Annotated in this window: 105 protein-coding genes, 4 tRNA genes and 1 riboswitch (2 of these 110 only partly in view); of the genes, 70 read left to right on the forward strand and 39 right to left on the reverse strand. The window is 72.6% G+C overall.

Features of this window, described 5'->3' with window-relative positions:
• Positions 1-868 carry the 5' portion of a TIGR03885 family FMN-dependent LLM class oxidoreductase gene (locus M1L56_RS12300; RefSeq protein ID WP_248599464.1) on the reverse strand. 119 nt of this gene lie to the left of the window's left edge, so 868 of the gene's 987 nt are visible here — the first part of the coding sequence; it begins with the start codon at positions 866-868; its stop codon lies beyond the left edge, outside the window.
• 166 nt (positions 869-1034) lie between these two features.
• On the opposite strand from M1L56_RS12300, the gene ftsY reads away from it, so the two are divergent.
• The 4 genes from ftsY (at position 1035) to M1L56_RS12320 (ending at position 5575) form a co-directional block, all read left to right on the forward strand.
• Positions 1035-1910 (forward strand): signal recognition particle-docking protein FtsY, encoded by an 876-nt coding sequence (gene ftsY, locus M1L56_RS12305; protein ID WP_067950551.1) that lies wholly within the window; start codon positions 1035-1037, stop codon positions 1908-1910.
• 13 nt (positions 1911-1923) lie between these two features.
• A complete protein-coding gene (locus tag M1L56_RS12310) occupies positions 1924-2406 on the forward strand; it encodes a hypothetical protein (protein ID WP_248599465.1) in 483 nt (160 codons plus the stop codon).
• A gap of 56 nt (positions 2407-2462) precedes the next feature.
• A complete protein-coding gene (ffh, locus tag M1L56_RS12315; RefSeq protein WP_248599466.1) occupies positions 2463-4058 on the forward strand; it encodes a signal recognition particle protein in 1596 nt (531 codons plus the stop codon).
• Between the two features lie 83 nt (positions 4059-4141).
• Positions 4142-5575, forward strand: coding sequence for a GH1 family beta-glucosidase (locus M1L56_RS12320; RefSeq protein WP_248599467.1), 1434 nt, complete (start codon positions 4142-4144; stop codon positions 5573-5575).
• 16 nt (positions 5576-5591) lie between these two features.
• Here the strand turns inward: M1L56_RS12320 and M1L56_RS12325 are convergent, their stop codons facing one another.
• Positions 5592-6743, reverse strand: a complete 1152-nt coding sequence (locus tag M1L56_RS12325; RefSeq protein WP_248599468.1) for a glutamate--cysteine ligase — start codon at positions 6741-6743, stop codon at positions 5592-5594.
• Between the two features lie 222 nt (positions 6744-6965).
• On the opposite strand from M1L56_RS12325, the gene rpsP reads away from it, so the two are divergent.
• The 5 genes from rpsP (at position 6966) to M1L56_RS12350 (ending at position 9842) form a co-directional block, all read left to right on the forward strand.
• Entirely contained in the window at positions 6966-7379 is a 414-nt protein-coding gene (gene rpsP, locus M1L56_RS12330; protein ID WP_067950543.1) for a 30S ribosomal protein S16, read from the forward strand.
• Positions 7380-7382: 3 nt separating this feature from the next.
• Positions 7383-7619 carry an RNA-binding protein gene (locus tag M1L56_RS12335; protein WP_067950541.1) on the forward strand — a complete coding sequence of 79 codons (237 nt, stop codon included), beginning with the start codon at positions 7383-7385 and terminating at the stop codon, positions 7617-7619.
• Position 7620: 1 nt separating this feature from the next.
• Complete coding sequence (gene rimM, locus M1L56_RS12340) at positions 7621-8214, forward strand: ribosome maturation factor RimM (RefSeq protein WP_248599469.1); 594 nt, start codon at positions 7621-7623, stop codon at positions 8212-8214.
• 9 nt (positions 8215-8223) lie between these two features.
• Positions 8224-8940 (forward strand): tRNA (guanosine(37)-N1)-methyltransferase TrmD, encoded by a 717-nt coding sequence (gene trmD, locus M1L56_RS12345; RefSeq protein ID WP_067950537.1) that lies wholly within the window; start codon positions 8224-8226, stop codon positions 8938-8940.
• 134 nt (positions 8941-9074) lie between these two features.
• Complete coding sequence (locus tag M1L56_RS12350; RefSeq protein ID WP_067950535.1) at positions 9075-9842, forward strand: sirohydrochlorin chelatase; 768 nt, start codon at positions 9075-9077, stop codon at positions 9840-9842.
• Between the two features lie 3 nt (positions 9843-9845).
• Here M1L56_RS12350 and M1L56_RS12355 read toward each other — a convergent pair whose 3' ends face one another.
• From M1L56_RS12355 to nirB, 6 genes are all read right to left on the reverse strand, one after another.
• A complete protein-coding gene (locus M1L56_RS12355; protein ID WP_248599470.1) occupies positions 9846-11471 on the reverse strand; it encodes an NAD(P)/FAD-dependent oxidoreductase in 1626 nt (541 codons plus the stop codon).
• Entirely contained in the window at positions 11468-13594 is a 2127-nt protein-coding gene (locus M1L56_RS12360) for a molybdopterin oxidoreductase family protein (protein WP_248599471.1), read from the reverse strand. Before M1L56_RS12360 ends, M1L56_RS12355 begins: the two co-directional genes overlap by 4 nt.
• A gap of 11 nt (positions 13595-13605) precedes the next feature.
• A complete protein-coding gene (locus M1L56_RS12365; protein WP_248599472.1) occupies positions 13606-15021 on the reverse strand; it encodes an MFS transporter in 1416 nt (471 codons plus the stop codon).
• Positions 15022-15161: 140 nt separating this feature from the next.
• Positions 15162-16292 carry a uroporphyrinogen-III synthase gene (locus tag M1L56_RS12370; RefSeq protein WP_248599473.1) on the reverse strand — a complete coding sequence of 377 codons (1131 nt, stop codon included), beginning with the start codon at positions 16290-16292 and terminating at the stop codon, positions 15162-15164.
• Positions 16289-17065 carry a uroporphyrinogen-III C-methyltransferase gene (gene cobA / locus M1L56_RS12375; protein ID WP_248599474.1) on the reverse strand — a complete coding sequence of 259 codons (777 nt, stop codon included), beginning with the start codon at positions 17063-17065 and terminating at the stop codon, positions 16289-16291. The genes M1L56_RS12370 and cobA overlap by 4 nt, the downstream gene beginning before the upstream one ends.
• Positions 17062-19671: a nitrite reductase large subunit NirB gene (gene nirB, locus M1L56_RS12380; RefSeq protein ID WP_067950525.1), complete on the reverse strand. Its 2610-nt coding sequence runs from the start codon at positions 19669-19671 to the stop codon at positions 17062-17064. Before nirB ends, cobA begins: the two co-directional genes overlap by 4 nt.
• Positions 19672-19876: 205 nt before the next feature.
• Here nirB and nirD point away from each other — a divergent pair, with 205 nt between their 5' ends.
• Positions 19877-20227, forward strand: a complete 351-nt coding sequence (gene nirD / locus M1L56_RS12385; protein WP_248599475.1) for a nitrite reductase small subunit NirD — start codon at positions 19877-19879, stop codon at positions 20225-20227.
• 21 nt (positions 20228-20248) lie between these two features.
• On the opposite strand, the gene map is transcribed toward nirD, so the two are convergent.
• Entirely contained in the window at positions 20249-21016 is a 768-nt protein-coding gene (map, locus tag M1L56_RS12390; RefSeq protein WP_067950521.1) for a type I methionyl aminopeptidase, read from the reverse strand.
• Positions 21017-21090: 74 nt separating this feature from the next.
• On the opposite strand from map, the gene M1L56_RS12395 reads away from it, so the two are divergent.
• From M1L56_RS12395 to M1L56_RS12440, 10 genes are all read left to right on the forward strand, one after another.
• On the forward strand, positions 21091-21615 hold the full coding sequence (locus M1L56_RS12395; RefSeq protein ID WP_248599476.1) for a hypothetical protein: 525 nt from the start codon (positions 21091-21093) through the stop codon (positions 21613-21615).
• 207 nt (positions 21616-21822) lie between these two features.
• Positions 21823-22170: a 50S ribosomal protein L19 gene (gene rplS, locus M1L56_RS12400; RefSeq protein ID WP_067950517.1), complete on the forward strand. Its 348-nt coding sequence runs from the start codon at positions 21823-21825 to the stop codon at positions 22168-22170.
• A 77-nt stretch (positions 22171-22247) separates the two neighbouring features.
• Positions 22248-22994: a signal peptidase I gene (lepB, locus tag M1L56_RS12405; protein WP_248599477.1), complete on the forward strand. Its 747-nt coding sequence runs from the start codon at positions 22248-22250 to the stop codon at positions 22992-22994.
• 1 nt (position 22995) lies between these two features.
• Positions 22996-23682: a ribonuclease HII gene (locus M1L56_RS12410; protein WP_248599478.1), complete on the forward strand. Its 687-nt coding sequence runs from the start codon at positions 22996-22998 to the stop codon at positions 23680-23682.
• Between the two features lie 6 nt (positions 23683-23688).
• Positions 23689-24012, forward strand: coding sequence for a DUF2469 family protein (locus tag M1L56_RS12415; protein ID WP_067950513.1), 324 nt, complete (start codon positions 23689-23691; stop codon positions 24010-24012).
• Positions 24013-24127: 115 nt separating this feature from the next.
• On the forward strand, positions 24128-24484 hold the full coding sequence (locus tag M1L56_RS12420; RefSeq protein WP_067950511.1) for a YraN family protein: 357 nt from the start codon (positions 24128-24130) through the stop codon (positions 24482-24484).
• Complete coding sequence (locus M1L56_RS12425) at positions 24484-26055, forward strand: YifB family Mg chelatase-like AAA ATPase (RefSeq protein ID WP_248599479.1); 1572 nt, start codon at positions 24484-24486, stop codon at positions 26053-26055. Before M1L56_RS12420 ends, M1L56_RS12425 begins: the two co-directional genes overlap by 1 nt.
• On the forward strand, positions 26052-27290 hold the full coding sequence (gene dprA / locus M1L56_RS12430) for a DNA-processing protein DprA (RefSeq protein ID WP_248599480.1): 1239 nt from the start codon (positions 26052-26054) through the stop codon (positions 27288-27290). Before M1L56_RS12425 ends, dprA begins: the two co-directional genes overlap by 4 nt.
• A gap of 49 nt (positions 27291-27339) precedes the next feature.
• Entirely contained in the window at positions 27340-28260 is a 921-nt protein-coding gene (locus M1L56_RS12435; protein WP_248599481.1) for a phosphodiesterase, read from the forward strand.
• Entirely contained in the window at positions 28253-29218 is a 966-nt protein-coding gene (locus tag M1L56_RS12440; RefSeq protein ID WP_248599482.1) for a tyrosine recombinase XerC, read from the forward strand. The genes M1L56_RS12435 and M1L56_RS12440 overlap by 8 nt, the downstream gene beginning before the upstream one ends.
• Here M1L56_RS12440 and M1L56_RS12445 read toward each other — a convergent pair whose 3' ends face one another.
• On the reverse strand, positions 29219-29779 hold the full coding sequence (locus tag M1L56_RS12445) for a murein hydrolase activator EnvC (RefSeq protein ID WP_248599483.1): 561 nt from the start codon (positions 29777-29779) through the stop codon (positions 29219-29221).
• A gap of 271 nt (positions 29780-30050) precedes the next feature.
• Between M1L56_RS12445 and rpsB the strand changes: the two genes are divergently transcribed.
• The 9 genes from rpsB to M1L56_RS12490 all read left to right on the forward strand — a co-directional run bounded on the left by rpsB (position 30051) and on the right by M1L56_RS12490 (position 36762).
• Entirely contained in the window at positions 30051-30974 is a 924-nt protein-coding gene (gene rpsB, locus M1L56_RS12450) for a 30S ribosomal protein S2 (protein WP_248599484.1), read from the forward strand.
• Between the two features lie 27 nt (positions 30975-31001).
• Positions 31002-31832 (forward strand): translation elongation factor Ts, encoded by an 831-nt coding sequence (gene tsf, locus M1L56_RS12455; protein WP_248599485.1) that lies wholly within the window; start codon positions 31002-31004, stop codon positions 31830-31832.
• 158 nt (positions 31833-31990) lie between these two features.
• Positions 31991-32722, forward strand: coding sequence for a UMP kinase (gene pyrH, locus M1L56_RS12460; protein WP_248599486.1), 732 nt, complete (start codon positions 31991-31993; stop codon positions 32720-32722).
• A gap of 30 nt (positions 32723-32752) precedes the next feature.
• Complete coding sequence (frr, locus tag M1L56_RS12465; protein ID WP_067950493.1) at positions 32753-33307, forward strand: ribosome recycling factor; 555 nt, start codon at positions 32753-32755, stop codon at positions 33305-33307.
• A gap of 7 nt (positions 33308-33314) precedes the next feature.
• Complete coding sequence (locus M1L56_RS12470; RefSeq protein WP_231878657.1) at positions 33315-34298, forward strand: phosphatidate cytidylyltransferase; 984 nt, start codon at positions 33315-33317, stop codon at positions 34296-34298.
• Between the two features lie 20 nt (positions 34299-34318).
• A complete protein-coding gene (locus M1L56_RS12475; protein ID WP_067950491.1) occupies positions 34319-34873 on the forward strand; it encodes a DivIVA domain-containing protein in 555 nt (184 codons plus the stop codon).
• Positions 34874-34923: 50 nt separating this feature from the next.
• Positions 34924-35667: a lytic transglycosylase domain-containing protein gene (locus tag M1L56_RS12480; protein ID WP_248599487.1), complete on the forward strand. Its 744-nt coding sequence runs from the start codon at positions 34924-34926 to the stop codon at positions 35665-35667.
• Positions 35668-35704: 37 nt separating this feature from the next.
• The gene (locus M1L56_RS12485; protein ID WP_067950489.1) at positions 35705-36013 is read left to right on the forward strand and encodes a hypothetical protein; all 309 of its coding nucleotides are present in this window, start codon (positions 35705-35707) and stop codon (positions 36011-36013) included.
• Between the two features lie 11 nt (positions 36014-36024).
• Complete coding sequence (locus M1L56_RS12490; protein WP_067950576.1) at positions 36025-36762, forward strand: alpha/beta hydrolase; 738 nt, start codon at positions 36025-36027, stop codon at positions 36760-36762.
• Positions 36763-36789: 27 nt separating this feature from the next.
• Here M1L56_RS12490 and M1L56_RS12495 read toward each other — a convergent pair whose 3' ends face one another.
• Both M1L56_RS12495 and M1L56_RS12500 read right to left on the reverse strand, forming a co-directional pair.
• Positions 36790-37854 (reverse strand): AI-2E family transporter, encoded by a 1065-nt coding sequence (locus M1L56_RS12495; RefSeq protein WP_067950487.1) that lies wholly within the window; start codon positions 37852-37854, stop codon positions 36790-36792.
• A 25-nt stretch (positions 37855-37879) separates the two neighbouring features.
• The gene (locus M1L56_RS12500) at positions 37880-39490 is read right to left on the reverse strand and encodes a DivIVA domain-containing protein (RefSeq protein WP_067950485.1); all 1611 of its coding nucleotides are present in this window, start codon (positions 39488-39490) and stop codon (positions 37880-37882) included.
• Positions 39491-39692: 202 nt separating this feature from the next.
• Between M1L56_RS12500 and M1L56_RS12505 the strand changes: the two genes are divergently transcribed.
• Together M1L56_RS12505 and M1L56_RS12510 are read left to right on the forward strand one after the other, a co-directional pair.
• Positions 39693-41567 (forward strand): hypothetical protein, encoded by a 1875-nt coding sequence (locus M1L56_RS12505; RefSeq protein WP_067950483.1) that lies wholly within the window; start codon positions 39693-39695, stop codon positions 41565-41567.
• Complete coding sequence (locus tag M1L56_RS12510; protein WP_248599488.1) at positions 41564-42526, forward strand: tetratricopeptide repeat protein; 963 nt, start codon at positions 41564-41566, stop codon at positions 42524-42526. Before M1L56_RS12505 ends, M1L56_RS12510 begins: the two co-directional genes overlap by 4 nt.
• 87 nt (positions 42527-42613) lie before the next feature.
• On the opposite strand, the gene glgB is transcribed toward M1L56_RS12510, so the two are convergent.
• Together glgB and M1L56_RS12520 are read right to left on the reverse strand one after the other, a co-directional pair.
• Positions 42614-44818, reverse strand: a complete 2205-nt coding sequence (gene glgB / locus M1L56_RS12515) for a 1,4-alpha-glucan branching protein GlgB (RefSeq protein ID WP_248599489.1) — start codon at positions 44816-44818, stop codon at positions 42614-42616.
• Entirely contained in the window at positions 44811-46826 is a 2016-nt protein-coding gene (locus M1L56_RS12520; RefSeq protein ID WP_308198870.1) for a maltotransferase domain-containing protein, read from the reverse strand. The genes glgB and M1L56_RS12520 overlap by 8 nt, the downstream gene beginning before the upstream one ends.
• A 112-nt stretch (positions 46827-46938) precedes the next feature.
• Between M1L56_RS12520 and glgP the strand changes: the two genes are divergently transcribed.
• Positions 46939-49503: an alpha-glucan family phosphorylase gene (gene glgP, locus M1L56_RS12525; RefSeq protein WP_248599490.1), complete on the forward strand. Its 2565-nt coding sequence runs from the start codon at positions 46939-46941 to the stop codon at positions 49501-49503.
• 20 nt (positions 49504-49523) lie between these two features.
• Here glgP and ybaK read toward each other — a convergent pair whose 3' ends face one another.
• Positions 49524-50021: a Cys-tRNA(Pro) deacylase gene (gene ybaK, locus M1L56_RS12530; RefSeq protein ID WP_248599491.1), complete on the reverse strand. Its 498-nt coding sequence runs from the start codon at positions 50019-50021 to the stop codon at positions 49524-49526.
• Positions 50021-52186 carry a glycogen debranching protein GlgX gene (gene glgX / locus M1L56_RS12535; RefSeq protein ID WP_248599492.1) on the reverse strand — a complete coding sequence of 722 codons (2166 nt, stop codon included), beginning with the start codon at positions 52184-52186 and terminating at the stop codon, positions 50021-50023. The genes ybaK and glgX overlap by 1 nt, the downstream gene beginning before the upstream one ends.
• Before the next feature lie 51 nt (positions 52187-52237).
• Here glgX and M1L56_RS12540 point away from each other — a divergent pair, with 51 nt between their 5' ends.
• From M1L56_RS12540 to M1L56_RS12615, 16 genes are all read left to right on the forward strand, one after another.
• Complete coding sequence (locus M1L56_RS12540) at positions 52238-53473, forward strand: cysteine desulfurase family protein (RefSeq protein ID WP_248599493.1); 1236 nt, start codon at positions 52238-52240, stop codon at positions 53471-53473.
• Positions 53474-53641: 168 nt separating this feature from the next.
• Positions 53642-54760, forward strand: coding sequence for a tRNA 2-thiouridine(34) synthase MnmA (mnmA, locus tag M1L56_RS12545; protein WP_248599494.1), 1119 nt, complete (start codon positions 53642-53644; stop codon positions 54758-54760).
• Positions 54761-54920: 160 nt separating this feature from the next.
• A complete protein-coding gene (locus M1L56_RS12550; RefSeq protein WP_248599495.1) occupies positions 54921-55712 on the forward strand; it encodes a hypothetical protein in 792 nt (263 codons plus the stop codon).
• Between the two features lie 120 nt (positions 55713-55832).
• Entirely contained in the window at positions 55833-58076 is a 2244-nt protein-coding gene (gene ligA, locus M1L56_RS12555; protein ID WP_308198871.1) for an NAD-dependent DNA ligase LigA, read from the forward strand.
• Positions 58077-58086: 10 nt separating this feature from the next.
• Complete coding sequence (locus M1L56_RS12560; protein WP_248599496.1) at positions 58087-59853, forward strand: alkaline phosphatase family protein; 1767 nt, start codon at positions 58087-58089, stop codon at positions 59851-59853.
• A gap of 36 nt (positions 59854-59889) precedes the next feature.
• The gene (gene gatC, locus M1L56_RS12565) at positions 59890-60189 is read left to right on the forward strand and encodes an Asp-tRNA(Asn)/Glu-tRNA(Gln) amidotransferase subunit GatC (RefSeq protein WP_067950466.1); all 300 of its coding nucleotides are present in this window, start codon (positions 59890-59892) and stop codon (positions 60187-60189) included.
• On the forward strand, positions 60186-61718 hold the full coding sequence (gene gatA / locus M1L56_RS12570) for an Asp-tRNA(Asn)/Glu-tRNA(Gln) amidotransferase subunit GatA (RefSeq protein ID WP_248599497.1): 1533 nt from the start codon (positions 60186-60188) through the stop codon (positions 61716-61718). The genes gatC and gatA overlap by 4 nt, the downstream gene beginning before the upstream one ends.
• Positions 61718-63241, forward strand: a complete 1524-nt coding sequence (gene gatB / locus M1L56_RS12575; protein WP_248599498.1) for an Asp-tRNA(Asn)/Glu-tRNA(Gln) amidotransferase subunit GatB — start codon at positions 61718-61720, stop codon at positions 63239-63241. The genes gatA and gatB overlap by 1 nt, the downstream gene beginning before the upstream one ends.
• A 142-nt stretch (positions 63242-63383) precedes the next feature.
• Positions 63384-64037: a hypothetical protein gene (locus tag M1L56_RS12580; RefSeq protein ID WP_067950459.1), complete on the forward strand. Its 654-nt coding sequence runs from the start codon at positions 63384-63386 to the stop codon at positions 64035-64037.
• Between the two features lie 43 nt (positions 64038-64080).
• Complete coding sequence (locus M1L56_RS12585) at positions 64081-65388, forward strand: DNA polymerase IV (RefSeq protein ID WP_082847328.1); 1308 nt, start codon at positions 64081-64083, stop codon at positions 65386-65388.
• Positions 65389-65453: 65 nt separating this feature from the next.
• On the forward strand, positions 65454-65786 hold the full coding sequence (locus tag M1L56_RS12590) for a hypothetical protein (protein ID WP_248599499.1): 333 nt from the start codon (positions 65454-65456) through the stop codon (positions 65784-65786).
• A gap of 51 nt (positions 65787-65837) precedes the next feature.
• Positions 65838-65948, forward strand: a riboswitch (TPP riboswitch).
• A 36-nt stretch (positions 65949-65984) separates the two neighbouring features.
• Entirely contained in the window at positions 65985-66659 is a 675-nt protein-coding gene (locus tag M1L56_RS12595; protein ID WP_308198872.1) for an ECF transporter S component, read from the forward strand.
• A gap of 3 nt (positions 66660-66662) precedes the next feature.
• Positions 66663-68153, forward strand: coding sequence for an ATP-binding cassette domain-containing protein (locus tag M1L56_RS12600; RefSeq protein ID WP_248599500.1), 1491 nt, complete (start codon positions 66663-66665; stop codon positions 68151-68153).
• On the forward strand, positions 68150-68947 hold the full coding sequence (locus tag M1L56_RS12605) for an energy-coupling factor transporter transmembrane protein EcfT (RefSeq protein ID WP_248599501.1): 798 nt from the start codon (positions 68150-68152) through the stop codon (positions 68945-68947). The genes M1L56_RS12600 and M1L56_RS12605 overlap by 4 nt, the downstream gene beginning before the upstream one ends.
• A gap of 14 nt (positions 68948-68961) precedes the next feature.
• Positions 68962-69513, forward strand: coding sequence for a hypothetical protein (locus M1L56_RS12610; protein WP_248599502.1), 552 nt, complete (start codon positions 68962-68964; stop codon positions 69511-69513).
• A gap of 67 nt (positions 69514-69580) precedes the next feature.
• On the forward strand, positions 69581-69835 hold the full coding sequence (locus tag M1L56_RS12615; protein ID WP_067950449.1) for a hypothetical protein: 255 nt from the start codon (positions 69581-69583) through the stop codon (positions 69833-69835).
• A 12-nt stretch (positions 69836-69847) separates the two neighbouring features.
• Here M1L56_RS12615 and M1L56_RS12620 read toward each other — a convergent pair whose 3' ends face one another.
• The 4 genes from M1L56_RS12620 to orn form a co-directional block, all read right to left on the reverse strand.
• A complete protein-coding gene (locus M1L56_RS12620) occupies positions 69848-71083 on the reverse strand; it encodes a hypothetical protein (RefSeq protein ID WP_248599503.1) in 1236 nt (411 codons plus the stop codon).
• A gap of 25 nt (positions 71084-71108) precedes the next feature.
• The gene (locus M1L56_RS12625; RefSeq protein WP_067950446.1) at positions 71109-71456 is read right to left on the reverse strand and encodes a metallopeptidase family protein; all 348 of its coding nucleotides are present in this window, start codon (positions 71454-71456) and stop codon (positions 71109-71111) included.
• Between the two features lie 23 nt (positions 71457-71479).
• Positions 71480-71555 (reverse strand) — tRNA-His (locus M1L56_RS12630).
• A 38-nt stretch (positions 71556-71593) separates the two neighbouring features.
• On the reverse strand, positions 71594-72268 hold the full coding sequence (gene orn, locus M1L56_RS12635) for an oligoribonuclease (RefSeq protein ID WP_248599504.1): 675 nt from the start codon (positions 72266-72268) through the stop codon (positions 71594-71596).
• 110 nt (positions 72269-72378) lie between these two features.
• Here orn and M1L56_RS12640 point away from each other — a divergent pair.
• Positions 72379-72451: transfer RNA gene (locus M1L56_RS12640), tRNA-Arg, on the forward strand.
• Here M1L56_RS12640 and M1L56_RS12645 read toward each other — a convergent pair.
• Entirely contained in the window at positions 72413-73618 is a 1206-nt protein-coding gene (locus tag M1L56_RS12645; protein ID WP_308198875.1) for a cation:proton antiporter, read from the reverse strand. The genes M1L56_RS12640 and M1L56_RS12645 overlap by 39 nt on opposite strands.
• A gap of 109 nt (positions 73619-73727) precedes the next feature.
• On the opposite strand from M1L56_RS12645, the gene nadE reads away from it, so the two are divergent.
• Positions 73728-74555 (forward strand): ammonia-dependent NAD(+) synthetase, encoded by an 828-nt coding sequence (nadE, locus tag M1L56_RS12650; RefSeq protein WP_248599505.1) that lies wholly within the window; start codon positions 73728-73730, stop codon positions 74553-74555.
• A 12-nt stretch (positions 74556-74567) separates the two neighbouring features.
• Here nadE and M1L56_RS12655 read toward each other — a convergent pair whose 3' ends face one another.
• Genes M1L56_RS12655 through M1L56_RS12665 form a run of 3 tightly spaced genes read right to left on the reverse strand, consistent with a single transcriptional unit; the run spans position 74568 to position 77355 of the window.
• Entirely contained in the window at positions 74568-75269 is a 702-nt protein-coding gene (locus tag M1L56_RS12655) for a hypothetical protein (RefSeq protein ID WP_067950440.1), read from the reverse strand.
• A 54-nt stretch (positions 75270-75323) separates the two neighbouring features.
• The gene (locus M1L56_RS12660; protein WP_067950438.1) at positions 75324-76346 is read right to left on the reverse strand and encodes a DMT family transporter; all 1023 of its coding nucleotides are present in this window, start codon (positions 76344-76346) and stop codon (positions 75324-75326) included.
• 1 nt (position 76347) lies between these two features.
• Positions 76348-77355 carry an aldo/keto reductase gene (locus M1L56_RS12665; RefSeq protein ID WP_248599506.1) on the reverse strand — a complete coding sequence of 336 codons (1008 nt, stop codon included), beginning with the start codon at positions 77353-77355 and terminating at the stop codon, positions 76348-76350.
• Between the two features lie 17 nt (positions 77356-77372).
• Between M1L56_RS12665 and msrA the strand changes: the two genes are divergently transcribed.
• The 5 genes from msrA (at position 77373) to M1L56_RS12690 (ending at position 81446) form a co-directional block, all read left to right on the forward strand.
• A complete protein-coding gene (msrA, locus tag M1L56_RS12670) occupies positions 77373-77897 on the forward strand; it encodes a peptide-methionine (S)-S-oxide reductase MsrA (RefSeq protein WP_248599507.1) in 525 nt (174 codons plus the stop codon).
• 178 nt (positions 77898-78075) lie between these two features.
• Positions 78076-78669, forward strand: a complete 594-nt coding sequence (locus M1L56_RS12675) for a single-stranded DNA-binding protein (protein ID WP_248599508.1) — start codon at positions 78076-78078, stop codon at positions 78667-78669.
• Between the two features lie 110 nt (positions 78670-78779).
• A complete protein-coding gene (locus M1L56_RS12680) occupies positions 78780-79277 on the forward strand; it encodes a hypothetical protein (protein ID WP_248599509.1) in 498 nt (165 codons plus the stop codon).
• Between the two features lie 5 nt (positions 79278-79282).
• Positions 79283-80965 carry an energy-dependent translational throttle protein EttA gene (gene ettA / locus M1L56_RS12685; RefSeq protein WP_067950429.1) on the forward strand — a complete coding sequence of 561 codons (1683 nt, stop codon included), beginning with the start codon at positions 79283-79285 and terminating at the stop codon, positions 80963-80965.
• Position 80966: 1 nt separating this feature from the next.
• On the forward strand, positions 80967-81446 hold the full coding sequence (locus M1L56_RS12690) for a thioesterase family protein (protein WP_248599510.1): 480 nt from the start codon (positions 80967-80969) through the stop codon (positions 81444-81446).
• Here M1L56_RS12690 and M1L56_RS12695 read toward each other — a convergent pair whose 3' ends face one another.
• The 3 genes from M1L56_RS12695 to M1L56_RS12705 all read right to left on the reverse strand — a co-directional run bounded on the left by M1L56_RS12695 (position 81447) and on the right by M1L56_RS12705 (position 83469).
• Complete coding sequence (locus tag M1L56_RS12695; protein WP_248599511.1) at positions 81447-82004, reverse strand: hypothetical protein; 558 nt, start codon at positions 82002-82004, stop codon at positions 81447-81449. It lies immediately after the preceding gene.
• Positions 82005-82009: 5 nt separating this feature from the next.
• Complete coding sequence (locus M1L56_RS12700) at positions 82010-82471, reverse strand: ubiquinol-cytochrome c reductase iron-sulfur subunit (protein WP_248599512.1); 462 nt, start codon at positions 82469-82471, stop codon at positions 82010-82012.
• Positions 82472-82587: 116 nt separating this feature from the next.
• Positions 82588-83469 (reverse strand): acyl-CoA thioesterase II, encoded by an 882-nt coding sequence (locus M1L56_RS12705; protein WP_067950421.1) that lies wholly within the window; start codon positions 83467-83469, stop codon positions 82588-82590.
• A gap of 95 nt (positions 83470-83564) precedes the next feature.
• Between M1L56_RS12705 and M1L56_RS12710 the strand changes: the two genes are divergently transcribed.
• Complete coding sequence (locus tag M1L56_RS12710) at positions 83565-84251, forward strand: hypothetical protein (protein ID WP_067950419.1); 687 nt, start codon at positions 83565-83567, stop codon at positions 84249-84251.
• Between the two features lie 38 nt (positions 84252-84289).
• Here the strand turns inward: M1L56_RS12710 and M1L56_RS12715 are convergent, their stop codons facing one another.
• The 5 genes from M1L56_RS12715 to pepN (M1L56_RS12735) form a co-directional block, all read right to left on the reverse strand.
• Positions 84290-85957, reverse strand: a complete 1668-nt coding sequence (locus M1L56_RS12715) for an FAD-binding dehydrogenase (RefSeq protein WP_248599513.1) — start codon at positions 85955-85957, stop codon at positions 84290-84292.
• An 83-nt stretch (positions 85958-86040) separates the two neighbouring features.
• Positions 86041-86430: a globin gene (locus M1L56_RS12720; protein ID WP_067950416.1), complete on the reverse strand. Its 390-nt coding sequence runs from the start codon at positions 86428-86430 to the stop codon at positions 86041-86043.
• Entirely contained in the window at positions 86427-87566 is a 1140-nt protein-coding gene (locus M1L56_RS12725; RefSeq protein WP_067950413.1) for a mechanosensitive ion channel family protein, read from the reverse strand. Before M1L56_RS12725 ends, M1L56_RS12720 begins: the two co-directional genes overlap by 4 nt.
• Positions 87567-87671: 105 nt before the next feature.
• On the reverse strand, positions 87672-90233 hold the full coding sequence (gene pepN, locus M1L56_RS12730; RefSeq protein ID WP_248599514.1) for an aminopeptidase N: 2562 nt from the start codon (positions 90231-90233) through the stop codon (positions 87672-87674).
• Positions 90234-90236: 3 nt separating this feature from the next.
• Positions 90237-92789 (reverse strand): aminopeptidase N, encoded by a 2553-nt coding sequence (pepN, locus tag M1L56_RS12735; protein WP_248599515.1) that lies wholly within the window; start codon positions 92787-92789, stop codon positions 90237-90239.
• 123 nt (positions 92790-92912) lie between these two features.
• On the opposite strand from pepN (M1L56_RS12735), the gene M1L56_RS12740 reads away from it, so the two are divergent.
• The 7 genes from M1L56_RS12740 (at position 92913) to M1L56_RS12770 (ending at position 100289) form a co-directional block, all read left to right on the forward strand.
• The gene (locus M1L56_RS12740) at positions 92913-93416 is read left to right on the forward strand and encodes a ribose-5-phosphate isomerase (RefSeq protein WP_067950409.1); all 504 of its coding nucleotides are present in this window, start codon (positions 92913-92915) and stop codon (positions 93414-93416) included.
• A 5-nt stretch (positions 93417-93421) separates the two neighbouring features.
• A complete protein-coding gene (locus M1L56_RS12745) occupies positions 93422-94426 on the forward strand; it encodes a DNA glycosylase (RefSeq protein ID WP_248599516.1) in 1005 nt (334 codons plus the stop codon).
• 7 nt (positions 94427-94433) lie between these two features.
• Positions 94434-95078: an FMN-binding negative transcriptional regulator gene (locus M1L56_RS12750; RefSeq protein ID WP_248599517.1), complete on the forward strand. Its 645-nt coding sequence runs from the start codon at positions 94434-94436 to the stop codon at positions 95076-95078.
• Positions 95075-96589 carry an amidohydrolase family protein gene (locus M1L56_RS12755; protein ID WP_308198873.1) on the forward strand — a complete coding sequence of 505 codons (1515 nt, stop codon included), beginning with the start codon at positions 95075-95077 and terminating at the stop codon, positions 96587-96589. The genes M1L56_RS12750 and M1L56_RS12755 overlap by 4 nt, the downstream gene beginning before the upstream one ends.
• A gap of 63 nt (positions 96590-96652) precedes the next feature.
• Positions 96653-98176 (forward strand): multicopper oxidase family protein, encoded by a 1524-nt coding sequence (locus M1L56_RS12760; protein ID WP_248599518.1) that lies wholly within the window; start codon positions 96653-96655, stop codon positions 98174-98176.
• The gene (locus M1L56_RS12765; protein WP_248599519.1) at positions 98163-99614 is read left to right on the forward strand and encodes a sensor histidine kinase; all 1452 of its coding nucleotides are present in this window, start codon (positions 98163-98165) and stop codon (positions 99612-99614) included. Before M1L56_RS12760 ends, M1L56_RS12765 begins: the two co-directional genes overlap by 14 nt.
• Before the next feature lie 9 nt (positions 99615-99623).
• Entirely contained in the window at positions 99624-100289 is a 666-nt protein-coding gene (locus M1L56_RS12770) for a response regulator transcription factor (RefSeq protein WP_082847324.1), read from the forward strand.
• Positions 100290-100293: 4 nt separating this feature from the next.
• Here M1L56_RS12770 and M1L56_RS12775 read toward each other — a convergent pair whose 3' ends face one another.
• From M1L56_RS12775 to M1L56_RS12790, 4 genes are all read right to left on the reverse strand, one after another.
• On the reverse strand, positions 100294-101004 hold the full coding sequence (locus tag M1L56_RS12775; protein WP_248599520.1) for a hypothetical protein: 711 nt from the start codon (positions 101002-101004) through the stop codon (positions 100294-100296).
• A gap of 57 nt (positions 101005-101061) precedes the next feature.
• A complete protein-coding gene (locus M1L56_RS12780) occupies positions 101062-101568 on the reverse strand; it encodes a Dps family protein (protein WP_248599521.1) in 507 nt (168 codons plus the stop codon).
• Between the two features lie 100 nt (positions 101569-101668).
• Positions 101669-101742: transfer RNA gene (locus tag M1L56_RS12785), tRNA-Gly, on the reverse strand.
• Positions 101743-101812: 70 nt separating this feature from the next.
• Positions 101813-105586 carry an SCO7613 C-terminal domain-containing membrane protein gene (locus tag M1L56_RS12790; protein WP_248599522.1) on the reverse strand — a complete coding sequence of 1258 codons (3774 nt, stop codon included), beginning with the start codon at positions 105584-105586 and terminating at the stop codon, positions 101813-101815.
• Positions 105587-105777: 191 nt separating this feature from the next.
• Here M1L56_RS12790 and M1L56_RS12795 point away from each other — a divergent pair.
• From M1L56_RS12795 to clpX, 6 genes are all read left to right on the forward strand, one after another.
• Positions 105778-105852, forward strand: a tRNA-Pro gene (locus M1L56_RS12795).
• A 51-nt stretch (positions 105853-105903) separates the two neighbouring features.
• Positions 105904-107391, forward strand: a complete 1488-nt coding sequence (tig, locus tag M1L56_RS12800) for a trigger factor (RefSeq protein WP_248599523.1) — start codon at positions 105904-105906, stop codon at positions 107389-107391.
• A gap of 83 nt (positions 107392-107474) precedes the next feature.
• Complete coding sequence (locus M1L56_RS12805; RefSeq protein ID WP_248599524.1) at positions 107475-107981, forward strand: tetratricopeptide repeat protein; 507 nt, start codon at positions 107475-107477, stop codon at positions 107979-107981.
• Between the two features lie 105 nt (positions 107982-108086).
• Positions 108087-108692 (forward strand): ATP-dependent Clp protease proteolytic subunit, encoded by a 606-nt coding sequence (locus M1L56_RS12810; protein WP_067947166.1) that lies wholly within the window; start codon positions 108087-108089, stop codon positions 108690-108692.
• A 17-nt stretch (positions 108693-108709) separates the two neighbouring features.
• The gene (locus M1L56_RS12815; protein WP_067947168.1) at positions 108710-109378 is read left to right on the forward strand and encodes an ATP-dependent Clp protease proteolytic subunit; all 669 of its coding nucleotides are present in this window, start codon (positions 108710-108712) and stop codon (positions 109376-109378) included.
• 138 nt (positions 109379-109516) lie between these two features.
• The gene (gene clpX, locus M1L56_RS12820; protein ID WP_067947170.1) at positions 109517-110794 is read left to right on the forward strand and encodes an ATP-dependent Clp protease ATP-binding subunit ClpX; all 1278 of its coding nucleotides are present in this window, start codon (positions 109517-109519) and stop codon (positions 110792-110794) included.
• A gap of 36 nt (positions 110795-110830) precedes the next feature.
• Here the strand turns inward: clpX and M1L56_RS12825 are convergent, their stop codons facing one another.
• Together M1L56_RS12825 and sepH are read right to left on the reverse strand one after the other, a co-directional pair.
• Complete coding sequence (locus M1L56_RS12825; protein ID WP_248599525.1) at positions 110831-111115, reverse strand: hypothetical protein; 285 nt, start codon at positions 111113-111115, stop codon at positions 110831-110833.
• Between the two features lie 96 nt (positions 111116-111211).
• Positions 111212-112321: a septation protein SepH gene (gene sepH, locus M1L56_RS12830; protein WP_248599526.1), complete on the reverse strand. Its 1110-nt coding sequence runs from the start codon at positions 112319-112321 to the stop codon at positions 111212-111214.
• A 194-nt stretch (positions 112322-112515) separates the two neighbouring features.
• On the opposite strand from sepH, the gene M1L56_RS12835 reads away from it, so the two are divergent.
• Complete coding sequence (locus M1L56_RS12835; protein WP_067947173.1) at positions 112516-112809, forward strand: DUF4193 domain-containing protein; 294 nt, start codon at positions 112516-112518, stop codon at positions 112807-112809.
• Here M1L56_RS12835 and M1L56_RS12840 read toward each other — a convergent pair.
• Positions 112806-112990: the final stretch of a DUF3093 domain-containing protein gene (locus M1L56_RS12840; RefSeq protein ID WP_067947175.1), read on the reverse strand. It continues 280 nt past the right edge of the window; the window shows 185 of its 465 coding nt (coding positions 281-465); the start codon falls outside the window, past its right edge — the gene reads right to left on this strand; the stop codon is at positions 112806-112808. The two genes, M1L56_RS12835 and M1L56_RS12840, sit on opposite strands and share 4 nt — an antisense overlap.

Here is a 112990-nt window from a genome sequence, read left to right on the forward strand (position 1 = left end):
CACCGAGTTCCGCCAGTTCGAGGAGGGCGTCGAGGTGCCGCGACGTGTCGGACGAGGCGAGGAGGGTCTTCGCGACGTCGTCCACGGTCGCATCGGCGGTGCGCTCGTCGAAGTCCTCGGGCTGCTCGAGCTCCCACGCGAGGTGGGCGGGCACGAGCGACTGCCGCCACTGGTCGTACGCGATCGCGCGCGCCTCGTGGTCGGTGGGCGCCCAGCTCAGGTGCACCTGCACGCACACCGGGCCCTTCCCGCCGGCACCGCGGTACGCCTCCATGAAGTCGCGCAGCGCGTCCGCGTCCTGGTCGACGGTGATGACCCCGTCGGCCCACGCCGCGGTCTCCTCGGCGGTCTCGGTGCTGACCGCGGCCGCGAGCAGCGCCGGCCTCGCCTCGGGCAGGCTCCAGAGCCTCGCCCGGTGCACCCGGATCAACCCGTCGTGGTCCACCTCCTCGCCCGCGAGGAGTCGCTGCATCACGTCGATGGTCTCGGCGAGCTTCGCGTCGCGGACCTCCTTGTCGGGCCATCCCTCGCCCGTGACGTGCTCGTTCATGCGCTCGCCGCTGCCGATGGCGGCCCAGAACCGGCCCGGGAACATCTCGCCGAGCGTCGCGATCTTCTGCGCGGCGATCACGGGGTGGTAGCGCTGCCCCGGTGCGGTCACGACGCCGAGCGAGAACGAGGTCGCCTGCAGTGCGGCGCCGAGCCACGACCAGGCGTAGCCCGAATGGCCCTGCCGCAGGCTCCACGGCGCGAGGTGGTCGCTGCACATGGCGGCGCCGAATCCCGCCCGTTCGGCGTGGACGACCGCGTCGAGCAGGGCACTCGGCGGGAGCTGTTCGTGGGAGGCGTGGAATCCGACGAGGGGCATGGGGTCTCCTTCCGCGTGGGTCCGATGCTTCCGCACCCGGGCCGAGCCGACAAGGCCTTGCAGGGCCGTCGGCTCGCCGATATGACGGGCGCGCGTCCCTGCCGCACACGGCCGGCTGATGCCGCGACGCGAGCCGCGGCATCCGCTCGCCCCTAGGCTGGTGGTCATGGCAGAACGCGCATCGTGGTCGCTCGGGGCGGCCCTCCGCAACGTGTTCGGCGCGAAGACGATCGACGAGGACACGTGGGACGACCTCGAATCGGCGCTCATCCGCGCCGACTTCGGACCGGCCGTGACCGAGGAGATCGTCGACCGCATCAAGGCGCAGGTCGAGCGGTACCGCACCACCGACCCGAGGGACGTGCAGCGGATGCTGCGCGAGCTCGTCGAGGAGCGGCTGTCGAAGTACGACCCGACGTTGAAGCTCACCGAGCGACCGGCCGTCGTGCTCGTCGTCGGCGTGAACGGCGTCGGCAAGACCACGACCATCGGCAAGTTCGCGAAGTTCCTCCGCAACTACGGCCGGAGCGTCGTCGTCGGCGCCGCGGACACGTTCCGCGCGGCCGCCGTCGACCAGCTCGCGACGTGGGCCGAGCGCGCCGGCGCCGAGGTGGTGCGCCCCGAGCGCGAGGGCCAGGACCCCGCGTCGGTCGCCTTCCAGACCGTCGAGTACGCCAAGCGGACCGGGACCGAGATGGTCATCATCGACACCGCCGGCCGGTTGCACACCAAGGGCGGGCTCATGGACGAGCTCGGCAAGATCAAGCGCGTCGTCGAGAAGCAGGCGCCCATCAGCGAGGTGCTGCTCGTGCTCGACGCGACCACCGGCCAGAACGGGCTCGCGCAGGCCGAGGCGTTCATCCGCCACGGCGGCGTGACCGGGCTCGTGCTCACCAAGCTCGACGGCTCCGCCAAGGGCGGATTCGTCATCGCCGTGCAGGAGAAGACGGGCCTGCCGATCAAGCTCATCGGCCAGGGCGAGGGCATCGGCGACCTCACGGGCTTCACTCCGCACGTGTTCGCGCAGCAGCTGGTCGGCTGAGGAAGGGATCTCGATGGAGCACGACTACTTCGGACTGATCGGGGACTACTGGTCGGAGGACGTCGAGTACGGCGACCAGCGCGTCGAGGTCGTGCTCGACGCCGACGCCGACTCGGTCTCGAACGCGGCGCTGGATGCCGCGGCGACCCTCGTCGGCGAGCTCGAGCTCGCCGACGACGAACTCCGCAGCGCCTTCGTCACCCAGCTCGACTCGTCGGCGTCGCCGGTCGTGCGGTTCCTCGCCGCCATGCTCGACCCCGAGCTCGAGCAGGCCGACGAGGTCGAGGCCGCGATCGGCCGCGACTCCGGCGACCGCCAGATCGACGCGCTCCGCTCCATGTCGCTGAGCCGCGTCGACCTGCGACCCGACGCCGACGAGCCCGGCGACACGTTCGCCGAGTTCGAGTACGGCCTGGCGCCGGAGGACACCGACGCCCGCCTCGTGGCGTCCATCGACATCGACCGCGAGATCGTCGACGTCCGATTCGAGGGGTGAGCCCGTGCGGCCGGTGAGCCGGGACCCAGCGGCGCCCATCTAGACTGGGGCGCATCATGGCTACGTTCGGCACCCTCTCCGATCGTCTCACCGAGACGTTCAAGAACCTCCGCACCAAGGGCAAGCTCTCCGCTGCCGACGTCGACGGCACCGTCCGCGAGATCCGGCGCGCGCTGCTCGACGCCGACGTCTCGCTCGACGTCGTGAAGTCGTTCACCGCGACCGTGCGCGAGCGCGCGCTCGGCGACGAGGTGAACCGCGCGCTCAACCCGGCGCAGCAGGTGGTGCAGATCGTCAACGAGGAGCTCGTCGGCATCCTCGGCGGGCAGCAGCGCCGGCTGCAGTTCGCCAAGAATCCGCCGACCGTGATCATGCTCGCGGGCCTCCAGGGCGCGGGCAAGACCACGCTCGCGGGCAAGCTGGCGAAGTGGCTGAAGAAGGACGGGCACACGCCGATGCTCGTCGCCGCCGACCTCCAGCGCCCCAACGCGGTCAACCAGCTCCAGGTCGTCGGCGAGCAGGCCGGCGTGCAGGTCTTCGCACCCGAGCCCGGCAACGGCGTCGGCGACCCCGTGCGGGTCGCGAAGGATGCCGTGGCCCACGCGCAGCGTGCCCAGCACGACGTCGTCATCATCGACACCGCGGGCCGGCTCGGCGTCGACGCCGAGCTCATGAAGCAGGCCGCGAACATCCGCAAGGCGACGAACCCCGACGAGGTGCTGTTCGTCATCGACGCCATGATCGGCCAGGACGCGGTGTCGACCGCCAAGGCCTTCCAGGAGGGCGTCGACTTCACGGGCGTCGTGCTGTCGAAGCTCGACGGCGACGCGCGCGGCGGCGCCGCCCTGTCCGTGGCATCCGTCACCGGACGCCCCATCATCTTCGCCTCCACGGGCGAGACGCTCGACGACTTCGAGCCGTTCCACCCCGACCGCATGGCGAGCCGCATCCTCGACCTCGGTGACATCCTGACCCTCATCGAGCAGGCCCAGCAGGCCTTCGACGAGGAGGAGGCGCTGAAGGTCGCCGAGAAGCTCGCGACCGAGCAGTTCACGCTCGAGGACTTCCTCAAGCAGATGCAGCAGCTCCGCGGTGCCGGCTCCCTCAAGAAGATGCTCGGCATGCTCCCGGGCGCGGGCGGCATGAAGCAGCAGCTCGAGAACTTCGACGAGCGCGAGATCGTGCGCACCGAGGCGATCATCCAGTCGATGACCCCGGCCGAGCGGCGCAACCCGAAGCTGCTCAACGGCTCCCGCCGCCTGCGCATCGCCAAGGGCTCCGGCATGACCGTCACCGACGTGAACCAGCTCGTGCAGCGCTTCGAGCAGGCGGCGAAGATGATGAAGACCGTCGCCCGCGGCGGCGTGCCGCAGGTGCCGGGCATGGGTCCGATCCCGGGCGCGGGCGGCTACGGCGGCGGCAAGCGCCAGGCGGCCAAGGCCAAGAAGAAGTCGTCGGGCTCGCGTTCGGGCAACCCCGCCAAGCGCGCCGCCGAGAACGCCGCGCTCGCCTCGGGCGCCACGCCGGCGGGTCCGGGCGGGGCGTCGGGTTCGGGATTCGGCCTCGGCGGCGGCGCCGGAGCCGGGGCCGGGGCCAAGGGAGCGCCGAGCGAGGAGGAGCTGGCCGCCCTCCAGAAGTTGCTCGGTCGCTGAGCCGTCTCGCGCACGCGCCGCACTAGGGTGAATCCGTGGTGCAGCGGATGCCGCATCCCGACGATCGCTTCAGGGGGACGACCATGACCACGGGTAACGCCGACTACCGCGACTCCGGTCTCGAGTTCCCACCCGAGTTCCTGCTCGGGTCGGCGACGGCGTCGTACCAGATCGAGGGCGCCGTGAGCGAGGACGGCCGCGGGCCGTCCATCTGGGACACGTTCAGCCACACGCCCGGCCAGGTCTGGAACGACGACACGGGCGACGTCGCCTGCGACCACTACCACCGGTGGGAGGCCGACTTCGACCTCATGGTCGAACTGGGCCTCGAGGCGTACCGCTTCTCGATCGCGTGGCCGCGCATCCAGGCCACCGGACGCGGACCCGCGAACGAGGCCGGCCTGGCGTTCTACGAGAAGCTCGTCGACGGACTCCTCGCCCGCGGCATCCGACCCATCGCCACGCTCTACCACTGGGACCTGCCCCAGGCGCTGCAGGACGAGGGCGGCTGGACCAATCGGGCCACCGCCGAGGCGTTCGCCGACTACGCGCGCCTCGTGGGGGAGCGGCTCGGCGACCGCGTCGCCGTCTGGACCACGCTCAACGAGCCCTGGTGCTCCGCCTACCTCGGCTACGGCTCGGGCGCGCACGCTCCGGGACACACCGACGGCGCCGAGGCGCTCGCCGCCGTGCACCACCTGAACCTCGCGCACGGGCTCGCGGTCCGCGCGCTCCGCGAGGTCGTCACGAACGACCCGGAGTTCTCGATCACGCTGAACCTGCACGTGATCCGCCCCTCGGGCGAGACGGGGCACGAGGCGGCGCGACGCATCGACGGCCTCGCGAACCGCGTCTTCCTCGGCCCGATCTTCGGCGACGGCTATCCCACCGACGTCATCGAGGACACCGCCGCCGTCACCGACTGGTCGTTCGTGAAGCCGGGCGACACCGAGTTGATCGCCCAGCCCATCGACCTGCTCGGCGTGAACTACTACTCGACCGTCACCGTCCGGCTCTGGGACGGGGTCTCGCCGCGCGTGAACGCCGATGGGCACAAGGACATGGGCGGGACCCCCTGGCCGGGCTCCGAGCACGTCGAGTTCCTGCAGCAGCCCGGTCCGTACACCGCGATGGGCTGGAACATCGACCCGTCCGGCCTCGAGGACCTCCTCATCGCCCTGCACGGCGCGTACCCCGAGGTGCCGCTCATGATCACCGAGAACGGCGCGGCGTTCGACGACGTCGTGACGGAGGGCCCCGACGGGCCGATGGTCGACGACCAGGACCGCATCGACTACCTCCGTCGCCACTTCACGGCCGCGCACCGCGCCATGGCGCACGGCGTCGACCTGCGCGGCTACCAGGTGTGGTCGCTCCTCGACAACTTCGAGTGGGGCTACGGGTACTCCAAGCGGTTCGGCATCGTGCGGGTCGACTACGACACGCTCGAGCGGCTGCCGAAGGCCAGCGCGCGCTGGTTCGCCGAGCTCATCCGCACCCGCCGGATCCCGGCGTAGGGGCCGCGGCCCCGGGCTACCGGCTCGCGCGGGGGACCGTGCCCTCGCGGAGCTCGCGCGCGAGGTGCGCCACGACCGCCGTCAGCTCGCCGCCGTGCTCCTGCGCCACCCGGAGCTGGCGCTGGTAGCTCGCGCCGTCGTCGAGCGTGCGACGGATCCGCTGCAGCTCCTCGGCGCACCCGAGCCGGTCGGCGTACGGCGCGAGCGTCACGAGCAGGTCGCGGAGGTCGTCGGCGACGTGCCGCTCGGTGCCCGCGACATCCGTGATGACCTCGGCGTCCATGCCGTACCGCGCGGCGCGCCACTTGTTCTCGCGGACGTACCAGGGCTGCAGCACTGTGAGCGTCTCGCCGGCGTCGAGGCGGTCCGACATCCACTCGACGAGGCACTGGATCAGCGCGGCGATCGCCCCGATCTCCTCGGCCGACGAGACGCCGTCGCAGACGCGCACCTCGACCGTGCCCCACCGCGGCGACGGGCGGATGTCCCACCGCACCTCGGTGTGGTCCTCGATGACGCCGGTGCGCACGAGGTCGTCGACGTAGCGCTCGTACGACGCCCAGTGGGGCAGCGGGTAGGGCAGGCCCGCCGTGGGCAGCTGCTGGAACATCAGCGCGCGGTTCGACGCGTACCCGGTCTCGACGCCCGCCCAGAACGGGCTCGACGCCGACAGCGCCTGCAGGTGCGGCACGTACGCGAGCATGCCGTCGAGGATGGGCAGCGCCTTGTCGCGCTCCTCGATGCCGACGTGCACGTGGATGCCCCAGATCATCATGTTGCGGCCCCACCAGCGGGTGCGCTCGATGAGCTTGTGGTAGCGCGGCTTGTCGGTGAGGCGCTGGTCGTACCACTGGCTGAACGGGTGCGAGCCGCTGCAGATGAGCTCGTACTCGCCGATCCGGTCGAGCACCGACCTGACCTCCGCGACCTGCGCGGTGAGGTCGTCGACCGCCCCGGCGACGCGGTCGTGCACGCCGCTGACGAGCTCGACCGTGTTGGTCAGCAGCTCCGAGGTGATGAACGGATGCGGCGAGCCGTCGGATCCGGCGAGGTCGGCCAGCACGCGGTCGCCGACCGAGGCCAGCTCGCCGCTGCCGCGCTCGACGATGGCGAGCTCCCATTCGATGCCCACGGAGGAGCGCTCGGAACGCGCGAACTCGATCCGCATGGGAGCCCCCTGTCGTCCCCGGCCGCGGGTGCGGCGTTGGCTCATCTTGCCACGCACCGCGGCGATTATCGTCGCGGGGCGAAATCTGCAAGAATGGTCAGTCGAGTTCTGTGCCGCCCGACCCTCTATCCGGCGGCGCAGGGCACCTTTGAGCTTCCGCCGGGTGTGCACCCCACGCTCACGGCTGTCAGTTCGCCTACCTCACAACATCTCAGGAGAATCGTGGCTGTCAAGATCCGCCTCAAGCGGCTCGGCAAGATCCGTGCCCCGTACTACCGCATCGTCGTCGCCGACTCGCGCACCAAGCGCGACGGTCGCGTGATCGAGGAGATCGGCAAGTACCACCCCACCGAGGAGCCCTCGTTCATCGAGGTCGACTCCGACCGCGCCCAGTACTGGCTCGGCGTCGGCGCGCAGCCGACCGAGCAGGTCATGGCCATCCTCAAGCTCACCGGCGACTGGGGCAAGTTCAAGGGCGACAAGGACGCCAAGAGCACCGTCCGCACCGCCGAGCCCAAGGCCGAGTACCAGGTCGACGACAGCAAGAAGTCGGTCGTCAAGCCCAAGGCCGAGAAGCCGGCGAAGGCCGAGGAGCCCGCCGAGGCCGCTGACGAGACCGCGTCGGACGAGGCGTAGGCCTTGCTCGCTTCCGCGCTCGAACACCTCGTCAAGGGGATCGTCGATCACCCCGGCGACGTGAAGGTCACCTCCGCGTCGAGCGCACGCGGCGAGGTCCTCGAGGTGCACGTGCACCCCGAGGACCTCGGCCGCGTCATCGGTCGCGCCGGCCGCACCGCCAAGGCGCTGCGCACCGTCGTGACCGCACTCGCCGACGGCCGCCGGGTCCGTGTCGACGTCGTCGACACCGACGACTGACGTGACCGCGGCACCCCGCCCCCAGCAGCTGCGCGTCGGTCGTCTCACCAAGGCGCACGGCCTCAAGGGCGCCATCAAGCTCGAGCTCTACACCGACGACCCCGAGCGTCGGTTCGTCCCCGGCGCCGAGTTCTCCCTCCAGGTCCCCGAGTCGTCGCCCTGGCACGGCCGGCACCTGACGCTCCGGGAGCTCCGCTGGTACAACGGCCACCCCGTCGGCTTCTTCGAGGGCGTCGACGACCGCACCGCCGCCGAGGGGCTCATCAAGGCGATCCTCTGGGTCGACCAGCCCGCCGACGAGGAGTCCGAGCCGGACGCGTGGTACGACCACCAGCTGGTCGGACTCGCCGTCGTGCGCGACGGCGAGCGGATCGGCGAGGTCGCGCACGTCGACCACCTGCCCGCACAGGACCTCCTGGTCGTCAGGTCCGGCGGCCGCGAGGTCATGGTGCCGTTCGTCTCCGCGATCGTGCCCGAGGTCGACCTCGAGGCCGGTACCGTCACCGTCACGCCCCCCGCCGGACTCTTCGAGGAACTGCCGGAGACGCCGGACGCGGCATCCGCTGACGGCGAGCGCGACGCCGACGCCGAGTAGGAGCCGACGGTGCGCATCGACATCGTCACGATCTTCCCGTCGTTCTTCGACGTGCTCGACCTGTCGCTGCTCGGCAAGGCCCGCCAGACGGGACTCATCGACGTGCGCACGCACGACCTGCGCGAGTTCACCCACGACCGTCACCGCACGGTCGACGACACCCCGTACGGCGGGGGAGCGGGCATGGTGATGAAGCCCGAGCCGTGGGGCGAGGCACTCGACTCGATCGTCGGCGACGCGGCATCCGACGCCCTGCTCGTCGTGCCGACGCCCGCGGGCGAGCCGTTCACGCAGCGGGTCGCGCGCGAGCTCGCCGCCGAGGAGCATCTCGTGTTCGCCTGCGGGCGCTACGAGGGGATCGACCAGCGGGTCGTCGACCACTACGCCGGTCGCATGCGCGTGCGGCTCATCAGCCTCGGCGACTACGTGCTGAACGGCGGCGAGGTCGCCGTGATGGCGATGATCGAGGCGGCCGGTCGGCTCGTGCCCGGCGTCGTCGGCAACCCGGAGAGCCTCGTCGAGGAATCGCACGAGGACGGCCTGCTCGAGTACCCGAGCTACACCAAGCCGGCCGTCTGGCGAGGCCTCGAGGTGCCGCCCGTCCTCCTGTCGGGCCACCACGGCCGCGTCGCCGAGTGGCGACGCGAGCAGCAGGTCGAACGCACTCGGCGGGTGCGCCCGGAGCTGCTGCCCGATGCCCCGGAGGGCACCGAGCCGACAGCCTGACCCGCCTTCGCGAAGTCCGCCGTGAGGCACTCTTCACGCGCCGGAAACACGTGGGTCCGTTCCGCGAAACACGCCCTGCATACCGTCGGAACCGGCGGCGACGAGCGGATTCCGCCGGGAAGCGGGGTCGCCTGATGGGTCGAACGGATGGCTCGGTCGCACCGGTCGGGGCCGGCTCCCCGCCGCCGCTGCGGCTCGTCGCGGTGACCCATGGCGCACCGTCCGCGGCCAACCGCCGGGCCGTCATCCGGCTGGTCGACGGCGTCGCGACGACGCGGCCCGACCTCGACGTCGCCATCACGTTCGTCGACGCCCGGAACGCCGACCTCGGCGCCGCGCTCGAAGCGGCCGCCGTGCGGAACGCGGTCATCGTGCCGCTCGTCCTCTCCGCCGGGTTCCACGTGCGCACCGGCCTCTCGCTCGCGCTCGACCGGCTGGGCGGCGACGTGGGCCTCGCCGCGGAACTGGGACCGGACGAGCGGATCGTCGACGTGCTCGCGGAGCGCCTGGACGAGCTGGGCCTGCGCGAGGGCGATGCGGTCCTGCTCGCGGCCGCGGGGTCGAACGATCCGCGCGCCGTGCGCGAGTGCTTCGAGACCTCGCGCCGCCTCGGCCAGCGACTCGGGCGCCCGGTGACGGCGGGCTTCATCGCGGCGGCGATCCCGCGCCTGCCGGACGCGATCGAGATGCTCCGCGAGGTGCACCCCGGGGCGCGCATCGTCGTCTGCCCCTACCTGCTCGCGCCGGGCACGTTCTACGACCAGGCGAAGGTCGCGGGCGCGGACGTCGTGGCCGATCCGCTCCTCCTGCCCGAGCGGCCCGCGCCCGAGGCGCTCGTCGACCTCGTCCTCGACCGGTACGCGCGAGTGGGGATCGGGATCGAGCGCCGCGAGCGCGCCTGACGCTCAGGCGGTGAGGGCGCCGTCGGCCTCGGCCGCCCGCGCGAGGATCTCGGCGATGCGGCCGCGGCATCCGCCGCAGCCCGTGCCGGCGCGCGTATCACGGCCCACGCATTCGACCGTCGCGTTGCCGCACGCGTGCGACGCCTCGATCGCGGCCACGGTGACCCCGTTGCACCAGCACACGGTGGCGTCCGGCGCGAAGGCGTCGGCGTCGGCGGCAGGGTCGTCGTCGGGACCGTCGAAGCGGAGCAGGAGCGAGCGGTCGGCGGGCAGTTCGCCGCCGCGGTCGTAGAGCAGGGTCAGTTCGGCCGCGGTCCGCGGCATGCCGACGCAGGCGAAGCCCGTGAGCACGCCGCCCTCGGTGACCATCTTCACGTACCGGAGGTGCTCGGGATCGGCCCACTGGGCGACCCGTCGGCGCGGGCTGAGCGCGTCGTCGTCCCACGGGTCCGTGGAGACGTCGCCGACCGCGACGACGTCGACGTGCTCGGCCTTCAGCATGACGATCGCGTCGCGCTCGGCGGGCAGCGCCGGCCGGGAGTCGGGGACCGGGACGCCGTCGGCCCGTGCCGCGGCCTCGTCGGCCAGGACGGCGGCGAGCCATGAGGCCTGGCGCCAGCCCGGGGCGACGAGTCCCGCCGGCGCCCCGGGAAGGTCGCGCCGCCCCGCGGTCTCCGGGGTGCGCTCGACGACCTGGGCGCAGTCGCCGATGGCGTACACGTCGGGGTCGGTCCAGCTGCGCAGGTCGGCACCCACCACCACGCCCGTGGCGGTGCGCAGTCCCGCCAGGGTCGCGAGCTCGTTGCGCGGGCTGACGCCGCACGAGAGCACGAGGAGGTCGCCGCGGAGCTGCTTGCCGTCGGCGGTGACCAGCAGGTCGAAGCGGCGCGTGCCGTCGGGTTCGGTGCGATAGCCGACCGCCTCCGCGCGACTGTGGGCCACGACGGTGACGCCCGCACGGCGCAGGGCCGAGCGGAGCACGTGCCCGCCGCCGCGGTCGAGGTTGCGGGGCATCGGGATCGGGCCGTGGTGCACGACGCAGACCTGCGCGCCCGCGTGCGCGGCGGCGAGCGCCAACTCGAGCCCGAGGACGCCGGCGCCGAGCACGACGATGCGGCGGCGTCCGCGGACCGCCGCGAGCACCCGCCGTGCGTCGTCCAGATCGCGTAGCGCGGTGATGCCCTCCGGCAGCGCGTCGTCGCGCGCGACGAGGGTCGCCGCGTGCTTCCGGAGCGAGTCCGGGTCGCGCCGCGGCCGGTCCACCGCATCGAGCGTGGGCGTGTTGGCGCGGGCCCCCGTCGCGAGGACGACGCGGTCGTAGGGGAGCTCGTCGCCGTTGGAGCACCGGACGACCCGGGCGTCGCGGTCGATCGCCGTGGCGGCGACGCCGAGGAGCACGCGCGCGCCGGCCGACTCGGCGGCCGCCCGGTCCCCGACCAGCATCGCGTCGAGGTCGGTGTTGCCGACGGCGTACTCGGCGACGAGCACCCGGTTGTACGCCTCGACGGGTTCGCCGCCGACGACGGTGAGGGTGATGCGGCCGGCGGCCACGTCGGGCAGCAGCTCCTCGACGAAGCGGGCGCCCACGAGCCCGTAGCCGATGAGGACGATCCTGAGCGGTGCGGTCATGCGGGGGCTCCGGCTTCCACGAGGCGCGTGACGCGCACGAGGTTGGTCTTGAACTCGGGCATGGACGAGACGGGGTCGACGGCGTCGGACGTGAGGAGGTTCGCCGCCTGGTCGTCGCCGTAGTGGAACGGGAGGAACACGGCATCCGGTCGGATGTCGGCGGTGAGGCGCGCCCGTCCGTGCACCGAGCCGAGGTTGTTGGCGATCTCGACGGGATCGCCGTCCGCGATGCCGAGGCGTTCGGCGGTCGCCGGGTGCAGGGACGCCCGGAGCTCGGGCTGCGCGTCGAGCAGTTCGGGGACCCGGCGGGTCTGGGCGCCGCTCTGGTAGTGCTCGAGCAGCCGGCCGGTCACGAGCGTGACCTCGCCGGGCCCCGGCGCCGGGTGCGCCGCCGCCCGGGGGGACACGGCGACGAGGCGCGCCCGGCCGTCGTCGTGCGCGAACCGGTCCGCGAAGAGCCGCGGCGTGCCGGTGCCGCCGCGCGGGTACGGCCAGTACGCCTCGGCGCCGGAGTCGAGGAGCGCGTAGTCGATGCCCGAGTAGTCGGCGATGCCGCCCTCCGACGCGAGGCGCAGCTCCTCGAAGACGGCCTCGGGGTCGGTGTCGAACCGGGCCGCGGAGCCGAGCCGGCGGGCGAGCTCGTGCAGGACCCGGAGTTCGTCGCGGGCGCCGGGCGGCGGCTCGAGCGCGCGGCGTCGACGGATGACGCGTCCCTCGAGGTTCGTCATGGTGCCCTCCTCCTCGGCCCACTGCAGCACCGGCAGCACGACGTCGGCGAGCGCCGCCGTCTCCGAGAGGACGAAGTCGCAGACGACGAGCAGGTCGAGCGCATCCACGGCGCGGCGCACGGCGCCCGCGTTGGGGGAGGACACGACGAGGTTCGACCCGTGGACGAGGAGGGCGTGGACGCCGTCGGGCCGACCGAGCGAGGCGAGGAGTTCGATCGCCGGCACGCCCGGTCCCGGGAGGTCGTCGGCGTCGACGCCCCACACCGCGGCGACGTGGGCACGTGCCGCGGGGTCGGTGATCTTCCGGTATCCGGGGAGCTGGTCGCACTTCTGCCCGTGCTCGCGACCGCCCTGCCCGTTGCCTTGGCCGGTGAGCGTGCCGTAGCCGCTGCCGGGACGACCGGGCAGCCCGAGCAGGAGCGCGAGGTTGATGGCGGCGGTGGCGGTGTCGGTGCCGTCGACGTGCTGCTCGACGCCGCGACCCGTGAGCACGAAGGTGCTCCCGTCGCTGGCGAGGCGACGTGCGAGGCGCCGCAGCGTCGTCGCGGGCACGCCGGTCACGGCCTGCACGCGCTCGGGCCACCACGGGGCGACGCTCCGCCGCACCGCGTCGTAGCCGCTGGTGCGTTCGGCGACGTAGGCCGTGTCGACGAGCCGTTCGGCGATGACGACGTGCGCGAGTCCGAGGAGCAGGGGGAGGTCGGTGCCCGGCGCCGGTTGCACGTGCAGGCCGCGCCCGTCGTCGGTGAGCTTCGCGGTCGCCGTCCGCCGCGGGTCGACGACGATGAGCCCACCCGCGGCCTGCGCGCCCGCGAGGTGCCCGATGAACGGCGGCATGGTCTCGGCGACGTTCGTGCCGAGCAGCAGGATGGTCTCGGCGTCGTCGAGGTCGGCCAACGGGAACGGCAGGCCGCGGTCGACGCCGAAGGCACGGTTGCCGGCCGCGGCCGCCGACGACATGCAGTACCGGCCGTTGTAGTCGATGCGGCTGGTGCCGAGCGCCAGGCGCGCGAACTTGCCGAGCAGGTACGCCTTCTCGTTGGTGAGTCCGCCGCCGCCGAAGACGCCCACCGCGTCGGCACCGTGGCGTGCACGGATGTCGCGGAGCCGGCCGGCCACCAGGTCGAGCGCCTCGTCCCAGCTCGCCTCGTGCAGGGCGCCGTCGGCGCCCCGCACGAGCGGGGCGCCGAGGCGGGACGGGGCGCGGAGCAGCTCCGCCGAGGTCCAGCCCTTCTTGCACAGCCCGCCGCGATTCGTCGGGAACTCGCGGCCCGCGACCGTGACGGGCGGAGCGTCGGTCGGCGCGGCAGCGCCGGAGGCATCCGTCGGGGTGAGGGTCATCGCGCACTGCAGCGCGCAGTACGGGCAGTGGGTGGGGGCGGGCCGGTCGGTCATGCGCGCTCGATTCAGATCTTCTGCTCGCGGAGGTGGCGGGGGCGCACGTACACGGCCCACGTGACGGCGAGGAGGACGAGGTACCCGACGACGAAGCCGGTGAACGCCGCCGCGTAGGCGCCGGTCGCCTGGAACGAGAGGTTCAGCGCCTGCGGGATGAGGAATCCGCCGTACGCGCCGATCGCCGAGATGAGCCCGAGTGCCGCGGCCGCCTTGCGTTGGGTGGACACGTCGCCGGCGCCGTGGGCGGACCGCATCGCGAACACGATCGGCACCATGCGGTAGGTCGAGCCGTTGCCCACGCCCGCCGTCGCGAAGAGCAGCAGGAACAGCCCGAGGAACACCCAGAAGCTGCCGAGGGGGAGGGTCGCGAGCACCGCGAGCGTGATGACCGCCATGGCCGCGAACGCGACCATCGTGATGCGAGCGCCGCCGAACCGATCCGAGAGTCGGCCGCCGTAGGGCCGGGCGAGGGAGCCGACGAGGGCGCCGAGGAACGCGAGGGAGACCGTCGCCCCGAGCACGCCGATGGTGGAGAACTCGGGGAACTGGTCGGCGATGAGCTTCGGGAAGACGCTCGCGAAGCCGATGAACGAGCCGAACGTGCCGATGTAGAGCAGGGCCAGCAGCCACAGGTGCGGCTCCTTCAGGGCGGCGGCCGAGCCCGAGAGGTCGGCCTTGGCGTTGGCGAGGTTGTCCATGTACCGCCATGCCCCGAACATCGCCAGGAGGATGAACGGCACCCAGATCCAGCCGGCCACCGGCAGGTTCAGCGTCGCGCCCGCGCCGATCGTGATGACGACCGGAACCGTGAACTGGGCGACGGCCGCGCCGAGGTTGCCGCCGGCCGCGTTCAGGCCGAGCGCCCAGCCCTTCTCGCGCTGGGGGTAGAAGAACGTGATGTTCGACATCGAGCTGGCGAAGTTGCCCCCGCCGAACCCGGCGAGCGCCGCCGCGAGGAGGAGCACCCAGAACGGGGTGTCGGGGTTCGAGACGGTCACCGCGAGCATCACGGCCGGCACGAGGAGCAGCCCGGCCGAGACGATGGTCCAGTTCCGCCCGCCGAAGATCGGGACCAGGAACGAGTACGGGATGCGCAGCGTGGCTCCGACGAGGCTCGGGATCGAGATGAGCCAGAAGATCTCGCTCGTGGTGAGCTGGAAGCCGGCCGCGGGAAGGGCCACCGCGACGATGCTCCAGAGCTGCCAGACGACGAACCCGAGGAACTCGGCGAAGATCGACCAGTTGAGGTTGCGCCGGGCGACGCGACGGCCCTCGCGCTCCCATTGCGCGGTGTCCTCGGGGTCCCACCCGTCGATCCAGCGGCCGGGGCGGCGGGTCAGCGCGCCCGGCGCGGGGGCGGGCGGGGCGGTGGTCGGCGCGGCGGATGCGGCGCTCGGGGGAGCGGTCTGCAGGATCTCGGTCATCGGTGCCTCCGGGGATGTCGGTCACGGGGTCGAGCTGGTGCAGGCGACGCTATCCGCGGCGTGTTTCCCGGGTTCGCGCGGGTCGTGAACAGTGCGTCTCCACCTGCTCACCCGGATCGGATGCCGCTGTGAGGTCGTGGTCACGCATCGATCCGGTATCCCCGCTTGACCACGGTGGCGATCAGTCCGGGGACGCCGAGCGACTGCCGGAGGCGGCTCAGCGCGACCTCGAGCGCGTGCTCGTCGCCCGCGCCCGGCATCCCCGCGGCGAGGCGGTCGCGAGCGACCACCGAGCCGCGCGCCACGACGAGCGGGCGCAGGATCGAGAGCGCGACGGGGGCGAGCGGGATGCGGCGTCCGGCCACCTCGGCGACCGATCCGCGCAACGCGAGCGGCCCGTGCCGCGTCTCGACGCGGATGACGCGCGTCGACTCGAGGTGCTCGCACACCTGCCGGATCATGGCGCCCATCCGATACCGCTCCGGTTGCAGCGGGACGATGCCGGCCGCGAGCAGCGGCGCCGCGGTGACCGGGCCGACGGCGGCCGCGACGACGGGCCCGCACATCGCATCGACGAGGTCGTCGTACCGGCCGCGCGCCTCGGCCGCCATGAACAGCGCGTGGACGGCGGGCGCGCTCGTGAACGTGATGGCGTCGAGGCCGCCCGTGCAGGCGGCCTCGATGAGCCGGTCGACGCGCTCGTCGGCCACGTCCGGGTCGAGCCAGCGGTACGGCTCGACCGTGAGGACGCGGGCGTGCGCCCGACGGAGCCGGTCGAGCGCCGACGGCGGGAGGTAGCCGTGGAGCTGCACCGCGATCGTGAGCCCGGCCGGGTGCTTGGCGAGCACTTCGTCGATGAGCGACTCGGTGGTCTCCTCGGCGCTCATGCCGACGTCGTCGAGGCCCGCGGCGCGGATGCCGCCGCGCGCCTTCGGGCCGCGCACGAGGATCGCGGTGTCGCGCAACGCGTCGACCAGGTCGTCGCCGAGCCCCGCGGCATCCGCCACCTCGAACCAGCGGCGGACCCCGTAGGCGGTCGTCGCGAGCAGCACGTCGGGCCGGGCGTCGATGATGGCGCGCGTGTCGGCGATGACGGGTTCGTCGGAGCTCGCGTTCGCCATCCGGATCGTCGGGGCATGGACGACCTGGGCGCCGCGGCGCACGAACGCGTCGATGAGGTCGCCCGACCGGCGGTCGCTCGTCACGCCGATGCGGAAGCCCTCGAGCTGGTCGGGCCGGAAGCCGATGGCGCACTCCGCCTGGTCGGTCATGCGGCGGCTCCCGCGAACCCTGCCGCTCGCTCCATGAGCTGGACGGCGTCGGCGTGGCCGTCGTGCGCGAGCCGGACGACCTCGCCGACGACGATGACCGCCGGCGACTCCACCCCGGCGAGGCCGGCCGCCGTGACGATGCCGCCCAGGTCGGCGACCGTCGTGCGCTGGTCGCATCGGAAGCCGCGCTCGACGATCGCGACCGGTGTGGAGGCGCGCATGCCGTGCCGGGCCAGTCCGGCCGCGAGCATGGGGAGGGTGTTCACGCCCATGAGCACGACCACGGTGCCGCCGAGCCCCGCGAGGTGGCGGAGCTCGTCGTCGGTGAGCGGTGCGTGCCCCGAGACGACCGTGAAGAGTCGGCTCACGCCGCGATGCGTCAGGGGGATGCCGGCCGCGCCGGGGACCGCGACCGCGCTCGTGACGCCGGGGACGACCTCGACCGGCACGCCGGCGCGATGGCAGGCGAGCACCTCCTCGCCGCCGCGCCCGAACACGTAGGGGTCGCCGCCCTTGAGTCGCACCACGTGGCGTCCGGCGAGGGCGTGGGCGACGAGCAGCGCCTCGATCTCGCCCTGCGGCATCGCGTGGTGCCCGGGCTGCTTGCCGACGTCGACGAGCTCGGCATCGGGCGCGAGCTCGGCGAGACGCCCGTGCGGCGCGAGACGGTCGTAGAGCACGATGTCCGCCGCCCCGAGGGCGCGGACCGCGGCGACGGTGAGCAGCTCCTCCCGACCGGGGCCGCCCCCGACGAGCGTCACCCGGCCGGTCACGCGCCCGCTCCGCGCGTGGGGATCGTCGGGCCGGAGACGAGGACCGCCTCGCCCCGCGCCAGCTCCTCGGGGGTGGCCGGGCGGTACTGGCCGCGTTCCTCGACGCGTGCGAGGGGCTGCGCGGCCGCCTCGGGCGCGTTCACGAACGAGCGGAAGCGGCGCAGCCGGTCGGGGTCGGCGAGCGTGGCCGCCCACTCGTCCTCGTACGTGTCGACGTGCCGGGCCATCGCGGCCTCGAGGTCGGCCGCGAGGCCGAGCGAGTCGTGCACGACGACGTCGCGCACGTGGTCGAGTCCGCCGTCGAGGTCCTCGATCCAGCGTGCGGTGCGCTGCAGCCGGTCGGCGGTGCGGACGTAGTACATGATGTACCGGTCGAGGTAGCGCAGCAGGGTCTCGTCGTCGAGGTCGCTCGCGAGCAGCTGGGCGTGCGCCGGCTGGAACCCGCCGTTGCCCCCGACGTAGAGGTTCCATCCCTGCTCGGTCGCGATCACGCCGACGTCCTTGCCGCGCGCCTCGGCGCACTCGCGCGCGCAGCCGGAGACGCCGAACTTCAGCTTGTGCGGGGAGCGGAGCCCGCGATAGCGCAGCTCGAGCCGGATCGCCATCGCGACGGAGTCCTGCACGCCGTAGCGGCACCACGTCGAGCCGACGCAGCTCTTCACGTTCCGCAGCGCCTTGCCGTAGGCCTGGCCCGACTCGAAGCCGGCGTCGACGAGCCGCTTCCAGATCTCCGGCAACTGGTCGAGCCGCGCGCCGAAGAGGTCGATGCGCTGGCCGCCGGTGATCTTCGTGTAGAGCCCGAAGTCCGTCGCGACCTGCGCGATGACCGCGAGCTTCTGCGGGGTGATCTCGCCGGCCGGGATGCGCGGCACGACCGAGTACGTGCCGTCCTTCTGCATGTTCGCCATGGCGCGGTCGTTGGTGTCCTGCAGTCCGCCGCGGCCGCCGTCGAGGATGTACGAGCCGTGCTGGGCGGCGAGGATCGACGCGACGACGGGCTTGCAGACGTCGCATCCGCGGCCCGTGCCGAGCCGGGCGACGATGTCCTCGAACGAGGCGAGCTCGAGCACGCGGACGGACTCGAAGAGCTCCTGCCGCGAGATCGCGAAGTGCTCGCAGAGGGCTCGCGAGATCGCGCGGCCGGACTTGGCCAGCTCGGCCTCGAGCAGCTTCTTCACGAGGGGCACGCAGGAGCCGCACTGGGTGCCCGCGCGCGAGCACCCCTTCAGCGCCCCGAGTTCGGCGCATCCCTCCGCGTGCGCGCCGTGGGCGCCGTTGACGGCGTCCCGGATGGTGCCGGCGGCGACGTTGTTGCACGCGCACACGAGGGCGGATGCCGGGAGCTCGTCGCCCGCGGGCGCCTCCATGCCCGACGCCGAGAGGTACGCGGCGGGCTCGCCCGACAGCTCCGTGCCGAGCAGCGGTCGCAGCGACGCGTACGGCGACGCGTCACCCACGAACACGCCGCCGAGCAGCGTCCTGGCGTCGTCCGTCACCACCAGCTTCTGGTAGAGCCCGCGCGCCGGGTCGGCGTAGACGATCTCGAGCGCGTGCTCGGTGCGCGCGAGGGCGTCGCCGAAGCTCGCGACGTCGACGCCGGCGAGCTTCAGCTTGGTCGCGTCGTCGACGGTCGTGAACTCGGCGGCGCCGCCGAGCAGCCGGTCGGCGACGACCTCGGCCATCGCGTTGGCCGGGGCGACGAGGCCCGTGCAGCGGCCCTCGAAGCTCGCGACCTCGCCGATCGCCCAGACGTCCGGCACGGATGCCGCGCACGCGGTGTCGATCGCGACCCCGCCCCGCGGGCCGAGCTCGAGCCCCATCGCCCGAGCCAGCTCGTCGCGCGGGGCGATCCCGATCGCGAACACGACGAGGTCGGCGTCGACGCGGCGGTCGTCGGTGAGCTCCACCCCCACGACGCCGCCGCTGCTCGTGAGCACCTTCGCGGGGCGGACCCCGAGGTGCAGGTCGATCCCCTGGCCGGCGATGATGCGGCCGAGCGCGCGTCCGGCGCCCTCGTCGAGCTGGGCGGACATGAGCCACCGACCGGAGTGCACGATCGCGGCATCCGCCCCCAGCTTCGCGAGGCCGCCGGCGGCCTCGAGCCCGAGCAGGCCGCCGCCGGCGACGACCACGCGCGGCGCCCGGCCGAGGCGCTCGGCGAGCGAACGGGTCTCGGCGACGAGCGCGTCGACGTCGTCGATCGTGCGGTAGACGCGGGCGTGCTCGCTCCCGGGGAGGTCGGGGACGGGCGCGCTCGACCCGGTCGCGAGCACCAGGTCGTCCCACCGCAGCTCGAGTCCGCTCGAGGTGACGGCCACGCGGTTCGCGCGGCTCACCTCGACGACGCGCTCGCCGGTGATCAGGCGGACGTGCCCGTCGTCCCACGGCGTGTCCGGAAGCGTGAGATCGGTGCTCGCGTCGGCCAGGCGGGTGCTGAGCGCCACGCGGTCGTAGGGCGCCCACGGCTCCTCGCCGACCACCGTGACCCGCAGGCGACGGTCGGTGTCGCGGGCGTGGAGGCTGTCGGCGAGGCGATGCGCGGCCGGGCCGCCGCCGACGATGACGACGTGGCGCGCGCCCGCCGCGGCGTTCGCGGTCTCGTTCATGCTGGCCTCCCGGTCTCAGGTTGTCGGCGAGCGTACGGCCGGGCCGTTTCCGTCCTGTTTCGCGGTCGTAACGCAACCGCTCGGGGACCTCGCACCGCGGATCGGGCGACGTGAGGCCGGTTTCACCCGTCGGAAACACGGCGGGCGCGCCGCGGGAAACACGCCGTGCCTAGCGTGAGGGGCACCGAGACCGAGGGAGCCGGAGATGACGTCGACCATCGAGCTGACGACCGCATGGGTCCGCGCCTGCGCGGTGTCCGACCTGGAGCCCGGCTGGGGCGAGGTCGCGCTGATCGGCGCGCGGCAGGTCGCCCTCATCCGGGTCGCCGAGCAGGAGGTGTACGCGGTGGACCACCACGACCCGCACACGAGCGCGCCCGTCATGGCGCGCGGCATCGTCGGATCGCGCGGCGACCGGCCCACCATCGCGTCGCCGCTGCACAAGCAGGTCTACGACCTCGGCACGGGCGAGTGCTTCACCGATCCCGCGCTGTCGCTGCGCACGTACCGCACGCGCGTCGTCGGCGGCATGCTGGAGGTCGAGCTCGACGGATGACGCGGGGAGACGGGCGGGCCGTCAGCCGCGCTGCGTGAGCACGATCGGGTCGCCGTCGGTCACCGCGATGGTGTGCTCGGAGTGCGCGCCGCGCGAGCCGTCGGCGCTGCGCAGCGTCCACCCGTCGGGGTCGGTGAAGATGCGATCGGTGGTCTGCAGGAACCACGGCTCGATGGCGACCACGAGGCCCGGCTTCAGCGGGAGGCCTCGACCGGGGCGGCCGTTGTTCGGGATGTGCGGGTCGCCGTGCATGGTGCGCCCCACGCCGTGGCCGCCGAAGTCGGTGTTGATCGAGTAGCCCTCGGCCTTCGCGACGTCGGCGATCGCCCGCGAGATGTCGCCGATGCGGTTGCCCGGTCGCGCGGCGGCGATGCCGGCGTCGAGGGCTCGACGCGTCGTGTCGATGAGCCGCAGGTCCTCCTCCCGCGGCGTGCCGACGACGAACGAGATCGCCGAGTCGGCCACCCAGCCGTCGACGGATGCCGCGAAGTCGAGGGTCAGCAGGTCGCCGTCCTGCAGCGCGTAGTCGTGGGGGAGGCCGTGCAGGACGGCGTCGTTCACGGACGTGCAGATCACCTTGCCGAACGGGCTCGCGCCGAACGAGGGGTGGTAGTCGATGTAGCAGCTCGTCGCGCCCGCCGCGCGGATCATCTCGTGTGCCAGCGCGTCGAGCTCGAGCAGGTTCACGCCGGGCGCCGCGGCCTTCGACGTCGCCTCCAGCACGCTCGCGACGAATCGGCCGGCCGGCCGCATCTGCTCGATCTCCGCAGGGGTCCTCAGTTCGATCACGTCACCCATTCTGTCGGGTCCGCCCTGAGTGAACACCCGGCGACCGGTCGGGCGGGCGCGGGTACGCTGGCGGCATGCTGATCCGTCGCGCCTTCTACCGGTGGCAGTTCATCGCTGCGATCGTGCTCCCGGTCTGGCTGCTGATCGGCTACGCGATCTTCGGCTCGAGCGGTTGGGGCGTCATCGGCCTGATGTTCGCCGCGCCGATCGCCTTCGTCTCCCTCGGGATCGTCGCCCTCGTCATCGCCGCGCGGCCCGACGTGCGCCGGGCCAAGGCGGTCGACTGGGCGGATGTCGCGGTCCTCGGCGTCTGGCACCTGCTCATCATCGCCGCGGGCGTCTACGGACCGACGGGCATCACATTCGCGATCCTCGCCATGGTCGGCGCCATCGCGGCCTTCTGGTACGCCGTCTGGCGGCTGCTCAGCGACGGGGCGCGACGCGTGCGCGCCACGATGGAGGAGTACGAGCGCCTCGCGTCGTCGGGCCGCGCGCCCGGCGCGGGCATCCCCGGCCAGGCCCGGACGCCGCGTGCCGAGGACGGCGGCGAGGTCATCGTGGTCCGCGAGGAGCGCTCGTGGGAGGAACGCCGCGACTGAGCGGTCGTCCGTCGACGCTCGCGCGCGGCATCCGTCACCGGATTTTGGCCGTGGGCCCGCTGATCTGGCAGAATGGACGATTGTGCCGCCGCAGGACTCTGCCTCCGGGGAGCACGCACGGCGCGACCACGTTCGCGCGAGGCGGCACCAGACACTTCCATCCATGATCCGCGTTCGACCGGTGGCGGGCGCAGAGAGCGAACCATCATGCACATCCTCGACCACGTCGACGCCGCGAGCCTCCGCTCGGACATCCCCGACTTCCGCCCCGGCGACACCGTCAAGGTCCACGTCAACATCGTCGAAGGCAACCGCTCGCGCATCCAGGTCTTCCAGGGCGTCGTCATCGGCCGCCAGGGCGAGGGCGTCCGCGAGACCTTCACCGTCCGCAAGATCAGCTTCCAGGTCGGCGTCGAGCGCAAGTTCCCGGTCCACTCGCCGGTGATCGACCGCATCGAGGTCGTCACCCGCGGTGACGTCCGTCGCGCGAAGCTGTACTACCTGCGCGAGCTGCGCGGCAAGAAGGCCAAGATCAAGGAGAAGCGCGACAACTGATCGGCATTCCGCCGGCGCACGCGTCATCCGCTCGAGCTCCCCGCCCCTAGACTGGGTCGGGGAGCTCGAGCCATTTCATGACTGAAGACACACGCACCACGCGCGACGAACGCGCCACCTCCGAGACGCCGTCGCGCCGTCGGAGCGTCCTGCTGTTCCTGCGCGACCTGCTCGTGATCTTCGTGGTCGCGGTCCTGGTCTCGTTCCTCATCAAGACGTTCCTCATCCGGTCCTTCTTCATCCCGTCGCAGTCGATGGAGCAGACCCTCGTGCAGGACGACCGGATCATCGTCAACCAGCTCGTGCCCGAGCTCTCGGCGATCGAACGCGGCGACGTCGTCGTGTTCAAGGACCCGGGCGGATGGCTGCCCGCCCGCGTCGAGGAGGAGCAGCCCCCGGTGGTCGCGGCCGTCGACTGGTTCCTCGCGTTCGTGGGGCTGTCGGCCCCCGACTCGAACGACCACCTCGTCAAGCGCGTCATCGGCCTGCCCGGCGACACCGTGGTGTGCTGCAACGCGCTCGGCCAGATGACCGTCAACGGCGTCCCGCTCGACGAGCCCTACGTCGCGCTGCCCCCCGGCGAGACGAAGGTCTCCCGCGACGACTTCGAGGTCGTCGTGCCCGAGGACTCCCTGTGGGTCATGGGCGACAACCGCTACAACTCCAAGGACTCCCGCTACAACACCGAGACCCCGCTGAAGGGCTTCGTGCCGACCGACAACGTCGTCGGCCGGGCCGTGGTCGTCAGCTGGCCGATCTCGCACTGGACCTTCCTCGACAACTACCCCGAGGTGTTCGCCGGCGTCGACGAGGGAGCCGAGTGAGGTGAGCCCCGCGGGCGTGCCGTCGTTGCGGATCGAGCGCGAGCTGCTGGCCGGGGGAGCCCCCGTCGTCCTCGCGTGCGACGAGGTGGGGCGGGGCGCCCTGGCCGGGCCCGTCGCGGTCGGCATGGTCGTCATCGACGCCTCGGTGAAGCGGATGCCGGCGGGCCTGCGCGACTCGAAGCTCCTGCCAGAGCCGAAGCGGCAGCTGCTCGCACCCCGGGCCGCCTCGTGGGTGCTCGCCTCGGCGGTCGGCGAGGCCAGCGCCGAGGAGATCGACCGGCTCGGCATCATGGCGTGCCTCGGCCTCGCCGGAGCGCGGGCGTTCGCCGCGCTGGGCATCGACCGCGGCCTCGTGGCGGGTGCGCCGCTGCTGCTCGACGGCAACTACGACTGGCTCAGCCAGTCCATCGAGCACCGCGCCCAGGTCATCACCCGGATCAAGGCCGACCGCGACTGCGCGTCGGTGTCGGCGGCATCCGTCATCGCCAAGGTGCATCGCGACACGGGGATGCGCCGCGCCCACGACGACACCCCGCTCTACCACTGGCACGAGAACAAGGGCTATTCGAGCCCGGCGCACTTCGCCGCGATCGCCGAGCACGGGCCCAGCGGCCTGCACCGGCGCACCTGGCTGCACGAGCGGCCGGCAGAAGCGGCGCCGTCGCTGTTCGACCTCGAAGTAGGATGATCAGCGATGGATGAGGACGAGTTCGAAGACTACGACCGTGAAGTGGAGCTCGCGCTCTACCGCGAATACCGCGACATCGTCTCGCAGTTCAAGTACGTGGTCGAGACCGAGCGTCGCTTCTACCTCGCGAACGAGGTCGAGCTGGTGCGCCGAGACACCGAGCACGACTTCTACTTCGAGCTGTCGATGAAGGACGTCTGGGTGTGGGACGTCTACCGGGCCGACCGGTTCGTGAAGTCGGTGCGCGTGCTGACCTTCAAGGACGTGAACGTCGAGGAACTGGCCACGCGCGAGTTCGAGCTGCCGAAGGACCTCGCGCTCGAGGAGTAGCCCGGAGCCGGTCCCTCGCCGCGAGCGGTCCTCCACAGGGCCCTGATCCGGCGGATCCTCCGCGCCGGGCGGCGATCGGCGCTCGGGGGTCCTTGCGGACCGCGACGCTGGGCGCATGGCCCACAACACGGAACTCGGTCGGCACGGCGAGCAGGTCGCCGCCGACCATCTCGAGGCGCGCGGCATGCGCGTCATCGACCGCAACTGGCGGTGCAGCCACGGCGAGCTCGACCTGGTGCTGCGCGACGGCGACGAGACGGTGTTCGTCGAGGTGAAGACCCGAGCCGGTGCCGGCTACGGTCACCCCTTCGAGGCGATCACCGCGCGCAAGCTCGCGCGACTCCGACGCCTCGCGCTCGCGTGGTGCGAGGCGAGTTCGACGCCCACCGGGCGGATCCGGATCGATGCGGTCGCGGTGTTCGCCCCGGCCGCCGCGCCCGCCGTCGTCGAGCATCTCGAGCGGATCGCCTGATGCCCGTCGCACGCACGCACGCCATCGCGCTCGTCGGACTCACCGGCTCGGTCGTCGAGGTCGAGGCCGACCTGTCCAGCCACCTGCCCGCGCTCGTCATCATCGGGCTGCCGGATGCCGCGCTCGGAGAGGCGCGCGAACGCGTCCGCTCGGCCGCGAGCAATGCCGGCTGCCCGCTGCCGCCGCGTCGCCTCACGGTGAACCTCTCGCCGGCGTCGCTGCCGAAGCACGGGTCGGGTTTCGACCTGGCCATCGCCCTCGCGTGCCTCGCCGCGGCCGGGACCATCTCGCGCGAATCGGTCGAGCGGTTCGTGCACCTCGGCGAGCTCGGCCTCGATGGTCGACTGCGGCCGACGCACGGCATCCTCCCGGCGGTCCTCGCCGCGGCCCGCGCCGGGCACGATCGGGTCATGGTGCCGCTGGCGAACGCCGACGAGGCGCGACTCGTGCCCGGCGTCGAGATCGTGGCGGTCTCGTCACTGCTCGAAGCCGCGGTGCGCCACGGCGGGGAGTTCGACCTGTCGGCCTGCGACGCCGACGAACCCGTGCGGCACGGTGGCGACACCGCCGACGTGTCCGCGCCGGGTCCTGCCGGGGGCGACCTCGCCGACGTCGTCGGCAACCCGGAGGCGGTCGAGGCGCTGCTCATCGCCGCGGCGGGCGGCCACCACCTGCTGATGGCCGGACCGCCGGGCGCCGGCAAGACGATGCTCGCCTCCCGGCTGCCGGGCATCCTGCCCGACCTGACGCCGGATGCCGCCCTCGAGGTGGCGTCGCTGCGCTCGCTCGCCGGCGAGCGCATCGGCGGCACGCTGTCCGTGCGGCCGCCGTTCGAGGCGCCGCACCACACCGCGAGCGCCGCGGCGATGGTCGGTGGCGGCAGCCGCGGCATCCGACCCGGCGCTGCCGCACGCGCGTCCCACGGGGTGCTCTTCCTCGACGAGGCGCCGGAGTTCCCCTCGTCCGTGCTCGATGCCCTGCGGCAACCGCTCGAGTCCGGCGAGATCACCATCCACCGGGCGAACGCCGTCGCGACGTTCCCCGCTCGGTTCCAGCTCGTGCTGGCCGCCAACCCCTGCCCGTGCGGCGGCGGTGAGCGCGTCGCCGACGCCTGCGCGTGTCCGCCGGCCACCAAGCGCCGGTACTTCGCGCGCATCTCGGGCCCTCTGCTCGATCGGGTCGACCTGCGGCTGGAGGTCAACCGGCTGACGCCCGCGATGCTCCGGATGGGTCCGGGCGACGACCTGGGCAGGTCGGTGACGACCACGGCGCAGGCGCGGGAACGGGTGCTGCGCGCGCAGGAGGCCGCCGCGCGTCGCTACGCCGGGACGCCGTGGCGCACCAACGCCCAGGTGCCCGGGCCGTGGCTGCGCGGCGAGGGCCGGATGCATCCCGGTGGCGTCGCCACCCGGGCACTCGACTTCGCGCTCGAACGCGGCGGGGTGACGATGCGCGGGTACGACCGGGTGCTCAAGGTCGCGTGGACCGTCGCGGACCTCGAGGGCGCCGCCCGTCCCGACGCGCAGCACGTCGGCCGGGCCCTCGGCCTCCGATCGGGGCTCGCCGCATGAGCGCGCTCGAGCGGACGGTGGACGCCTCGGCGGCCGAGCTCGCCGCCGTGCGGCCGGCCGGGTCCGACGTCGATCCCCGCGCGTGCGCCGCCGCCGCCACGCTGGGCTTCGTGTCCGAGCCGGGCGACGGCGTGCTCGGGCGCCTGGTCGCCGCGCTCGGAGCGATCCGGACGGCCGAGCTCCTGCTCGACGACCGGCCCGCGGCCGAGGTGACGGGTGAGGCGGGGGAGCACGGCGCCGCGGTGTCCGTCCACGAGGTCGCGGCGGGCCTCCAGCGCTGGCGGCCGCGACGCGACCACGCCGCGTTCGCACGCGGACTCGCGCAGGCCGCACGCGTCGGGGCGCGCCTCGTGCTGCCCGCCGATCCGGAGTGGCCGGACGGCGTGGACGATCTCGGCGTACACGCCCCTCTGGCGCTGTGGCTGCGCGGAGACGTGGCATCGCTCACCCGGCGGCTGTCCATCGCGCTCGTGGGGGCCCGCGCGGCGACGGGGTACGGCGAGCACGTCGCCGTCGAGGCGGCCGCGGGGCTCGTGGACCGCGGGTTCTGCATCGTCTCCGGAGGCGCGTACGGGATCGACGGCACCGCGCACCGCTCGGCGCTCGCGAGCGGCGGCACCACGGTCGCGTTCCTCGCCGGCGGCGTCGACCGCTTCTATCCCGTCGGTCACGAGGCGCTCCTGGCTCGCATCGCGGAGACCGGCGCCGTCGTGTCCGAGATGCCGTGCGGCGCGGCTCCCACGCGCTGGCGGTTCCTCCAGCGCAATCGGCTCATCGCCGCGGCGGCGCAGGCCACGGTCGTGCTCGAGGCGGGCATGCGCTCGGGATCGCTGAACACGGCGGGCCACGCCGCCGCGCTCGGGCGTCCCCTCGGAGCCATGCCGGGACCGGTGACCAGCCCGGCGTCGGCCGGGTGCCACCGGTTGCTGCGCGAGTTCGACGCGGTGTGCGTGACGGATGCCGCGCAGATGGCCGAACTCGTGGGCGCGGTCGGCTCGCCCGACGCCGCCGGACCTGAGGCGGGTTCCACCGCGCCGCGCGCGATCGAGCTGCTCACCTCCGACGAGCGGCGCGTGCTGGACGCCCTCGGCGTGCGTCGGGCGCGCACCGTCACCGAGCTCGCCACGCGCAGCGGTATCGGCACGGGGGCGGTGCTCGGGGCGCTGGGGGCGCTCGACGCGACCGGGCTGGCCCGACGCGTCGACGACGGCTGGGTTCGCCTCCGCTCGGCGTGACGCGGTGCCGACCGCCGGGGGTGGTCCTAGGCTGGCGTCGGAGGCAGCGATGGACCATCCCCGATTCGGCAGGTACCCGGCGGCGCGACACGTGATCGCCCACCTGAGCGACACGCATTTCCTCGCCGGCGGCGCTCCGCTCGGCGGTCGGGCCGACACCGTGGCGCACCTCGATCGGGCGGCACGGCAGCTCGGTCGGCTCGCCGGCGAGCTCGACGCGATCCTCGTCACGGGCGACGTCACCGACCTCGGCGAGCCCGATGCCTACCACCGGATCCGGGACGTCCTCGAACCGCTCGCCGAGGCCACGGGCGCCCGGCTCGTCTGGGTCATGGGCAACCACGACGAACGCGCGCCGTTCTCCGAGATCCTCCTCCGCGAGCCGCATGCCGGCGACGGGCCGGTGAACCGGGTGGTCGACCTCGACGGCCTCCGCATCATCGCCCTCGACACGAGCGTGCCGGGCTATCACCACGGCGTACTCGAATCCGAGACGCTCGACTGGCTCGCCGATCGACTCCGCGAGCCCGCACCGTACGGCACCGTGCTCGCGATGCATCACGCCCCGATCGCCACGCCGCTGTCCCTGATGGACGTGCTCGAGCTCCGCGGCCAGGACGCCCTCGCCGACGTGGTGCGGGGCACCGACGTCCGGCTGATCCTCGGCGGTCACCTGCACTATCCGACGCAGGGCACCTTCGCCGGGATCCCGGTCTCCGTGGCCGGGGCGCTCGCCTACACCATGGACCTCTCGGCGCCGCCGCTCGAACTCGTCGGCATCGACGGCGGGCACTCGTTCTCGATCGTGCACCTCTTCGACGACGGAGCGGTGACCTCCGTCGTGCCGGTGGGCTCGTACGCGGAGATCACGAGCTTCGGCGAGCAGTTCGTCCGCGAACTCGAGGCGCTCGACGACGAGGGCCGGCTCGAGCGCTTCTCGCGGAAGCGCGGAAGCGCGTCCGATGACTGAACTCCGGTTCGACGCGGCCGTGGACGACTACCTCGCCCACGTCCGGCACGAGCGCGGCTACTCCGACCACACGATCGACGCCTACGCCTCCGACCTCGCCGACCTCGGCCGGTTCGCCGGCGAGCGCGGCATCGACGACGTGGACCGCGTCGACCTCGACCTGCTGCGGGACTGGCTGTGGGCTGCCACCGAGCGCGGTCTGGCTCGATCGACGATCGCCCGGCGGGCGGCATCCGCTCGTGGGCTGGGCGCCTGGCTCGAACGCACGGGCGCCGTGGCGGCCGACCCTGCGGCGAGGCTCCGCGCACCGCGCGCCAAGCGCACCCTCCCGCGGGTGGTCGCCGCGCCCGCGGTGACGACGCTCATCGAGGGACTGCAGTCGGCCGCCGTCGACGGCGACCCGGTGGCGGTGCGCGACCTCGCGATCGTCGAGCTGCTCTACGCCTGCGGGCTCCGAGTCTCGGAACTCGTCGGGCTGGACGTCGACGACGTCGACCGGGGCAACCGCACCGTGCGCGTCGTCGGAAAGGGCTCGAAGGAACGCGTGGTGCCGTACGGAGCGCCGGCCGCCGCCGCGCTCGACCGGTACCTGGACCGCGCCCGCCCGGCGCTGCTCGTCTCCTTGGAGGATCGCGGCGGCACCGGCTCGACCGGCGGCCGGGCCGGCAGCCGGCCGATGGGGCACCCCGTATTCCTCGGCGTGCGCGGCGGGCGGCTGGGCGTTCGGGCCGTGCACCGACTGGTCGCGGGGCTCCTCGCCGACCTTCCCGGCTCCGGGCCCGCGGGACCCCACGCGTTCCGCCACAGCGCCGCGACGCACCTGCTCGACGGCGGCGCCGACCTCCGTGCGGTGCAGGAGTACCTCGGCCACGCGAGCCTGGGCACCACGCAGATCTACACGCACGTGTCGGCCGAGCGGCTCAAGCAGACCTACGCCACGGCCCACCCGCGGGCCTGATCACCCCGACAGCGGGAGGAGCACCGCGCGGGGGAGCCCGCCGAGGAACCACAGCGGGGACACGTACTCGCCGTGCACGCGGACGCCGAAGTGCACGCAGACCGCGTCACAGTGCCCGCCCGTCGTCGTGACGCCGACGGCCTGGCCGGCGGCGACCCGATCGCCGACCGCGACCGACGCCTCGACCGGCTCGATCGCACTCACCACGCCGCCGCCGTGGTCGATCGAGAGCACGTCGCGCCCGGCGACGGGACCGGCGAACGCCACGACGCCGTCGGCTGCGGCGCGCACCCCCGTGCCGGGAACGGCGGCCAGGTCGATGCCGCGATGACCGGCCGCGTACGGGGTCGGCGGCGCGAGGAACGGGGCGATCATGCGGACCGGAGGTTCGAGCGGCCACTCCCAGCGTGCCGCTCCGGGGCCGGGCGACGATGGCGGGGTCGAGGAGGGCGGGTCGCCCGCAGGCGGCCGCGCCGCGGCCGACCCGGTCGCCGCACCGGGCGCGACGACGAGGAGCGACGACACGAGGAGGAGGGCGAGCGCGCGGGGGAGCGGGGGCATGACGACGAGCGTCTCGCACGCGGCATCCGTTCGCCTCGACGACGTCGCGGGGCCGGTCGACCGGGCACCCGCAGGCGCCTGTGCAGGACCGGTCGGATCCCGCCCGCGTGATAGCATGTCCGGAGCGTCCCGCGCGTCGGGGCGACTACGCGTGCCCATTCGGCCACCGACTCCATTCAGTCCCGCTCGCAAGAGCCGGCGGAGCCGTGCCGGGCACCAGGGCTTCCGGCCGCCGGCCGGGGCGACAACTGAGAACAGAAGGAGTACGGCCATGGCCGTCGTCACCATTCGCCAGCTGCTCGACAGCGGCGTGCACTTCGGGCACCAGACCCGCCGTTGGAACCCGAAGATGAAGCGCTTCATCTTCACCGAGCGTTCCGGCATCTACATCATCGACCTGCAGCAGTCGCTCGCCTACATCGACAAGGCGTACGACTTCGTCAAGGAGACGGTCGCGCACGGCGGCACCATCCTCTTCGTCGGCACCAAGAAGCAGGCGCAGGAGTCCATCGCCGAGCAGGCCACCCGTGTCGGCCAGCCCTACGTGAACCAGCGCTGGCTCGGCGGCCTCCTCACGAACTTCACCACGGTCTCCAAGCGCCTCGCGCGCATGAAGGAGCTCGAGGAGCTCGACTTCGAGGGCACCACCTCGGGCTTCACCAAGAAGGAGCTGCTGCTCAAGAAGCGCGAGCTCGACAAGCTCCACAAGTCGCTCGGCGGCATCCGCAACCTCTCGAAGACGCCCTCGGCGCTCTGGGTCGTGGACACCAAGAAGGAGCACCTCGCGATCGACGAGGCCAAGAAGCTCGGCATCCCCGTCATCGGCATCCTCGACACCAACTGCGACCCCGACGAGGTCCAGTACCCGATCCCGGGCAACGACGACGCGATCCGCTCGGTGAGCCTGCTCACGCGCATCATCGCCGACGCCGCCGCCGAGGGCCTGATCCAGCGCCACCAGAAGCCTGAGGAGGGCCAGGAGGCCGAGCCGCTCGCCGAGTGGGAGCAGGAGCTCCTCCAGGCCGGCGCCGCCGAGACCCCCGCGCAGTCGTCGGCCGAGACCGAGCAGGTCGCCGGCACCGAGGCGGCCGCCGAGGCGGAGGCCTCCGAGGTCGTCGCCGAGGCGACCGAGGGCGAGTCGGCCGAGGCCGCGCCCGAGGCCGAGGCCGCACCGGCCGACGCCGAGTCCAAGTAAGACCACGAGTCCAGGAGACTGCCTGATATGGCCAACTTCACCCTCGAAGACGTCAAGAACCTGCGCGAGCGCCTCGGCACCGGCATGGTCGACACGAAGAACGCGCTCGTGGAGGCCGACGGTGACATCGAGAAGGCCGTCGAGATCCTCCGCCTGAAGGGCGCGAAGGGCAACGCGAAGCGTGCCGACCGCTCGACCGCCGAGGGCCTCGTCGCCGCCGTCGACAACGGCGACGGCACCGCCACCCTCATCGAGCTCGCCTGCGAGACCGACTTCGTCGCCAAGGGCGACAAGTTCGTCGCGCTCGCCGACCGTGTCCTCGCGGCCGTCGCCGCGGCACGCGCCGAGACCGTCGAGGCCGCCCTCGCCGCGCCGGCCGACGGCAAGACCGTCGCCGACGTGATCAGCGAGGAGGCCGCGATCCTCGGCGAGAAGGTCGAGCTGCGTCGTGTCCGCCTCGTCAAGGGCGAGAACTTCTCGATCTACCTGCACAAGACGTCGAAGGACCTGCCCCCGCAGGTCGGCGTGGTGCTCGGCTACGCCGGCTCCGACGCCGAGACCGCCCGCTCGGTCGCCCAGCACATCTCGTTCGCCGCTCCCGAGTACCTCACCCGTGAGGACGTCCCGGCCGAGGCCGTCGACAAGGAGCGCACGATCGTCGAGCAGATCACCCGCGAGGAGGGCAAGCCCGAGGCCGCCCTGCCGAAGATCGTCGAGGGTCGCCTCGGCGCCTACTTCAAGCAGGTCGCCCTGCTCGAGCAGGACTACGCCAAGGACAACAAGCTGTCCGTGGGCAAGGTCCTCTCGGACGCCGGCATCACCGTCTCCGACTTCGCCCGCTTCAAGGTCGGCGCGTAGGTCGTGACCTGGGAGCCCGGATCGCCTCGGCGATCCGGGCTCCTTTCCTGTGTCCGGCGTCGCCGCGCGGCGGCATCCGGGACACGGCTCGGACCGGCACTGCGCCGGGACCGGGCGAACCACTAGTTTTGACTCCCAAGGGGAAGGATCGGTCGCGGATGACGCAACGCAAGCGCAGGGTCATGCTCAAGCTGTCGGGTGAGGCGTTCGGCGCCGGCTCGCTCGGGGTGAACCCCGACGTGGTGAGCGCGATGGCACGCGAGATCGCGGATGCCGCACGCACCGTCGAGGTCGCGATCGTCGTCGGCGGCGGCAACTTCTTCCGGGGCGCCGAGCTCTCCGAGCGCGGCATGGACCGGGGCCGGGCCGACTACATGGGCATGCTCGGCACCGTCATGAACTCGCTCGCCCTCCAGGACTTCCTCGAGCAGGCCGGGGCGGAGACGCGCGTGCAGTCCGCGATCTCCATGACCCAGGTCGCCGAGCCGTACATCCCGCGGCGCGCCGAGCGCCACATGGAGAAGGGGCGCGTGGTCATCTTCGGCGCCGGCGCCGGCCTGCCCTACTTCTCGACCGACACCGTCGCCGCCCAGCGTGCGCTCGAGATCGATGCCGACGTGGTGCTCGTCGCGAAGAACGGCGTCGACGGCGTCTACTCCGACGACCCGCGCACGAACCCCGACGCGCGCAAGATCGACCGGATCAGCTACCAGGAGGCGCTGCAGCGCGGGCTGAAGGTGGTCGACTCGACGGCGTTCAGCCTCTGCATGGACAACGGCATGCCGATGGTGGTCTTCGGGATGCAGCCCGCCGGCAACGTCACCAAGGCCATCCTCGGCGAGGAGATCGGCACCGTCGTGAGCAACGGCGAGCCGTCCGTCGCTCGATAGACTGACCCGAGCCCGAGAGAAGGAGTTCCCGTGATCGCGGATGTTCTGTCCGAAGCAAGTGCACGCATGCAGAAGGCCGTCGAGGTCGCGAAGGACGATTTCGCGTCCGTCCGCACCGGGCGCGCCAACCCGCAGCTCTTCCAGAAGATCATGGTGAGCTACTACGGCACGCCGACCCCGCTGTCGCAGCTGGCGTCGCTCAACAACCCCGAGGCGCGCACGCTCGTCGTGACGCCCTACGACAAGAGCGCGCTGAAGGACATCGAGCAGGCGATCCGCGACACGCCGAACCTCGGAGCGAATCCGAGCAACGACGGCAACATCATCCGGGTCACGCTGCCCGAGCTCACCGAGGAGCGTCGCAAGGAGTTCGTCAAGATCGTCCGGTCGAAGGCGGAGGATGCGCGCGTGTCGGTTCGCAACATCCGTCGCAAGACCAAGGACGACCTCGACTCGCTCAAGGGCGAGGTCGGCGACGACGAGGTGAACCGCGCCGAGAAGGAACTCGAGCACATCACCAAGTCGCACGTCGACCAGATCGACGAGGCGCTGAAGCGCAAGGAAGCCGAGCTTCTCGAGGTCTGAGGTCACCATGACAGGCGTCCCCGAGGGGGAGCGTTCGGACGCCGGCGACCACGAGCACTCGTCGCGGGCGGAGTTCCGCGCGCAGATGCACCAGCGGCGCGTCGAGCTCGAGCGGCAGCTCGAGGCGTCGCGTGCCCAGTTCGACCAGGCGCAGGAGCGCATCAACGCGCGTACCGGACGCAACCTGTTCCTCGCGGTCGGCATCGGCGTGGTGTTCGGCGGCACGCTGCTGCTCAGCCTGCTGGTGATCAAGGAGCTCTTCATGGTCTTCGCGGTCGTCGTGGCCGCGTTCTCCAGTTCCGAGCTCGCCTCCGCCCTGCGCAACGGCGGCTACCGGGTGCCGCGCGTGCCGACCGTCGCGGTCGCGATCGTCGCCGTCCCGGTGGCCTACTACGGCGGAGGTGCGGGCCAGCTCGCCGCCGTGCTCGGCGGCATGCTGCTCGTCGTCCTCTGGCGCATCGCCGAGCAGGCCTCGCCCGCCGTGCGCACCGCCTCGAACGGCCTCGTCCGCGATCTCGGGGCCGTGCTCCTCGTCCAGGCGTACGTGGTGTTCCTCGCGACGTTCACGGTCGTGCTGACGGCCGCCGAGGGCGGCCAGTGGTGGACCCTGGCGTTCATCATCATCGCCGTGGCGGCCGACACGGGCGCGTACGCGTCCGGGCTCATGTTCGGCCGGCACCCGATGGCGCCCGTCATCAGCCCGAAGAAGACCTGGGAGGGCTTCGCCGGCGGCGCCCTCGCGAGCGTCGTGGCCGGCGTCATCCTCTCGATCTTCATGCTCGGGAACACCTGGTGGTTCGGGCTGATCTTCGGCGCGGCGATCTTCCTCACCGCGACCCTCGGCGACCTGGCCGAGTCCCTCATCAAGCGCGACCTCGGCATCAAGGACATGAGCTCGTGGCTGCCCGGGCACGGCGGCTTCCTCGACCGGCTCGACTCGATCCTCCCGTCGGCCGCCGTGGCCTTCGTGGCGTTCCGGGTGTTCGGTTGAGCGTGCGCGATACTGGTGCGGTGGATGCCACGTTCCCGCGCGCACGCAAGAACCAGCTCGGCTACAAGACGTCCGAGGTCGAGGAGTTCCTGCAGCGCGCCCGACGCGCCTACGACGGCCGGCCGCTGCCCGACGACGCCCCGCTCGACTCCGAGCGGATCCGGCTCACCGCGTTCGGGATGCAGAAGGGCGGGTACTCGACCGCCCACGTCGACGCCGCCATGGAGCGCCTCGAGGACGCCTTCGCGTTCCAGGAGCGGCAGATCGCCTCGCGCCTGCACGGCGACGAGGCATGGCTCAGTGAAGCGCGCACGACCGCCCAGGTCGTCGCGAACCGCCTCGCCCGCCCCGAGGGGCAGCGATTCGACCGCGTCAGCCGTCTCGCGCTCGGGTACAACGTCCGCGAGGTCGACCGGTTCGCCGACCGCCTCACGCGCTACTTCCGGGACGGCTGGCCCATCGCGATCGACGACGTCCGCGGCGTCGTCTTCAGCGCGCAGCGCGGCGGATATCGGGAGTCGCAGGTCGACCTCGTGCTCGACGCGGTGGTCGACGTGATGCTCGCCGTCCGGTGACGCGCGATCGTTTCGCCGAGCGGCCCCGGCTCCGTTACACTCATCGAATCGTGGGCAGGCATTCGGGTGAGCACGGCGAGACGCCGATCGAGGTCAACTTCGAGCATCGATCCACCAGCACCGCCCCGAGCGTTCCGCGCCGGTCCGTCACGGCCGATGCCGCACCCTCCCGCATCGCGACCCACGGGTCGCGATCACGCGTGACGAGCCCGGCCAAGCAGGCCGCGACGGTGGTGTTCGCGTTCCTCGCCTCGGTCGGGTTCCTCATGGTCAACGTCGTCGACCCGTACTCGGGCGCCACCGCCTCGGCGTCCTACGAGCCCGTCGACCGGTTCGGCGGCCAGCAGGCGCAGGAGATCGACGTCGACGGCGACTACGCGGTCGCCGTCGCCTCGGAGGGCTACCTCGTCGAGAAGTACGTCGAACCGGAGCCCGAGCCGGAACCCGACCCCTCCTCAGCGGGCTGGGCGCCGCCGGCCGTCGTGCCCGATCCCGGATCGGCCCAGGCGTACGCGGCGGGCGCCGTCGCCGCTCGCGGCTGGGGCGGCGGCGAGTTCGACTGCCTCGTCGCGCTCTGGAACAAGGAGTCCGGCTGGCGCGTGAACGCCATGAACCCGTCGAGCGGCGCATACGGCATCCCGCAGGCGCTGCCGGGTTCGAAGATGGCCACCGCCGGTGCCGACTGGGCGACCAACGCCGCGACGCAGATCGAGTGGGGCCTCGGCTACATCAGCGGCCGGTACGGCACGCCCTGCGGCGCATGGGCCCACTCGCAGAGCGTCGGCTGGTACTGACCCGGGCGCACCGCCGGGGCGACCATAGACTTGGACGATGGCCCGATCGAACCGTTCCCGCGGCCGTGCCGCGCGAGCGCGCGAGCCGCACCCCGAACTCGACGTCGAGCGGCTCACGGCCGGCTGGCGGCGCACGGAGGTGCGTTCGGGCCGTGAATGGAACGTGCAGCCCGTGACGGAGGCGCAGGCCGTCAAGGCGTACGTCTGCCCCGGCTGCGGCCTCGACGTCGAACCGGGCACCGCACACCTGGTCGCCTGGCGCGCCGACGGCGTCCTCGGCGACGCCGCCGACCTCGCCTCGAGGCGGCACTGGCACACCCACTGCTGGAGGATCGGACCGAAGTGAACGACCAGTCCATGACCGAGATCCGCGCCGGAGTCGAACTTCCGGCGCGCCGCGAGGAGATCGAGCTGCGCACGCCCGACGGGCTCCGGCTGGTGGGGGAGCTGGCCACGCCGCTCGACCGGCAGCCGGTCGCGACGCTCGTCACCCTCCATCCGCTCCCGACCGCCGGCGGTTTCATGGACTCGCACGTGCTGCGCAAGGCGGCAGCTCGGCTGCCCGCCCTCGCGGACCTGGCGGTGCTGCGGTTCAACACCCGCGGAACCTCGTCGCCGCGAGGGACGAGCGAGGGCGAGTTCGGCGAAGGCGTCACCGAACGCGACGACGTCGCTGCGGCGATGCGGTTCGTCCAGGAGCGTGGACTGCCCCGGCCGTGGCTCGTCGGGTGGTCGTTCGGCACCGAGCTCGCGCTGAAGTACGGGCTCGAGCACGGCATCGCCGGCGCCATCCTGCTGTCGCCGCCGCTGCACCGCACGAGCGACGCCGAGCTCGGGCGATGGAAGGACTCGGGGGTGCCGCTGGTGGCGCTGATCCCGGAGCACGACGACTACCTGAAGCCCGCCGAGGCCGCCGAGCGCTTCGCCGAGCTCCCGCACCTCACGCGCATCGACGTCGCCGGCGGCAAGCACCTGTGGGTGGGGGAGTCGCAGACGCGTCGCGTCCTCGAGGAGATCGTCCGCGCGGTGAACCCCGCAGCGCTGCCGTTGCCCACCGAGTGGCCCGCGGCATCCGTCACCGACGCGCGGAGCTGACCGGCGCGCCGTGCCGCGCCCTCGCGGTCAGCGCTCGTTCTGGCGGGGGATCACCACCTGCTTGATGATGAGCAGGATGGCCGCCGCGGTCGGGATCGCGACGAGGGCGCCGAGGATGCCGAGCAGCGCCCCGCCCGCCAGAGCGGCGACCACCACGAGGGCGCCCGGCACGCGGACCGCACGGCTCATGATGCGCGGCGCGAGCACGTACGCCTCGATCTGCATGTAGACGAGGTAGTAGATCGCCGCGACGAGCGCCGTGAGCGGCGATCCGACGCCCGGGATCAGGCAGGCCAGCACGATGATGATCGAGCCCGTGAGCGTGCCGACGAGCGGCACCAGCGAGAACAGGAAGGCGACGAAGGCGAGGACCGCCGGGAAGGGCGCCTGGATGATGGAGAGGAAGGCGAAGCTCAGCACGCCGTTGACCGCGGCGAGCGAGACCTGTCCGATGACGTAGCGGCCGACCGACTGGGTGATCTGCTCGGTGAGGTCGGCGAAGCGCGCGCGTCGGCTGGCCGGGACCAACTGGTAGGTCGCGCGCTTCATCGCATCGAGCGACGCGGTGAAGTACACCGTGAGCACGGCGACGACGATCACCGCGAACACGCCGCTGCCGATCGCGAGCGCCACCTGCCAGACGCCACCCAGCAGTTCGCTGAGCTTGTCGGGGTTGGTGAAGAAGTCGGTGAGCGCGGCGGCGGCCTGCTCGCTGATCTCGTCGATCTTGAGGAGCGGGAACTGCTCCTGCAGCCACTCGATCCAGTCGACGCGGTTCAGTTGCGCGATGATCACGGGGATCAGCGCGATGAGCTCGCCGACCTGCTCGACGATGATCGGGATCACCGTCAGCAGCAGCGCCGCCACGAGCGCGGCCACGCCGAGGACCACGAGCAGGATCGCGGCCCAACGGGGAAGCCCTCGGCGCTCGAGCCCGCTGATCGCGGGCTCGAGGCCGAGGGCGAGGAAGAGGGCGACGCCCACGTACGTGAGGATCGTCGACAGGCTCGCGACCGCCGACAGGATCAGCAGGCCCGCGCCGACACCCAGGGTGCCGACGAGGGCCAGCCTGAACGCGTTCTGGATCCTCACCGACGCGCCCCGTCCGTCGTCCGCGCTACTTCTTGTTCGCGACCTGCTCGGCCTGCGTCAGCACGCCGCGGAGGCTCTCGAAGTAGCCGGCGACGGCGTCGCGCTCGATCTTGATCTGGGCCAGTCGGTCCTCGGCGTCGGAGACGAGGGCGCGCGTCCGCTCCTCGGCGTCGGAGATGAGCTTGCGGGCCTGGGCGTGCGCGGCGGCCACGCGCTCGCGCGCCTCCTCGTCGGCCTTCTCGCGGGCTGCGGCGATCTCGGCACGGACCTCGGTCTCGAGCCGGTCGGCCTCCGCCCGGGCCTCGTTCGTCCGGGCGACCGCCTCGGCGAGTTCGGTGTTGGCGTCGTCGAGGAACTTCTTGGTCTGCTCAGACGCCTCCTGCTGCGCGGTGAGCAGCTCCTGCTCGGCCTCGTCGCGCTTGGTCGCGAGCTCCGAGTCGAGGTCCATGCGCGCGCGCTCGATCTCGCGTCGCATCCGGTTGACCTCGTGCGTGGTCTTCTTGCGCAGGGAGGTGAGCTGGTTGTCGAGGTCGATGCGCGCCTGCTCGGCCTCCGCCTCGAAGTCGGCCCGGGCCTGCTCCTGCTCGAGGGCGAGGTCGGCGCGCATCTGCTCGAGCTCGGCGGCGTGCTTGGCGCGGATGCGGTCGAGTTCGTGCTGCAGCTTGAGCTGCGCCGTCTCGGACTCGCGCTCGAGGTCGACCTTGGTCTGCTCGCGCTCCTGCGCGAGCTTGGCGCGCTCCGCCTCGAGCTCGCGCGCCAGGTCGGTGCGGGCCTGCTCGAGCTCGTGCTCGAGCGTCGCGCGGCGCTCCTCGACCTCGGCCTCGACGGCGGCGCGCGCCTCGGCGGACTCGCGCTCGAGGTCGATGCGCGCCTGCTCGGTCTCGCGGGCGAGGTCGATGCGCGCCTGCTCGGTCTCCTTGGCGAGCTCGGCCCGCTTCTGGTCGAGCTCGACGGCGACCTCGGCGCGGGTCTGCTCGGTCTCCTCCTGGAGGCCGGCGGCCGCGGCGCGCGCCTCGTTCGCCTCGGTGTTGGCGGCGACGAGCATCTCGGCGGCCTTGCGCTCCGCCTCGGCGACGAGCGCCGCGGCCTCGCGCTTGGCGATCGCGCGCGCCTCGGCGGCCTCGGTGCTCGCAGCGCCGCGGATCGCGGCCGCGTCGCGGTTGGCGTCGTCGCGGAACTGCTCGCTCGCCTCCTGCGCGCGGGCGACCATGTCGTCGGCCTCGGCGCGGGCGTTCTCGAGCAGGCGGTTGGCCTGGGCGCGCGCCTCCGAGAGGGTGCGCTCGGCGAGCTCGTGCGCGTCGGAGCGCATGAGGTGCGCCTCGTCCTCCGCGGCGCGGCGGAGCTTCTCGGCGTCGATGTCGGCCTGCGCGATGAGGCGCGTCGACTGCTCCTCAGCGACCCGGAGGGTGTTCTCGAGCTTGGTTCCGAGCCCGGAGAAGGTGGGGCTGCCGACCTCCTCGAGCTCGGCGGTCAGCTCCTCGATCCGCGCGTTGAGGCGCTTGTTCTCCTTCTGGACGTCGGCCGACGCGTTGTTCGCCGCGATGATCTCGCGCCGGAGCGCGTTGATGCTGCGGTCGACCTCATCCTTGTCGTATCCGCGGAATACCTGCGTGAACTCGGTCTCTTCGACGGCCAATTCTTCCTCCGGGGTCCGTGTCCCGCGTAGTGGGGGATTGTGGGGGCGCGGGTCGCCTCCGATCATACGGCGCGCGGGTGCGCCGTGGCGCGGCGGTTTCGCCTCGCGACGTCCAGACTCCCGTTAGGAGACTCCCAGACTGCGCCGCTAGGCTTGGGTGTCTTTGTCGGATGCCGCTTCAGTGCGGCCTGGAGGTAACTGCGTGCGATTCGTTCTCGCGATCCTGGCGTTCGCCGCCGCCGCCGTCATGGTCGGTTTCGGCATCGCCCAACGGACCGTCTTCCTCGATCCGGACAAGGTGACCCTCGGGACCGTCGTCGACAACCAGGCGGAGTACATCGTGCTGCAGCCCGAGGCGCTCGCCGCCCACGAGGGCAAGCAGACGATCACGGTCTCGGGCGGCGACACCGTCTTCCTCTCGTACGGCCGCACGGCCGACGTCGTCTCCTGGATCGGCGAGGAGCCCTACGTCAGCGTCGGGTACGACGCCGAGGCGGGCGACTTCACCAGCGAGGTCGTCGTCGCCGAGCCCGTCGACGACACGAACGCGACGCCGCCCGCCGAGGAGCCCGTGGAGCCGACGGCCGAGGCCGAGGCTGAGGACGCCGAGCCGGTGATCGTTCCCGCGGGCAGCGACCTCTGGCTGGACGAGTTCACCGGCGACCGCACCGTCACGACGACGGTCGACGTGCCCGAGGGCATCGCCGTGCTGCTCGCCTCGAGCGAGGGCGAGCCGGCACCCGGGCGCATCTCGGTCACCTGGCCGCTCGACAACGCCACGCCGTGGGCCGGTCCGCTCATCGCCGGTGGCGCGTTCCTGTTCCTTGTAGGGGCCGGACTCGTCATCTGGGGCGTCGTCGGCCACCGCCGGTCGCGCGGGCCGCGCCGCAACCTGCCGAAGGGGCCGAAGGGCAAGCTGATGCGGGCGCCGCGTCCCTCTCGCGCGTCCCGGGGCCTGCCGTCCGGTTCGAGCGGCCACCGTTCGCTCGGACAGGCCCGCCGCATCGCGCTGCTGCCCGTACTGCTCGTGCCGGCACTGGCCCTCTCCGCGTGCTCGGCGGACTACTGGCCCGACCTCTCGGCCGCACCCGAGACGACCGCGGCGACGACCCCGCCGGCGACCCCGGGCGAGGGCGACGGCGGCGAGGCGTCGGACGACCGGCCCGCGGTGACGCCCGCCGTGACCGTGCCCCAGATGGAGCGCATCATGCGCCGCGTGGCGGTCTTCACGACCGAGGTCGATGAGTCGCGCGACGCCGAGCGCCTCACCGAGCGGTTCACGGGCCCGGCCCTCGAGGCCCGGCAGGCGAACTACAAGATCCGCGGCGTGAACGCCGACCACCCGAAGCTCCCCGCGATCCCGGCCGCGCCCCTCACGCTGACGCTGCCCCAGCAGGCCTCGGGATGGCCGCGCACGGTCCTCACGATCGCGCAGAACAGCGACGACGAGACGGTCGCGCCCACGGCGCTCGTGCTCCAGCAGGAGACGCCCCGCGACAACTACAAGATCCTCTACGCGACGGCGCTCGTCCCCGACGCCGACGTGCCCGAGGTCGCGCCGGCCTCGATCGGCGCCCCGCCGATCAACCCCGAGTTCAAGGGCCTGGTGATGCCCACGGGCCAGGTCGCGACGGCCTATGCCGACGTGCTGCTGAAGGGCTCGGAGTCCGAGTTCGCCGAGTTCTTCGACACGGCGAACGATCCGATCCTGGCCCAGCTCGGCCCGGAGGGGCAGCAGGCGATCGCCGCGGACCTCCCCGAGACCGCGGACATCGCGTTCAGCAATGCGGTCGGCGACAGCCCGACGGTCGCGCTCGCGACGAACGACTCGGGCGCCCTCGTGACCGTCTCGCTCACGCAGACCGAGAAGGTCACGCCGAACGACGGCGGAACGATCGGCTTCGAGGCCGGTGCGCCGGGAGCGGCGCTCTCCGGCTTCGACGAGAAGAGCGCCAAGGGCGTCCAGCGCGAGATCGGCATCCAGTTGATGTTCTACGTCCCCGCGATCGGATCGGATGAGCAGATCCGTCTGCTCGGCTGGTCCGAGAGCCTGATCGGAGCCTCGGAGGTCCCGTGACGAACGCCGTCCCCCCGCAGCTGCCCGCGAACCTGCGTGGTGCGGTCGACCTGTCGTCGCTCGTGCACCGCGACGAGCGACGGGCGACGGATGCCGCGCGCGGCGCCTCCGCGCCGACCCCCTCCGGCGATCGCGTGGTCGTCGCGACCGACGACCAGTCGTTCGGCCAGGTGCTCGAGCTCTCCCGCAGCGTGCCGGTCGTCGTCGTGCTGTGGGCGTCGTGGAGCGAGCAGTCGACGCAGCTCGTGCCGTCGCTCGAGCGGCTCGTGACGGCCCGTGGCGGTCGCCTCGTCCTCGCGGCGGCCGACGCCGATCGCAGCCCCCAGCTCGTTCAGGCCCTGCAGGCCCAGGCGGTCCCGACCGTCGTCGCGCTCGTGGGCGGCCAGCCCGTGCCGCTCTTCCAGGGAGTCCAGCCCGACGAGGTCATCGACGACGTGTTCGACCAGCTCCTGGAGCTCGGCGCGCAGCACGGCGTGACCGGGCGGGTGCCGATGGGCGACGGTGAAGACGAGGAGGCCACGAGCGAGGAGCCCGTCGAGCCGCCGCTGCCGCCGCTGCACCAGGAGGCCTTCGACGCGATCTCGCGCGGCGATTACGACGCCGCGATCGCCGCCTACACGACCGCCATCGCCCAGGACCCGCGCGACGAGCTCGCGGTCGCGGGACTCGCGCAGGCCAAGCTCCTCCGCCGCCTTCAGGGCAAGACGCTCGACGAGATCCGCAACCGTGCGGCCGCCACCCCCGACGACCTCGACGCCCAGCTCGACGTGGCCGACCTCGACCTGTCCGGCGGACACGTCGACGATGCGTTCGCGCGACTGCTCGACCTGTTCCCGACGCTCGACGCGGCGGGCAAGGACGCGGTGCGCGAGCGGCTGCTCGAACTGTTCCAGGTGGTCGGCGTCGAGGACCCGCGCGTGGGCGCGGCCCGTCGCCGCCTGGCGATGCTGCTGTACTAGCGGTCCCGGTACGCCGCTTCCGGTACGCGCCCGGCTCCGCCGGGCGACGCGACCGCCGGCGCCACGCGGCCACCGGCGGTCCCGACGTCACTCCGGCTGGAACCACACCGCCGCGAGCGGCGGCAGCGTGAACGTCGCCGACGCGGGCCGGCCGGCCCACGGGTCGTCGGTCGCATCGACCCCGCCGAGGTTGCCGACGCCCGAGCCGCCGTACTCCGCGGCATCCGTGTTGAGCACCTCGCGCCAGCGACCGGAGGACGGCAGCCCGAGGCGCACGCCCTCGTGGGGGCGTCCGGCGAAGTTCACCACGCAGAGCAGCGGCCGGCGGTCTCGGTCGTACCGCAGGAACGCGATGACGTTGAGCTCGGCCGCGCCGCCCTCGACCCACTCGAACCCGGCCGAGTCGTCGTCGAGCTGCCAGAGCGCCGGCGTCTCGCGGTAGCGCCGGTTCAGCTGCCCGACGAGTTCGGCGAGCTGGCGGTGGCTCGGCTGGTCGAGGATCCACCAGTCGAGGCCCCGCTCCTCGCTCCACTCCGAGAGCTGCCCGAACTCCTGGCCCATGAACAGCAGCTGCTTGCCGGGATGCGCCCACATGTAGGCGAGGTAGGCGCGCGTGTTCGCGAGCTGCTGCCAGTGGTCGCCGGGCATCTTCCGCACGAGCGACCCCTTGCCGTGCACGACCTCGTCGTGACTGATCGGCAGGATGAAGTGCTCGCTGAACGCGTACAGGAACGAGAACGTGAGCTCGCCGTGGTGGTGCGCGCGGTACATCGGATCGCGCTGTATGTACTGCAGGGTGTCGTGCATCCACCCCATGTTCCACTTGTAGCCGAAACCGAGGCCGCCCGACGACGTGGTCGCAGTGACGCCCGGCCAGGAGGTCGACTCCTCGGCGATCATGACGATGCCGGGGTTGCGCTTGTACGCCGTCGCCGTGGCCTCCTGCAGGAAGCCGATCGCCTCGAGGTGCTCGCGCCCGCCGTACCAGTTCGGCAGCCACTCGCCCTCCTCGCGCGAGTAGTCGAGGTAGAGCATCGAGGCGACCGCATCGACGCGCAGGCCGTCGACGTGCATCTCCTCGAGCCAGAACAGCGCGTTCGCGACGAGGAAGTTCCGCACGCGCGGGTTGCCGTAGTCGAAGACGAGCGTGCCCCAGTCCATCTGCTCGCCGCGGCGCGGGTCGGGGTGCTCGTAGAGCGGCTCGCCGTCGAACCGGGCGAGCGCCCACTCGTCCTTCGGGAAGTGACCGGGAACCCAGTCCATGATCACGCCGATGCCGGCCTGGTGCAGGCGGTCGATCAGGTACTTCAGGTCGTCGGTGCTGCCGAAGCGCGACGTGATCGCGAAGTAGCCCGTGACCTGATAGCCCCACGAGCCGCCGAACGGATGCTCGGCGAGGGGCATGAACTCGACGTGCGTGTAGCCGAGCCACTGCAGGTACTCGATGAGCTCGTCGGCCACGTCGCGGTAGCCCCTGCCCGGCCGCCAGGAGCCGAGGTGGAGCTCGTAGATGCTCATCGGCAGCTCGTGCGGGTTCGAATGCGCACGCCGCGACATCCACTCGCCGTCGGCCCACTCGTGGGTCGTCGTCGCGACCACCGACGCCGTCGCGGGCGCGATCTCGGCACGGCGGGCCATCGGGTCGGCCTTCATGATCCAGTGCCCGGCCGGGGTGAGGATCTCGAACTTGTAGGTCGCCCCCGGTTCGACGTCGGGCACGAAGAGCTCCCAGACGCCCGAGGCGCCCATGTTGCGCATCGCGTGGCCGGTGCCGTCCCAGTCGTTGAAGTCGCCGACGACCCGGACCGCCCGGGCGCGCGGCGCCCAGACCGTGAACGACACGCCCCGCAACGCGCCGACGGGGGACTCGTAGACGCGGTGGTGGGCGCCGAGCACCTTCCACAGCTCCTCGTGGCGCCCCTCGGCGATGAGGTGCAGGTCGAGCTCGCCGATCGTGGGCGCGTAGCGGTACGGGTCGTCGGCGATCCACTCGCCGCCGCCGTCGTACCTGGCGCGCACGCGGTAGCCCATGGCGCCGAACGCCCCTGCGCCGGCCCAGATGCCATGGGCGACGTGCGCGAGCGGCACCACGGCGCCGTCGTCGAGCAGGGCGTCGACGGATGCCGCGAGCGGCCGCCGCACGCGGATGACGGTGTGGGATCCGCCCTCCCCGGCGACGTCGAAGCCGTGTGCGCCCAGGACCGAGTGCGGGTCGTGGTGGCGGCCCTCCGCGACGGCGAGCAGCAGCCCGTCGTCGACGGGCGGGGGTGCGACGCTGGCGGTCTCAGGCATCCGTGCCTCGAATCACTCGGAGGATGTGGGCGGGTTGGGTGAACGCGTCGAGGCGCACGTAGTTGTGCGCGCCCCAGGTCCAGCGGTCGCCGGTGACGAGGTCCTCGACCTCGAAGGACGCGCCCGGCGCGAGGTCGATCGCCTCGAGGTCGAGGTGCACGGTCGTCTCGCGGACCGAGTGCGGGTCGACGTTGGCCACGACGATGATCGTGTCGTGGTCGGCGTCGCCTCGGCCGTCGATGAACCGCCCCTCGAGGTGCTTCGAGTACACGAGCACCGCGTCGTCGTCGCTGGCGTGGAATCGGATGTTGCGGAGCTGGCCGAGCGCGGGATGCTCGGCCCGGATGCGGTTCAGGATGCCGAGGTAGAGCGCCAGCGACCGGCCCTCGGCCTCCGCCTTCGCGAAGTCGCGCGGCTTGTACTCGTACTTCTCGTTGTCGATGGCCTCCTCGGCGCCCGGCCGCGCGACGGACTCGAACAGCTCGAAGCCCGAATACACCCCCCAGGTCGGCGCGGCGGTGGCCGCGATCGTCGCCCGCACCGTGAAGGCCGCGGGCCCGCCGAACTGCAGGTACTCGGTGAGGATGTCGGGGGTGTTCACGAACAGGTTCGGTCGCATGAAGTCGGCGGTCTCCTGGGAGACGCTCGTCAGGAACTCCTCGAGCTCCTGCTTGGTGTTCCGCCAGGTGAAGTACGAGTACGACTGCTGGAAGCCCACCATCGCGAGGGCCTGCATCATGGCCGGGCGCGTGAACGCCTCGGCGAGGAAGATCACGTCGGGGTCGGTCGCGTTGATGTCGCCGATGAGCCGCTCCCAGAACGCCAGCGGCTTGGTGTGCGGGTTGTCCACGCGGAAGATCCGCACGCCCTGCTTCATCCAGTGCCGCACGATGCGGGTCACCTCGACGACGAGGCCCTCGAAGTCGTCGTCGAAGTTGATGGGGTAGATGTCCTGGTACTTCTTCGGCGGGTTCTCGGCGTACGCGATCGTGCCGTCCGGCAGCGTCGTGAACCACTCCGGGTGCTCGGTGACCCACGGGTGGTCGGGGGAGGCCTGCAGCGCGAGGTCGAGCGCGATCTCGATGCCGAGCGCCGCGGCACGCCGCACGAACGCCCGGAAGTCGGCGAGGTTGCCGAGGTCGGGGTGCACGGTGTCGTGCCCGCCGGCGGCCCCGCCGATCGCCCACGGCGAGCCGGGGTCGTGCGGTCCGGGGTTCAGCGTGTTGTTCGGGCCCTTGCGGAAGGCGACGCCGATCGGGTGGATCGGCGGCAGGTAGACCACGTCGAAGCCCATCGCGGCGACGCCGTCGAGCCGCTTCTGCGCGGTGCGGAACGTGCCGGACTTCCAGGAGCCGTTCTTGAACTGCCGGGCGCCCTCGGAGCGCGGGAAGAACTCGTACCACGAGCCCACGCCCGCGCGGCGGCGCTCGACGGAGATGCGGTGCTCCTCGGAGTCGGTCGCGAGCCGGGCGAGCGGGCGCTGGTCGAACTCGGCGAGCAGCGGGCTCTCGAGCAGGGCACGGCGATCGGATGCCGCGGCATCCGTGTCACGCAACGCCGCCGCGTACGCCTTCAGGAGCTTGCGCACCGAGGCGGGTCGGTCGGCCTCCGCGGCGGCGCGGTCGATGAGGCGCGCGCCGATCTCGTACATCAGCTCGACGTCGACGCCCGCGTCGATCTTCAGCTCGGCGTCGTGCACCCAGGTGCCGATCTCGTCGCCGAAGCCGGTGACGTGCCACCTCCAGGTGCCGAGGTCGTCGAGCCGGACCTTCGCCTCCCACCGGTCGGTGCCCGGGGCGCCGGCGCGCATGCGATGCCGCTGCTCGACCCCGGAGGGGCTGGTCAGCACGAGCATCGCGCCCACCAGGTCGTGCCCCTCGCGGAACACCGTGGCGCCGAACGGGACCACCTCCCCGGCGAATGCCTTCGGGTTCCAACGCGGATCGGGCAGAGCGGGCGTGAGCCGGGTCACGGGGATCCGGCCGGCGAGCACGGTTCGGCTGGTCACGTGTCGACCGTAGCGCGGATGGGCGGGGAACGGCACCGCGGGTTGCGGGGGGTTGCGGCTGCCGCGACATCCGTTCACCTCGCCGACACACGCGCCCGCTTAGGGTGGTCCCGTGAAGCCGATCCGCAAGTTCACCGTCCGGGCCGTGGTGCCGCCGCAGCTGGGCGCGCTCGAGGAGCTCGCCGCCAACCTCCGGTGGTCCTGGCACGAACCCACGAAGCGCCTCTTCGAGCACATCGACACCGCCGGGTGGCAGCGCGCGGGACGCGACCCCATCGCGTTCCTCGGCGACGTCGACCCGCGCCGCCTCGACGAGCTCGCGAACGACGAGGGCTACGTCGGCTGGGCCGAGCGCGAGCGGACGGCCCTGCGCGAGTACCTCGGCGAACCGCGCTGGTTCCAGTCGCTCGGCGCCGAGACGCCGAGGACCATCGCCTACTTCTCGCCCGAGTTCGGCATCACCGCGGCGCTGCCCCAGTACTCGGGCGGGCTCGGGATCCTCGCCGGCGACCACCTCAAGGCGGCCTCCGACCTGGGCGTCCCGCTCGTGGCGGTCGGCCTGTTCTACAAGGCCGGCTACTTCTCGCAGGCCATCGCCCCGGACGGGTGGCAGCAGGAGCGCTACCCGGCGCTCGACCCCGACGGCCTGCCGCTCGCGGTGCTCCGCCGCGCCGACGGCGCGCCCGTGCAGGTCACGCTCGCGGTGCCCGGCGGACGGAGCCTCCACGCGCGCGTCTGGCAGGCCTCGATCGGCCGGGTGCCGCTGCTCCTGCTCGACACCGACATCCCCGCCAACGACGACGACCTGCGGCTGGTCACCGACCGGCTCTACGGCGGGGGCGGCGAGCACCGCCTCCAGCAGGAGCTGCTGCTCGGCGTCGGCGGCGTCCGGGCGCTGCGTGCCTGGAGCGAGGTGACGGGGCGGCACTTCCCCGACGTGTTCCACATGAACGAGGGCCACGCCGGCTTCCTCGGCCTGGAGCGCATCTCCGCGTGCATCCGCGACGGACTCAGCTTCGGCGAGGCGCTGCAGCTCGTGCGCGCCGGCACCGTGTTCACCACGCACACGCCCGTACCCGCCGGCATCGACCGGTTCGACCGGGCGCTCGTCGCGCGCTACCTCGAGTCCGGCCTGCTGCCCGGCGTCGACCCCGCCGACGCACTGCCGCTCGGTCTCGAGCCGGGCGCCCACCCCGACGAGTCGGCGTTCAACATGGCCTTCATGGGCCTCCGGCTCGCCCAGCACGCCAACGGCGTCTCGAAGCTGCACGGCGAGGTCAGCCGGTCGATGTTCGCCGACCTCTGGCCGGGCTTCGACGCCGACGAGGTGCCGATCACGTCGGTCACCAACGGCGTGCACGCCCCGACCTGGACCGACCCGGCGCTCATCGCGCTCGCCGAGGCGAACCTCGGCACCGACGACACCGAGCACGCCGACTGGCTCAGCCCGGCCGTGAACGACGGCGAACTCTGGAGCGTCAAGCGCGGCATGCGCCTGCAGCTCGTGGAGGACGCCCGGCGCCGGCTCGCCGCCGCGTGGGCCGACCAGCACGCGGGCGCCGTGGCACCGGACTGGGTGCGGCGCGTCCTCGACCCCGACGTGCTCACGATCGGCTTCGCCCGGCGCGTGCCCACGTACAAGCGGCTGACGCTCATGCTGCAGGACCCCGAGCGGCTCGCGGCGATCCTCACCGACCCCGACCGCCCCGTGCAGTTCGTGATCGCCGGCAAGGCGCACCCCGCCGACGAGGAGGGCAAGCGGCTCATCCAGCGCCTCGTGCAGTTCGCCCAGCGGCCCGAGCTGCGCGAGCGCATCGTGTTCCTGCCGGACTACGACATGGGCATGGCCGAGAAGCTGTACCCGGGCTGCGACGTGTGGATGAACAACCCGCTGCGACCCCTCGAAGCGTGCGGCACCTCCGGCATGAAGGCGGCCATGAACGGTGCGCTCAACCTGTCGATCCTCGACGGCTGGTGGGCCGAGTACGCCGCCGACGACCACGGCTGGGTCATCCCCACCGCGGACGCGGCGCCCGACCCCGCCGAACGGGATCGACTCGAGGCATCCGCCCTCTACGACCTGCTCGAGCACCGCATCACGCGCCTGTTCTACGACCGCGACCACGACGGCGTGCCGACCGAGTGGATGTCGCGCGTTCGCCGCACGCTCGCGAACCTCTCGCCCGAGCTCGGAGCCGACCGGATGGTGCGCGAGTACGTCGAGCGCCTGTACCGTCCGGCCGCCGAGCACGCCGCCGTCGTCGCGGCGAACGGCGCGAAGCCCGCTCGCGAGCTCGCCGAGTGGGTCGCGGGCGTCCGCGCCGCGTGGGAGGGGGTGCAGGTGACGCACGTCGAGTCGGGCGGGCTGGACTCCACGCCGCACGTCGGCGACGAGCTGCACCTGCGCGCGCACGTCGCCCTCGGCTGGCTGAGTCCCGACGACGTCGCCGTCGAGGTGGTCTACGGTCGCTCGGTGGGCGACGACCGGATCCAGGACGCCCGCACCGCCGCGCTCGAACCCGACGGCACGTCGACGACGGATGCCGCGACCCGCGTCTACGTGGGCACCGTCACGCTCGACCGCGCCGGCGCCTTCGGCTACACGGTGCGCGTCGTGCCGCGGCATCCGCTTCTGCTGTCGTCGGCCGAGCTCGGCCTCGTCGCCGCCGCGGGCTGACCACCGCCCGCGCCCGGCGCTCAGCGGGCGCGGGCGATCGGCGCGTACCGGCCGTTCGTGACGGCGAGCAGGTCGTCGGGCGCGAGCTCGAGGTCGAGCCCGCGGCGTCCGCCCGACACGAGGATCGTCTCGTGCAGGATCGCGGACTCGTCGAGCACGGTCGGCAGTGCGACCTTCTGCCCGATCGGGCTGATGCCGCCGACGACGTACCCCGTCTTGCGCTCGGCCAGCGCGGGATCGGCCATCTCGGCGCGCTTGCCGCCGACCGCGGCGGCGAGCGCCTTGAGGTCGAGCTGCTCGGCCACCGGCACGATGCCGACGACGAGCGACCCGTCGACGCTCACGAGCAGGGTCTTGAACACCCGCTCCGGTGGGATGCCGAGCTTCTCGGCCGCTTCGAGGCCGTAGGCGGCGGCGCGCGGGTCGTGTTCGTAGGCGAGGGCGGTGAAGCGGATGCCGGCGCGCGCGAGCGCGACCGTCGCCGGCGTTCCGGCGGTGGCATCCGGCTTCTTCGCCATCAGCCCTCCCGACCCCCGTCGTGCGGATCGCCGGGCGGCGCGTCGCCCGGTCCGTCGCCGCCCGGCCCGTCGTCGGCGGCCGCGTCGACGAGCACCGGTGCAGGCTCCCCGTGCGCGCGGAACAGCTGCATCGTCTGCGGCGCCATCGTGAGCCGGTCGCCGGGGGCGTACCGCCGGCCCTGGTCGCCGTCGGGCGCGTCGCGGCCGGAGTCCCACAGCAGCTCGTACTCGTCGACGCCGGGGTGCACGGGCAGCAGCGCCTCGGCGATCGTCTCCGAGGCGTGCACGACGAGCAGGATGCGGTTGAAGTCCTCGAACTCCGGCGTCGACGCCGCGAGGAACTGCAGGGTGCGCTGTGACGGGTCGTTCCACTCGTCGATCGTCATGGTGTCGCCGAGCGCGTTGTACCAGTCGAGCTGCGAGGCGCTCGGCACGCGCTCGCCGAATCGGCCGTACCGCACGGGCCGGAGCGCGGGGTTCTCGCGCCGAACGCGCAGCAGGTGCCGCACGGTCGCCTCGATCGCGCCGTCGCGACCTGCCGGGTCCCATGCGAGCCACGTGAGCTCGGAGTCATGGCAGTAGGCGTTGTTGTTGCCGCGCTGGCTGCGCCCGTACTCGTCGCCCGCGGTGAGCATCGGCACGCCCGCCGACAGCAGCAGGGTGCCGAGCAGGTTCCGGATGCTGCGGCGGCGCGCCGCCGCCACGTCCGGGTCATCCGTCGGCCCCTCGACCCCGTGGTTGTACGAGTTGTTGTGGTCGGCGCCGTCGCGGTTGTGCTCGCCGTTGCCGAGGTTGTGCTTGACGTCGTAGGCGGTGAGGTCGGCGAGCGTGAAGCCGTCGTGGGCGGTGATGAAGTTGAGGCTCGCGAGCGGGCCGCGCTCGTGCGCGAACGTGTTCGCCGACCCCGCCAGGCGGGTCGCGAAGCGTCCGATGCCGCTGCCGGGTTCGCCGTGCCGTTCGCGGCGCAGGTCGCCGAGCCAGAAGTCTCGCATGCGGTCGCGGTAGCGGTCGTTCCACTCGCTGAAGCCGGGCGCGAAGTTCCCGGTCTGCCAGCCGAACGGGCCGACGTCCCACGGCTCCGCGATGAGCTTGCCCGCGCCGATCACGGGATCGTCGAGCATCGCGCGGAGCAGCGGGTGGTCGGGGGAGTAGGCGCCGAGCGCGTCGCGGCCGAGCGTCGCGGCGAGGTCGAGCCGGAACCCGTCGACCTGCAGCTCGTCGGCCCAGTACCGCATCGAATCGAGCACGAGGCGCATCGCGGCATCCGTGCCGAAGTCGAGCGTGTTGCCGCACCCGGTCGTGTCGACGTACCGGCCGTGCACGTCGTGGCGGTAGTACGAGGCGTTGTCGATGCCGCGGAAGCTGTACGTCGGACCCTGCCGGCCCTCCTCGGCGGTGTGGTTGTACACCACGTCGAGCACGACCTCGAGGTCCGCCTCGTGCAGCCGCTTCACCATGCCGGCGAACTCGCGCCGCACCGCCGCCGGACCGCCCGCCTGCGCGTCGGGGCTCGCGTACGGTGCGTGCGGGGCGAAGAAGCCGAGCGTGTTGTAGCCCCAGTAGTTCACCTGCCCCTGGCGCACGAGGCGCTCCTCCGGCACGAACGCGTGCACCGGCAGCAGCTCGACCGTGGTGACCCCGAGCCCGGTGAGGTACTCGAGCGACGCGTCGTGGGCGAGCCCGGCGTACGTGCCGCGCAGCCGGTCGGGGATGCGTCCGTTCAGCCGGCTGAACCCCTTCAGGTGGGCCTCGTAGACCACCGTGTGGTCGAGCGGCACGCGCGGCTTGCCGACACCGCCCCAGTCGAAGCCCTCGGCGGCGAGCGAGTCGAGGACCACGCCGCGCCACGAGCCGTCCGCGGCCGGCTGCAGCCCCCGCGCCCACGGGTCGAGCAGCGTGTGCACCGGGTTGAACGCGTGCTCGATCCCGGCCGGACCGTCGACGCGCAGGCCGTACCTCGCGCCCGGCACGAGGGCCGGGGACGACGCCTCCCACACGCCGTGCGCATCCCGCTCGAGCGGCACCCGGACGCTCGCCCAGTCGAGGTCCTCCCGGTCGAACACGACGAGGTCGATCGACGTGGCGTGCGCGGACCAGACGCGGATCGCGCCGCCGTCCGGGCCGGTCCGCACGCCCAGGTCGCGCAGCGGATCGGCGGGGGACATGCGATCTAGAGTAGTTCGTAGGGAACCGGTTCCCGTCCCAGGAGGTGACCCATGCTCCGCCGTGAGCCCGTCTACCTCGACCACGCCGCCACGACGCCGTTGCGGCCCGAGGCGATCGAGGCGGTCACGCGCACGCTGCGCATCGTCGGCAACCCGTCCTCCATCCACTCCGCCGGCCAGGGGGCCAAGCGCCTCCTCGAGGAGTCGCGCGAGCAGGTCGCCGCCACCGTCGGCGCCGACCCCATCGAGGTCGTCCTCACGGGCGGCGGCACCGAAGCCGTGAACCTCGCCGTGAAGGGCCTGTTCTGGCGGCGCCGCGCCGAGGCCGACGCACGGCGCATCCTCGTCCCGGGCGGCGAGCACCACGCCACCATCGACGCGCTCGACTGGCTCGCCGGCTTCGACGGCGCCGAACCGGTCCAGGTGCCGCTCGACGAGCTCGGCCGCGTGCGGGTCGACGCGCTCGCCGCGGAACTCGAGCGGGACGCGGCATCCGTCGCCCTCGTCACCATGCTCTGGGCCAACAACGAGGTCGGCACGATCGAGCCGGTCGCCGAGGTCGCCGAGCTCTGCGCGCGCGCGGGCGTGCCGCTGCACGTCGACGCCATCGCCGCCTACGGGCACGTGCCGATCGACCTGCACGGCCTCCGGCGCGAGACGCGCGCGCCGGCCGGAGCTGGCCTCGTGGCGATCAGCCTCTCGGCGCACAAGGTCGGCGGGCCGGTGGGCATCGGCGCCCTCGTGCTCGACCGTTCGACGCGCATCGAGCCGCTGCTGCACGGCGGCGGCCAGCAGCGCCGCATCCGCTCGGGCACGCAGGACGTCGCGGCCGCCGCCGGCTTCGCGGCAGCGGCCCGCGCGACGTTCGAGCACGCACCGGTCGAGAACGAGCGGATGGCGCGCCTGCGCGATCGGCTCGTCGCGGGGGTCGCGACGGCCGTGCCGCTCGCGCGGCTCTCGGGCGACCCCGACCCGGCCGGACGCCTGCCGGGCAACGCGCACTTCTCGTTCGCGGGCTGCGAGGGCGACTCGCTGCTGTTCCTCCTGGATGCCGCGGGCGTGGCGGTGTCGACGGGCTCCGCCTGCCAGGCGGGCGTGCCCGAGCCGTCGCACGTGCTGCTCGCGATGGGCCGCTCCGAGGAGGAGGCGCGCGGGGCGCTGCGCATCACGCTCGGCTGGTCCACGACCGATGCCGACGTCGAGGCCTTCCTGGCCGCGCTCCCCGCCGCCGTCGAGCGCGCGTCGCGGGCCGGCATGGCCGCGCGCGCCACGAGCTTCGACCGTTGACCGCCGCCCCCGCGCCATCCGCTCGCGTTCGTGCGCTCTTCTCAGGAGTTCTTCGGCGGGTCGCGTCCGGGAACGGCGTGTCGTCCTGAGCAACCATGCGATCCGCGCGGACGGTCCTGAGAACGGGATCCAGCGGAGGCGCAGGCAGCGGTTCGTAGACTGGAGCCCATGCGAGTCCTGGCAGCGATGAGCGGCGGCGTCGACAGCGCCGTCGCGGCCGCGCGCGCCGTCGACGCCGGACACGACGTCGTGGGCGTGCACCTGGCCCTGAGCCGCATGCCCGGCACGCTGCGGACCGGCAGCCGCGGATGCTGCACCATCGAGGACTCGATGGACGCCCAGCGCGCCGCGAACGTGCTCGGCATCCCGTACTACGTGTGGGACTTCTCGGAGCGCTTCAAGGCCGACGTCGTCGACGACTTCATCGCCGAGTACTCCGCGGGCCGCACGCCGAACCCCTGCATGCGCTGCAACGAGCGCATCAAGTTCGCCGCGCTCCTCGAGAAGGCCCTCGCGCTCGGCTTCGACGCGGTGTGCACCGGCCACTACGCGACGATCGTGACGGATGCCGCGGGCCACCGCGAACTCCACCGCGCGAGCGCGTGGGCCAAGGACCAGTCGTACGTGCTCGGCGTGCTGACCGCCGAGCAGCTCGCGCACGCCTACTTCCCGCTCGGCGACACGCCCTCGAAGCAGCTGGTGCGCGAGGAGGCCGCGCGCCGCGGGCTGAGCGTCGCGCAGAAGCCCGACTCGCACGACATCTGCTTCATCCCCGACGGCGACACCCGCGGCTGGCTCGGCGACAAGGTCGGCATCGCGCCGGGCGACATCGTCGACCGCTCCGGCGAGGTCGTGGGCACGCACGACGGCGCGCACGCGTACACCGTCGGACAGCGGCGCGGCCTGCGGCTCGGCACGCCGGCGCCCGACGGGCGGCCCCGGTTCGTGCTCGAGGTGCGTCCGAAGGAGAACACGGTCGTGGTCGGGCCCAAGGAGGCCCTCGCGGTCGCCGAGATCGCCGGAGCGCGCTTCACCTGGGCCGGACGCCCGCCCGCCGAGCCGGCCGAGTCCTTCGCGTGCGAGGTGCAGATCCGCGCGCATGCCGATCCCGTCCCCGCGGTCGCGAGGGTGACGACGGATGCCGCCGGCACGGCCGAGCTCGTCGTCACGCCCGACGAGCCGCTCGGCGGCGTGGCACCCGGACAGACGGCGGTCGTGTACGTCGGCACGCGCGTGCTCGGCCAGTGCACGATCGATCGGACCGTGAGCGCGGTCCCCGCCGCCTGACCCGGGCGTACCTGTGTGCGCCCCGAATGTTCCCTGCGACCGTCGGGGGCACGCAAGCGGCACCTGTCAAGGCCCCTGCGGCCGGGCGGAGTTCCCCGTACGCTCGGGACGGCACCGCAGGCACCACCCGTGTGCGGCGCACAACGAGAGGGGACCTGTCATGAGCACCTCATCCGATCGACCCGGGCGCGACCCGTACGCGGCCACCCCGGCCGACCGCGACGGGGACGGGATTCGCGACGATCGCGAGTACCGCGACCGCGACGCCAACGGCATCCGAGACGACCGCGAGCACGGCGCGCACGCCGCGCGGCGAGACCGGGACGGCGACGGCATCGCCGATGACCGCGACCGCCGGGTCGTCCACGACGACCGCCCCGTCGCCGATCCCGCGGTCCGTGCCGCCGTCGTGGACCGGGAACGCGAGCGCTTCGGCGGCATCAAGTTCGGATCGGCCTTCTTCGGCTGGCTGACCGCCGTCGGCGTGGGCGTGCTGCTCACCGCGCTGCTCACCGCGGCCGGCGCCGCGCTCGGCCTCGGCACCCTCGGTGCCGCCGCGGACGAGGCCGCGCAGGAGAACGTGGAGACGATCGGGATCGTCGGGCTCATCGCGCTGGCGATCATCCTGTTCGTCGCGTACTTCGCCGGCGGCTACGTCGCCGGGCGCATGGCTCGCTTCAACGGGATGAAGCAGGGCATCGCGGTCTGGCTCTGGGCGATCATCATCGCCGTCATCGCCGCCGTCATCGCGGCGATCGCCGGAAGCCAGTTCGACATCTTCGCCAACCTCAACACGTTCCCGCGTATCCCGGTGACCGAGGGTCAGCTGACCGTGACCGGGATCATCGCCCTGGTGATCGTGATCCTCGCCAGCCTCGGCGGGGCGATCCTCGGCGGCAAGACCGGCACGCGGTACCACCGGAAGGTGGACGCCGCCGGCTTCGGCGCCTAGCGCTGGGGGGCGCGGCGCCGGAGAGGGGTGCGCGGTGGGGGCCGCGCCCCCCGTCTTCGTGCCCCGGCGGACGCGGCCGGGCGGCGTCCCGGCGTCGGTGGCCGTCGATAGGCTGACGACGTGGCATCCGTCGACGAGACCGCACCCGCGGCCCCCTCCCGAGAGGAGGCGGCCGACGAGGTCGCCGCCCTCACCATCCGCATCAACGAGGCACGCGACGCGTACTACGAGCTCGACACGGTGATCATCAGCGACGCCGAGTACGACGAGCTGATGCGCCGCCTCGAGGCACTCGAGCGCCTCTACCCCGAGTTGCAGAGCCAGGACAGCCCGACGCTCACGGTGGGCGGCCGGGGCGAGACCACGCTCTTCGCCCCGGTCGAGCACGCCGAGCGCATGCTCAGCCTCGACAACGTCTTCTCCGCCGACGAGCTCGCCGAGTGGGCGACGCGCGCGCGGGCCGCCGCCGGTCGCGACGTGCACTGGCTCTGCGAGCTGAAGATCGACGGACTCGCCCTCAACCTCCGCTACCGGCGGGGCCGCCTCGTCTCGGCGGCCACGCGCGGCGACGGGCGCGTCGGCGAAGACGTGACCGAGAACGTGCGATTCGTCCCCGGCATCCCGATGCAGCTCGAGGGCACGGGGCACCCTGAGCTGGTCGAGGTCCGCGGTGAGGTCTTCTTCCCGACCGCGGCGTTCGATGCGCTGAACGCCCGGCAGGCCGAGACGGGCGAACGCGAATTCGCCAACCCGCGCAACGCGGCCAGCGGATCCCTGCGGCAGAAGGCCGAGGGCAAGAACGCGGCGCAGATCGAATTGATGCGCGCCCGCCTCGGCGGCCTGCAGATGCTCGTGCACGGCATCGGCGCGTGGCCCGACCCCCCGGCGGCCGCGCAGTCTGAGGTGTACGGGCTGCTGGCCGAGTGGGGCCTGCCGACCTCCACGCGCTTCCGCGTCGTCGACTCGATCGAAGGCGTGCAGGAGTTCGTGGCGTACTACGGCGAGCACCGGCACTCCGTCGAGCACGAGATCGACGGCGTCGTGGTCAAGGTCGACGAGCTGGCGCTGCACGCCGAACTCGGGGCGACGAGCCGCGCGCCACGATGGGCGATCGCCTACAAGTACCCGCCCGAGCAGGTGAACACCACCCTCGTCGACATCGTCGTCAGCGTCGGCCGCACGGGCCGGGCCACCCCGTACGCCGTCATGGAGCCGGTGCGCGTCGCCGGGTCGGTCGTGCGGCAGGCCACCCTCCACAACCAGGAGGTCGTGAAGGCCAAGGGCGTGCTGATCGGCGACACGGTCGTGCTGCGCAAGGCCGGCGACGTGATCCCCGAGGTGCTGGGCCCGGTCGTCGAGCTGCGCGACGGCACCGAGCGCGAGTTCGTGATGCCCGCGGAATGCCCGGAGTGCGGCACGCCGCTCCGCCCCATGAAGGAGGGGGACATCGACCTGCGCTGCCCGAATGCACGCACGTGTCCCGCGCAGGTCCGCGGACGCGTCGAGCACATCGGTTCCCGCGGCGCGCTCGACATCGAGGCGCTCGGCGAGGTCTCCGCTGCGGCGCTCACCCAGCCGCGCGTTCCCGCCGAACCGCCCCTGCCCACCGAGGCCGGGCTGTTCGACCTGACCGTCGACGACCTGACGCCCATCGAGGTCGTCGTGCGCGACGCCGAGACCGGACTCGAGAAGCTCGACGCCGACGGGTCCGCGCGCGTCCGCGCCCCGTTCCGACGCAACCCCACGAGCGCCGAGCGCAAGGCGGGCCTCGACGGGCCCCAGCCGTCCGCATCCGCGATCAAGCTCATCGACGAGATCGCCAAGGCGAAGACCAAGCCGCTGTGGCGCATCCTCGTCTCGCTGAACATCCGTCACGTCGGCCCGGTGGCAGCCCGCGCGCTCGCCGACCACTTCGGCTCGCTCGAGGCGATCCGCGCGGCGAGCCGAGACGAGCTCGCCGAGGTCGAGGGAGTCGGGTCGATCATCGCCGACTCGCTCATCGACTGGTTCGAGGTCGACTGGCACCGCGAGATCGTCGACCGGTGGGCTGCCGCCGGAGTGCAGTTCGCCACGCCCGGCCACCCCGGGCCGGGCCGTGCCACGGACGGCGGCGGCGTGCTCGCGGGGCTCACCGTGGTCGCGACCGGGTCGCTCGAGGGATTCACCCGCGAAGGAGCACAGGAGGCTATCATCGCGGCAGGGGGCAAGGCGGCGTCCAGCGTCTCGAAGAAGACCGATTTCGTCGCGGCTGGCCCGGGAGCCGGGTCGAAGCTCGCCAAGGCGGAGGAGCTCGGCATCCGGATCCTCGACGCCGCGCAGTTCGCAATCCTCGTGACGAAGGGGCCCGACGCGCTGGAGCAGTAGGGGAGCGGCGATGGCCGGCGGCGAGCGTGACATCCGGGACGACGAGTCGAAGGGTGCCACGCGCCGCGACTTCCTCCGCATCGGCGGCGTGGCCGGCGCCGCGGCCGTCGTGGCCGGCGGTGCGGCCGGCGCCGTGGGGGCGACCGCGGGACACTCCGCGGGTGTCGCCGAGGGCGCCGCCGGCGTGGCCGCCCTGCCCGCCCCGCCCGCCTCGCGGGCCCGACCCGGCTTCGACCACCTCGTGGTGGTCATGGGCGAGAACCGGTCGTTCGACAACCTGCTGGGCTGGCTGTACGACGACGACACGCTTCCCGACGGCGCGAGCTTCGACGGGCTCGCCTTCGGCGACCACGCGAACACCGCCCCCGACGGCGAGGTGGTCCGCGCCCACGTGTACTCGGGCGCGACCGACGCCATCATGAGCCGCCCGCACCCCGACCCGGGCGAGGAGTTCCCGCACGTCAACACCCAGCTGTTCGGCACCGTCCGCCCGGAGTCGAACGCGACCGCGGCGCTCGACGACATGCAGACGCCGTACAACGCGCCGGACCCGGGCACCACCCCCACGATGAGCGGATTCATCGCCGACTACGCCCACCACGTCGAACACGACGTGCACGCGGCGGGCCATCGCGACCTCCACCAGATCATGGGGTCGTTCTCGCCCGAGATGCTGCCGGTGCTCTCGACCCTCGCGAAGGGGTTCGCGGTCTACGACGCGTGGCACTGCGCCGTGCCCAGCCAGACGTTCTGCAACCGGTCGTTCTTCCACGCGTCGACCTCCCACGGGTTCGTCACCAACCACGGCGGGAAGAAGGGCTACCGCAAGTGGCTCGAGGCCAAGGCCGCCCCGACGATCTTCAACCGCCTCGAGGAGGCCGGGCTCGACTGGCGCATCTACTTCGACGACCTCCAGCTCGTCTCGATGACCGGGTTCATCCACGCGCCCGCGCTCGAGCAGTACTGGCGCACCCACCACTTCGCGCCGATGTCCCAATTCTGGACCGATGTCGAGCAGGGGAAGCTGCCGCCGTACGCGTTCGTCGAACCGCGCATGATCTACGACCACAACGACTTCCACCCGCCCGTGGGCCCGCTCCGCGAATCCGAGGTCGACGGCCGGGAGGTCACCGACAGCGCCGTCTCCGACGTCCGGGCGGGCGAGCTGCTCATCCACCGGATCTACACCGCCATCCGGGCCAGCGCGACCGAGGGCGGATCGAACGCGATGAACACCATGCTGCTCATCACCTTCGACGAGCACGGCGGCACCTACGACCACGTGCCGCCGCCGACGGCGGCGCCCCCGCACGCCGACGCGAAGCCGGGCGAGATGGGGTTCGCGTTCGACCGGCTCGGATGCCGCGTCCCGACGATCGCGATCTCGGCGTACACCGCGGCCGGCGGAGTCATCCACGACCCCATGCACCACGGTTCGGTGATCGCCACCCTCTGTGCCGCGCACGGCCTCGATCCGCTCACCGACCGCGACGACGGCGCCCCGACGATCACCAACGCGATCACCCTCGACGAGCCGCGGCATCCGCTCACCTGGCCCGAGACGACCCCGCAGTACCTGCCGCCCAACCCCGAGGCGGCGACGCCGCACCCGGGGTCCGAGCACCGGACGGCGCCGCTCAGCCCGCCGGCGCGGGGCCTGCTCGGGATGCTCGTCGCGAAGTACGGCGACGGGAGCGAACCCGAGCCCCAGACCTACGGGGAGGCGTACGACCTGCTGCAGAAGCACGGCACGGGGCTGTTCGGCGCTCCTCGATAGAATCGCGGGGACCCCTTCCCCACACGACGGAGCAGCATGTCTGAAATCAGCGCCGAGCAGGTCGCGCACCTCGCGAACCTCGCACGCATCGCGCTCACCGACGAAGAGATCGACCACCTCACCGCCGAGCTCGGCCAGATCATGCAGGCGGTCGAGAAGGTGAGCGAGGTCGCCACGCCCGACGTGCCGCCGACCAGCCACCCGATCCCGCTGCACACGCCGCTCCGGGTCGACGAGGTGGGCGACGTGCTCACCGTCGACGAGGCCCTCGAGGGTGCTCCCGAGCACGACGGCTCGCGCTTCGTGGTCTCGGCGATCCTGGGGGAGGAGCAGTGAGCGACCTGATCCGCCTGAGCGCGGCCGAGCTCGGCGAGCGCCTCGCGGCCCGCGAGGTCACCTCCGTCGAGGCGACCCGGGCCCACCTCGACCGCATCGCCGCCGTCGACGGCGCCGTCCACGCGTTCCTCCACGTCGACGCCGAGCGCGCGCTCGACACCGCCGCCGAGATCGACCGTCGCCGGCACATCGGCGAGGAGCTCGGCCCGCTCGCGGGCGTGCCGATCGCGATCAAGGACGTGCTCGTGACCAAGGGCATGCCGACCACCTCGGGGTCGCGCATCCTCGAGGGCTGGGTGCCGCCCTACGACGCCACCCCGGTCCGCAAGGTCCGCGACGCGGGCATGGTGCCGCTCGGCAAGACCAACATGGACGAGTTCGCGATGGGCTCGTCGACCGAGCACTCGGCGTACGGCGCGACGCACAACCCGTGGGACCTCGACCGCATCCCCGGCGGATCGGGCGGCGGGTCCGCGGCATCCGTCGCCGCGTTCGAGGCGCCGCTCGCACTCGGCAGCGACACCGGCGGCTCGATCCGCCAGCCCGCGCACGTCACCGGCACGGTCGGGGTCAAGCCGACGTACGGCGGCGTCAGCCGCTACGGCTCGATCGCCCTCGCGTCGTCGCTCGACCAGATCGGGCCCGTCAGCCGCACCGTGCTCGACTCGGCGCTGCTGCACGACGTGATCGCCGGCTTCGACCCGCACGACGCCACGTCGATCCCCGACCCGTGGCCCTCGATGGCCGAGGCGGTCAGGCGAGCGGATGTCTCGGGCCTGCGCATCGGCGTGGTGAAGGAGCTCGACTCCGACGGGTTCCAGGCGGGCGTCCGCCAGCGCTTCCACGAGGCGCTCGACCTCCTCGAGCGGCACGGCGCCGAGATCGTCGAGGTGAGCGCGCCGAACTTCGAGTACTCGATCGCCGCGTACTACCTGATCCTCCCGGCGGAGGCCTCGTCGAACCTCGCCAAGTTCGACTCGGTGCGCTTCGGCCTGCGGGTCACGCCAGAGGGCGGCGGCACGGTCGAGCAGGTCATGTCCGCGACGCGCGAGGCCGGGTTCGGCCCCGAGGTGAAGCGCCGCATCATCCTCGGCACCTACGCCCTGTCGGCCGGGTACTACGACGCGTACTACGGCAGCGCCCAGAAGGTGCGCACCCTGGTGCAGCGCGACTTCGACGCCGCGTTCGCGAAGGTCGACGTGCTCGCCACGCCGACCGCGCCGACCACCGCGTTCAAGCTCGGCGAGAAGCTCGACGACCCGCTGGCCATGTACCTGAACGACGTGGCGACGATTCCGGCGAACCTCGCGGGCGTGCCCGGCATCTCCGTGCCCGCGGGCCTCGCCCCGGAGGACGGCCTCCCGGTCGGCATCCAGTTCCTCGCGCCCGCGCGCGAGGACGCCCGCCTCTACAACGTCGGCGGCGCGCTCGAGGCGCTCCTGGTCGACCGCTGGGGCGGCCCGATCCTGGCACAGGCACCCGACCTGTCCACCCACGAACTCATGGCGACCGAGGAGGGCGTGGTCTGATGGCGCGCGCAGCACTGATGGACTTCGACGAGGCCCTGGAGCGCTTCGAGCCGGTCATCGGGCTCGAGGTGCACGTCGAGCTCAACACGAAGACGAAGATGTTCTCGCCCGCGCCGAACCCGGCGCACGCCGAGTTCCACGGCGCCGAGCCGAACACGCTCGTCGCGCCGGTCGACCTCGGCCTGCCCGGCTCCCTCCCGGTCGTGAACGGCACGGCCGTGCGGTACTCGATCTCGCTGGGTCTCGCGCTCGGCTGCTCGATCGCCGAGTCGAGCCGGTTCGCCCGGAAGAACTACTTCTACCCCGACCTCGCGAAGAACTACCAGATCTCCCAGTACGACGAGCCGATCGCCTACGAGGGGTCCGTCGAGGTCGAGCTCGAGAACGGCCGGGTCTTCCAGGTCGCCATCGAGCGCGCCCACATGGAGGAGGACGCCGGCAAGCTCACGCACGTCGGCGGCGCCACCGGCCGCATCCAGGGCGCCGAGTACTCGCTCGTCGACTACAACCGCGCGGGCGTTCCGCTCGTCGAGATCGTCACGAAGCCGATCGTGGGGGCGGGGGCGGATGCTCCCGCGCTGGCGCGCGCGTACGTCGCCACGATCCGCGACATCGTGCTCGCGCTCGGCGTCTCCGAGGCCCGGATGGAGCGCGGCAACCTGCGCTGCGACGCGAACGTGTCGCTGCGTCCGCGCGGCCAGGAGCAGTTCGGCACGCGCACCGAGACGAAGAACGTGAACTCGATGCGCTCGATCGAGCGCGCGGTCCGCTACGAGATCCAGCGGCAGGCGGCGATCCTCGCCGACGGCGGCACGATCACGCAGGAGACCCGCCACTGGCACGAGGACACGGGCACGACGAGCCCCGGCCGTCCGAAGTCCGACGCCGACGACTACCGCTACTTCCCCGAGCCCGACCTGCTCCCGGTGGTGCCCGAGCCCACCCTGATCGAGGAGCTGCGCGCCGCGCTGCCGGAGCCGCCCGCCGCGCGTCGTCGTCGCCTCAAGGCCGAGTGGGGCTTCACCGACCTCGACTTCCAGGGCGTCGTGAACGCCGGGCTCCTCGCCGAGGTCGCCGCGACCGTGGCGGCGGGCGCCACGCCGGCAGCGGCCCGCAAGTGGTGGACCGGCGAGCTCACGCGCATCGCGAACGCCCGCGGCGAGGACCCGGCCGCGCTCGCCGAGCCGGCCCAGGTCGCCGAGCTCGCGGCACTCGTCGACGAGGGCGTCCTGACCGACCGACTCGCCCGCCAGGTGCTCGAGGGCGTCATCGCGGGCGAGGGGTCGCCGCGCGAGATCGTCGACGCCCGGGGCCTCGCGGTGGTCTCCGACGACGGGGCGCTCGTGGCCGCGATCGACCAGGCGCTCGCGGCGCAGCCGGACGTGCTCGCGAAGATCCGCGACGGCAAGGTGCAGGCCGCGGGCGCGGTGATCGGCGCGGTCATGAAGGCGATGCAGGGCAAGGCGGATGCCGCGCGCGTCCGCGAGCTCGTGCTCGAGCGCGCGAGCGGCGGCGAGGGCTAGGGCCTTCCGGTCGACGACGGATGCCGCGGCGCGGACGCGTCCCGCCGCGGCATCCGTCGTCTCACGGGGCGGGCGCGGCCGCCTCACAGCAGGATCATGGGCTCCCGGCCTATCGTCGGGAGACGACGAGAGTGAGGACACGATGGGCTTCCTGGACCGGCTCTTCGGCGGCGGCGACGACCGTGCCGCCCGACCCGCCCCCGCGGTGCCGCAGGCGCCGTACGGGCACGCCGCCTCGGCCCCGCAGCGGCCTCGGCCGAGCGAGGACGAGCTGGCGATCGAGCGCTACCGGTACCTGCTGCGGACCGCCCCGCCCGAGTCGATCGAGGCCGTGCACGCCGAGGCGTTCGCGAAGCTGACCCCGGAGCAGCGGCAGGAGGTCTACCGGGCGCTCGCCGACAGCGCGCCGCCCGGTGAGCGCGTGGTCTCCGACGAGCCGTCGGCCCTTGCACGGGCGGCGACCCGGGCGGAGCTCCGATCGCCGGGCACGGTGGAGCGGGCCTTCGCGGGCTCCTCGCCCGGCGGACAGGGCGCTCGCGGTCCGTCCTTCGGCTCGATGCTCGGCGCGTCGATGCTCGGCACCATCGCGGGCTTCGTCGTCGGGTCGGCGATCGCCCAGGCGTTCCTGCCCGACCCGTCGTTCGATCAGGCGGGCGCCGAGGGGGACCCCGGTGCCGGTGACGCCGGAGCGGGCGACGGCGGCGACGTCGGCTCGGCCGACGCGGGCGGCGACTGGGGCGGGTTCGGCGGTGGCGACTTCGGCGGCGGCGACTTCGGCGGGGACTTCGGCTTCTGATCACCGTCGCGGGCGCGTCGGCGGCGGGCGCTAGGGTCGCAGCATGAGCAAGCAGGACGGCTCGTCGCGGCAGGTCACCACCGGGCCCGTCGACGACTCGGCGACGCCGATCCTGCACGTCGACATGGACGCGTTCTTCGTGTCCGTCGAACTGCTCCGCCGACCGGAGCTGCGCGGCCGACCGGTGCTCGTCGGCGGCACGGCGGGCCGCGGGGTGGTCGCGGCCGCGAGCTACGAGGCGCGGCGGTACGGCGTGAACTCCGCGATGCCGATGTCGGTGGCCCTGCAGCGCTGCCCGAACGCGGTCGTGCTGCGCGGCGACTACGCCCGGTACGCCGAGTACTCCGAGCGGGTCATGACGATCTTCCGCGAGCTCACGCCGCTCGTCGAGCCGCTGTCGATCGACGAGGCGTTCCTCGACGTGTCGGGCGCGCGGCGTCTCCACGGCACGCCGGCCGAGATCGCCTGGACCATCCGCCGGCGCGTGCGCGACGAGACGGGCCTCACCTGCTCGGTGGGCGTCGCCGCGAGCAAGTACGTCGCGAAGGTCGCGTCCAGTCGCGCCAAGCCCGACGGGATGCTCGTCGTGCCCGCCGCCGAGACGACCGCGTTCCTGCACCCCCTTCCCGTCTCCGCGCTGTGGGGCGTGGGTCGCGTGACCGAGCAGTCCCTCCTCAAGCTCGGCCTGCGCACGGTGGGCGACGTGGCCGAGATGCCCGTCGACGCCCTCGAGCGCGCCGTGGGTCCGGCGCTCGCCGCCCGCCTCACCCGGCTGGCGAACGGGGTCGACCCGCGCGACGTCGAGACCCGGCGCGTCGAGAAGAGCATCGGGCACGAGACGACCTTCCACCACGACCTGGTCGACCGCGACGAGATCGCCCGCGAGCTGCTGCGCCTCGCGACCGACGTCGGCGTGCGCCTCCGACGCGCCGAGATGGTCGCCCGCACGGTGACCCTCAAGTTGCGCTACGGCGACTTCACGACCGTCACCCGGTCGCGCACCCTCGCCGAGCCGACGGATGTCGCGCGGCGGATCTACGAGGAGGCGCTCGTGCCGCTCGCCGACCTGGTGGGCGACGGGCGCCGCGTGCGCCTCATCGGCGTCCGGGCCGAGCACCTGCGCCCGGCGGGCGGCGGAGCGCCGCTGTGGGATCCCGACGAGGAGTGGCGCGACGCGGAGCGCACCATCGACGAGGTCACGCGGAGGTTCGGTCGCGGTGCGGTGCGGCCCGCCGCCCTGGTGCGACGCGATGCGCCCGGGCCGCTCCCCACGGCCGGAGCCGGATGGGAGCGGGAGGAGACGGATCGCCCCGACGAACCGCTGCCGCCCGGAGCGCGCACGTTCTCGTGACGCCCCCGCCGCGCGGCATCCGTCAAGGCCTTTCGACGCCGACCGGGCCCGGGTAGCGTGACCGCATGGCTGATTTCGTGCTGGAACTCGCAGACAAGGTCGCCGGCGTCGGCGTCCGCACCTCGTACGCCGACAAGGTCCAGGTGGGCGGCACCGAGATCGTGCCCGTCGCGCTGGGCGCGTACGGCTTCGGCGGCGGTGCCGGGAAGGACGACGAGCAGGGCGAGGGCTCGGGCGGCGGTGGCGGCGGCTGGTCCGTGCCGCTCGGCGCCTACATCAGTCGCGGCGGCGACGTCCGGTTCGAGCCGAACGTGCTCGGGCTGCTCATCGTCGCCATCCCGCTCGTCGCGGCGACGGGCAAGGCGCTGAAGATCATCATTCGCGCACTGAAGCGGTAGGCGCCGTCGGCGCCCGCGCCGTGCTCGCCTCGGGCGGCGCGGCGTATACTCGTGGTCGAACACGGGAGTCCGGTGAGCCGGGCTGAGAGGAAGGTTCTCAACCTTCGACCGTCGAACCTGATCTGGGTCATGCCAGCGCAGGGAGGGCAGAGATTCTCATCTCCCGTGCCGCTTTCCACGAGACGAAAGGGCACGACAGTGCACGAGACATCCATCGGAACCGAGGCCGACGACCGCGCGAACACCGCAGCGGACGGCCGGGCGAACGGCATCACGGGCGGCAACGGCCGCCGGACCCGCTGGCGGGTGGTCGACATCGTCGTCGCGAGCGTCATCGGCGTCGCGACCGGCCTGGTCTTCCTCATCTGGAACAACGTCGGGTATGCGTGGTTCAGCGCCGCCGACGCGCTCACGCCGGGGCTCGGCGGCATCGCCGTCGGCATCTGGCTCATCGGCGGCGTGCTCGGCGGGCTCATCATCCGCAAGCCCGGCGCGGCGCTCTACGTCGAACTGCTCGCGGCCATGGTCTCGGCGCTCATCGGCAACCAGTGGGGCATCGAGACGCTCTACTCCGGTCTCGCGCAGGGACTCGGCGCCGAGCTCGTCTTCCTCGCCGTCGGGTACCGCCGGTTCGGCGTGGTCACCGCGATGCTCGCCGGCGCCGCAGCGGGCGTCGGAGCCTGGGTGCTCGAGCTGTTCACCTCCGGCAACCTCCAGAAGTCCGCGGAGTTCCTGGCCCTGTACCTCGGCACGCTCGTCGTCTCCGGCGCGCTCCTCGCCGGCCTCCTCGGCTGGCTCGTCGTCCGCGCGCTCGCCGCAACCGGGGCACTCAACCGGTTCGGCGCCGGACGGGACGTCACGGGACGGGTCTGACGCGTGCACCACGCTGATGCCGTCGGTCCTGCCCGGGTGGATGCCGCCGGGTGGGGCTGGCGCCACGCGGGCCGCCGTCGACCGGCGCTCGACGGATTCGACCTCCGGATCCATCCGGGCGAGCGCGTGCTGCTCCTGGGACCGTCCGGCTCGGGCAAGTCGACCCTGCTGCACGCGCTGGCGGGCGTCCTCGGCGGCGACGACGAGGGCGAGCAGTGGGGCGAGCTGCGCGTCGACGGGCGTCCGGCACCCGACGCACGCGGCCGGGCGGGGCTCGTGCTGCAGGATCCCGATTCCCAGGTGATCCTCGCCCGCGTCGGCGACGACGTCGCGTTCGGGTGCGAGAACCTCGGCGTTCCGCGCGACGAGATCTGGCGGCGCGTGGCGGACGCGCTCGAGGCGGTCGGGCTCGAGCTCCCGCTCGACCACCCGACGTCGCGGCTGTCCGGGGGGCAGAAGCAGCGGCTGGCGCTGGCCGGCGCCCTCGCGATGCGCCCGGGCCTGCTGCTGCTCGACGAGCCCACCGCGAACCTCGACCCGCAGGGCGTCGCGGAGGTGCGCGAGGCGGTCGGCCGCGTCCTCGACCGCACGGGAGCCACGCTCGTCGTCGTGGAGCACCGCGTCGAGGTCTGGCTCGGCCTGATCGATCGCGTGGTCGTGCTCGACCGCGAGGGGCGGATGATCGCGGACGGCGACCCCGGTGAGGTCCTCGAGGCGCGGGGGGCCGAGCTCGCGGCGGCGGGCGTGTGGGTCCCCGGCATCCCCCTCGAGGTACCCGAGGCGACGGATGCCGCGGCCGGTGCCACGGCCCCGATCCTCTCCGCGGACGAGCTGGCCATCGGCCGCCCGCGCACGCCGGTGCTCCACACCGGACTCCGGTTCGGCCTGCCCGCGGGCTCCTCGACGGTCCTCACCGGACCGAACGGGGTCGGCAAGTCGACGCTCGCGCTGACGATGGGCGGCCTCCTCGCGCCGCGCGGGGGAACCGTCACCGCCGCGCCCCCGCTCGCGCGCGGCCTGGGCGAGGCGCCGGTGCGCTGGCGCTCACGCGACCTCCTGACCCGCATCGGCACGGTCTTCCAGGAGCCCGAGCACCAGTTCGTCGCGGCGACCGTGCGCGACGAGCTCGCCGTGGGGCTCCGCGCGCTGGGGCTGCCGGACGCGGAGGCCCGGGCGCGCGTCGACGAGGTCATGCAGCGGCTCCGCCTCGACCATCTCGCGGCGGCCAATCCGTTCACGCTCTCCGGCGGCGAGGCACGGCGGCTCTCGGTGGGCGCGGTGCTCGCCACGCGGCCGGACGTCATCATCCTCGACGAGCCCACCTTCGGGCAGGACCGGTTGGGTTGGGTCGAACTGGTCCGGCTGCTGCACGAGCTGGTCGAGGGCGGCACCACGCTCCTGTCGGTCACCCACGACGCCGCGTTCCGGGCCGCGCTCGGCACGCACCGCGTCGACCTGCTGCCGGCGCGGCAGCCCGTCGGGAGCCGGCGATGAGCGCGCTCGAGGCGGCACCCGCCCGGCCAGTGCCCAGGCTGCGGTTCATCGACCGGACCAACCCGGCGACGCGCCTCGCCGCGGCGATGGTGCTCACCACGCCGCTGCTCGTGACGGTGGACTGGGTGAGCGCGGCGATCGCGCTCCTCATCGAGATCGTGCTGTTCGCCGCCGCCGGCGTCACGCCGGCCGTGCTCCTGCGGCGCACGTGGCCGATCCTGCTCGCGGCGCCCGTGGCGGGAGTCAGCATGCTGCTGTACGGACGACCCACGGGAACGGTCTACTGGGAGTTCTGGCTCGCCCGCATCACCGACGGATCCATCGAGCTGGCGATCGCCGTGTCGGTCCGCGTCCTGGCGATCGGCCTGCCCGCCGCGCTCCTGTTCCTCCGCGTCGACCCGACCGACCTCGCCGATGGGCTCGCGCAGGTCTGGCGGCTGCCGGCGCGGTTCGTGCTCGGCGCGCTCGCCGCGACCCGGCTGGTCGGCCTGTTCATCGACGACTGGCGGGCGATGGCGCTCTCGCGGCGCGCCCGCGGCATCGGCGACCACGGGGCCGTCCGCCGCGCGGCCACCATGGCGTTCGCCCTGCTCGTCCTCGCCATCCGTCGGGGGTCCAAGCTCGCCACGGCCATGGAGGCCCGCGGCTTCGGCGCCGACCGTCCCCGCACGTGGGCGCGCCCGTCGCGCGTCGGCGCGCGTGACGTCCTGCTCGTCGGCATCGCCGCGACCATCGCGGCCATCGCGATCGCCGGCTCGATCTGGGCGGGTGCCTTCCACCCGGTATGGACGTGAGGGTCGCGGGGCCGATGTCGCTCCGCCCGGGCGTCGAGGCGGTGCGGCGCGCCACGGCCGGGACGCGGCATCCGCTCGTGCTCGTCGACGGTCCGAGCGGCGCCGGCAAGACGACGTTCGCGGCCGCGCTCGCGCGAGCCTTGCCCGGCCGCCCGCCGCGCGTGGTGCGGGTCGACGAGGCGATCCCCGGATGGCGCGGGCTCCATCGAGGCGCCCTCGAGCTCGGCCGTTCCCTCCTGGCCCCGCACGCGCGGGGAGCCGCCGGCGTGGTGCACCGCTGGGACTGGCTCGAGGACCGGCCCGGCGTCGACCTGCGGATCCGGCCGGACGCCCCACTCATCATCGAGGGGTGCGGGGCGTTCGCGGCCGGCGGTGACCGCAGCGGCGCCGTCCGGGTCTGGCTCGCCGCGCCGTACCCGACGCGGCGGCGCCGAGCGCTCGACCGCGACCTCGGCGCATTCGACGCCCACTGGGACGCCTGGGAGGCGGACTGGCGCCGCCACGTGGGCCGGACGGGGCATCGCGCGGCGCAGGGCGCCCACGTGACCGTGCGCCTGGCCCCCTGAGCGCCGAGGCACCCGTCCACGCGCGCGCCGGGGTGACCGGACGCTCCTCGGCGACTACGGTGGGGGCATGGCAGACGCAGCGGCCGCGACCTACGTGGCGGAGTTCATCGACGGGCCCCTCGAGGGCGACTTCGAGCAGCGATCGCTCGTGCACGGCGAGCCGGAGCGGCGCGTCGGCATGGTCGCCGCGGTCGACGGCCTGGAGTCGCTGTTCTGGTACGACGCCGTCGACCAGCGCGAGGTGAACGGGCAGATCCGCGTCCGCTTCCGCTTCGACGCCGACGACTCGGACCCGGTCGAGCACGACGACGAGAACGACTGACGCCGAACCCGATCAGTCGGCGAGGAACGCCCCGACGATCACGCCGGGGTTGAGCAGCCGCCAGAGCGGACCCGGGTCGGAGATGGGCTCGTCCAGCTCGAGCACCGAGCTCAGGTCGCGGTCGCCGATCCGGACGGTCACCGAGCCGACCTCGCGCCCGGCCGGCGCGGTCGCGAACGGCGTCACCTCGACCGACGCGGACTCGGGCACGGCACCCCACGCGGCGTCGGTCCGGCCGGCCACGGCCACCAGGTCGGCCCGATCACCCCACGCCGCCACCGCCTCGCCGTACGATGCGCCCTGCGCGATGACCTCGATCGGCGTGGACGCGGCCCGCATCCCCCCCACGGCGGCGAGCACGGCCGGATCGAGGGTCTCGTAGGAGTCGACCCCGGTCATCGCGCCGACCATCCGCCGCGACGTCTCGCCGTCGAGCTCGCTCGTGAACACGAACGACAACAGCGCCTGGTCGGTGTAGCTGCGGCTGATCGACCGGATGCCCTCGCCGCCCAGGTGCGCCACCACGTCGGGAACGCGCCGATCCGTCGTGGTCGACGCGCCGTCGCCGCTCAGGAGCGGGCCGAGCGTGGGTTGCGCGAGGGTCAGGGCGGCCAGCCGCGTGAGTTCCGCAGCGGAACCCACGTTGTCGCCGGACAGGCCGGTCGCATCGGCGACGCGGAGCGTCTCGAACCCCTGCTCCTCGAGCCATCCGTTCGCCTCGGTCACGTAGTTGTCGAGGTTGCCGAACGCCCAACGCGCGAGCGTGTCGGCGTGGTTGTTGCTCGAAGCGAGCAGGACGGCCCGGACCACGTCCCGCTGGCTCCACGTCTCGCCCGGCGACACGGCGAGCGCGCGGGAGCCCTCGGCCGAGTACCGCAGGTAGTCGGTGTAGTCCTCGGGACCGATCCGGATGGCGGGCCCGCGCTCGCCCTCCTCGATCGGCAGTGCATCGAGCGTCGCCAGCACGGTCACGAGCTTCGCCGCGCCGCCGATCGGCGCCGCCCCCTCATCGCCCGAGGTCGCGACGAGTTCCGCCTGACCGTCGTCGGCGACGAGCGCGACGGCCGACGCGCCGGCGTCGAGCAGCGCCACGGGAGTCGTCTCGGGCAGGGCCGGCTGGGACGGCGCCGTGCGGATCTCGACGTCGGGGAGCGGGCCGAGGAGCATGGCGGGCGCGTAGACGCCGACCGCCAGGATCGCGAGCGTGCCGAGGGCGATGCCGACGCCGCGAGCGGGGGAGAGGCTCATGCGATTCAGGCTAACGCGGGCCCGCTCAGGCCCAGCCCAGCTCGTGCAGCCGGTCGTCGTCGATGCCGTAGAAATGGGCGATCTCGTGCACGAGGGTGACGTGGATCTCGTCGCGGAGCTGCTCCTCGTCATCGGCGACCGCGAGGAGCGCTTCGCGGTACAGCACGATGCGGTCGGGCATCTCGCCGAAGCCGTAACGGTCGCGCTCGGTCAGTGCCGTGCCCTCGTACAGGCCCAGCAGGTCGAGGGAGCCGTCCTCCGGCCGGTCCTCGACCACGAACACGACGTTGTCGAGTCCGTCGACCATGTCGTCGGGCAGGCGGTCGAGCTCGTCGACGACGAGCCGCTCGAAGGCCTCGGCGTCGAGGTGCACGGCGACTCCGTTCGGGAGGTACTTGGGGTGAGTAACGGGGCTTGAACCCGCGACCTCCTGGACCACAACCAGGCGCTCTACCGACTGAGCTATACCCACCATGTGCGACCGCGTGCCGCGGTTGCAACCATACGAGATTACACCACGTCGGGCGTGCTCGATGACACGTCGGCCGCCGACGGGGCGCCGACCGGGGTCGGCGACGTCGACTCGGCGACGACGTCGGCCGCGATGGCCTGCAGCTCCTGGCTGGACGGTCCGGGGTCGGCGACGAAGACGGCCCGACGGTAGTACTGCAGCTCGCGGATGGACTCGAGGATGTCGGCCAGGGCGCGGTGTCCGCCGTCCTTGGCCGGGGCATTGAAGTAGGCCCGCGGGTACCAGCGCTTGGCGAGTTCCTTGATCGAGGAGACATCGACGTTGCGGTAGTGCAGGTGCGCGTCGAGGCGCGGCATGAACTTGGCGATGAACGCCCGGTCGGTGCCGATCGAGTTGCCCGCCAGCGGGGCCTTCTGCTCATCGGGGATGTGCTTCAGGACGTACTCGAGGACCTCGTACTCCGCCTCGGCCACCGACACCCCGTTGGGGATCTCCTCGATCAGCCCCGAGTCGGTGTGCATGGCGCGGACGAAGTCGCCCATGCCCTCGAGGGCACTCGCATCGGGCCTGATCACGATGTCGAGTCCTGCGTCGACGGGGTTCAGGTCGTAGTCGGTGATGACCACCGCGATCTCGACGAGCTCGTCGACCTCGAGGTCGAGCCCGGTCATCTCGCAGTCGATCCAGACCAGTCGGTCGCTCGAGGATGCCATGCGGCGAGTCTACTGGCGCGCCCCGACAGGGCCCGCCCGGCCCGCGGACCGGTCGAGCGGCCGGGACCCCCGGGTCGCGGCGGCGGCCTGCGGTATCGTGGTGGCGATCGGCCCTCGTAGCTCAGCGGATAGAGCAGGAGCCTTCTAATCTCTTGGTCGCAGGTTCGATTCCTGCCGAGGGCGCCGCGGATTCCCCGTCCGCACCGTCAGTGCGATGAGCGGGTAGAGCAGCACCGACAGCAGTCCCGCGCCGACGAGCGCCGCGGCCATGCCGGAGTCGAGATCACCGGCATCCACCCCCAGCGCGGTCACAGCGACGATGATCGGCAGGCCAGTGGCGGCGAAGAAGCCCGTCGACACCCGCTCCCGGACCGTCGATCCCGGCGGCGCCAGCATGGCGGCCGGCAGCCCGCGCGTCACGAGCAGCAGGACCGTGAAGAGGGGGAGCAGCAGCAGTGTCCGGACATCGGAGACGAGCGCCGCGAGGTCGAAGGTGATGCCGGTGTTGATGAAGAAGACCGGGACCAGGAGCCCGAACCCGACCGCCTCGATCTTCGCCTCGGTGACCTCGGCCTCGCGGGCCGGCGCGCCCTGGAGCAGCAGCTTGCCGAGCACGCCGGCGGCGAACGCACCGAGCAGCATGTCGATCCCGAGGAAGATCGAGAGGGCGACCAGCGCGAGGAGGACGAACATCACGAGGCGCACGACGAACTGGCCGCTCGTGTGGAGGCTCGCCTCGATCGCCCGGTGCAGCCGGGCGCCGTCGCCGCGGGCCGCGAAGAACATGAGCACGCCCGCGATCACCGCGAAGGCCAAGAGCACGAGCGCCGAGTGCAGCGGCGAGCGGCCGCTGAGGAACAGCGAGATGGCCAGGAGCGGGCCGAACTCGCCGACGGCGCCGATGGCGAGGATCGACACGCCGAAGGGCGTCCGGAGGACGCCGGAATCGCGCAGGATCGGCAGGAGCGCCCCGAGCGCGGTCGACGCGAGCGCCACGCCGACGAAGACGGCGCCCGCGCCCGGGTCCACCAGGAAGCCGAGCGCGATGCCCGACGCGATCGACACCAGCCAGCCGACGCCCGCCCGCACGATCGGCGTGCCGCGGATGGCGCGGAAGTCGATCTCGCGGCCGGCGAGGTAGAACAGCATCGCCAGGCCGAAGTCCGCGAAGAGCGCGATGAAGTCGTCCTCCTGCACCCACCCGAGGACGGACGGTCCGAGGACCAGCCCGAGCAGGATCTCGAAGACGACGAGCGGGACCGCGATCCACCGCCCCACCGCGCGCGTGGCGAGCGGTGCCACGGCGGCGATGGCCGGAACCAGCACGAGGGTGGACAGGTCGACCTCCACGCGGAGCCCCCTTCGTCGCGTGCACGAATGCTATCGGGAACCGGACGCTCGCGGCCGGTTCCCAGCGCCGCGTCATCCGTTCGTCGCACGCGTGTCGTAGGGTCGTGGCATGCGCGACCTCCAGGCCCGGATCATCGAAGAACTGCATGTCGAGCCCGTGATCGACCCGGCCGACCAGGTGCGTCGGCGGGTCGAGTTCCTCAAGCGGTACCTCACCGCATCCCGGGCGAAGGGCCTCGTCCTCGGCATCAGCGGCGGCCAGGACTCGAGCCTCGCCGGTCGCCTGTGCCAGATCGCCGTCGACGAGCTCGCCGCCGAGGGGCGTCCCGCCCGGTTCGTGGCGGTGCGCCTGCCCTACGGCGTACAGCACGATGAGGATGACGCGCGGCTGGCGCTCGAGTTCATCCGGCCCGCCGAGGTCGTCGACTTCAACATCCGGGGCGGCGTCGACGGACTCGCCGCCGACTACGCCGACGCACTCGGCGTGCCCATCAGCGACTTCGGCAAGGGCAACGTGAAGGCGCGCATGCGCATGATCGCGCAGTATGCGGTGGCGGGGGAGGGCGGCCTGCTCGTGGTCGGCACCGATCACGCCGCCGAGGCCGTGACCGGGTTCTTCACGAAGTTCGGCGACGGCGGAGCCGACCTGCTCCCGCTGTCGGGTCTCACCAAGCGCCAGGGCCGGGCACTCATGCAGGAACTCGGCGCTCCCGAGCGCCTGTACACGAAGGTGCCCACGGCCGACCTGCTCGACCACGACCCGGGCCAGTCCGACGAGGCGAACCTCGGTATCCGCTACGCCGACATCGACGAGTTCCTCGAGGGCGGCGAGGTCGACGCTGCGGTCGCCGAGCTCATCGAGGCGCGGTTCCTCCAGACGCGGCACAAGCGCACCGAGCCGGTCACGCCGTTCGACGCGTGGTGGCAGGAGGCCTGACGAGCCGGTCCGTCAGCGGCGGGCGTCCGACTCCTCGACGCTCGACTCGCTCGCGGTCGACGAGGTGAGCGGCGCGGGGCCGGTGTCGGCATCCGCGGCGTCGTCGTAGGCCGCGGGTGCGATCGGCTGGTCGATGAGCGGCGACGGCACGTAGCGCTCGTGGTGCTGCTCGGCGACCCAGGAGTCCTGCTCGGCGATGACCGCCTGGGCGGGGTCGCTCCGCTGGGCTCGCCAGCGCTCCAGGTCGTTCCGGAAGTCTCGGCGGGTGCGCGAGGGGTGCCGCTGCCATTCGAGGAGGCGTTCCCGGAACTCGACCACGGCCGGGTCGAGCTGGTATCCGAACGTCGCCGAGGCGCGCTTGAGTTCGTGCAGCTGGTGGGAGGCCCAGTCGGCGGCCACGTCGGCGCCGCGGATGGGCAGGAGGCGCACCTGGATGTCGGCCTGCCCGACTGCCCGGTCCGAGAGCACCTGCTCCTGCGGGGTCAGCGAGTTCCAGACCGAGGCCTCGGTGGCGGCGTCGATGAGGGCGGCGACCGCGGCGTTGCGCAGTTCCCGGTCGCGCTGGCGCACGAGTCCGCGAACGGCGCGCCGGGCGATCCAGGCCGACAGGAGACCGGCCGCGACGACCGAGGCGAAGAGCACCGCGGCCGTGAACAGCCACGGACGGGCGGCGTCCGAGAGGAGCCAGGCGACGAAGTCATTCCACCACTGCATGAGCGCAGGCTAGCCCCGGCGGTGCTCGACGGGCGGCAGGCTGGGCGGCGTGCCTCAGCGTGCATCGGAGGGGGAGCCGGCACCTCGTGCGCCGGCTGCGTGCGCCGCTGCGCCGGTTTCCGGCTCGTCGTCCGGCATCGACGCCGCGAGGCGCTGGCTCGCGAGGTCGGCGTCCATCGCGGCATCCGGTCGCGCCGTCTGCGCGAGGATGATGGCGACCAGGACGACGCTCGCACCGGCGAGCTGGAACGGGTCGAGCGCCTGCCCGAGCCACACCCAGGCGAACGCGAAGGCGAACACCACCTCGGATGACGCGACGATGCCCACCGCGGTCGCGCTGAGCCGCCGCAGGGCGAGGAACGACAGCAGGAACGGGGCGAACGAGCCGAGGACCGCGTTCCACGCGACCACGAGCCACAACGGCACCGACACCGCCTCGAGCGCGCCGTCGAGCGAGGTCGTCGCGGCGAGGAGCGCCGGATCGAGCCGCCACCATCCGCTGAACATCGCCCAGAACAGGGTCGCGAAGCCCATCGACCAGAAGGCGACCGCCATCGGCGAGGTCGCGGCCACCTGCCGCTCGCCGACGAGGAAGTACACGGTGAGCGTCGCGGCCGCGGCGAGGCCGAACAGCACGCCGACCGGGTCGAGGTCCGCGCCGCCGGGCCGCGCGACGAGCGCGAGGCCCGCGAGGACGAGCGCGATCGCCACCCAGAGCCGACCCTTCACGCGTTCGCCGAAGAAGACGCGGGCGATGACCGCGACCGCGAGCACCGCGAGGTACTCGAGGAGCAGCGCGATGCCCACCGGGAGCAGCTTGATCGCCATCGCGTACGTCCACTGCAGGAGCGCGACGCCGGCCACGCCCAGTACGGCCATGACCGCGACCTGCCGGCGCGTGATCCGGAACGCGCCGCGATCGGTGAGCGCGAGCCACGCGCCGGCGATGAGGCAGACCGACAGCACGCGGATGAACGTGAGCTGCGCCGGGTCGATCCCCGCGTCGACGATCACGCGCGTGACGCTGCCGTTCAGGCCGAACAGCAGCGCCGCCGACAGCGCGTAGACGTAGCCCATCTCAGCCGAGCACGGTGCCGTGCGCGGCGTGCGGCTCGATCGCCGCGATCTCCTCGTCGGTGAGCGGCGCGGCGTCGAGCGCCGCCACGTTCTGCTCGAGCTGGGCGACGCTCGAGGCGCCGATGAGCGCGCTGGCCACCTGCGGCACGCGCAGCACCCACGAGAGCGCCAGCTGCGCGAGCGACTGGCCCCGTGCGGCGGCGACCTCGTTCAGGGCCCTCGCCCGTGCGAGGTAGTCCTCGCTGATGCGCTCGGCCGGCAGGAAGTGGCTCGTGGCCGCCCGAGAACCCGCGGGGACGTCGCCGCCGAGGTAGCGGTCGGTGAGCAGGCCCTGCGCGAGCGGCGAGAAGACGATCGCCGAGGCGCCGACCTCGTCGAGCGCGGGGAACAGCCCGTCCTCGATGGTGCGGTCGAACATCGAGTAGCGGGGCTGGTGGATCGTGAGCGGCACGCCCTCGGCGGCGAGCGCCGCGGCCGCGGCGCGGGTCTGCTCGGGGGAGTAGTTCGAGATGCCGGCGTAGAGGGCCTTGCCCTGTCGCACCGCGTGGGCGAGGGCGCCCATGGTCTCCTCGATCGGCGTCTCGGGGTCGGGCCGGTGCGAGTAGAAGACGTCGACGTAGTCGAGGCCGAGCCGGTCGAGGCTCTGGTCGAGCGAGGCCAGCAGGTACTTGCGGGACCCCCACTCGCCGTAGGGGCCGTCCCACATGAGGTAGCCGGCCTTCGACGAGACGATGAGTTCATCGCGGTAGGGCTTGAGGTCGGTGGCGAGCAGTCGGCCGAAGTTCTCCTCGGCGCTGCCGGCGGGCGGCCCGTAGTTGTTCGCCAGGTCGAAGTGGGTGATGCCGAGGTCGAACGCCCGCCGCACGATGGCCCGCTGGGTGTCGAGCGGACGGTCGTGGCCGAAGTTGTGCCAGAGGCCGAGCGACAGGGCGGGGAGCTTCAGCCCACTGCGGCCGATCCGGTTGTAGGTCATGCGGTCGTAGCGGTCCGCGGCGGCGACGAAGGTCATGCGGTTAGCCTATGGCGATGGAAAGCTTCGTTCTGGCCGGCGGCTGCTTCTGGTGCCTCGATGCCGTGTACCGCACGCTTCGCGGCGTGGACGACGTCGTCTCCGGGTACACCGGCGGTTCCCTGCCGAACCCCTCGTACGAACTGGTCTGCACGGGCGCCACGGGACACGCCGAGGCGGTGCGCGTCGAGTTCGACCCCGACGTCATCCCGCGCGAGGTGATCCTCGATGTGTTCTTCACCCTGCACGACCCCACGCAGCTGAACCGGCAGGGGGCGGATGTCGGCACGCAGTACCGCTCCGCGATGTTCTTCCAGGACGACGAGCAGCGCGCGCTGTTCGAGCAGGCGCGCGACCGCGCCGCCGACTGGTGGCCCGGTGACATCGTGACCACGATCGAACCGCTCGGGGAGTTCTTCCGTGCGGAGGAGTACCACCAGGACTTCTTCGCCAAGAACCCCGGGCAGGGTTACTGCCTGGCCGTCGCGCTGCCGAAGGTGAACAAGATCCGGCGCTCGTACGCCGACTACATCGTCGCCTGACCGCTCCTCCCCAGCCGCGTACCCGCGCCGCATCTGCACCCTTCGCCACGACGACCGATGGATGCCGCGCCGCGCGCGGCACGCTGTCGTCAGCGGCATCCGGGGTCGTTCCGGCACGAGGGCCCCGGATGCCGCGAGCCGCCGATCCGCGGCGGCGTCGACCGCAAGGAGCACCGACATGACCGACCTCGTCACCGTGACCGGGTTCGTGGGCAACGATCCGCGACACAACGTCACCGACGCCGGGCTGGCGATCACCAACTTCCGGCTGGCCTCCACCCGCCGGTACTTCGACCGGGCCAAGGGCGAATGGGCCGACGGCGAGACCAACTGGTACTCGGTGGGCGCGTTCCGCCAGCTCGCCGTCAACGCCGCCGCCTCGGTCTCGAAGGGCGACCGCGTGATCGTCCATGGCCGGCTGCGCGTGCGGCCGTGGGAGACGGGCGAGAAGACCGGCACCGCGGTCGAGATCGATGCGGAATCCATCGGGCACGACCTGTCGTGGGGCCGCACGACGGTGACTCGGACGGCGGCCGGACGGTCCGCGGAGGCCGCATCGCCGGCGGCCCAGGAGACGTCGCCGTCGACGCCCGCCGATGCGTGGGCCCGTCCGGGGGCGACTCCGGGCTGGCCCGACAGCACGGAAGACCGGGTCGTCCCTCGGTCCGAACCGGACGTCGAGGGTCGGTCGACGGCGTCCGTCGCTGACGACGCCGCGGAGGACGGCGTCCTCGAGGAGCCGGAGACCGCGGCGGTGGGCGCGGCCGGCTGATCCGGCCGGCCCAGCCGCTCGGCCGCGCCGACGTGCGACCCCTTCAGCCGATCTCCGAACCACCGACATAGACTCGGCTCTGCGATCGAGGCGGGCGGACGAGGGGTGCGATGGGTCGGCGGAAGACGGGTGCGGTCATCGTCGGACTCGTCTGCGCGGCGGCGCTCGGCCTGACCGGGTGCACGGCGTCCGAACCGGCCGCGGTCGCCACCGCCGAGCCGACCCGGACACCGCGCCCCGTGCCCAGCACCATCGCGCCGCCCGAGAACGTCGACCTCGTGCTCCGGCCGGAGTCGTCGGCGGCGGAGAACCTCACGTTCTTCGACACCGTGAACCGGGCGGTGATCTCGGCCGACCCCGGCGCCGGCGGTCGCGCCTTCATCGACGCGCTCGTGGCGGCCGGGTTCGACCGCGCTGCGATGCAGGTCACCGACGACACCACCACGCTCGGCGAACCGGTCGACTCGATCCAGTTCGCCGTCGGCTTCGGTCCCGACTGCCTGATCGGGCAGTACGGTCCGAAGTCGGGCGGCTACCAGAGCGCCGTCCGGCCGGCGCTCGGCACCGGCGGCTGCCTGATCGGCGACACGCGCCCCATAGACTGGTAGGCGACATGGCGGATTACATTTACTCGATGGTGCGCGCCCGCAAGGCGGTCGGCGACAAGCTCATTCTCGACGACGTCACGATGGCGTTCCTCCCCGGCGCGAAGATCGGCGTCGTCGGTCCGAACGGCGCGGGCAAGTCCACGATCCTCAAGATCATGGCGGGCATCGACCAGCCCTCGAACGGCGAGGCACGGCTCACGCCCGGCTACTCGGTCGGCATCCTCATGCAGGAGCCGGAGCTCGACGAGTCGAAGACCGTGCTCGAGAACGTGCAGGAGGGCGTCGGGCCGATCAAGGCGAAGCTCGACCGCTTCAACGAGATCTCGGCCGAGATGGCCAACCCGGACGCCGACTTCGACACGCTGCTCGCCGAGATGGGCACCCTGCAGGAGCAGATCGACGCGGCCGACGCCTGGGACCTCGACTCCCAGCTCGAGCAGGCGATGGACGCACTCCGATGCCCGCCGAGCGACACCCCCGTCTCGGTGCTCTCGGGCGGCGAGAAGCGCCGCGTGGCGCTGTGCAAGCTGCTGCTGCAGAAGCCCGACCTGCTGCTGCTCGACGAGCCCACCAACCACCTCGACGCCGAGAGCGTGCTCTGGCTCGAGCAGCACCTCGCCAAGTACCCCGGCGCCGTGCTCGCCGTGACCCACGACCGGTACTTCCTCGACCACGTCGCGGAGTGGATCTGCGAGGTCGACCGCGGTCGCCTGTACCCGTACGAGGGCAACTACTCGACCTACCTCGAGAAGAAGGCCGAGCGCCTGCAGGTGCAGGGCAAGAAGGACCAGAAGCTGCAGAAGCGCCTCAAGGAGGAGCTCGAGTGGGTCCGCTCGAACGCGAAGGGCCGCCAGGCCAAGTCGAAGGCCCGTCTCGCACGATACGAGGAGATGGCGGCCGAGGCCGAGCGCACGCGCAAGCTCGACTTCGAGGAGATCCAGATCCCGCCGGGCCCGCGCCTCGGCGACGTGGTCCTCGAGGCCAAGAAGCTCCAGAAGGGCTTCGGCGACCGCATGCTCATCGACGGGCTCAGCTTCTCCCTTCCGCGCAACGGCATCGTCGGCATCATCGGCCCGAACGGCGTCGGCAAGACCACGCTCTTCAAGACGATCGTGGGTCTCGAGCCGCTCGACGGCGGCGACCTGAAGATCGGCGAGACCGTGCAGATCTCCTACGTCGACCAGTCGCGTGGCGGGATCGACCCGAACAAGACCCTGTGGGAGGTCGTCTCCGACGGGCTCGACTACATCCAGGTCGGCAAGACGGAGGTCCCGAGCCGCGCGTACGTGTCGACGTTCGGGTTCAAGGGACCCGACCAGCAGAAGCGCGCGGGCGTCCTCTCGGGCGGTGAGCGCAACCGGCTGAACCTCGCGCTGACGCTGAAGCAGGGCGGCAACCTGCTGCTGCTCGACGAGCCCACGAACGACCTCGACGTCGAGACGCTCTCGAGCCTCGAGAACGCGCTCCTCGAGTTCCCGGGCTGCGCCGTGGTCATCACGCACGACCGGTGGTTCCTCGACCGCATCGCGACGCACATCCTCGCCTACGAGGGCACCGACGAGGACCCGGCGAACTGGTACTGGTTCGAGGGCAACTTCGAGGCGTACGAGGCGAACAAGGTCGAGCGCCTCGGGCCCGAGGCCGCGAAGCCCCACCGCTCCACGTACCGCAAGCTCACGAGGGACTGACGTGCGCCTGCACGTGCCGACTCCGCTGCGGTGGAGCGACCTCGACGCGTACGGGCACGTCAACAACGCCAGGATGCTGAGCCTCCTCGAGGAGGCTCGCATCCAGGCGTTCTGGGTGAACGAGGACGGGACGGCGGAGCATGCCGTGGGCGCCTCCACCGCCGTGCTCGACGCGACCCCGGGGTCGGCGACGATCACGCTCATCGCGCGGCAGGAGGTCGAGTACCTCGCGCCGATCCCGTACCAGCGGCTGCCGCTCGACATCGAGCTGTGGATCGGCCACATGGGCGGCGCGAGCCTCGACGTCTGCTACGAGGTGCACTCGCCGGCCGGCGTCGAGCCGCGCACGCTGTACACGCGCGCGGTCACGACCATCGTCCTCGTCGACGCGGCCACCGAGCGTCCGCGCCGGATGACGGACGCCGAGCGCGAGGCGTGGGAACCGTACCTCGGCGAGCCGATCGAGTTCCGCCGACGCTGATCAGCGCCCGAGCGGCTCCTCGCTGAACGAACCCTCCCAGACCGCGCGGCTGCCGGACTCGCCGATGCGGATGACGGTCCACGTCGCCCCGGCCCCGACGCCCACCGCGGCCACCACGAGGAGCACCGCGATCGCCACGCGCGCGGGAGAGCGACGCCGCTCCGCCGTGGCCGGGCTCCGCGTCGCCGCGACATGCGGGCCGGGGTCGGTCCCGGCGCGGCGCTGCCGGCGCTCCACGATCGCGAGCGCGGCGATGAGCGCGGCGACCACGACGAGCGCGATCGTCCACGGGATCATGTCCTCACCCTGCGCCGTGTGCGCCTCGATCAGCGGCGCGGGCGGCACGCGCTCCTCGAGCCACTTCCCCGCCTCGACCGCGAGGAACGTGACGCCCAGGAGGACCAGCCCGCCGATCAGCGTCGGCAGCCACAGCACGCGCCGGGCGGCCGGCCAGGCGGCAAGCACCACGAGCGTCGCCGCGAGCAGCGGCACGCCCACCACGACCGCATGCACCACGAGCACGTGCAGCGGCAGGCCGGCGACCTGGTAGTCGATCATGGCGCTCAGCCTGCGATGACGCGATCGCCCTCGACCGTCACGGCGACGGATTCGAGGGGCTCGAGCGCCGGGCCGACCTCCACGTCGCCCGTCGCCGCGTCGAAGATGGACCCGTGGCACGGGCATTCGAACTTCGAGCCCGCCGCAGCGACCACGCAGCCCTGGTGGGTGCAGATCGCGCTGTAGGCCACGACCTCGCCGGCGGTCGGTTGGGCGAGCAGGACCGGCTCGCCGCCGATCGTCGCGTCGATGCTGCCGCCGACCGGGATGTCGGCGAGGGCGGCGACCTCCTCGCCCGCGGCATCCGCTGCCCCGGTCGAGGGCGCGGTCGTCGTACCGCCGCCGGAGCCGCCGCTCGCCCCGTCGTCGGCGGCCGCGCACCCGGCGAGGATCAACGCCCCGCCGATGGCGCCGGTGCCGCCGAGCGCGATGGCGGTGCGGCGGGAGAGTTCACGAGCGTCGTCCATTCCGGTGCCTCCCTCGGTCGGCCGCGATCGCGGCGGTGGTGCCATTCTGCGACACCCGGCCGCCGCGTGGCCGGATCACCCGGCGTTCGCCCAGCAAACCGGCTGCGGGTCGGGGGTCAGTCGAACGCGGCGGGGTCCGGGACGCGGACCATGCCCTCCTGGGCGACGCTCGCGACCAGCACGCCGTCGCGCGTGTAGATCCGGCCCAGGGACAGCCCTCGCCCGCCGCTCGCGGACGGTGACTCCATCGTGTACAGCAGCCAGTCGTCGACCCGCGCGTCGCGATGCCACCACATCGCGTGGTCGAGGCTCGCCACCTTGAGTCCGGGCGTCGCCCAGGCGATGCCGTGGGCGCGCAGCACGGGCTCGAGGATCGAGTAGTCGCTCGCGTAGGCGAGAGCCGCGCGATGCTGGCGGGGATCGTCGGGCAGCCGGCCGAAGGCCTTCATCCAGACGGCCTGCCGCGGCATCCGCTCGCCGTCGACCTTCAGGTACACGGGCGAGGGGATGTGCCGGACGTCGAAGGCGCGCTCGCTCGACCAGTAGCGCGCCACGTCGTGCTCGAGGTGGCCGAGCACGTCGGCCGTCGAGGGGAGCCCGTCGGGGTCGGGGAGGTCGTCGGGCATCTCCATCTGGTGCTCGAGGCCGTCGTCGTGCGTCTGGAAGGAGGCGATGAGGGAGAGGATCGGCTCGCCGTGCTGGAAGGCCTGCGTGCGGCGCGTCGAGAACGAGCGGCCGTCGTGGATGCGATCGACCGCGAACGTGATCGGGTGCTGCACGTCGCCCGGGCGCAGGAAGTACCCGTGCATGGAGTGGATCGACCGGTCGTCGGGCACGGTGTGGGTCGCCGCCGTGATCGACTGCGCGAGCACCTGGCCGCCGAAGACCCGGCCGAGCGGCATCCACTGCGAGGGGCCCGTGAAGATGTCCTCGTGGGTGCGCGCGCCCGTGTCGGTGAGGCGCAGGGTGCTCAGCAGGCCGTCGATGGGACCGTTCATCGTTCCTCCGTGTGGGTCGGTCGGCCGCCGAACCGCCCGCCGGCGGGCGCCCGGCGGCGGGGGCCGCGGCGCTCTCTCGGTAGTCTAGACAGGCCATGGTCCAGCAACTCACGCTCGCCGACAGTCTGTCGCTCGGCGACCTCCACACCTACCTGCAGCGAGCGTCGCGGGTCGAGGACGGTGCGGTGCGCCTGGTCGCGGGCAACGACATCCTCGCCGTCTACACGGCGATCCTCTATCCGCGCGGCATCCTCGACGAGAGCCCGACGGTCCTGGGCCTGCGCACCTTCCAGCTCTTCGAGACCGACGACTTCGACATCGTGGTGCCGATGCGGTCGGTCGTCGACCGCATCGTGCGCGCGCGCGGCGAGCTCGGCGACGACGACGGCGGCGATCCGCGACCGGTGACCATGACGCGGCCGCCCGAGGTGAACACGGTCACATGGGCGGGCATCTCGCCGCCGCGGGGCGGCTGGCGTCCCCTGGGCGAGACGGATGCCGCGACGCTCGAGCGCGCCGCCCGTGCGGGCATCGACGAGATCGCCAAGGCGATCCCCGAGGGCACCGGCGAGCAGCTCGTGCAGCGCGTCCGCTCCGAGGTGTGGGGTCGCGGCATCGACGGGCTCGAGTACGTGCCGGCCGGCGCCGCGTTCGCGGCGTTCAGCCTCGGGTTCCTGGGCGACGACCCGATCTCGGTGTTCGAGACCGGACCCTGGACCCGGCTCAGCTCGCGACGCGGTCACGTCCTCGTCCGGCGGAAGGCCTGGACGCTCAAGGCCTAGTCCGGGTGCCCGCGCTCGTGGCCGGGTGGCCGTGACGGTCAGCCCGCGGCGATCGCACGTCCGGCGGCGCGTCCGGTGAACAGGCAGCCGCCGAGGAACGTGCCCTCGAGCGCCCGGTAGCCGTGCATGCCGCCCCCGCCGAAGCCGGCGGCCTCGCCTGCGGCGTAGAGGCCGGGCACGGGGACGCCGTCGGCGTCGAGCGCACGCGAGGACAGGTCCGTCTGGATGCCGCCGAGGCTCTTGCGGGTGAGGATGTGCAGCTTCACGGCGATGAGCGGTCCTGCGGCCGGGTCGAGGATCCGGTGCGGCGCGGCCACGCGGACCAGCCGGTCGCCCCGGTACCGGCGCGCACCGCGCACGGCGGTGAGCTGGAGGTCCTTCGAGAACTCGTGATCGACCTCGCGGTCGCGCGCGACGACCTCCTGCTCGACGCGGGCGGGGTCGAGCAGCCCGTCGGGGTCGAGCCGGCGCATGCCGTCGAGCAGTTCGGCGAGCGAGTCGGCCACGACGAAGTCGGCGCCGCGCTCCTTGAACCGCTCGACCGGGCCGGGAGCGCCGGGCCCGAGCCGCTCGGCGAGGAGGCGCAGGTCCCTGCCGGTGAGGTCGGGGTTCTGCTCGCTGCCGGACAGTGCGAACTCCTTCTCGATGATCCGCTGCGTGAGGACGAACCACGAGTGGCCGTGGCCCTCGCGCGCGAGGTGGCCGAGCGTCCCGAGCGTGTCGAACCCGGGGAACAACGGCGGGGGCAGCCGGCGCCCGGTGGCGTCGAGCCAGAGCGACGAGGGGCCCGGGAGGATCCGGATGCCGTGGCGTGGCCAGACGGGATCGTGGTTCTCGATGCCCTCGGTGTAGTGCCACATCCGATCCCCGTTGACGAGCCGAGCGCCGGATGCCGCGGTGATCGCGAGCATGCGTCCGTCCACGTGCGCCGGCACGCCCGACAGCAGGTTCGCGGGCGGGCGGCCGAGCCGCTCCGGCCAGGCGGCGCGCACCAGGTCGTGGTTGCCGCCGATTCCGCCGGAGGCGACCACGACGGCGGGCGCCCGGAACTCGAAGTCGCCCACGACGTCGCGGTTGGTGGAGGTGCCGCGCGGGCCGTCGTCCGGCGCGAGCGTGGCGCCGCGCACGCCGACCACCGCGCCGCCGTCGACGAGGAGCTCGTCGACCCGATGGCGGAAGCGGAAGGTCACGAGACCGGCGGCCTCACCGGCCCGCACCTTCGCCGCGAACGGCGCGACGACCCCGGGTCCCGTGCCCCAGGTGATGTGGAAGCGCGGCACGGAGTTGCCGTGCCCGACCGCGACGCCCGCGCCGCGCTCGGCCCACCCCACCACGGGGAAGAACCGGAGCCCGCGCTCGCGGAGCCACGCGCGCTTCTCGCCCGCGGCGAAGTCGAGGTACGCGTCAGCCCACCGCCGGCCCCACTCGTCCTCGGGGCGATCGAACGCGGCGGATCCGATCCAGTCCTCGCGGGCGAGCTCGAGCGAGTCGCGCACGCCGAGCCGTCGCTGCTCGGGGGAGTCGATGAGGAACAGCCCGCCGAACGACCACCAGGCCTGCGCGCCGAGGTTCGACTCCGGTTCCTGGTCGACGATGACGACGTTCCGGCCGGCGTCGACGAGCTCGGCGGCGGCGACCAGGCCGGCGAGGCCCGCTCCCACGATGACGGCGTCGTACTCGGTGCGGGTGCGGTGCTGCTCGGCCACGCGGACTCCTTCGTCTCGGCTGGCGGATCGGGTGCGGCGGGTGGGGCGGACGGGCTCGCGGAGCGCCGACGGGCGCGCCGGCGTCACTCCTCGAAGGTGTTCACCATCGCGAACGCCGCCCGCTGCAGATAGTCCCACAGGGTCGCCTCGGCGACCGGCGGCAGGTCGAGCGTGTCGACCGCGGCGCGCATGTGCGCGAGCCAGCGGTCGCGGGCGTCGGGGTTGACCTTGAACGGCAGGTGGCGCATGCGCAGCCGCGGGTGGCCGCGCTGCTCGCTGTACGTCGTCGGACCGCCCCAGTACTGCTCCAGGAACATCAGGAGCCGCTCCTCGGCGGGACCGAGGTCCTCCTCGGGGTACATCGGCTTCAGCACGGGATCATCCGCGACGCCCCGGTAGAACTCGTGTACGAGCCGCTCGAAGGTCGGGCGTCCGCCGACCTGCTCGTAGAAGCTGGGGGAGGGCAGGGTCATGGGGCGTCCTTCGGAGGGGTCTGCGGGCCGGCGGGCGGTTCGGGGCTCGCCCCGGGGGCGGCATCCGTCGGCGGCACGCTGCCCGCGCCGGTGATCGAGTCGACGGCGCGCTTGGTGCGCAGGCCGCGCCGGTCGGTGGCCGGCACCACCGGGCTCGGCGCGGTCTTCGGCGGCTTCGCGCCCTTGACGCGGGTGACGCCGTCGAAGCCCGTGAGGATCACGCTCGACAGGCTCGGCAGCTTGAGGCCGAGGTCGTCGAGCGCGCGCTTCAGCCGCATGCGCAGTTCGCGGGCGACGTCGTCCTTCGACGAGGTCCGCGCCTTCATGACGACGCGGATGACCATGGCGTCGGCCGAGATCGACTCCAAACCCCACACCTCCGGCTTCTCGAGGATGCGCGAGCGCCACTTGCCCGACTGCGCCATGCCCGTGGCGGCCTTCAGCAGGGCCGCCTCCACCTCTTCGACGTCGGCCTCGTACGGCACCGCGAGGTCGACGATGACGCGGGCCCAGCCCTGCGACATGTTGCCCACGCGGTTGATCTCGCCGTTGCGCACGAACCAGAGCGTGCCGTTCACGTCGCGCACGGAGGTGACCCGGATCCGGACGTCCTCGACGATACCGGTCGCGTGCCCGAGGTCGACGATGTCGCCGACGCCCAGCTGATCCTCGATCACCATGAAGAAGCCGTTGAGCGCGTCCTTGACGATGTTCTGCGCGCCGAAGCCGAGGCCGGCGCCGATCGCCGCGGACAGGAGCGTGAACGAGCCGAGGATGTCGGGCACGAGCACCTGCACGACGGCGAGCACCACGACGATGAACAGCGTGATGTTGACGAAGTTGGTGAGGACCGACCCGAGCGTCCGCGTGCGCTGCACGAGCCGCACGGCGGCCAGCGGCGACGCGTTGAGCGCCTGCGTGTCCTCGACGTCCTGCTTGCGCTTCACACCGGAGACGATCCGGTTGACCGTGCGGCGGATCGCGAAGTGCAGGAGCCAGCGGATCACGAGCGCGATGACGACGATCGCCACGACCGTGATGACGTTGGTGAGGATGACCCCCCACCCGCTGGCCCAGAACGCGTCGATCTGGGCCGGCATGTCGACCTCGGGTGCGGGCTCTTCGAAGCGGAGCATGGTCCGGAAGTCTATTGGACGCCGGGTCGGCGGAAGCTGCACGTCGGTCGGGTGCGCGGTGGGCGGCGTCGTCCGATCGCGCCCACCGCGCCCTGCCGGCCCGAGTCAGTCCCGGGCGACGGATGCCGCGTCGCGCTCCCGCGCGGCGAGCGCCCGGTCGAGTTCCGACAGCTGCTCGGCGACGAGCCGGTGCAGCGGCGCCGGCTCCGGGTGCGCACCGAGCCACGCGCGCGTGCGGCGCGCGAGCTCGGCGTCGACGACCGGTGCGGGGAAGAGCCGGCGGACGATGAGCGAGGCCATGGTGAAGCTGCGCTCGGCCCAGACGCCCTCGAGCATGCCCAGGTAGTCGTCGACCGTGCCGGCGAGCAGCGCCGGGTCGATCGTGCGCTGCCAGCCGTCGGCGATGGCGCGGGCCACGTCGTTCGAGAGCGACGCGTCGGTCGCGACCCGGCGCCACGCGGCATCCTTCGCGGCCTGGTCGGGTCGTGCGGCGCGCGCGGTCTCGGCGAGCTGGCGGCCCTTCGCCGTGTCGTCGGCGGCGAGCGCCTCGTCGATCTCGTCGTCGGATGCCGCACCGAGCGCGGCGCGGGCGATGGTGATCTCCCAGCGCAGGTCGAGGTCGATGTCGAGCCCCTCGAGGCGGGTGCGTCCGCTCGCGAGTTCGCCGAGCACGTCGGCGTGGGCCGGCACGCACGCGAGCCGCGTGAACGCCTTGGCGAACTGCAGCTGCGCGTCCGAGCCGGCGGGTGCGAGTTCGGCGAGCGCCCAGATCGCGTCGGCGGCCTCCTCGGCGAGGGCGTCGCGGTGCTCGTCCGCGAGGTAGCGCGACACGGCGAACTCGAGCCGGGCGAGCGCGAGCCCGCGCGCGGCGGACTGCGTCTCGTGGCCCGCGTTCGCGACGACCAGACGCACGAAGTCGGACGCGGGCTGCTCGGCGTCGCGCACGGCGTCCCACGCCGACCCGAGGATCACGGCCCGCGCGACCGGGTCGTCGAGCTCGGCGAGGCGGTCGCGGGCGGTGGCGAACGACGGGGCGTCGAGCCGGACCTTCGCATAGGTGAGGTCGTCGTCGTTCACGAGCAGGAGGGCGGGCCGGGCGAGCCCGACGAGCTCGCTCACCTCGGTGGCGGCGCCGTCGACGTCGAGCTCGACGCGGTGCACCCGGGCGAGGCGGTCGCCGACGCGGTCATAGGCGCCGATCGCAATGCGGTGCGGCCGAAGCGTCGGGTGGGATGCGGCCGCCGTCTGCAGCACGCGCGCGGCAGCGATCGTGCCCGCGGCATCCGTCTCGACCTCGAGGCGCAGCGTGTTCACGCCGGCGGTCTCGAGCCACCGCGACGACCAGTCGGCGAGATCGCGGCCGCTGGCCGCCTCGAGCTCGGCGAGCAGGTCGGCGAGGGTCGCGTTGCCGCCGGCGTGCTTCGCGAGGTAGGCGCCGACGCCGCGCTGGAACGCGTCGAGCCCCACCCAGGCGACGAGCTGCTTCAGCACCGACGCGCCCTTGTCGTAGGTGATCGCGTCGAAGTTCACCTCAACGTCGCCGATGTCGTCGATGACGGCGACGATCGGGTGCGTCGACGGCAGCTGGTCCTGCTCGGCGGCGTGCGTCTTCTCGTCGGTCGCGAACGTCGCCCACACGTCGGCGAACTCCGTGATGCGGGACGTCGCGAGCGTGGACGCCCAGGTCGCGAACGACTCGTTCAGCCACAGGTCGTTCCACCACCGCATGGTCACCGAGTTGCCGAACCACATGTGGCTGAGCTCGTGCAGCACGACGATGGCGCGCTGCTCCCGTCGGGCGTCGGAGACGCGCGAGCGGAAGAGGTAGCCCTCGTTGAAGGTCACCGCCCCGACGTTCTCCATCGCGCCCCAGTTGTACTCGGGCACGAAGATCTGGTCGTACTTGCCGTACGGGTACGGCACGCCGAAGGCGGTCTCGTAGAACGCGAGACCGTCGCGCACGAGCTCGAACATGACCTCGGGCTCGGCGTACTGCGCGAGCGACCGGCGCGTGAACAGCCCGAGCGGCACCTCGCGGCCGTCGGTGCTCGTCGCCGACGCCCGCCATGACGCGTACGGTCCGGCGATGATCGCGACGATGTAGCTCGAGATGACCGGTCCGGTCTCGAACGACCACGTGGCGGTGCCGGATGCCGCGCCGGGGGCAGGTTCGGGCGAGGGCGCGTTGCTCAGCACCGTCCAGTGCGCGGGCGCGGTGATGGTGAAGCGGACCGCGGCCTTCAGGTCGGGCTGGTCGAACACCGCGTACACCCGGTTCGCCTCGGCGACCGCGAACTCCGTGTAGAGGTACGCCTCGCCGTCGACGGGGTCGACGAACCGGTGCAGCCCCTCGCCCGTGTTCGTGTACTCGCGCGTCGACACGACGCGGAGCTCGTTCTCGGCGGCGAGCCCCTCGAGACGGATGCGATACCCGTCGGAGACGGTCGCCGGGTCGAGGGCCACCCCGTTCAGGACCACCTCGTGCAGCTCGGCCGTGGTCGACTCGATGAACGTCGACGCGCCGGGCGTCGCCGTGAACCGCGCGATCGTCTCGGAGCGGAAGCGGCCGTCGTCGCCGGTGAGGTCGAGCGTCACGTCGTAGGCGGGGGAACCGAGGAGCGCCGCGCGCTCCTCGGCCTCCGCCCGGGTCAGGTCGGGGCGGCCCATCGACTACGCCTCCTGCGCGTCGCGCGCCTGCGCGGCGATCGCGCGCTCGACGCCGGCGAGGCTCTCGACGACCAGGCGGCGCAGCGCGGGCGGCGCGTCCGGGTTGGCGTCGAGCCATCCGCGGCTCGCGTCGACCAGCGCGGCGTTCGCGAGCGGCGACGGGTAGAGCCCGTCGACGAGCTTCTCGGCGATCGCGTAGCTGCGCTCCTCCCAGATGCGCCCGATCATGCCGAAGTACCGCTCCACGAACGCCTCGAGCAGCGCCGGGTCGACCGCGCGGAGGAACCCGGCGGCGGTGTCGCGGACGACCGAGTTCGACGCGGTGTCCACGTCGACGAGCGACGACCAGGCGCGCTCCTTCGCCTCGGGCGTGGGCATCGCGGCACGGGCCTTCGCGGCCGCCTCGCGGCCGGTCGCCGTGTCGTCGGTCGCGAGGCGCGCGTCGATGTCGCCGTCGTCGGCGCGACCGGCCGCGGCGAGCGCGACGAGGAGCTCCCAGCCGAGGTCGGTGTCGACCGCGAGGCCGTCGAGCGAGAGCGCGCCGTTGTAGAGCGCGAGGAGGTCCTCCTGGTGCGTGCCGTGCTCGGCGATCGACGCGAACGCCTTCACGAACTGGAACTGGGCGTCGCTCCCGGGCTCGGCCTGGCTCGCGAGCTCCCAGAACCCGTCGGCGAGCTGGCGGAGCGCGTCGGCCCGGCGGGCGGGCTCGATGTAGGCGCTCGCGGCGAGGATCGAGTTGGCGAGCACGATGCGCAGGGTCGTCGACTCGGTCTCACTCGCGATGTTGCCGAGCACCAGGGCGAGGTAGTCGCTCGCGCGGGTCTCGCCGTCGCGCGTGGCATCCCACACCGAGCCCCACACGAGCGCGCGCGCCAGCGGGTCGTCGATCTCGGAGAGGTTGCCGAGCGCCACGCCGTGCGACGCCTGGTCGAGGCGGATCTTCGCGTACGCCAGGTCGTCGTCGTTCAGCAGCACGAGGTGCGGGCGGGGGAGACCCACGAGCTCGCCGACCTCGGTGCGCTCCCCGTCGACGTCGAGCTCGACGCGGTGGTCGCGCACCAGCTTGCCCTCGGACAGGTTGTAGAAGCCGATGGCGAGGCGGTGCGGGCGGATCGTCGGGTACTCGGCGACGGCCGACTGGAGCACCGCGAAGGAGGTGATGCGGCCCTCGTCGTCGACCTCGACCTCGGGGCGGAGCGTGTTGACGCCGGCCGTCTCGAGCCAGAGCTTCGACCAGCCCGACAGGTCGCGGCCGCTCGAGACCTCGAGCTCGGCGAGCAGGTCGGCGAGGGTCGTGTTGCCCCACGCGTGCTTGCGGAAGTACGCCGAGACGCCCGCGAAGAACTCGTCGACGCCGACCCACGCGACGAGCTGCTTCAGCACCGAGCCGCCCTTGGCGTAGGTGATGCCGTCGAAGTTCACCAGCACGTCCTCGAGGTCGCGGATCTCCGCGACGATCGGGTGGGTCGAGGGCAGCTGGTCCTGACGGTAGGCCCAGCTCTTCTCCATGGCGTTGAACGTGGTCCACGCGCCGTGCCACTCGGTGGCCTCCGCGGTCGCGATCGTCGAAGCCCATTCGGCGAACGACTCGTTCAGCCAGAGGTCGTTCCACCACTTCATGGTCACGAGGTCGCCGAACCACATGTGGGCGAGCTCGTGCAGGATCGTCACGACGCGCCGCTCCTTGACGGCGTCGGTCACCTTCGAGCGGAACACGTACACCTCGGTGAACGTCACCGCCCCGGCGTTCTCCATCGCGCCCGCGTTGTACTCGGGGACGAACAGCTGGTCGTACTTCGCGAACGGGTAGGGAACGCCGAACTTGCGCTCGAAGTACTCGAAGCCCTGCTTGGTCTTCTCGAAGATGTAATCCGCGTCGAGGTACTCCGACAGGCTCTTTCGGGCGAACACTCCGAGCGGGATCACCCGGCCGTCGGCGCTCGTCAGCTCGTCGCGCACGACGTCGTACGGCCCGGCGATGAGTGCCGTGATGTAGCTCGAGATCCGCGGGGTGGGTTCGAACGCCCACGTCGTCGCGCCCTCGTGGGCGGCCACCGGCTCGGGCGTCGGGGAGTTCGACACGACCTGCCAGTGCGCGGGAGCCGTCACCGTGAACCGGAACGCCGCCTTCAGGTCGGGCTGCTCGAACACCGCGAACATGCGGCGCGAGTCGGGCACCTCGAACTGGGTGTAGAGGTACACCTCGTCGTCGACCGGGTCGACGAAGCGGTGCAGGCCCTCACCTGTGTGCATGTACCGGCCGTCGGCGACGACGGTGAGCGAGTTCTCGTCCTTCAGGTTCGGCAGCTGGATCCGCACGCCGTCGCTCACCTCGGCGGGGTCGAGCGACTCCCCGTTCAGCGTCACCGAGTGCACGGCGGCCGTGATGGCGTCGATGAACGTCGACGCGCCCTCGCGTGCGCTGAAGCGCACCGTCGTCTCGGTCCGGAACACCTCCGGGCCCGTCGTGACATCCAGCCGGACGTCGTAGTCGTGCACCGTGACGAGCGCCGCGCGCTCCTCGGCTTCGATGCGGGTGAGGTTCTCTCCAGGCACTCGGCTCTCCATCTGCGTCGAACGGATGCGTCGCCGCGGGCGTTCGTGGGCCCGGGCAACCCGAACAGCCTAGCCCCGCCTCACCTCGCCCGGGAGGGGTGCGCCGCTCCCTAGACTTGCCCCATGCGCATCCACATCGCGACCGACCACGCCGGCCTCGAGTTCAGCCGGACGCTGCAGGCGCACCTGACCAACGGCGGCCACGAGGTCGTCGACCACGGCCCCGCCGACTACGACCCGCTCGACGACTACCCGGCCTTCTGCATCAACGCCGCGCTCGCCGTGGCGCACGACCAGGCGGCCGGCGTGAAGACGCTCGGCATCGTGTTCGGCGGCTCGGGCAACGGCGAGCAGATCGCCGCGAACAAGGTGCGCGGCATCCGTGCAGCGCTCGTGTGGAGCATGGACACGGCGATCCTCGCGCGGCAGCACAACGACGCCAACGTCATCTCGATCGGCGCCCGGCAGCACACGGTGGAGGAGGCGATCCGCTACATCGACGCGTTCATCGCCGAGCCGTTCTCGGGCGATGAGCGCCACGTGCGCCGCATCGCGCAGCTGGCCGAGTACGAGACCACGGGCGACATCGCCGGCAAGGGCGTGGCCGCGCCCGTCGCGGGGGAGTAGCGCGCGTGCCCGAGGGCCATTCCGTCCACCGCATCACGCGCCAGTTCGAGCGGAACTTCGTCGGGCACGTCGTGCACGCCTCGAGTCCGCAGGGGCGCTTCGCGGAGGGCGCAGCCGACCTCGATGGCCGGCGGATGACGGATGCCCGCGCCGTGGGCAAGCAGATGTTCCTCGGCTTCGAGGGCGACCGCTGGCTGCGGGTGCACCTCGGCATGTACGGGGCGTGGGACTTCGCGGGCGACATCCTGATGGATGCGACCATCGCGTCGTCGAACGGGCGGATGGGTCAGACGAACCAGAAGGGCACGTTCCTCGACTCGCCCAACCCCGACGCGGTGGTGCTCGACTCGGCCGGCGAGAACTCGCTGACCTCGATCGGCGCGCCGAGGCGCACGCGACTGCGCATGTCGGAGTCCGAGAAGGAGCAGAACGGGTTCGAGACCTTCCCGCCCGAGCCCGTCGGCCAGGTGCGCGTGCGGCTGCTCACCGAACGCGTCGTCGCCGACCTCCGCGGTCCGACCGCGTGCGAGGTGCTCGACCCGGCGCAGGTCGAGCAGGTCGTCGCGCGACTCGGTCCCGACCCGCTGCTCGACGACGGCCCCGACGCCGAGGAACGGTTCACGAGCGTCGTCCGCCGCAAGCCCACCCCGATCGGGCTGCTCCTCATGGACCAGAACGTGGTCTCGGGCATCGGCAACGTCTACCGCGCGGAACTGCTCTTCCGCGCCCGGCTGAACCCGCACACCCCGGGCCGCCTCGTCCCCGACGAGACCGTGCGCGAACTCTGGCGCGACTGGTCGCGGCTGCTCCGCATCGGCGTCGAGACCGGGCAGATGATGACGATGGACGGCCTCGAGGGCGAGGCGTGGCGCGCCGCCATGGCCAACCGCGACGACCGCCACTGGGTCTACAAGCGCGAAGGGCTCCCGTGCCGGGTGTGCGGCACGAACATCGCCCTCGAGGAGATGGGCGCCCGCAAGCTCTACTGGTGCCCGAACTGCCAGGCATAGGAGCCGCATGAGACAGAACCCGAGCTTCACCCTCGCGAGCGAGGAGGGCGTGAAGCGCCTCATCCGCGAGCACCCGTGGGCGACGATCGTGTCGATGACGGATGCCGCGGGCCTCGTCGCCTCGCACTACCCCGTCCTCCTCGACGAACGCGCCGAGGGCATCGCGCTCCTCACCCACGTCGGACGCCCCGACGAGCAGGTGCACGAGCTCGGCCGCCACGAGGTGCTCGTCGTCGTGCAGGGACCCCACGGGTACATCTCGCCCGGCTGGTACGACGCGAACCCGGCCGTGCCGACGTGGAACTTCATCACCGCCCACCTGCACGGGACCCCCGAGTTGCTCGAACCCGACGAGAACCTCCGCGTGCTCGACGCGCTCGTCGACCACTTCGAGCAGCGGATGCCCGAGCCGCGCGGCATGCGCTCCACGCCCGAGAACGCCGCCTACGCCGAACGGATCGCCGCGGGCACCGTCGGCCTCCGGATCCCGATCACCCGCTTCGTCGCGAAGAACAAGATGAGCCAGAACCGACCCGCCGAGACCGTCGACCGCATCATCGCCGAACTCGAGGGCGACGGGCCGTACGCGAGCCCCGCGCTCGCCGCCGAGATGCGGCGCACGCACGAGGCGCTGCGGGCGGCTCGCGCGTGAGCGCGGCGGATGCGGCCGCGCCGGCCGCCCTCGTCCTCGCCGGCGTCCGCATGCCGGGATCTGACGCGGTGCTCGACGTGCACGTCGCCGACGGCCTCGTGGAGACCATCGCGCCGGCAGGCGGACTGCCCGACGTCGCCGGCGTCGAGCGCCGGGACCTCGACGGCCGCGTGCTCGTCCCCGGCCTGTGGGACCGCCACGTCCACATGGCGCAGTGGGCCATGGCCGCCCGGCGCATCGACCTCGGCGCCGTCGGGTCCGCTGCCGAGGCGGCCGAGCTCGTCGCGGCATCCGTCGCCCGAGGCGCCGCCGAGGTCGTCGGCATGGGCTACCGCGACGGGCTCTGGCCCGACGGGCAGTCGGTCGGACTGCTCGACCGCGTCGCCGGCGACGTGCCCGTCGTGCTCGTCTCGGGCGACCTGCACTCGTGCTGGGTCAACACCGCCGCGGCCCGCCGGCACGGCCTCCTCGACCGCGCCGGCGACAGCGGAGTGCTCCGCGAGGACGATTGCTTCCGCCTCGTCCGCGAGCTCGACGACGTCGCCGACCAGGTGCTCGACGACTGGGTCGCCGACGCCGCCCGCGCCGCCGCAGCCCGCGGCGTCGTCGGCATCGTCGACTACGAGATGCGCTGGAACCGCGACGACTGGGCCCGACGCGCCGGCAACGGGTTCGACGCGCTCCGCGTCCGCTTCGGCGTCTACACGCAGCACCTCGAGCGGGCCGCCGAAGCCGGCCTGCGCACCGGCGACGTCGTCGACGGCACCGGCGGGCTCGTCCGCGTCGGCGGCTACAAGGTCATCACCGACGGCTCGCTGAACACCCGCACCGCCTGGTGCCTCGACCCGTACCCGGGACTCGGCCCCGACGAGCATCCCTACGGCGTCGCCAACGTGCCCTACGACGAACTCGTCCCGCACCTCCGCCGCGCCCGCGAGATCGGCCTCGACCCGGCCGTCCACGCCATCGGCGACCGAGCCAACGAACGCGCCCTCGACGCGCTCGAGGCCGTCCAGCCGAACGGATGGCGCGGCCGCGCCGCCATCGAGCACGCCCAGCTGCTGCGCCGCGACGACCTCGACCGGTTCGCCCGGCTCGGCATCGTCGCGAGCGTGCAGCCCGAGCACGCCATGGACGACCGCGACATCGCCGACCGCTACTGGGCCGGACGCACCGACCGGGCGTTCATGCTCCGCGACCTCGCCGCCGCCGGCGTCGAACTCGCACTCGGGTCCGACGCGCCCGTGGCGCCCCTCGACCCGTGGGTCGCGATCGCGGCCGCCGTCGGCCGCACCCGCGACGGGCGCGCCCCGTGGCATCCGGAACAGGCCGTCGAGGCGTCCGTGGCGCTCGCCGCATCGACGGACGGCGCCGGCACCGTCGTGCGCGAGGGCATGACCGCCGACCTTGCCGTCGTGGAGCTCGACCCGGTCGCGGCATCCGTCGACGACCTGCGCCGCATGCCTGTCGCACTCACGATGCTCGGCGGGCGGATCACCCACGGGGGGTAGCCCCCGATCGGTTCGGGTGCCCGCCGGCTGGGGCCCCCGAGGCGCCCGCGATTGGCTTGGGGTATGCCAGGACTCCGCCGCCCCCGCGCCGTGCTCGTCTCCACCGGACTCGGCCTGATCGCCGCGACGACCGCCGTGGCGCTCGCCGCCTGCTCGATGGGCGGACCCGGTCGGGTCGCCACCATCGGCGAGGTCGACCTCGACACGCCGCTGCCCGTCCCGCCCCTCGCCGAGTCGACCGTGGAGCCCGACGGCACGCGCGTGTTCTCGCTCGAACCGCAGGCCGGCACGACCGAGTTCGCGCCCGGCGTCGCGAGCGAGACCTGGGGATTCGACGGGTCGTACCTCGGGCCTACCCTGGTCGCCGGGCGGGGCGAGCGGGTGCGCGTCGACGTCGGGAACCGGCTCGAGGTGCCGACCACCGTGCACTGGCACGGCATGCACCTGCCCGCCGAGATGGACGGCGGGCCGCACCAGATGATCGCGCCCGGCGACACGTGGTCGCCCGGGTGGACCGTCGACCAGCGGGCCGCGACGCTCTGGTACCACCCGCACCCCCACGGCGAGACGGAGGAGCACGTCGCACGTGGGCTCGCGGGCCTCTTCCTCGTGCGCGACGACGCCGAGGGCGCGCTCCCGCTCCCGCGCGAGTACGGCGTCGACGACCTGCCCGTGATCGTCCAGGACGCCGCCTTCACCGACGAGGGCCGGCTCGAGACGCCGCCGCAGGGCTTCGCGGGCCGGCTCGGCGATGAGCTGCTCGTGAACGGGGTGCGGGGCGCCTACGCCGAGGTCGCGGACGAGCTCGTCCGCCTGCGGCTGCTCAACGCCTCGACCGCGCGCAGCTACGCGTTCGGGTGGGGCGACGGCAGCCCGATCGACGTGATCGCGACCGATGGCGGGCTGCTCCCGGCATCCGTCGCGCTCGAGCGCGTGATGCTGTCGCCCGGCGAACGCGCCGAGGTGGTGGTGCGGATGGCGCCCGGCGAACGTCGCACGCTGCAGTCCGTGATGACCCCGGCCGCGGCGGGGCTGCAGCCCGTCGTCGCCGGGATGAACGGCGCGACCGATGAGTTCGACGTCCTCGAGCTGCGGGCGGCCGACGTGCTCGACCCCTCCCCGGAGCTCCCGGAGCGGCTCGTCGAGCTCCCCCCGATCGACACCGACATCGCCGTGACGCGCACGTTCGACCTGAACGGCTTCCAGATCAACGGCGAGCAGATGCGCTCGGACCGCATCGACGAGACCGTCACCGTCGGCACCGCCGAGCGCTGGATCGTCTCGAACCCGAGCGGCGTGCCGCACAGCTTCCACGTCCACGACGTGCAGTTCCGCGTGGCATCCGTCGACGGCGCCCCACCACCGCCCGAGCTCGCCGGATGGAAGGACACCGTGTACGTGAGGCCGGAGACCGAGTACGAGCTGATCCTCCGCTTCGACGACTTCGCCGACCCGGACACGCCGTACATGTACCACTGCCACCTGCTCTGGCACGAGGACCAGGGGATGATGGGCCAGTTCGCCGTCGTCGAACCCGGCCAGCGTGCGACGATGACCGAGGAGACGAACGACCATGACCACCACTGAGCCCACCGCCGCGGCGCCGACCGCCGAGACGGCCGCCGAGGTGCCGGCGGCGAGCCGGTCGACGGATGCCGCGCCGCGCCGCCGCGGCTACGGGGCACGCTGGGCGGCAGTGCCGCGCGAGCTCGGCTACCTGCTGCTCGGCTTCCCGATCGCGGTCGTCGCGTTCACCGTGCTCGTCACGCTCTTCTCGACCGGCGTGAGCCTCATCGTCATCGCGGTGGGCGTCGTCGTGGTGCTCGCGGCGCTCTACACCGCGCGCGGACTCGGTGCGTTCGAGCTCATGCGACTGCGCTGGGCGGGGCGACCCCCGGTGCGCGAACCGCGCTGGCAGCGCGGACCGGAGGGCGAGGGGGCGTGGGCGTCGTTCCTGCGACCGCTCATCGACGGCCACTACTGGTTGTACCTCCTGCACGGCATGGTGGTGTTCCCGATCGTGTCGCTGTTCAGCTGGATCGTCACCGTCGTGTGGGTCTCGGTCGCACTCGGCGGGCTCACCGCGTGGATCTGGGATCGCCTGCTCGTCCAGACGACGTCCGGTTCCGTCCTGCAGGACTCCCTCCTTTTCCGCGCGTTCGCGCGCCTGGCCGAGGCGCTCGGCGTCGAGCCCATCGTGCTCGCCGGAGTGGGGCAGTTCGTGCTCGGCGCGGTGCTCCTGCTCACCCTGCCGTTCATCACCGGCGGGCTCACGCGCCTGCACGAGGCCGTCGACCGGGGCATGCTCGGCGCCTGGCGTTCCGAGGCCCTCGAGCGCCAGGTCGCGCAGCTGTCGGCGTCGCGCGGGGCCGCGGTGCAGGCTGAGGACGCCGCTCTCCGCCGGCTCGAGCGCGACATCCACGACGGCCCGCAGCAGCGGCTCGTGCGCCTGCAGATGGACCTCGCGGCGATCGAACGCAAGCTCGACGTCGACCCCGAGGCCGCCCGTGTCCTCCTCGGTGAGGCGCGGGAGCAGGCCCGCGACACCCTCGACGAGCTGCGGGCGCTCTCCCGCGGCTTCGCCCCGCCGCTGCTGCAGGACCGCGGCCTGGCGAGTGCGCTCGAGTCGCTCGCGGCGCGCAGCCCCGTGCCGGTGACGCTCGAGGTGCAGGCGACGGATGCCGCGCTGCCCGCGGCGATCGAACGCAACGCGTACTTCATCGCCGCCGAACTGCTCACGAACGCCGTCAAGCACGCGTCGGCCAGCGCCGTCCGCCTGCGCCTCTCGACGAGGGACACCGGGCCGAGCGGACTCTGGCTCGACCTGTGGGTCACCGACAACGGCCACGGCGGCGCGGCGGTCGTCCCGGGCCACGGACTCGCCGGCCTCGACGAGCGCGTGCGCGGACTCGGCGGGCTGCTCGTCATCGACAGTCCCGCGGGCGGGCCCACCGTGATCGGCGCCCACTTCCCGTACGTTCGGGAGCGGACTGCGATCGAGCCGGTCCCGCCGACCGCTCGCTAGGGTGGGACGGTGACCGACCAGGCTGCCGGCGCACCCGTGCGCATCGTCCTCGCGGAGGACTCGATGCTGCTCCGCGAGGGCCTCGTGCGACTGTTCGACGAGGCCGGGTTCGAGACGGTCGGTGCCTACGGCGACGCCCAGTCGCTGCTCGCCGACCTCGACCGGGCGGCACCGGAGGTCGCGGTGCTGGACGTGCGGATGCCGCCGACCTTCCGCGATGAGGGCGTCCGCGCGGCGATCGAGTTGCGGCGACGGGCGCCGCGACTCGGGGTGCTGCTGCTCAGCCAGTACGTCGAGAGCACGTACGCGCACGAGCTGCTCGCCTCCGCCGACGGCGGCATGGGGTACCTGCTGAAGGATCGCGTCGCCTCCCTCGAGGACCTGCAGGACGCGGTGCTGCGGATCCGGGACGGCGGCACGGTGCTCGATCCGCAGGTCGTCCGGGAACTGCTCGCCCGCCGCGGCGACCCGCTCGCCTCGCTCACGCCGCGCGAGCGCGAGGTCCTCGAGCTCATGGCCGAAGGGCGGACGAACGCGGGCATCGCGTCGCAGCTGTTCATCGGCGTCGGGGCGGTCGAGAAGAACGTGACGTCGATCTTCCAGAAGCTCGGCCTCGAGGACTCGGGCACCGACCACCGTCGCGTGCTCGCGGTGCTCGCCTGGCTGCGGCGCTGAGGCCTCACGCCGGCGGCGTCCTCCGGAGCGGCCGGTGCGTGTCGATGGCGTGACGATAGGTGCGGTACCCCCACACGAGCCAACCGAGGACGGCGACCAGCGCGACGGCACCGCCGGCGACGACGGCGACGACGATGTCCGCGCCGAGCGCCACGACGATGCCGCCGGCGAGCAGGCCGAGCACCGACGCCTCGACGACGGTGATGATCATCATCGAGCTCGCGAACACCTGGCTGCGTCGCGGTCCGTACGCGTAGTACGTGCGCGCGACACCCGGCTCGTCGTCGTTCGCCGAGGAGACGAGGTACCGCTCGAGTCCGGGGTCGAGATCGAGGTAGGCGCCGCGGAGGCGGTTCATCGCGATGACGTACATCAGGTCGTCCGTCCCGCTGTTGTACACGCGCATCGCCGTGATCAGCCCGAGCAGCGCCAGGAGCAGCAGGATGCCGAGGGCGGCGACGCCGAACCATCCGCGGAACTGCGTCGCGTTCCCGAGGAGGCCGAGTGCGAGCAGGCCGGCGGACACGAGCGTGAGGAAGATCGCGATGCGCGTGAGCACCTCGCTCTGCGTCGTGGAGCGCGAGGCGAGGAGGCTCCAGTGCTCCGTGGCGAGCATCTGCGCTCGGAGCGACTTCTGCGCATCGGTCAGTCCGCCGCCGTCCGGTCCGGCCCCGGATGTCGGCGGAGACGGGTCGGGCCCGGGCGCATCCGCCATACCGGCATTCTGCACCCGGGCCCGGTTCCGCGCACCTGTCGGCGCGGGGCCTGGTCGTTACTCGACGCTGGTGTGCGCGGCGAGGAACCAGCGGTCCTTGTCGAGGCCCTGCCGGATCTCGATCGCGACATCCTGGCTCGCCGGGTCGAGTTCCTCGAGTCCCTCGATGGCGGCGTTGACCTTCTGCGTGGCGACATCGATCTGCGCGACGACGTCGGCGATCGTCTCGTCGGACTGCTTGAAGCCCGCCTTCGGATCCACCGCTTCGGTCTGCTTCGCGATGGTGGACAGCCTGGCGTCGATCGGCAGTCCCAGCGCGACGACCCGCTCGGCGGCGAGGTCGGCCCACTCCTGTGCGTGGTCGACGACCGTGTCGAGGAACTCGTGCACCTCGAGGAAGTCGCGGCCCCGCACGTTCCAGTGGGCCTGCTTGCCGTTCACGGCGAGCACGGTGAGTTCGTGCACGACCGGGGTGAGGAACTGCGAGACGCCCGAGGCCACCTCGGGGTCGGCGCCGCCCTTGGGCGGGGCGGACTTCTTGGGAGCCGTCTTGGAGTCGGTCATGTGGTCCCCTTCCACTCGATGACGTTCGCGAACCACGCTACGCCGACGGGCGACGGATGGCCCAGCGGATGACGCGGATTCGCAGGGGGTTGACGGACTGTGGAGGGGATGACGGGAATCGAACCCGCACCATCAGTTTGGAAGACTGAGGCTCTACCATTGAGCTACATCCCCGAGCGCCCGCTCGCGGGCACCCGATCATCGTAGTACACGATGACCGTCGTCCCGCGCCGGCCGCTCCGCGCTAGCGGAGTGCGGCGATCGTCCGCGTGGCGCCGCGAGCGAGGCGCACCTGCCGTTCGTAGGTCGCGGCGATCACGACGAGCAGGGCGCCCGCGAGCCCGAGCCACAGCCACCACCAGACCGCTTCGTACAGCGCGCTGATCCACGGCCAGAGCTGCGTGAGGGCGTGCACGAGGAGCACCGCCCCGCCCAGGAGGACGGGGGCCTGCAACCGGAGCACGGCGCCGACGACCACGGCGGCGACCGCCGCGACGCCGAGTCCGACCACCCGCCAGAGCTGCGGATCGGTCCAGTCGGCGAGCAGGGCCGGGAGGAGCACCACGGCGAGACCGGGCCCGAGCGCGGGCCAGCTGCCGAGTCCGGGTCGGCGCGTCAGGTCGATCGCACCGGCGGCGATGAGCCCGAGTCCGACCGGGACCGTCACGAGATCGAACGGGTCCACCGTGCTCGCGGCGATGACGACGAGCGCGCCCAGCACGAGAACGCCGAGCGTGGTCCACCGGAGGATGGGTCCGGACAGGGGCCTCGTGCGCACGGCGACGGACGCCACGTGCACCGCCGCGAGCGACGCGAGGAGCAGGCCGGCTCGCAGGTCGGGCAGGTCGTCGTCGAGGATGGCGGCGAACGTCGGCACGGAGGCGAGGGTCACGGATGCGGCGAGACCCCACTCCGCGAGCGTGGTGGGTCGCGGCTCGGTCCGCGACCACGCGAACGCGGCGACCGCGCCGACGGCGAGCGCCGCCGCAGACCAGACCTCGGGCACGAGGGCCCCGGACGCACCGGTCGCGACGGCGGTACCGCAGACGACCGCACCGCCGGCCACGGCGGCCCATCCGGCAGTCACGACGAGCAGCCGCAGGGGAACGCCCCGCACGGCGTCCGGCAGCGCGAGTCCCGCCAGGAGCACCACGGTGCCGATCGAGACGAGGAGCAGCGCGCGCAGCTCCGACCCGCTCGCGGCCGAGACGCTCGGGAGCACGGCGATCACGGCGGCGGCACCGAGCACCGCGGTGCGTCCGACCGCGGTGCTCGCGCCGGCGGGCCGGCGCCACATGAGCAGCGCGCCGGCCGCGCCGAGCGCCACGGCCAGCGGCAGGGTGTACGCCTCGACGTCCCGGACGCCGTCGGCGGCGAACCGCGCCCAGACCGCACCCACGGCCAACGGCAGGCTCAGCCATGACAGGTGGCGCGCCGGCGAGTCGCCCCCGACGGGATCGCCCCAGAGCGCGGCGATCAGCATCGGAAGCGGGGTGAGGATGAGCAGCGCGAGCCAGGTCTGCTCCGGTGCGGACGGGGGGAGGAAGGCCGCGGTGAACGCGACGATCGCGACCGGTCCGATCGCCGATGCCCACGCGTCCCGCACGCCGGAGGCAATCGGAAGGAGGACGTGCGCGAGGCCCGCCGCGAGCAGGGCTGCGCCGGCGACGCCGTGGACCACCGACGCCGCGGAGCCGTAGGCGGCGACGACCGATGCGCCCGCAAGGCCGAGCGCGATCGGCGTGGCTGCCGCGAAGGCCATGCGGAGTCCCGGTACGGGCGATCGCAGCCAGAGCAGGCCGACGAGCACGAGTGCGGTCGCGGGAACCCAGCCGACCGCCTCGCCGAGCGGGAGCGCATCGAGGTCGGGTACGGCGAACCGGGCTGCGATCGTCGGGATCGCGGCCGCCAGGGAACCGACCAGTGCGGCCGCGAGCAGCGGGATGGCGATCGCCGAACGATCGCCGCGCCCGAGTGACCGCACCGCAGCCACCCCCGCGAGGGCCAGCGCTGCGACGAGCCCGCCGACGAACGCACCGCGGTCCCAGGGCGACGTGAACGCGGACCCGGCCGCGTCGCTCCACGCGGGGAGGCTGAAGGCCGCGAGCGCGACGATCGCCGCACCCGCGGCGGCGTGCCCGACGGCGAGCGGCCGCGCCGCCGACGACCAGATCCGCCGCGCGAGCACCCGGCCGGCGATCGCGAGTCCGAGGACCACCGGCACGACCCACCACCACAGTCCGGCGCTCCCGTGCGACAGCGCCCATGCTGCGGCCGCAGACCCCATGCCGAACACCGCGAGCACCGACACCGCGCCGGGAACGCGGCGGAGGAGTCCGATCGCTGCCAGCACGAGCGCCACGACGCCGACGCCGACGAGCAGCGCCGTGATGGCGAGCGGCGTCGGGGCCGTCAGGGCGGCGGCCACCGCAGCGGTGCCGAGGAGCGCCGCCGGGACGGATCCGAGCCGACGGAGGCGACCGAGCAGCAGGAAGGCGATCGCCGCGGCGACGCCGAGCGCCGCGGGCGCCAGCGCGGCACCCGTCGCCACGCGGTCGAGTTCGCCGATCAGTCCGTCGTCGCCGGGGCGCGGGGCGGTGGCGTCGAGCGTCCACGCCCGGAACGGCACGGTCGCGAGCGATGCCCCCGCGAGCGCCGTGACGAGCAGCGCCGGCACCGCCGCGACGATCGCGGTCGTCCCGCTCGCCACGAACGCGGTGAACCCGTCGCGGAACCAGGAGGCCCGGAGCCGCGCTGCGGCCGCGGCGAGGCACGCGATCACCGCAGCGGAGGTCGGCGCCGCCCACAGGGCGTCGCGCTGGTCGAGCTCGATGGCGGCACCCAGGGCCGGGGCGGCCGCCGCCGCGACCCCCGCGAGGGCAGCCGCGAGCGGTGCCTGTCGGGGCCAGGCATCCGTCGAGCGGGCCCGGAGCGCCACCAGCATGACGAGCCAGCCGCCGGCGACGCCGGCAAGCGCCCACGTCGCCCCCCATTCCGTGCCGCCGAGGGCCCATGGGGCGGCGACGAGCGCGGTGACACCGCCGACGAGCCCCGCGGAGACGAGGAGCGTGCGCTCGATCGCGGCGCGGCCGAAGCGTGCGGCCGCTCCCGCGAGGAGCACCGCCAGCCCGCCGAGCCACACGCCCGTGGCGGACTCGCCACGCGGCGCGATGCCGTACATGAAGATGCCGAGGCCGGTCGGCGCGAGGACCGCTGCCGCGATCCCGGTCACGCGGACGGCCGTGACGAGCCGCGCCGCGGCGAGCAGCGCCGCGAGGACGAGCAGAGCGGTGCCCCAGTATCCGGGCGCGTCGACGCGGTCGCTCAGGAACAGGTCGTTCGCCCGCACGATCCAGACATCCAGCACGAGCAGCACGACGGCCAGCGCCGCCACGCCCTCGGCCGTGCCGGGCAGGCCGCGTGCGCGGAGCAGCCAGGCGACGCCGAGGACGAGCACGCTCGCGACCGCGATCACGACCGACCGGACCTCGAGCGTGGCGATGAGGTAGGCGACCAGCAGGAACACGACGGCCGCGACGGACAGGAGCACCACGCCGAGCGTGAGCAGGAGGACCTGCACCCCGGAGCGCCGGGCACGCAGCGGCGTCCCGCCCTGCGGTTGCGCGACCTGCGGCGCCGTGGCCGGGGGCTGCGCCACCGGCTGCAGCGGCGGCGCGGCCGGCGACAGCGGGGGAGCGAGCGGCGCCGGGCCGGCGTTGGCCACGGGCGCGGCCACGGCCGGCAGGGGAGGCGGCACGGGCCGCGCGGCGGCCGCGGCCTGCTGCGCGCGCATCCGGCTGAGGACGACCTGCCGCTCCGCCTCCGCGTCCCGCACGCGGGCGCCTGCCGCGAGCGCCTCGGCGGCGAGCGGGACGTCGAGCCGCAGGCCGCACGTGTCGCACACGGTCCGGAACAGCTGCGAGAAGCAGGCGGGGCAGCGGGTGGTGTCGACGAGCATGGCGGGGTCGCTCGGCCAGCGTCGCACGTCGGACGCCGCGGGATGCGTCTGATGGGGCATGCGCTCACTCTGGCACGCCGGCCCACCTCCGTCGTCGGTGTCCACACCGAGTCCGTTGTCCACAGGGCGCCGCCGGAGGAGTCGTCGTCAGGGCGGGCGGCGGCTCGTGCAGTAGACTTTCCGGCGTCCACCCCCACTCCGACGTGCTCCGGCATGCCGACCCGGGCGGACGACGAGTCAAGCCGACGGCTCGGGGCGTAGCTCAGCTTGGCTAGAGCGCCCGCTTTGGGAGCGGGAGGTCGCAGGTTCGAATCCTGTCGCCCCGACGAGTCGCACCGGCTCGACACGAACTTCCACCAAACAGGAGAATCTTCCCCATGCCGACCACTTCGGTTGAGAAGCTGAGCCCGACGCGCGCCAAGCTCACCATCTCGGTGACGCCCGAGGAGCTGAAGCCCAGCATCGCCCACGCCTACGAGCACATCGCCGAGCAGATCGCCGTGCCCGGCTTCCGCAAGGGCAAGGTGCCGCCGCCCATCATCGACCAGCGGGTCGGCAAGGCCGCCGTGCTCGAGCACGCGGTCAACGAGGGCCTCGACGGCTTCTACCGCGCCGCGGTGAACGAGCACGAGCTCCGCCCCCTCGGCCGCCCCTCGGCCGACATCGTCGAGTGGCCGAACGAGAAGGACTTCTCCGGCGACCTGCTGCTCGCGATCGAGGTCGACGTCCGTCCCGAGATCGAGCTGCCCGATTACCAGGGCCTCGAGCTGACCGTCGACTCGGTCGAGGTCGGCGACGACGAGGTCACCGAGGAGCTCGAGCGTCTCCGCAGCCGCTTCGGCACCCTCATCACCGTCGATCGCCCGGCGAAGACCGGCGACTTCGTCACGCTCGACCTGGTCGCGACGATCGACGGCACCGAGGTCGACACCGCGAGCGGCGTCTCGTACGAGCTCGGCTCGGGCGAGCTGCTCGAGGGCATCGACGAGGCGCTCGACTCGCTCACCGCGGGCGAGACCACGACGTTCGAGTCGAAGCTGCTCGGCGGCGACCACCAGGGCGAGACCGCCGAGATCACCGTGAGCGTCACGGCCGTCAAGGAGCGCGAGCTCCCCGAGGCCGACGACGACTTCGCGCAGATCGCCAGCGAGTTCGACACGCTCGACGAGCTCACCGCGAGCCTCAAGGAGCAGGTCGCGAAGAACAAGTCGTTCGGTCAGGGCAGCCAGGCCCGCGACCTCCTCGTCGACAAGCTCCTCGAGCTGGTCGACGTGCCCGTCGCCGACAGCGTCATCGAGGACGAGGTGCACCGCCACCTCGAGTCCGAGGGTCGCCTCGAGGACGACGAGCACCGCGCCGAGGTCACCGAGTCCAGCACGAAGGCGTTCAAGACCCAGATCGTCCTCGACGCGATCGCCGAGCAGGAGAAGGTCCAGGTCAGCCAGGAGGAGCTCACCCAGTACCTCGTGCAGGGCGCCGCGCAGTACGGCATGGACCCGAACGAGTTCGTCCAGATCCTCAGCCAGAACGGCCAGATCCCCGCCATGGTCGGCGAGGTCGCCCGCAACAAGGCGCTCGCCATCGCGCTCGGCAAGGTCACGGTGAAGGATGCCGCCGGCAACGCGGTCGACCTCTCCGAGTTCACCGCCGTGGTCGACGAGAACGAGGCCGAGGGCGACGAGGCCGCGTCGGAGGCGCCCGCCGAGGAGGCGCCCGCCGAGGAGGCGCCCGCCGAGGAGGCGAAGCCCGCCAAGAAGCGCTCCAGCAAGAAGGCCGCCGAGGCCGACGAGGCGTCCGCCGAGGAGGCCGACGCCGAGAAGAAGCCGGCGCGCAAGCGCACCGCGAAGCAGGCCGACGCCGAGTAGTCGGCGACGACCCGAGCGAGCACGCGACGGGGCCGGGCACCCATGCCCGGCCCCGTCCGTCGTCTCCGGAGGAGGAAAGGAGCATGGACGACTGGCAGCGCCGGGTCGATGCCGTGTGGGCGGCGGCGTCCGACCTCGGCGATCAGGCCGTGATCGAGCGCATCGACCTGCTCGTGGCCGAACTCCCGGCGGACGATTCCCGCGGTCCCTTCGAGGCCGCAGGCGCACGCGACTCGGCCGGGCTCGAGGCGGAGGCGGAACCGCGCTACCGCCGGGCCCTCGAACTCGGGCTGTCGGGTCGGGCTCGCGTCGAGGCGCACATCCAGCTCGCGTCGACCGTCCGCAACCTCGGACGTCGGGAGGAGGCGCTGGTGCTCCTCGACGGCGTCCGCGACGATGCGGGCGACCTCGCCGACGCGGTCGAGGCGTTCCGCGCGCTCGCGCTCGCGTCGTCGGGTCGAACGGATGCCGCGGCATCCGTGGCCCTCATCGCCCTCGCCCCGCACCTCACGCAGTACCGCCGCGCGGTCGACGCGTACGCGCGCGAACTCCTCGCGCCCGCACCGGAGGACGACACCACGACGCCGTGATGCCCGTCGTCGCGACGCGGCATCCGCCGACGGCGAACAGCCCGGTTCGCGCGTGTTGCACCGGATAGATTCGAGACAACGCACGAACGAAACGGAGCGAAATCCATGGCCGAACCGACACTGCAGCCCAGTGTGTTCGATCGACTGCTGAAGGACCGCATCATCTGGCTCGGCTCGGAGGTGCGCGACGACAACGCGAACGAGATCGCCGCGAAGCTGCTGCTCCTCGCCGCAGAGGATCCGAACAAGGACATCTACCTCTACATCAACTCGCCCGGCGGGTCGATCACGGCGGGCATGGCCATCTACGACACGATGCAGTTCGTCCCGAACGACATCGTCACGGTCGGCATCGGCATGGCGGCCTCGATGGGGCAGCTCCTGCTCACCGCGGGCACCAAGGGCAAGCGGTACATCACGCCGAACGCGCGCGTGCTGCTGCACCAGCCGCACGGCGGCTTCGGCGGCACCGCGAGCGACATCCAGACGCAGGCGCAGCTCATCCTCGACATGAAGAAGCGCCTCGCCGAGATCACCGCCGCGCAGACCGGCAAGTCGGTCGAGCAGATCAATCGCGACGGCGACCGCGACCGGTGGTTCAACGCGCAGGAGGCCCTCGAGTACGGCTTCGTCGACCACATCCGCGAGTCCGCGCTCGACGTCTCGGGCGGCGGCGGCACGCAGCCCGGCTTCGAGGACACCAAGGCCTGAGGAAGAGAGAACAGCGAATGAACATCCCCGCTTTCGGCGGCACCGCGTTCAGCGGCGTCCAGGCCCCCGGCTCGCGCTACATCCTGCCGAGCTTCGAGGAGCGCACCGCCTACGGCTACAAGCGACAGGACCCGTACGCGAAGCTCTTCGAGGACCGCATCATCTTCCTCGGCGTCCAGGTCGACGACGCGTCGGCCGACGACATCATGGCGCAGCTGCTCGTGCTCGAGTCGATGGACCCGGACCGCGACATCATGATGTACATCAACTCGCCCGGCGGCTCGTTCACGGCGATGACCGCGATCTACGACACGATGCAGTACATCCGTCCGCAGATCCAGACGGTGGTGCTCGGCCAGGCCGCCTCGGCCGCGGCCGTGATCGCCGCGGCCGGCACCCCGGGCCGACGCCTCGCACTGCCGAACGCGCGCGTCCTGATCCACCAGCCGGCGATGGGCGAGGCCGGCCACGGCCAGGCGTCCGACATCGAGATCCAGGCGGCCGAGATCCTGCGCATGCGCACCTGGCTGGAGGAGACGCTGTCGAAGCACTCCAACCGCACCATGGAGCAGGTCAACGCCGACATCGACCGCGACAAGATTCTGTCCGCGGCCGAGGCCCAGGAGTACGGCCTCATCGACCAGGTGCTCACGTCGCGCAAGACGCTGCCGGCGCTCGCGCGCTGACCGACGACGTCCGAGGGGCGGGTGCGGATGCCGCATCCGCCCCTCGTTCGTCACGTTTCCGCCAAACCGTGGCGGATCGGCCCCGCCCGGCTTCGGTCGGGCTAGGCTCGGAGCAGACGCGTTTCGAGGGAGGAAACGATGGCACGGATCGGGGAGAGTGCTGACCTGCTGAAGTGCTCCTTCTGCGGAAAGAGCCAGAAGCAGGTGCAGCAGTTGATCGCCGGTCCCGGCGTGTACATCTGCGACGAATGCGTCGAGCTCTGCAACGAGATCATCGAGGAGCGGCTCGCCGAGGCGGGCGAGGCGGAGTCGGGCGAGTTCGAACTGCCCAAGCCGAAGGAGATCTTCGCCTTCCTCGAGGAGTACGTCATCGGCCAGGAGGCCGCGAAGCGCGCGCTCGCGGTGGCGGTGTACAACCACTACAAGCGCGTTCGGGCCAAGGCGGCGATCGCCTCCGCCGACCGGGCGCACGACGACGTCGAGATCGCGAAGTCCAACATCCTGCTCATCGGCCCGACCGGCTGTGGCAAGACGTACCTCGCGCAGACCCTGGCCAAGCAGCTGAACGTCCCCTTCGCGGTCGCGGATGCGACGGCGCTGACCGAGGCCGGCTACGTCGGCGAAGACGTCGAGAACATCCTCCTGAAGCTCATCCAGGCCGCGGACTACGACGTCAAGCGGGCCGAGACGGGCATCATCTACATCGACGAGGTCGACAAGATCGCGCGGAAGGCCGAGAACCCGTCCATCACGCGCGACGTGTCGGGCGAGGGCGTGCAGCAGGCGCTGCTGAAGATCCTCGAGGGCACCGTGGCATCCGTGCCACCGCAGGGCGGGCGCAAGCACCCGCACCAGGAGTTCATCCAGATCGACACGACGAACGTGCTGTTCATCGTCGCCGGCGCGTTCGCCGGACTCGAGGACATCATCTCGTCGCGGGCCGGCAAGCGCGGCATCGGCTTCGGCGCCCCGCTGCACTCCAAGCAGGATGAGGCCGAGCTGTTCAGCGAGGTGCTCCCGGAGGACCTGCACAAGTTCGGCCTGATCCCGGAGTTCATCGGCCGCCTCCCCGTGGTCGCCACGGTGACGCCGCTCGACCGCACGGCGCTCATGGAGATCCTCACCGAACCCAAGAACGCCCTCGTGCGCCAGTACCAGCGCATGTTCGAACTCGACGGGGTCCAGCTCGAGTTCGAGCACGCCGCGCTCGAGGCGATCGCCGACCTCGCCGTGCTCCGCCAGACCGGCGCCCGCGGACTCCGCGCGATCATGGAGGAGGTGCTGGGGCCCATCATGTTCGAGGTGCCCTCGACCACCGGGGTCGCGCGAGTGGTCGTCACGAAGGAGACGGTCATCGACAACGCCGCGCCGACGATCGTTCCCTCGAAGCCGCGCCGCGCCGAGAAGTCGGCCTAGCCTCGGCAGCCGGCGCGCCGCCACCGGCGGCCGCCGTCAGTCGAAGACGCGGAACACCCGCCAGTGGCGACCGTCGTGGCCGACGTCGAAGACGTGGGTCTCGCCGTCGTCGGCGCTCGCCTGGAACCGCCAGCCGGTGATCGCGAGCGGCGCGCGGCCGGGGGCGAGGTCGTGGCCGTCGAACGGGTGCCACCAGTCGGCCGGACCCACCAGGGGCGTGGGCGTGTCGCTCACCCGATACCGGCGTGCCCGCCACACCAGCCGCTCGGGCGCGCCCGATGGCCCCGTCCAGACCTCCGCCGGTTCGACCGTGCGTCGCATGGCGCCCTCCGCCGTCATTCGAAACTGTGTTCGAATCCTAGCAGCGTTCGGGCGCGACGGCACCGGTCGACCGAGGTCGACCGGTCGGCGTTCCGGTCAGGCCAGGTCGTCGTCCGTCCGGGCGCCGAAGACGATCTCATCCCAGCTGGGCATCGACGCGCGACCCTTCTTGGCGCGAGGAGCCGACGACGCCTTGCCGCCCCACAGGGCGCGCGCGGCCGCGCCCGCTCGACTCTCGTCGTCGTGCGAGGCGTCCGGCTCCGCCGGGGCCGCCTCGGGAGCGATCGGTGCCGGGGTCGAGGGCGGGTCGGGCTGCGCCGTGACCGTCGCGGTCGGAGCGAAGGGCGCCGGCTGCGGCATCCGCTCGGTCGCGCCGGAGAGGGACTCGCGTTCGCCGCGCCGGCGCCTAAGGGCCTCGAGCAGGTCCGCGGTCTCGCCGGTCGGGGGAGCGGGCTCGTCGGCGCGCTTGATCGCCGCCCTCGCGACCGCGCTGGAGGACCCCGCCGGCTGGCGCTGGACGGCGACCTCGGGCTGCGGCGCGGTGTCGTCGTCGGCGGTGTCCGACGATTCGAACGTGAACGCGCCGCTGTCGAACCGCGACGACTCGTCGTCGGCCGAAACCGCCCGCAGGCGCGGGATCATCCCGCCACGGACCTCACCGTGCTTGGACAGCGTCGCGGCGTCCGCGTTCTGCGGGTGCAGTGCCTGCTTCCGCGGCTCGAACGACCAGCGGGCGTCGTGGTCGATGCCGTCCGCGGTGAACTCGAGCTTCACCATCCAGCCGTGCTCCTCGTCCTTCCAGCTCGCCCAGCGCTCGCCGTGCGCACCGAGGCCGGCGAGGCGCTCGCGCACCATGCTGCCGAAGGATGCCGGCTCATCGGCCTCGGGCTCGCCGGGGACGTGGATCGGGACGGCCAGCGCGGAGGTCACCATGTGCTCGCGCTCGGCGATCACCGGACCCTCGAACCGGCGGATGTAGTCGACCGAGGCGCCGGTGAGTTCCGCGACCTCCTCGGCGGAGAGGCCCGAGCGGATGTGCGCCTGGACTTCGCGGGGCGACAGCTTCGGGCCCGTGTGGGCCTCGGGGATGGCCTGACGGATGCGCGACTGGAGCACCTCGTCGACCTCGATCCGGAATCGCGCCCCGTCTTCTGAGGCTGCGACGAGGGCGCCGTCTTCGACACCGATCACCTTCAGTTCCTGCATCGCGAGAAGCCTTTCCGTGCCTTCGTCTCCGCCCAAGGATGCCACGCCTCGGCCCGGCGCCCGGGAATACGGCGGGCGCGCCGCGAGTTGTGCCTGCAACCGGGGCGAACGCGACTCCGGGAGGGTTTGCCAACGGCATCGAATTGATGCAGACTATGGCGGCCGAACCCTCGGCACCGGAAAAAAGGATGGGAATGGCAACGGACTACGACGCGCCACGGAAGACCGAAGACGACTCCGAGTCGATCGAGGCCCTCAAGGAGCGCGTGCCCGACAAGATGTCGAGCGCCGTCGACGTCGAGGACGCCGACAACCCCGGCAGCTTCGACCTCGCGGGCGCCGACCTGTCCGACGTCGAGCTGGACGTGGTCGTGCTGCCGCCGCAGGCCGACGAGTTCACGTGCGTGAACTGCTTCCTGGTCAAGCACCGCTCGCAGATGGACCACGAGACCAAGCTCGGGCCGATCTGCCAGGAGTGCGCCGCCTAGGCCCGCTCCTCACCGACTCCTGGCCGCCGCGATCCGTTGATCGCGGCGGCCAGTTCGTTCGGGTGCCGCGTCGAGACGAGCCAGTACGGCGCCGGGTCCGCGGCATCCGTGATCGGCACCCGGACCACGTCGCGGATCCAACCGCGGATGACGAGGTGGGCGCGCGCGTCGAGGCCGGTGC

It is taken from the genome of Agromyces sp. C10, from assembly GCF_023217995.1.
Lineage (GTDB): Bacteria > Actinomycetota > Actinomycetes > Actinomycetales > Microbacteriaceae > Agromyces > Agromyces indicus.

What these genes read in the sequence shown, in the direction of transcription:
- M1L56_RS12620 (WP_248599503.1), bottom strand. Translation starts at nt 71,083, where the DNA reads ATGAGCCTCTCCCCCGCTCGCGGCGTCGGCATCGCCCTCGGCACGCTC.
- M1L56_RS12560 (WP_248599496.1), top strand. Translation starts at nt 58,087, where the DNA reads ATGGCCGGCGGCGAGCGTGACATCCGGGACGACGAGTCGAAGGGTGCC.
- M1L56_RS12415 (WP_067950513.1), top strand. Translation starts at nt 23,689, where the DNA reads ATGGATGAGGACGAGTTCGAAGACTACGACCGTGAAGTGGAGCTCGCG.
- msrA (WP_248599507.1), top strand. Translation starts at nt 77,373, where the DNA reads ATGGAAAGCTTCGTTCTGGCCGGCGGCTGCTTCTGGTGCCTCGATGCC.
- M1L56_RS12365 (WP_248599472.1), bottom strand. Translation starts at nt 15,021, where the DNA reads ATGACCGAGATCCTGCAGACCGCTCCCCCGAGCGCCGCATCCGCCGCG.
- M1L56_RS12815 (WP_067947168.1), top strand. Translation starts at nt 108,710, where the DNA reads ATGAACATCCCCGCTTTCGGCGGCACCGCGTTCAGCGGCGTCCAGGCC.
- M1L56_RS12810 (WP_067947166.1), top strand. Translation starts at nt 108,087, where the DNA reads ATGGCCGAACCGACACTGCAGCCCAGTGTGTTCGATCGACTGCTGAAG.
- gatB (WP_248599498.1), top strand. Translation starts at nt 61,718, where the DNA reads ATGGCGCGCGCAGCACTGATGGACTTCGACGAGGCCCTGGAGCGCTTC.
- M1L56_RS12710 (WP_067950419.1), top strand. Translation starts at nt 83,565, where the DNA reads ATGGTCCAGCAACTCACGCTCGCCGACAGTCTGTCGCTCGGCGACCTC.
- M1L56_RS12540 (WP_248599493.1), top strand. Translation starts at nt 52,238, where the DNA reads ATGCTCCGCCGTGAGCCCGTCTACCTCGACCACGCCGCCACGACGCCG.
- M1L56_RS12420 (WP_067950511.1), top strand. Translation starts at nt 24,128, where the DNA reads ATGGCCCACAACACGGAACTCGGTCGGCACGGCGAGCAGGTCGCCGCC.
- M1L56_RS12720 (WP_067950416.1), bottom strand. Translation starts at nt 86,430, where the DNA reads ATGACCCTGCCCTCCCCCAGCTTCTACGAGCAGGTCGGCGGACGCCCG.
- M1L56_RS12760 (WP_248599518.1), top strand. Translation starts at nt 96,653, where the DNA reads ATGCCAGGACTCCGCCGCCCCCGCGCCGTGCTCGTCTCCACCGGACTC.
- M1L56_RS12705 (WP_067950421.1), bottom strand. Translation starts at nt 83,469, where the DNA reads ATGAACGGTCCCATCGACGGCCTGCTGAGCACCCTGCGCCTCACCGAC.
- mnmA (WP_248599494.1), top strand. Translation starts at nt 53,642, where the DNA reads ATGCGAGTCCTGGCAGCGATGAGCGGCGGCGTCGACAGCGCCGTCGCG.
- M1L56_RS12790 (WP_248599522.1), bottom strand. Translation starts at nt 105,586, where the DNA reads ATGCCCCATCAGACGCATCCCGCGGCGTCCGACGTGCGACGCTGGCCG.
- M1L56_RS12765 (WP_248599519.1), top strand. Translation starts at nt 98,163, where the DNA reads ATGACCACCACTGAGCCCACCGCCGCGGCGCCGACCGCCGAGACGGCC.
- nadE (WP_248599505.1), top strand. Translation starts at nt 73,728, where the DNA reads ATGCGCGACCTCCAGGCCCGGATCATCGAAGAACTGCATGTCGAGCCC.
- M1L56_RS12470 (WP_231878657.1), top strand. Translation starts at nt 33,315, where the DNA reads ATGACAGGCGTCCCCGAGGGGGAGCGTTCGGACGCCGGCGACCACGAG.
- clpX (WP_067947170.1), top strand. Translation starts at nt 109,517, where the DNA reads ATGGCACGGATCGGGGAGAGTGCTGACCTGCTGAAGTGCTCCTTCTGC.
- M1L56_RS12590 (WP_248599499.1), top strand. Translation starts at nt 65,454, where the DNA reads ATGGCTGATTTCGTGCTGGAACTCGCAGACAAGGTCGCCGGCGTCGGC.
- orn (WP_248599504.1), bottom strand. Translation starts at nt 72,268, where the DNA reads ATGGCATCCTCGAGCGACCGACTGGTCTGGATCGACTGCGAGATGACC.
- M1L56_RS12675 (WP_248599508.1), top strand. Translation starts at nt 78,076, where the DNA reads ATGACCGACCTCGTCACCGTGACCGGGTTCGTGGGCAACGATCCGCGA.
- M1L56_RS12325 (WP_248599468.1), bottom strand. Translation starts at nt 6,743, where the DNA reads ATGCGGATCGAGTTCGCGCGTTCCGAGCGCTCCTCCGTGGGCATCGAA.
- glgX (WP_248599492.1), bottom strand. Translation starts at nt 52,186, where the DNA reads ATGTCCCCCGCCGATCCGCTGCGCGACCTGGGCGTGCGGACCGGCCCG.
- M1L56_RS12750 (WP_248599517.1), top strand. Translation starts at nt 94,434, where the DNA reads ATGAGACAGAACCCGAGCTTCACCCTCGCGAGCGAGGAGGGCGTGAAG.
- M1L56_RS12435 (WP_248599481.1), top strand. Translation starts at nt 27,340, where the DNA reads ATGGACCATCCCCGATTCGGCAGGTACCCGGCGGCGCGACACGTGATC.
- gatC (WP_067950466.1), top strand. Translation starts at nt 59,890, where the DNA reads ATGTCTGAAATCAGCGCCGAGCAGGTCGCGCACCTCGCGAACCTCGCA.
- dprA (WP_248599480.1), top strand. Translation starts at nt 26,052, where the DNA reads ATGAGCGCGCTCGAGCGGACGGTGGACGCCTCGGCGGCCGAGCTCGCC.
- rpsB (WP_248599484.1), top strand. Translation starts at nt 30,051, where the DNA reads ATGGCCGTCGTCACCATTCGCCAGCTGCTCGACAGCGGCGTGCACTTC.
- M1L56_RS12655 (WP_067950440.1), bottom strand. Translation starts at nt 75,269, where the DNA reads ATGCAGTGGTGGAATGACTTCGTCGCCTGGCTCCTCTCGGACGCCGCC.
- M1L56_RS12610 (WP_248599502.1), top strand. Translation starts at nt 68,962, where the DNA reads ATGTCGCTCCGCCCGGGCGTCGAGGCGGTGCGGCGCGCCACGGCCGGG.
- M1L56_RS12805 (WP_248599524.1), top strand. Translation starts at nt 107,475, where the DNA reads ATGGACGACTGGCAGCGCCGGGTCGATGCCGTGTGGGCGGCGGCGTCC.
- M1L56_RS12310 (WP_248599465.1), top strand. Translation starts at nt 1,924, where the DNA reads ATGGAGCACGACTACTTCGGACTGATCGGGGACTACTGGTCGGAGGAC.
- M1L56_RS12490 (WP_067950576.1), top strand. Translation starts at nt 36,025, where the DNA reads ATGACCGAGATCCGCGCCGGAGTCGAACTTCCGGCGCGCCGCGAGGAG.
- M1L56_RS12775 (WP_248599520.1), bottom strand. Translation starts at nt 101,004, where the DNA reads ATGGCGGATGCGCCCGGGCCCGACCCGTCTCCGCCGACATCCGGGGCC.
- pyrH (WP_248599486.1), top strand. Translation starts at nt 31,991, where the DNA reads ATGACGCAACGCAAGCGCAGGGTCATGCTCAAGCTGTCGGGTGAGGCG.
- M1L56_RS12835 (WP_067947173.1), top strand. Translation starts at nt 112,516, where the DNA reads ATGGCAACGGACTACGACGCGCCACGGAAGACCGAAGACGACTCCGAG.
- M1L56_RS12660 (WP_067950438.1), bottom strand. Translation starts at nt 76,346, where the DNA reads ATGGGCTACGTCTACGCGCTGTCGGCGGCGCTGCTGTTCGGCCTGAAC.
- pepN (WP_248599514.1), bottom strand. Translation starts at nt 90,233, where the DNA reads ATGGGCCGCCCCGACCTGACCCGGGCGGAGGCCGAGGAGCGCGCGGCG.
- M1L56_RS12360 (WP_248599471.1), bottom strand. Translation starts at nt 13,594, where the DNA reads ATGACCGACCGGCCCGCCCCCACCCACTGCCCGTACTGCGCGCTGCAG.
- M1L56_RS12425 (WP_248599479.1), top strand. Translation starts at nt 24,484, where the DNA reads ATGCCCGTCGCACGCACGCACGCCATCGCGCTCGTCGGACTCACCGGC.
- ftsY (WP_067950551.1), top strand. Translation starts at nt 1,035, where the DNA reads ATGGCAGAACGCGCATCGTGGTCGCTCGGGGCGGCCCTCCGCAACGTG.
- M1L56_RS12585 (WP_082847328.1), top strand. Translation starts at nt 64,081, where the DNA reads ATGAGCAAGCAGGACGGCTCGTCGCGGCAGGTCACCACCGGGCCCGTC.
- M1L56_RS12355 (WP_248599470.1), bottom strand. Translation starts at nt 11,471, where the DNA reads ATGACCGCACCGCTCAGGATCGTCCTCATCGGCTACGGGCTCGTGGGC.
- M1L56_RS12740 (WP_067950409.1), top strand. Translation starts at nt 92,913, where the DNA reads ATGCGCATCCACATCGCGACCGACCACGCCGGCCTCGAGTTCAGCCGG.
- M1L56_RS12780 (WP_248599521.1), bottom strand. Translation starts at nt 101,568, where the DNA reads ATGACCGACTCCAAGACGGCTCCCAAGAAGTCCGCCCCGCCCAAGGGC.
- sepH (WP_248599526.1), bottom strand. Translation starts at nt 112,321, where the DNA reads ATGCAGGAACTGAAGGTGATCGGTGTCGAAGACGGCGCCCTCGTCGCA.
- M1L56_RS12440 (WP_248599482.1), top strand. Translation starts at nt 28,253, where the DNA reads ATGACTGAACTCCGGTTCGACGCGGCCGTGGACGACTACCTCGCCCAC.
- lepB (WP_248599477.1), top strand. Translation starts at nt 22,248, where the DNA reads ATGACTGAAGACACACGCACCACGCGCGACGAACGCGCCACCTCCGAG.
- tsf (WP_248599485.1), top strand. Translation starts at nt 31,002, where the DNA reads ATGGCCAACTTCACCCTCGAAGACGTCAAGAACCTGCGCGAGCGCCTC.
- M1L56_RS12700 (WP_248599512.1), bottom strand. Translation starts at nt 82,471, where the DNA reads ATGGACGACGCTCGTGAACTCTCCCGCCGCACCGCCATCGCGCTCGGC.
- M1L56_RS12615 (WP_067950449.1), top strand. Translation starts at nt 69,581, where the DNA reads ATGGCAGACGCAGCGGCCGCGACCTACGTGGCGGAGTTCATCGACGGG.
- M1L56_RS12370 (WP_248599473.1), bottom strand. Translation starts at nt 16,292, where the DNA reads ATGACCGACCAGGCGGAGTGCGCCATCGGCTTCCGGCCCGACCAGCTC.
- rplS (WP_067950517.1), top strand. Translation starts at nt 21,823, where the DNA reads ATGCACATCCTCGACCACGTCGACGCCGCGAGCCTCCGCTCGGACATC.
- M1L56_RS12350 (WP_067950535.1), top strand. Translation starts at nt 9,075, where the DNA reads ATGGGTCGAACGGATGGCTCGGTCGCACCGGTCGGGGCCGGCTCCCCG.
- M1L56_RS12445 (WP_248599483.1), bottom strand. Translation starts at nt 29,779, where the DNA reads ATGCCCCCGCTCCCCCGCGCGCTCGCCCTCCTCCTCGTGTCGTCGCTC.
- M1L56_RS12825 (WP_248599525.1), bottom strand. Translation starts at nt 111,115, where the DNA reads ATGCGACGCACGGTCGAACCGGCGGAGGTCTGGACGGGGCCATCGGGC.
- M1L56_RS12550 (WP_248599495.1), top strand. Translation starts at nt 54,921, where the DNA reads ATGAGCACCTCATCCGATCGACCCGGGCGCGACCCGTACGCGGCCACC.
- M1L56_RS12320 (WP_248599467.1), top strand. Translation starts at nt 4,142, where the DNA reads ATGACCACGGGTAACGCCGACTACCGCGACTCCGGTCTCGAGTTCCCA.
- ettA (WP_067950429.1), top strand. Translation starts at nt 79,283, where the DNA reads ATGGCGGATTACATTTACTCGATGGTGCGCGCCCGCAAGGCGGTCGGC.
- nirD (WP_248599475.1), top strand. Translation starts at nt 19,877, where the DNA reads ATGACGTCGACCATCGAGCTGACGACCGCATGGGTCCGCGCCTGCGCG.
- M1L56_RS12695 (WP_248599511.1), bottom strand. Translation starts at nt 82,004, where the DNA reads ATGATCGACTACCAGGTCGCCGGCCTGCCGCTGCACGTGCTCGTGGTG.
- M1L56_RS12395 (WP_248599476.1), top strand. Translation starts at nt 21,091, where the DNA reads ATGCTGATCCGTCGCGCCTTCTACCGGTGGCAGTTCATCGCTGCGATC.
- M1L56_RS12605 (WP_248599501.1), top strand. Translation starts at nt 68,150, where the DNA reads ATGAGCGCGCTCGAGGCGGCACCCGCCCGGCCAGTGCCCAGGCTGCGG.
- ybaK (WP_248599491.1), bottom strand. Translation starts at nt 50,021, where the DNA reads ATGGCGAAGAAGCCGGATGCCACCGCCGGAACGCCGGCGACGGTCGCG.
- M1L56_RS12665 (WP_248599506.1), bottom strand. Translation starts at nt 77,355, where the DNA reads ATGACCTTCGTCGCCGCCGCGGACCGCTACGACCGCATGACCTACAAC.
- M1L56_RS12580 (WP_067950459.1), top strand. Translation starts at nt 63,384, where the DNA reads ATGGGCTTCCTGGACCGGCTCTTCGGCGGCGGCGACGACCGTGCCGCC.
- ffh (WP_248599466.1), top strand. Translation starts at nt 2,463, where the DNA reads ATGGCTACGTTCGGCACCCTCTCCGATCGTCTCACCGAGACGTTCAAG.
- nirB (WP_067950525.1), bottom strand. Translation starts at nt 19,671, where the DNA reads ATGAACGAGACCGCGAACGCCGCGGCGGGCGCGCGCCACGTCGTCATC.
- tig (WP_248599523.1), top strand. Translation starts at nt 105,904, where the DNA reads ATGCCGACCACTTCGGTTGAGAAGCTGAGCCCGACGCGCGCCAAGCTC.
- M1L56_RS12485 (WP_067950489.1), top strand. Translation starts at nt 35,705, where the DNA reads ATGGCCCGATCGAACCGTTCCCGCGGCCGTGCCGCGCGAGCGCGCGAG.
- glgB (WP_248599489.1), bottom strand. Translation starts at nt 44,818, where the DNA reads ATGCCTGAGACCGCCAGCGTCGCACCCCCGCCCGTCGACGACGGGCTG.
- M1L56_RS12680 (WP_248599509.1), top strand. Translation starts at nt 78,780, where the DNA reads ATGGGTCGGCGGAAGACGGGTGCGGTCATCGTCGGACTCGTCTGCGCG.
- M1L56_RS12725 (WP_067950413.1), bottom strand. Translation starts at nt 87,566, where the DNA reads ATGCTCCGCTTCGAAGAGCCCGCACCCGAGGTCGACATGCCGGCCCAG.